Raw genomic sequence first — 114,645 nt, forward strand, 5'->3', positions numbered from 1 at the left:
TTTACACCAATTGTGGGTGGTACCACAGCGGAAGATATTAAAAAGGGTCGTGTGCAATCATTGAAAGATGGTTCGGCCCCACAGCGAACCACCTTGATGAAAGTCCCAACCTTGTCCACCTTGTGGGATTACATCAATCGCGCAATGCCATGGACTGCGCCGAAAAGCCTGAGCACTGAGGAAGTGTATGCGGTGACAGCCTATATTTTGAATATGGGTGGTGTGGTGGGCGACGACTTTGTGCTGAGCGACCAAAACATGACGCAAACCCAAGCCAAATTGCCGAATCGACATGGCATGCAAACCAACCATGGCATGTGGTTGCCCTCGGGTAAACCCGATGTGAAAGAGCCGCGTTGCATGTCAAACTGCAAACCTGACGCGAAAGTCATTTCTTTTTTGCCCGATTACGCACGTGATGCACATGGCAATCTACAGGACCAGAACCGTTTGGTGGGACCTGTTCGGGGTGTGTCGACTTTGTCACCGGCCCACAACAAATCCGCAGTGAACAATGAAGTGACGGGGCGGGTCCAAGAGAAGTGATTCACGAAATTTTTAGGAGGAATTAGTCAATGAACCAAAACAGACGCACCGTGCTGAAGGCCTCTTCAGGCCTGACAGTGCTGGGCTTGGCAGTTGCTGCCGGATTGATCAAACCAAACGAGGTATTTGCAGCGGCCGGTTATCCCGAGAAAGCATTCGGTGCAAAGTCGTTGGACGAGCTGATGAAAGCACTGGGTGCAGGTATGCCCACTGAGAGTAAAGACATCACAGTGATTGCACCTGATATCGCCGAAAACGGTGCGGTGGTGCCAGTGGGTGCCGACAGCAAGCTGAAAAACACCACAGAAGTGGCTTTGCTGGTGGCCAACAATCCCTCCATGCTGTCCGCCCAGTTCATGATTCCTGCTGGCACCGATGCCAAGGTGAATACACGCGTAAAAATGGGTAAGTCAAGCGATGTGTATGCGCTCGTGAAGGCCGATGGCAAGTATTACTTTGCCAAGAAAGAGGTCAAGGTGACCCTCGGTGGTTGTGGCGGTTAATTAAAAAATTCAGGAGAAAAACATGGGTGATCCAATGAAAATTCGCGCCAAAGCCAGTGGCGACGAAGTGGAAGTGAAAGTGTTGATGGCGCATGAAATGGAAACCGGCCAGCGCAAGGCCTCTGATGGCAGCCTTGTGCCCGCATGGTTTATTCAAAACATCACGGCCAAGTGCAATGACAAAGTGGTTTTGATGGCCAATTGGGGCCCAGCGGTGTCCAAGAATCCCTTCCTGTCCTTTTCTTTCAAAGGCGGCAAAGTGGGTGATACAGTCGAAATCACATGGACTGACAACAAGGGTGATTCCCGAACTGACAAAACCAAAGTGGCGTAATCTCCAATTAATTCATAACCATAAAAAGGGGTGTGAGATGAGGCAAACAGCAAAAACAGCGGCCAAGCTAGCCGTTGTGGCCTTTGTGGGCGCCGGAGCAATGGCTTCCTTCACCATGAGTGCGTACGCTCAAAAAACCACCGAGCAAGGTATTCAGGAATACCGCGACATGCTGGCCGATGGCAATCCGGCAGAGTTGGTTGAACTGCGCGGCGAAGACCTTTGGAGCAAGCCGCAAGGCCCTAAAAATGCATCACTTGAGCAATGTGATATGGGTGCAGGGCCTGGCAAGTTAGAGGGTGTTGCCGCCACAATGCCACGTTTTTTCGGTGATGCGGGCAAAGTGATGGATGTTGAAACTCGCCTGGTGCATTGCATGGTGACTTTGCAAGGTCGCGATGTTGCAGAGGTTACCAAGAAGCCATACTCGGGCGCAGGTGAAAAGCCCACTGAGCTCGAGTCGCTGGTGGCGTATATCTACGCGCAATCGCGTGGTGCTGCCATCAAGGTTCCTCAAGGCCATCCCGAGGAGAAGGCATCGCGCGCCCGTGGCGAGAAAATTTTCTTCTACCGTGCCGGCCCCTACGATTTTTCATGTGCAAGTTGCCACGCAAGCGATGACCAGCGCATTCGCCTGCAAGGCTTACCGAACCTGACCAAACCCGAACCTGCACAAGCCGCATTCGCCGCCTGGCCGGCCTACCGGGTGTCGCAGGGCGCGGTTCGTTCCATGCAATGGCGCATGTACGATTGTTTCCGTCAGCAACGTTTCCCCGAGTTGAAGTATGGCTCGCAAGCGTCGATTGACCTGATTACCTTCCTGGGTGTGAAAGCCGAGGGCGGTACCATGCAGGCCACTTCGCTTAAGCGCTAACAACAAGGAGAACAAACATGCTTCGTACAATCAAATATTCAACTGGGCTGTTACTGGTCGCTATGTTGGCAGCGTGCGCAAATACAGACAGCCAATCTGTCGTGGCCGAGCCAAGCAATGAAGAGATCCACCAGCTCATGTTGTCATCGTTCAAGGAGAAGGGCATCGCAAAACTTGAACGCGTGAACCAAACCGAGCTTCAAAAAGCGTGCTCTTTGGCGGAGACAGCACCTGGCGGTTTGCCTGATGCGAAACGCACCGAGCTGCAAAATGCGGCATTGGCTGCGGTGAAGTATCCCGCTGATGGAAAATACCTGGGCGACTGGAAAGCAGGCGAAAAAATTGCTCAAACCGGTGTGGGTTTCCAGTTTTCGGATAAGGAAGGCACTGCTGCGGGCGGCAACTGTTACGCCTGTCATCAACTGGCACCACAAGAATTGTCGTATGGCAACATTGGTCCTTCCCTATACCAGTACGGCAAGCTGCGCGACAATTCTGAAGAAATCATGAAGTACACCTGGGCCAAAATCTGGAACTCGCATGCCTACAACGCATGTTCCAACATGCCACGTTTTGGGGCCGAGGGCATTTTGACTGAAACCCAGTTGAAAGATGTGATGGCCCTGTTGATGGCACCAGAATCACCGGTCAACAAGTAAATACCTATGCAGATGAATCGACGCGAATTCATGGGCATGTTGGCGGCCGCCTCGGCTGCTGGCATGGCGATCAACTCACCCCATGTGCTGGCTGGTGGTCATGGTGAAAAACTGTACGACCTGAAACCTTTTGGCAATGCCAGCCTGCTTCACATGACCGATTGCCATGCCCAACTGGTGCCGATTTATTTTCGAGAGCCCAATGTGAATTTGGGCGTGGCTGCCGCATTTGGAAAAGCACCCCATTTGGTGGGCGAATCGCTGCTGAAAGCCTTCAACATCAAACCCGGTTCAGCACAGGCACATGCATTCACCTATCTGAATTTTGAAGAGGCTGCGAAGCACTACGGCAAGGTGGGCGGATTCGCGCATTTGTCAACTTTGGTCAAAATGATGAAGTCCAACCGGCCCGGTGCGCTGTTGCTTGATGGCGGCGACACTTGGCAAGGCTCGGCCACCAGCTTGTGGACCAATGCGCAAGACATGGTCGATGCTGCAAAAATGTTGGGCGTGGATGTGATGACTTTGCACTGGGAATGCACTTACGGTTCAGATCGAATTCTTGAAGTGGCTGAAAAGGATTTCAAAGGCAAAATCGACATCATTGCGCAGAACATCAAAACCGCCGATTTTGGCGACCCCGTGTTTCCCAGCCATGTCATGAAAACAATCAATGGTTGCAAGGTTGCAATCATTGGCCAAGCGTTTCCTTACAGCCCAATTGCCAATCCGCGTTACTTTGTGAAGGATTGGTCTTATGGCATCCAGGAAGAAAGCATGCAGGAGGTTGTGAACGAAGTACGTGCGAAAGGCGCGCAGGCGGTGGTGCTGCTTTCACACAACGGCATGGATGTTGACCTGAAAATGGCAAGCCGTGTAACCGGCATCGACTTTATTTTGGGTGGCCACACACACGATGGTGTGCCCAATGCAATTCCTGTAAAAAATTCGTCGGGTACCACCTACGTGACCAACGCAGGCAGCAATAGCAAGTTTTTGGGTGTGCTCGACATGGATATTCAAGGTGGCAAGTTGCGGGATTTCAAATACCGCTTGTTGCCCGTGTTTTCGAATATGTTGCCAGCCGATCCCGACATGGATGTCTTTGTGCGCAATGTGCGCAAACCTTACATCGAAAAGCTGAGCGAGCCCTTGGCCGTGAGTGAGGGTTTGCTTTACCGCCGCGGCAACTTCAATGGCAGTTGGGATCAATTGATTATTGATGCCTTGATGGAGGTGAAGGGAGCCGAGATCGCGTTTTCTCCGGGGTTCCGCTGGGGCACTTCTTTGCTGCCGGGTCAAACCATCACGCGCGAACACCTGATGGATCAAACCGCAATTACTTATCCCAACACGACGCTCACGCAGATGACAGGCGAGTTTATCAAAACAGTGCTTGAGGATGTGTGTGACAACCTGTTCAACCCCGACCCGTATTATCAGCAGGGCGGTGATATGGTGCGTGTAGGTGGTTTGACCTACACCTGCAACCCCAATGGCAAAGCTGGACGGCGTATTTCAGACATGCGCTTGAACGGCAAACCCATTGAGGCCTCGAAAACTTACAAGGTGGCGGGTTGGGCCCCGGTGGCCGAAGAAGCCCGTAACAACGGTGAACCGCCCATTTGGGATGTGGTAGAAACTTACCTGAAAGAGCGGAAAACAGTGGCCACCAAAGTGCCTTACACACCCAAGCTGATCGGAATGAACGACAACCCAGGGTTTGTGGTCTAAGTTGCATGAAAGCAATTTGGCTGTTTGTGTTGTTTGCCTGGTTTTCACCCGCGTTTGGCGCGGGTGGAGGCTCTCTTTCTTTTCCGTCGAATCTTCAGCACGGGCAGGCGCCCGCGGTCGTAGTTTTGTTTTCTTTGCCCGATTGTGCCTACTGCGAGAAAGTCAGACAACAATCGCTTCGCCACATTCACACCGATCCCGACTACAAGGGCAGGGTGTTTGTTTACGAAATTGATTTTTCCGATAGCAAACGCAGTTTTATCTGGTTTGACGGCAACAGCTATACCGGTAAATCTCTGGCTGGCCCGTTAAATGTGAAGTTTTCACCCACAGTCATGGTGTTCAGTGCCAAAGGTACTGAGCTGGAAAGCCCTTGTTGGGCGCCGGTTTGCCAGAGTTTTATGGCGCTTATCTGGATGAATTGATCAAGTCCGCCTGGGCCCTGTAGTTCACCGTTTTTTCAGTCGCTGGCGGTGCCTTGATTGCCTTTGAAATCCGATATTGCTGCCCGAATTCTGTCCAGCATGGCCTTGGAAGGTTTGTGCTTGGTAATTTGGCTGGCCAGTTCATACCCTTTGGTGTCCATGTTTACCGCAAAACACAATTCCAGCAAGCTGGTCAAAGTCTCAGGTTCCAGCGTGGGAAGGACGTCCGAGTTATTCTCGAAAAATGTGACCAGTTTGTCGCTGGCTTTCACACCGCGCCCATCAGCAATGTCTTTTTGAATGGCCATCATGGCACGTGCCAGGTCGAGCTCGGTTGAGTTCACAGTGCTGCGCATTTTGGCAGTCAGCTTTTCCGCCTCTTCATGGCGGCCCTCTTTCACATAAATTTTGGACAGCTGAAGGTAATCATGGATCTGTGACAGTGAAGTGTTTCTTGAGCGATCGATGACTTTCGTCAGGTAGTTCTTTGATCGTGTATTGTCGCCAATCCGAACAGCCAGGTCGGCCAGCTTGCGCAAGCGGGTTGTCGATGACAGTGATTTCGCACCCATTTTCTCGAGAATGTCCAATGCATCGGCAGGGCGGTTTTGTTCCCAAAGCACGTCAGCAAACAGGTCGCTTGCTGCCAGGTATTCCGGGTTTGTTTTCACCACTTCACTGAGCAGTTCATTGGCCTCTTCAAACTGTTTTTTCTCAAGATTCACCCTGGCCAGCAACAACTGCATCCAGGGCTTGGGGGCTTTCTCAAGTTTGGCGAGCAATTCCTGCTCGGTTTTCTCATACTGTGCAGACCTGTAGAACGACTCGACACGCATGCGTTCAAGTTCATTCAGGTACTGGGGAAACCGGGATTCCAGATCTTCGCAAATGCCCGGTACTTCCTGAAAGCGTTCCTCGAACATTGAACGGTAGGCTTCAGCCAGGCGAATTTTTCTGTTGAATATTCGAACCACGCGATCTGACAGAGTGGATGCAGTAAACGGTTTAATCAGGTAATCATCAGGCTCAAACTCAGCAACTGCAACAACGTTGCCGTAACTTCTCTCGCCAGTCACCATCATGAATGCGGTAGACCACGCCAGCTTCTTGTTCACCCGCAGGTCTTCCAACAATTGTTGACCGTTGCGGTCCCCCTCCAGTTGGTATTCGCACACAATCAAGGCGAATTCCCGTGAACCCAAATGCTGTTCAACCTCGGATACTGAGCTGGCGAAAATAACTGACTTCGCCCCCAATTGGGAAAGTTGGTCCTGAAGGGCACGGCGAGTGGCCAGCGCAGAATCGACAACCAGTGCGGTTTTGCCCTTCAGTGGCGTCATGTCCTTCACGGCTTGCTTCATCCGGTCGGGTTTGCTTGAGTGTTCATTGGCCGCCGTGTCGGGGTTGTCTGCCGGTAGGTCAATCTGCATCATGAATTTCAAGAGGGCAACATGGAGATTCTTCATTCTCCGCGCTTTTTAACAATTTATTGCTTTCAATTACGGGGTGTTTTGGCATCATTCTTCGGGTTTGGTGGGGCAAATAGAATGACGCTTCTATTAACAACTGTTTACTTTCCCTTGGATGGGTGAATTTTTCATGGTTTAATATCGTGCGCAAACCTTGTTACTCAAAGGTCAAATCCAAATATTGACCAGACAAGGTATAAAAGAAAAATCAACGGAGACATCAATGATCAAAGCTGGCGTATGGCGTGTACTGGCCATTTCGGGAGTGGTTGCATTTGCGGCAGGTTGCGCAAGCGTTGAGCGGGGTGCCACAAACCTCGCGATTAACCTGATTGAACGCCGAATTATTCCTCCTCAGCTTGAAATCGACGATGTCGACATGGCCTGTCGTTTTGCCACAGGCAACTTTCCTCTAATCTCGGGTGGTACCCGCGCGTTTGGTGGTGACCCCCAACTGCTTGAATCCCTGCTGCTGGTTTCCTCTGCCGCTTGTTCCGAACAGCGTGCCGTCGAGGCCGAACTGCGCTATTTGCGTGCTTCCAAACAGAACAATATTGAAGAAGCTCAAGACGCACGAATCGCCCAGAAACGTTTGCTTGAAATTACAGCTCGTCGCCAGTTGCGTGCGTTTGAGGCCATGCGCAACAAGCTTGAAGACAAATACAACTTTGAATATGGCGAGGGCTGCCCTGAATTCGAACGTGATTTCGATGAACTGGCCTACCTGCTGGGCACTGTGGCTGGCTTGCAAGCTGTGGTAAATGACATCGCGTCTCAGCAAATGGTAGGTGTACCCACCGACATCGCACCCAAATCCGAACGTGCGCTCACTTGCATTTCAAACGCCAAATGGTGGGGTGCTCCCAACGCAGCACGTGCTGTCGTGTGGAGTATTTTGCCAGGCGCCTCTGAAGGCAAAGATGTGTGGGGTACATTCCGCCTGTCCATGCTGATCGGCGAACGCCAAGGTGTGCGCCTTTCTCACGTCATGTACGGTTTGTCTTCGCTGGCGGTGGGCGACACCACCCGTTTCCGCGACGCCACCAAACGTTTTGCCAATGTCAAAGATTTCAAACCGAGCGAACAATACGCATTGGTTGAAGGTATTTCCGTTGCTGTGATGACCAACCTTTCTGACCGTTACTGGACAGAAAATGTGGGCACTCGCACCCCAGTGGGCAGCATGGGAAAGTATTGGGATGAAGAAGCCGCGATGCCTGCTGGCATGAACGTGGACGACTTGTTGAACTAAGTTTTTGCTCACAGCAAGCCTTGACAGCACTCTAGCAGCTGGTGCAAGGCGCAGAAACACAATTTTGGGAGACCAGACAATGACATTTAAAATGAAAGCAATCACAGCAGGCTTCGGCTTGGCCTTGATGGCATCTGCATCACCGGCCTTGGCCAAACAGAAAGTTTGTGTGTTCGACATTCTCGGCGCGGGCGGAGATGTATTTAACCTGAGCAAAGATTACGTTCTTGCAGCCAAGGGTTTCGGTGCTGATTTGGAACTGGAAGCGTTTACTGACGAAAAGATTGCCTCAGAAAACTTCAAGACCGGTCAGTGCGACATGCTGGTGGCTACCTCGTTCCGCACACGTGCCTACAACTCAGTCGCTGGTTCAATCGACGCACTTGGCGCTGCCTCTGTGGTTAAGGATGGCAAAGTTGACATGCCCCTGAGCTACGAAGTGGTGAAGCGCACTATCCAATTGTTTGCTACTGAAAAAGCTGATGCGCTGATGACGCAAGGTAACTACCAAGTGGCTGGCATTATTCCGTTTGGTGCTGCTTACCTGTATGTGAAAAGCCGGGACATCAACTCGGTGGAAAAACTGGCGGGCAAGAAAATCGCGTCATTTGACTACGACTCGGCCCAAAAGGAAATGATTTCGAAAGTAGGAGCTTCACCCGTGTCTGCTGACATTTCCAATTTTGGTGCCAAGTTCAACAACGGGTCCGTTGACATCATCGCTGCACCTGCCGCGGCTTACAAACCGCTGGAGTTGTACAAAGGTTTGGGTAGTGCTGGTGCGATTGTTCGTTTCCCGGTTGCCGTGTTGACCTATCAGGTGATCGTCAATAAGTCCAAGTTCCCGGAAGGTTTTGCCCAGAAGTCTCGCGAATATTGGTTCAAGAAGTTCTCGGCTGGCATGCAAATCATCACCAACGCAGAGAAGGGTATTCCGAATAGCGCTTGGATGGATATTCCAGCAGCTGACTCTGTGAAATACACCATCCTGTTGCGCGAATCTCGTGTGGCATTGGCAAAAAGTGGTTCCTATGATCCCAAAGCGCTAAACATAATGAAGCAGATTCGCTGCAGCGTAAACCGAGCAGATTCTGAGTGCGCAACAAAAACTGAGCTGTAATCATGAAGGTGGGCCCTATCTGCCCACCTTTGCCTTAGGCTGTAAAGGGGCTTGCCGTTGCCCCTTTTTTATTATCTTAAATAGCTAATTAGATCAGTCAATCAATCGATTGACGCTGATAAGGATCCGTTATGCAGAGTTCCGCCGGCAAAAAATGGTTCGGTCGCACGCCATCCGAATGGCTGTCCAGCCTCCCGATTTTCTCACTGTTGTTGCTTACCCTGATTATTGGTACCGGCGAGATGGTGCACGGCCAGCTTTTGCGGCTGGGTGAGCGCATGTTCGGTGATCCCGAAAACCAGGTGCAGTATTTCCTGTTACGTGCCGATCCCTCTGCACCCACTTGTGAAGCCAACCCTGACATTGATGCACTGGTGGCCAAACAGGTTGCCGATGCGGAAAGCGCACCCAAATCGGATCTTGATTTGTTGTTTGGTGATGTAGCCATTGATCCAAATGAAATTCGTGCTTCTCTGGAAGCCGCCCGAGATCAGTGTCGGGAGCGGTTCGCTGTTTACGAGCGGGTGAGCAAAGCGATTACCCCTGAAGTGGAAGTATTCCGTGAGATTGAAACTGGCTTTTTTGGCATTTTCAAGTTTGGTACGGAAAACCGCCCATTAATTCTGTTGATCATGGTTGCAATTGCGGCCATCTCGACCACCAAGCATTTTCACCACATTAGCCTGCGTCCACCGCGCACCAAGAAAGACTTTCAGGTCTATTCATTGGCGATGTTGGGTGCCAACTTGCTGATGACGATTTCGGCCAGTTACTACCTGAAACTTCAATACGATTCGGGTGTGGCGGTTGAAAATCCGCTGATCAGCATTATTGCGATTGCCCTGTTCGCAGCACTGTCCTTCATCAGTTTGAAAGACGTGCTGAAGATCCCGGCGCAGGCCGAGGAGGGCGGAAGTTACGGCATGGGTCTGTTGAGTATCCCGTTGTATGCGTTCATGGCCTTGAATGCCGGTATCAACTTCTTCATGGACGATTACGTCGCAGGTTTGGCAATTTATTTTGGTCAAATCACCGAATTGTCGAGCATTTTCCTGAACCTGGCGTTGTACTTGTGGGCTGGTATGTTGCTCAAGCAAACCCGCGTGGTTTCCCTGTTCATGGACATTCTGCGTCCGTGGAAGTTACCGCCAGAAGTCTTCACCTACATTGTGTTGCTGGCTGCTGCGGTACCCACCGCCTACACGGGTGCTTCAGGTGTGTTCGTGATTGCCGCCGGTGCAATCGTGTACCGTGAGGTACTGGCTGTAGGCGCACGCCGCCACTTCGCACTGGCTGCCACCGCCATGTCAGGTTCACTGGGTGTGGTACTTCGCCCTTGTTTGCTGATTGTGGTCATTGCCGCGCTGAACAAGGAAGTCACCACCAGCGAACTGTATGGGTGGGGTCTGTTTGTGTTCATTCTGACCTCGACCATTTTCATGATCATCGCGTTGCTGAAGGCTGAAGGGCGTGTGACTGAACGTGCAAAAGCCAAAGAGGCCTTGCCGCAGTCGCTGCGTGCTTTGGTACCTGTGTCGCCTTACATTCTGATCATGTTGTTGGTGGTTTATGGTTATGAGTACCTGCTGGACACCAAGCTTGACGAATTTACCGCCCCGGTGATGTTGCCTGTGATCATGTTGTTCGTGATCATTTTCGACAAACTGCGTGGTGGTCCGACCAAAGTGGGTGGCGACACTCCGGCAGAGAAGAAAAAGAATCAAGGGCTGGAAATGGCGGTGCGTAGCGCCACCACAGAGACGATTGGCCACATCGGTGCGCTGATCATGTTGATGGCCTTGTCGATCAGCGTAGGTGGCATGATTGAACGTTCTGGCTTGATGAGCGTTGTGCCCGCTGAAATGGGCAGCATCTGGATGGCGCTGACCATCTTCATGTTCATGATGGTGTTTATCGGCATGGTGATGGATCCGTTTGGTGCGGTGATTCTTGTGTCGGCCACTGTGGCGCCAATTGCGTACAGCAATGGCATTCACCCGGTTCACTTCTGGATGATCGTGATCACTGCGTTCGAATTGGGTTACTTGTCCCCGCCAGTTGCGCTGAACCAGTTGCTCGCCAGGCAGGTGGTGGGTGAAGCTGAAATGGACAAGGCTGCTGAGGAAACAAAGCACAAACCGTTCTACTATCGATATGAACGTTGGTTACTGCCGGTTTACACCTTGTTTATTGGCTTGTTGATTGTGACTTACGGTGGTCAGACGTTGATTAACAATTCCGACAACCTGAAGCCAGTCAGCCATTTCTTGGGTCTCGACCAACTTCGCCCCGCCGTTCTTGATCAATCGCCTACACCGGCAGTAGAACCAGCACCGGCTGCTGAACCTGTTGCAGATCCGGCAGCCATGGACTCAGCAGCAGATGCCATGCTTGATCCGGCTGCGCCCGCAGCAGACGACTTGCTGGGGGGGGAAACAGCTGCTGCACCCGCAGCACCTGTTGCAGTACCGGCAGGCCCAAGTCCTGCACAGCTTCAGGTTGAGGTAACCGAGGTAGTCAGCAATTGGGCCGCAGCTTGGAGTGCACGCGATGTGGAGGCTACCTCAGCTTTTACTCGGCCAACTTCGAGTTGCCTGGCGCGCAAAGCCGGGCACAATGGGAAAGCCAGCGCCGCGCCCGAATCGCAAGCAAGTCAAGTATTGAGGTCGATATCAGCAACCTGAATGTTCAAATCAATGGCGAAGAAGCCACTGCCGAGTTTGACCAGGCCTACAAAGCCGACAAGTACTCGGACAATGTTCGCAAAACATTGCGTTTGAAGAAAGAAGACGGTCGCTGGAAAATTGTGACCGAGCAAGCCAGCTGAATAAACCAGCGTGTGAATGAAAAAGCCCCTGACAAGTCAGGGGCTTTTTTATGCCTGGTCTCGCGGACAGGAATCGAACCTGTATCTAAGCCTTAGGAGGGCCTCGTACTATCCATTGTACTACCGCGAGATGAGCGCATTTTACACCGCAACTGGAGTCAGCCTGTACGCAAGCCCGTGCTGATTTAGAGATTTTGCTTCGCCCAGCCCTGCAAATTTAGAAAAAATCCAACACCAGTTGGGAGTTAATCAATAAATACGCCATGAAATCAACCGTTTGAAATTTGCATGGTCCTGGCATGCACACTGCACAACGCTTGTTACCACACACAAGCAAACAGAGGCAGGTCATGGAAAAAACCGCAAACGTTCAGCAGTTCGAAATCACCGTTTCAGGTATTGACGAAAACACACCAACACCGCTGACAGCTGCACAACTTTGCACGCTTGAGGCCTTGTTGAAGTCGCAGCAATCGCGTTTAACCCACTTTGTGCGCAAACACCTGCGCCGTGAGGATTATGTGGATGACCTTATTCAGCAAACCCACCTGGCTGCATTTCGCAACTGGGCGAGTTTTCGTGGAGAGTCCAAACCAGAAACCTGGTTGTTTGGCATTGCACTGAATCTGGTGAAAAACTTTCGCTACCGCGATACCAGTTTTCGCTTTCAAGCCGATGATTTTGATGAGCAGGTCAGCCTGATTCCTGCCGATTCCATGTGCGAGCCTGAAGAATCCCTGATGCGCCAGGAGCGCATGGAAACCCTGAAGTCCGCAATTGATCACCTTCCGGGCAAAATGCAAACAGTGGTTCAGCTGGTGTTGCTTGAGGGGTTTACCTATCAGGATGCTGCACTTGAACTGGACTTGCCCATTGGTACAGTTCGCTCCCGTCTGTCACGCGCGCGGGACATGTTGCGGGTGGAGGTGATGGGGCAGTCAGAATCACAATATTGACTAATCCCAAGGGGTGATCCAATGCTGGCACGCAGCCCTCACAATGAACTTTATTCATTTCATTGTGCCGTGGCTGCAAATGACCGAGTTAACCCTTTGCATTGAATCCCCCGAACTCAAAAGCAGGTTGCGTGCTGCAGCCTTGTTGATGCAGGCCAGTGTTCACGAACTGTCACTGATCGACCTGCTGGGCAAACGCAGTTTGCCCGCGCATTGGCTGCTGGTTGATCAGGGCCTGGAGCAGCTTGGGGATTTAATTGAGCACTTCAAAGCCCAGGGTAGAAAGCCTGAAACACAGATCATTCGTTTTATCGAGAAACCCTGGCAAGAGTACGTCTACCATGACATTCCCATTTTTGCCTCAATTGTGCACCCAGCCAATCCTTTGGCTGCAGTTCATGTACTTGAAAAGCTGATACGAACCAAACCGTTTCGTTCTGGTAAAAAGCCATTGCCCAACAGCAACCTGGGGCCCTACCGTGATGAGTTTGTCCGTTCCCAACCCATGCGCCATGCGGTATCCCAACTGCAGCGCTTAAAACAGCTACCCATCGACACCGTGTTGCTTGGGCCTACGGGTGCTGGCAAAGATACCGCTGCGCGTTGGCTGCACGCGCACTCTGGCGTGAAAGGCGAGTTTGTGCATGTCAATTGCGCTGCCTTGCCAGAGCAGCTTTTTGAAGCCGAGGTGTTTGGCGTGATGGCAGGTGCTTTCACCGGGGCGCAAAAAGACAGGCCAGGAAAATTGGAGCTTGCGCACAATGGCACCCTGTACCTGGATGAAATAGACAGCCTGCCTTTGTCATGTCAAGCCAAGTTACTGAATGCCCTGCAATATCGCGGCGCAATCCGGCTGGGTGGGCATGTGTTCTACAACTCGGTTTTTCGGGTCATCGCTTCGACAAAAACCAAACTTGAAACCTTGGTGGAACAGAACAGATTTCGGGAAGACCTTCACTTCAGGCTCAGTGTGTCGCAGGTTCGAATTCCTGCCTTGGCAGAGCGACTCGAGGACATCATTCCCCTGTACTGTCATTTCTTGAACGATGTGGCCGCGCAGTTCAAGCTGGAAGTTCCCAAGCTGGACCTTGAAGATACGGACGAGTTGTTGAGCCGACCATGGCCTGGCAATGTGCGCGAGTTACACGCATTTGCACAACGGCATGTGATGGGGCTGGGCGAACCTTGCACGGTGCCTGGCAGCGAAGCACCTGCCGGTTTGAAGCAGCGTTTGCTGGCTTTCGAAAAAGCCGTTCTGATTCAAACATTGCATGCACACCGCGGGTGCGCACGCCTGGCCAGTGAAAGCCTTGGTATTCCCTTGCATTCCCTTTACTACCGCATGAAACGTTTCGATTTGCTCGAAAAAACCGGGAACCATTCCGATGACAAAGCCACTCAATGTTCATGAAACGACGTTTATCGGCCTCGTGCCTGTAATTATCACCAATGATCAAACCAAACACTTCGCCAATACAGTCTGCGTCTTCACAAGCAAGCAGTGCAGCCAACCCAACTGGTTCTGCTGCGCGCACCACCTTCAAAGCCATTCTCTCTGAACTCAAAGCTCGCCCGATGAAACCTCTTTCTCTGCAGCGCTTCCCGGGCCTTTCTACACCCCGTACGCTCGCACAACAAGTTCACAGCGACACCGCTGGTGTTGTCTAGGCATTCACAAATCCCATGTTGCAAAGCCCTCCCGGAAACTGGTTTTTGATTAACGAGCAACTTGTTGAAGGTTTGGGGCAGGCTGAATTGTTGCAGTCGTGGTCGTGTCCCTCCGAGTTTCAGGCCACCCTGGTGTTAAACAGTTATGAAAGTAACTGCTTGCGAGATTGGCTGTCGCAGCGTTGGCTTGCTAAGTCTCTGGAGCAAACCTGTATTTTTGAGCTTGAATATTCCAAGCTGCATGTTTCAAGGTTGATGTTGGCCAACAATGTGCTGGATGCAAAAGAGAAATTCGAGTTATGGCTTCAAGCTGTTTTATCCGACCGGGCCAAGGCTGCACAAAGCCGAGGCTGATCGCCCTAGGTTGAGCCTTTGTGCTGAAAGTAGGTTTGTTTGTAGGCAAACGCCACATGAACAAAGCCTTGAAATTGCGACATGATTATGTCTTTGCTTTCACTCACAATTTCAACACACAGGCGCAAGCAGTTGTCGTGGTTTGAAATTGCGGTTGACACACCTTCGGGCATGTCGTTTTTCAATTCACCAAACAGGGCCAAGGCCAGTTTAATTTGGTTTTCCTGAACCTGTAACGATTTCCCCAAGCTGAAAATTCTTGCGCTTACCCTGCAATCTGCGCCGCCAAGGTGTTGCAGCTCAATCGTGAAGTTCTTTTCAAAATCAATTCGATAGCCATCTTCACCAGCACATTGCTCGGTGTCGCTGAGAGTCATTCCCAGTGATTCCAGAATTTTGTTGAGTGCCCCATATCGGGTTGCCAAATTTGCGTTCATCAGTCCATATACAGGTCGTAGATTGATTTCAATTGGGCGCGCGACCTTGAAATTCGCGAACGCACCGTGCCAATTGGAATACCCAGAATGTCAGCCGCTTCCTGGTAAGAATTGCCATGCTGAACCACCAAAACCAGGGTTTCACGCAGATCGTTGGGCAGATTACCAATCGCCGATTCCAGTTTGATGCTGAATTCGTTTTTCATGCAATGCTGCATGGGGTCAGACCCCTCCGCTTGTTCCAGTTCAAGGTCTTCATCCGAAGTGAAATGAAATTTGTACTGTGGAGAGCGGCGCGCGGTGTTCCGAATAATGTTCAGTGCAATGCCAAACAGCCAGGTCGCTCTCTTTGCATCACCTCGAAAGCTGTCCCAGCAGCAGTAAGCCTCAATCAAGGTTTGCTGGAATACATCCTCGACCGCGTTTTCATCACGAAAATGTTTGATGATGAAGTTGCGCAACCGCTTTTCCTGCTTGGCAACCAACAATTCAAACTCCGAGCGAGTTGTTTCCAGATTCGCCCTTGAGCACCTTTGAATCGCGGTGATCTTTAACTTGGGGGCAATCGGTTTCATGTCGAGCCTCTCTACTTGAAACGGAAGTGGAATCATGGTCGGCCTTGGCGAGTTGTTTAAATAACGCCACAGCGTATCAAGGCTGCAAAAAGTCCGAACGAGGTGTCACCATGGATAGGGGGTGGGGTGACATGCTGCTTTATTAGCCTTGAAAGTTGTGCTAACCACGCGGAACAAATTTCCTATCTTGGTCATGAGTGCTGGCACAGCCGCAGATGGTTCCAGTCCTGCCCGAAATGAATCCAAATTATTGGTATCATCAAGCGGTCATTGAACTATCAGGTTGTCATGAGCCAGTACCAAGAATCGTCCATCCGTGTCCTTAAAGGGCTAGAGCCAGTCAAGCAGCGCCCCGGCATGTACACCCGCACCGATTGCCCCTTGCATATTATTCAAGAGGTGATCGACAACGCAGCCGACGAGGCCTTGGGGGGGTTCGGTACGCGCATCACGGTGACCATTCACACCGATGGCAGTGTCTCGGTGCAGGATGAAGGGCGGGGCATTCCGATTGGTCTTCACCCCGAAGAAAAGGTGCCGGTTATTGAGCTGGTGTTTACCCGCCTGCATGCCGGCGGCAAATTCAACAAGGCCGATGGTGGCGCTTATCGCTTCTCTGGCGGCCTGCACGGTGTGGGTGTGTCAGTAACCAACGCCCTTTCAACCCGGCTTGAGGTGAGTGCGGTACGCGACAAGCAGGTGGGCACACTGGTGTTCAGCGGTGGCGATGTAATCGAACCCCTGAAAGTACGCCCGCAAACTAGCAGCGATCCGAAAAAGGGCACCACCGTGCGTGTGTGGCCCGACCCCCAGTACTTTGATTCCGCTGTATTGCCCTTGAACGAAATGGACCGCCTGTTGCGCAGCAAGGCTGTGTTGTTGAAAGGTGTCGAGGTGGTGTTGGTTTCTGAGAAAACCGGTGAAGCCAAGCGCTGGAAATTCGATGACGGACTACGTGGTTTTTTAAAGGAAGAGTTGCTCGACCGTGAACTGGTGGCTCCCATGTTCAGCGGCGACCTGAGCGTTGATGTACTTCGCGATGAAGGTTTTGCAGAAGGCGAGGGTGCAGCTTGGGCCCTGGCTTTTGTGGCGGAGGGTGCACCCGTGCGTGAAAGCTATGTGAACCTGATTCCGACTTCTGCTGGTGGTACACATGAATCGGGTTTGCGCGAAGCAGTGTTTCAGGCCATCAAGGCATTTTGTGAAATGCATTCGCTGATGCCCAAGGGCATCAAGTTGATGCCTGATGACATCTTTTCCAAGGCGAATTTCGTGTTGTCAGCCAAAGTACTCGACCCGCAGTTTCAGGGACAAATCAAGGAGCGCCTGAACAGCCGCGATGCAGTGCGTTTGGTGTCTTCATTGGTAAAGCCTGCATTTGAATTGTGGCTGAACCAGCATGTGGAAGACGGTAAAAAGATTGCTGAGCTGGCCATCAAACAGGCTCAGGCACGTTCCCGTGCAGCACAGAAAGTCGAGAAACGGAAAAGCTCATCGGTTGCTATTTTGCCGGGCAAATTGACCGATTGCGAAAGCACTGACATCACCCTCAACGAAGTGTTTCTGGTCGAGGGCGATTCTGCGGGTGGGTCGGCCAAGATGGGCCGTGACAAAGAATTTCAGGCTGTGTTGCCATTGCGCGGAAAGGTGCTTAATGCCTGGGAAACTGACAAAGACCGCCTGTTTGCCAATCAGGAAATTCACGACATTGCCGTGGCCATTGGTGTAGACCCGCACGGCGTGAATGACAATCCCGATTTAAGCGGTTTGCGTTACGGCAAAATCTGCATTCTTTCTGATGCGGACGTGGATGGCTCGCACATTCAAGTGTTGTTGTTGACCTTGTTCTACAAGCATTTCCCTGCGCTGATTCGCAGCCAGAATTTGTATGTCGCCCGCCCGCCGTTGTTCCGTGTGGATGTGCCTGCACAGGGTAAAAAGCCCGCGCGCAAACTGTATTGTCTGGACGAAGCCGAGTTATACGCGGTGCAGGACAAACTGGGCAAGGAAGGTGTGAAGGAAGCGAACATCAAGATTTCCCGCTTCAAAGGCTTGGGTGAAATGAATGCCGAGCAGTTGTGGGAAACCACCCTGAACCCGGATACACGTCGCTTGTTGCCGGTCACGCTGGGTAGCATGGATGTGAATGAAACCAACGCCATGATGCACATGCTGATGGGCCGCACGGAAAGCGGTGCGCGCCGCACCTGGCTGGAAGACAAGGGCAATTTGGTGGAAGTGGATATTTAATCGCTCGAGCCAGTAATCAGCACTTTATATTTACTTGAAATCACGTGAAGGCGTTTGAAGGTCAGAAAGCAGGTGGGTGTAATCCACCAGCCTGCGCGCCACCAAATTGCACACCTCACCTTCGCGCTGCCAAATACCAAACACTCCCATGATTTGCGCATTGCGCAACACCTGTCGCTGTTCCTCGGCCAGGCTGTTCCACACAATCACATTCACGTTTCCAGTTTCATCTTCAAGATTCAAGAACACTGTGCCATGCGCTGTCGCCGGGCGCTGTCGGTGGGTCACAATGCCGCAGGCGCGGGCCAGCCTGCCGTTGGGGTAAGTGCGCAATTCTTCAACCTGCCTTATTTTGTACGGTGCCAGTTGCTTGCGCAAAAATGAAATAGGGTGGTGTTCCAGGCTTGAACCTGTGGCGCGGTAATCGGCCAGCATGTCTTCCAGTTCACCGGCTTTGGGCAATTCAAGCGGTGTTTCATTGCTGCGGGTGTTGGTCAGCAGGTCTGTGTGGTTTGCGCCGTGCCGAACGCCCCTTGTTTCAGTTGCTGCGGTTTGCCACACGGCCTGGCGGCGGTGCCCTGCCAGTTGCTCAAGCGCATTTGCATCGGCCAGTGCAAGCAGGTCGCCGCGGTCAAGCCGGGCGCGCTTGGTCAAGTCTTCTACACTTTCAAACAGCCCTTGTTCGCGGGTTTGAACAATGCGCACAGCAGCGTCATGTTTCAAGCCATTGACCCGGTTTAAACCCAGACGAACGGGCCACGCCTTACCTGTGCAGCTTTCCAGTCGGGTTTCAAGGGCACTGCACTGCACATCCACGGGCCGTACTGTCACGCCATGTCGTTGTGCATCTTGAATCAGCTGTGACGGCGCATAGAAACCCATGGGCTGCGCGTTGAGCAAGCCACATAAAAATGCATCCGGGTGGTGGCATTTCAGCCAGGACGATGCATACACCAACAAGGCGAAACTGGCGGCATGGCTTTCCGGAAAACCATATTCGCCAAAGCCTTCCATTTGTTTGAAAATACTTTCTGCAAACTCACGGGTGTAACCACGCTCCAACATGCCGTTCACCACGCGCTCGTAAAAATGGTGCAGGCCGCCTTTGCGTTTCCAGGCGGCCATTCCGCGACGCAATGCATCGGCCTCGCCCGGTGTAAAGCCAGCAGCCAGAATTGCAACCTGCATCACCTGTTCCTGAAAAATAGGAACACCTTGGGTGCGGCCCAGTGCCTCTTTCAAGGCCTCCGAAGGATAGTTCACTGCTTCCAGGCCCTGCCTGCGTTTTAAAAACGGGTGCACCATGCCGCCTTGAATGGGGCCAGGCCGCACAATGGCTACCTGAATCACCAGGTCGTAGTACTCACGGGGTTGCAGACGGGGAAGCATGCCCATTTGCGCACGGCTTTCAATTTGAAACACACCCACGGTGTCGGCCTTGCACATCATGTCGTATGCCGTGCTGTCTTCGGGTGGTATGGCTTGCAGGGTTCTGGGGGCACCGGGTTTTTTGTGCAATTCGTCCAGCGTCATTCGAATGGCGCTCAACATGCCAAGCGCCAGTACGTCTACCTTCATCAAGCCCATGGCGTCCAGGTCGTCTTTGTCCCACTGAATGACGCTGCGCTCTGGCATCGAAGCATTTTCCACTGGCACCAGTTCAGTCAGGCTGTCGCGCGCAATCACAAACCCGCCTGTGTGTTGCGACAAGTGCCGTGGAAACCCCAGCAGTTCCTCGGCCAAATGCACGCAATGCTGCACAGTGCTTTGGCGAACATCAATGCCTGCCTGCACCATGTGGTCCACGCTCATGCTACGGCTGTAACCGCCATCTTGCGACTTGGCCAAATCTTCAATCAAATCTGTACCCAACCCCAAGGCTTTTCCCACATCCCGCAATGCTGAGCGGGGCCTGTAAACCACCACGCTGGCGGCCAGTGCGGCCCGGTCGCGACCATACTTCTTGTAAATGTATTGAATCACTTCTTCGCGGCGCGTGTGTTCAAAGTCCACGTCAATGTCGGGTGGCTCGTTGCGTTCCCGGCTGATAAAACGCTCGAACAGCACGGCCATTTTGTCGGGGTTGACTTCGGTAATGTGCAGGCAATAACACACCACGGAATTGGCAGCAGACCCACGGCCCTGGCACAAAATATTGCGGGAACGCGCAAAACGGACAATGTCGTAAACCGTTAAAAAGTAGGCCTCAAATTTCAGTTCCTCAATCAGCTGTAATTCATGTTCAATGTGTTTCCTGACTTTGGCGGGCACTTTGCCGCTGTAGCGTTGGGCTGCGCCTTCTTCTACAAGTTGGCGCAAGTATTGTGTGGGTTCCAGGCCTTCAGGACTAATTTCACGCGGGTATTGGTAGCGCAATTCATCCAGCGAAAAAACACACTGTGCCGCCAGTGTTGCAGTTTGCTTAAGTAAGTTGTGCGGGTAAGTTTTGGCAAGCACTTGCAAGGGCTGCAAGCAACGTTGCGCATTTGTTTCCAGAAATGGTTTTGCGTCGTTTAGCTTGCAGTTCAGTCGAATGGCAGTTAGCACATCATGCAAGTTCTTGCGTTCGCCAGAATGCATCACGGGCAAGTTGCTGGCCATGAGTTCAACCCGGTGCAGGTGGGCCAGGGCTTGTAAGTGCAGCAGCCAGGCCTTGTCGAACCCACGGTGCTGCAAATTACACACCAAGTGCATGCGGCCAGCAAAACGCTTGGCACACCAGCTTAAGAGGGCCGGAAAATTGTCTTTGTTGCGTTCGTCGGGCACCAGCAGCAATTGAAGTCCGGGTGGAATATCAGCAAGGTCGTCACGGGTGAAGAGGTAGTCGCCTTTGGCTGCACGGCCACGGGCCTGGGTAATCAGCCTGCACAAGTGGGTGTAGCCGGTTTTGTTTTTCACTATCAAGGCAATGCGCTGGCCGGTAAATGCACTGTTGTTTGCGAACACAAACTGGGCGCCTACCAACAGTTGAATACCACATTCCTTGGCGGCCTGATGTGCACGAACAATGCCCGCCAGCGAACATTCATCCGTGATGCCAATGGCGCTGTAACCCAGCAATTTGGCCTGCTGCACCAGCTCTTCCGGGTGTGACGCACCTTTTAAAAAACTGAAGTTACTCAACGCCAGTGCTTCAGCAAAAGGTGGTGCGGTGTGCAATGGCGCATTCATGTTCAGAGTGCCTTATGCAAAGTAACCATGTAAAAACCAGCGTGCATCTTCTTCAAGCAGGTCTTGATACAGCCACACCAAACTGGAATTGCTGTCGCGTGCGCAGTAGTAATCGCGCTTGCAAGGTTTGGCATCCCACCAGCCAAACTCAACACGTTCAGGGCCGCTAAGCAATTGCCATGGGCCACCCACTTGCCACTGTGGGGCTTTTCCTTGAAGTGGCTTGGGCGTTGGCAACAGCCACAATGGGCGCGGGCTGCTGGCCGCCAATGTTGCATTGTTCAATTCAGGGGCATGTTGGTTTTCAATTTTCTTAAAGGCAGTGTTCGCAGGTTTTTGCAGCGGGGTGTGTTGCAACACAATGCTGCATTCGGGCCTTGGGTCACTTTCTGTGGCTGCAAATAATACGGTTTGTTCGCCCAAGCGCGCGCGAAGAACATCGCAGGTGTTATTCCAGTTACGAGTGCCTTCTGCCGGATCGGGTAAAAAACTGCGATTCACGTTGGGCAGCAATTCACTGTGCATGCATTGCACTCGAAGGTTGCGTATGTCGTCGTCAAATTGCATCCGCCCCAGTTGGTGGTGCAGCAGGCGCTTCCATGTGTCGATGCAATCGGTGGCTTGCGCACTTCTCAGGCGTAAAACCTCTTCACCGTGCGCGTGAACAAAGGCCCAGTGCAATTCACGCGTGCCATGTTTTTGCTGCTTTAGCCAGTTGCACACTGCTTCAAGCAGTGCTTGTGCATGGTGCTCAATCAGATCAAGCCTGTCGCTGTGAAAAGGCAATTCCTTTTCTTGCTCGAATGTATCCGCAGGTTCGTGGGGTGCCGTTGCTATGGCGAGTTTGTTTTGAAGCCCAAAACCAGAATCCAGTTCAGCCAAAGCTTGTGCGCCAAACCGTTTTAAAAATCCATCGCGTGGCAAACGCCACAAATCACCAATGCGGCCAAAACCGCATTGTCGCCAGGTGGTTTGCAGCTTCACATCGCAATCAAGCACTGAAATTGGCAGGGCCAGCAAACTGTTTTCATTGAAATTCAGCATGGCCAGAAAATCGTCTAGATTGCGTGCGGGGGCGCACTTGCCAAGCCACCATGCGCCGGTTGCAGTGTGGTGGTTGGCCAGTTGCAATTCGCCAGAAAATTCCTCGGTACTTTCCCAGAATTGCGAAAGCAAAGCCTGTGCGCCACCAAACAACCTGAAGCTGCTCTGCACTTCAACCAGCCAACCCACATATTCATGATGCTGGTCTTGTCGCCAGCACACCACCGGGCTGTAATGTGCTGCCAATTCAAACAAGGAATTGGCATCAAATTGTGATTTGACTTCGCGTGGGTTGCGGGATTGTTTGTAACTCAGGGCGATCCAGCGCACGAACAAGCTCCTGTGAGTGCGGGGTGTCGGGTAAAGCACCTTGCGGTTTTGGTAAATTGATCAGTATTGCCTGTTCAAGCACAGGCCCCCTGCGTTTGATCAAATGCACTCGCAAGCTATTGCTGCTTTGGGCCGTCAGGCACAAGCGCAGTGAAGCCGGGGAGGGTTGCATTTGTGCCCGAATGGGGCGAAATACAAAACTTAAACCCTGTGAACGAGTGGCCTGGTACTGCAAGCGACGCAACACAGTTGGGTTGCACAGTGTTTTTTCTTCAGGCAGCCACATGAAAAGTGCACCGAAGGAATCGCTTTGCAGCACCTGTTCGATCGCCCAAAGGCGATCTTGGGGTTTGTCGGTTTGAACCAAGTGCATTTGATCCAAGGCCACACCGAACTGCTCAAACGCCGGCGTGAGTGGTAGCAGCGGTGCGCCAATGAGCACCAGTTTTTTTTTTCTCCAGCGACAGTTTGCGCAACACCGGCATTAGAAAGCGAAGCTCGCCAATGCCATGGTGTTTTAACAGCAGTTCAATCAGGTTGCGGGTAGGCCAGCCACCCCCGGGCAATTGTTGATCCAGGGCAGCAAAGCCGCTGGGTATACGCGCACTGGTGTCGTTGGCAAGCTGGTGGGCACGCCACACGCCGGGGTGAATGCTGGCAAGATCAGACGACACAACAACCCCCGACATTGCTTTTTAGTGCAATAACTGCTTTTTAATGCAACTGGCCTTGGCGAATCAAACCAACAGCCAAACCTTCAATTGCGAATGTTTCGGTTCGCAAGTCGACTTCAATGGGAGCGAAATCGCTGTTCTCGGCTTGCAGTTCAACCACATGGCCTTTCTGGAAAAAACGTTTCACGGTGACATCGTCGTTCACGCGTGCAACCACCACCTGGCCCGCTCTGGCGGTACTGGCTTTTTTTACGGCCAGCAAATCGCCATCCATAATGCCGATGTCTTTCATCGACATGCCGCGTACTTTCAGCAAGTAATCGGGCTTGTCTGGAAACAGTGAGGGATCAACAGGAATTTGTTTTTCCACATGTTCTTGGGCAAGAATCGGGCTGCCTGCGGCAACACGACCAATAAGTGGCAATTGCATGAATTGCTCCATTGCACGTTCGGCGGCCTTGCTGGCAGTTTCTTCCAAACCTTCGGCGTATTCACCCAGCAAGCGAATGCCCCGTGACGTACTGGCATCCAGTGCAATGACATTTTTTTTGGCCAGAGCCTGCAAGTGATCTTCTGCTGCATTGGCTGAGCGAAATCCCAGTTGCCGTGCAATTTCGGCGCGAGTGGGTGGCCTGCCAAATTGGGTAATTTGGTCTCGGATTAAATCAAGAATTTCTTGTTGACGAGCAGTTAAACCTTTCATGGCACCAATCTCGAATGGACATGCTGTGATTATATACAGTAAATCAAAACTTGCAAACACATTTGCCTGAATCCAATTGCTGCATGTGACAGGTAATACATTCATCTTCGGGAGAGACAGTCTGGGAGACACGGCCAGAAGCGGAGCGACAAAGTCGCATCCGCGGCCAACCTCAAAAACACCAGTCACTCGCATACCTTGTATTGGGTATTTTTTCCCGACTTCACACCACCCTGTCCCTGAATCACCTGCCAGATCCTGCGATAATAAACCCGTAGTAACAACCAGGTGATTCATGTCCATGCTTGTAGTTCTTTCTCCCGCAAAATCGCTCGATTACGAAACACCCTTGTCCGTTTCAGCCAGTACACAGCCGCAGTTTGTTGAGCAGGCCGCAGCGCTGGTGAATATTCTTCGCCCCATGAGCCCGGCCGATATTTCCGAACTCATGTCGGTCTCTGACAAGTTGGGTGTGCTTAACGCAACGCGTTACAGCGAATGGTCAACCAAGTTCACCAAAAAGAATTCGCGCCCTGCGTTGCTGGCATTCAATGGCGATGTGTACGATGGTTTTGATGCAAAAACCCTGGACGAAGACGGTTTGGCTTTTGCACAAAAGCATGTGCGTATTCTGTCGGGCCTGTATGGCATTTTGCGTCCACTCGATTTGATGCAACCCTATCGCCTTGAAATGGGCACCAAGCTGCCCAACCCTGCCGGCAAAGATCTATACGCCTATTGGAAGCAGACCGTGGCGCCGGCCCTGAACAAGGAACTCGGAAAAAAAGACCCTGTGTTGGTCAATCTGGCTTCAGATGAGTATTTCAAGTCGGTTGATACCAAGGCCTTGAACGCACGCGTGGTTCAACCCGTGTTTCAGGATTACAAAAACGGCCAGTACAAAATTATCAGTTTCTTCGCCAAAAAAGCACGCGGTTTAATGGCCCGTTACATTGTTGACCAACGCATCACAGATGTAGAGCAACTGAAAAAGTTCAAGGTGGCAGGCTACGCATTTGCGCCCAAAGAATCCACCGAGAACACTTGGGTGTTTCGCCGCAAGGAAGCTTGATCTTGACCATTCCGCACATTCTGATCAGCAACGACGATGGTTACAGTGCCCCCGGCATTTTGGCCTTGCATGGCGCTTTGCTTGAACGATTTGGCAACACGGTTCACCTGGAGGTGATGGCACCCGAGCAAGACCGCTCGGGCGTGTCCAATGCCCTCACACTTGACCGGCCGCTTACAGTACGCAAAGCCGCCAACGGATTTCGTTATGTGAATGGCACCCCCACCGATTGCGTGCATGTGGCGGTGACTGGTTTGCTGGAACGTCGTCCGGATCTCGTGGTGTCTGGCATCAACAACGGCGCCAACATGGGCGACGACACCATTTATTCAGGCACTGTGGCAGCCGCCATGGAAGGCTTTCAGTGTGGTTTGCCCGCGATCGCTTTTTCGCTGGCTGGCAAAGGTTATGCGCACCTGGACAGCGCAGCCCGCGTGGCGGCTGAAATTGTTGAGCGCTTCCTGAACAACAAACTTGGTTTGGAACATTGCCTGCTGAATGTGAACATTCCCCCGATTCCTTACGATGACATGCAAGGTTACGAATGCACCCGTTTGGGCAAGCGCCACCATGCCGAACCCGTGATTCCCACCCAGAATCCCAAAGATGAAACCGTTTACTGGATTGGCCCACCCGGCGGTGCCAAAGATGCTGGCCCAGGCACCGATTTTTATGCGGTCAAGCAGGGTAAAATTTCGATCAGTCCTTTGAAAGCTGATTTAACGCACACCGAACAAATGAAGACCCTGGCCGATTGGCTGTAAAACAACAACATGGATCAAAAGCCCCGCTTCAAGCCAGCACCTGCGCTGATTACCCAGTCTGCGCGCAAACTGGACCGCATTCCGGAACGCATTGGCGGCTCTAGCCTCACGTCCGAGCGTGCGCGTGGGCATTTGGTTCAAAAACTGAAAACTCTGGGCATTGTGAATCAGCGTGTGCTCAATGTAATTGGTGCTGTGCCGAGGCATTTGTTTGTGGACGAAGCATTTGCATCGCGAGCCTACGAAGACGCAGCCTTGCCAATTGGCCATCAGCAAACCATTTCACGGCCTTTCACCGTGGCCCGTTTTGCTGAATACGCGCTGGATGGCCGTGCAGAGCTGGACAATGTGCTGGAAGTCGGCGCGGGTTGTGGTTACCAGGCTGCGGTGTTTGCCAACATCGCAAAGCGGGTGGTCAGCATAGAACGCATTGAGGCGTTATACGACAAGGCCCTGCGCAACTTAAAACTTGCCGGCTTTCAGAAAGTCAAAGTAATTCATGGCGATGGTTTGGTGGGGTTGCCCGCACAAGCACCGTTTGATGTCATCATTGTGGCCGCTGCGGGTTTGGAAATACCGCAAGCCTTGCTCAAGCAGTTAAAAATTGGCGGGCGCCTTATAGTGCCCGTGGCTGACCAGAATCAGCAAAATCTGGTCATTGTCGATCGTTTGGCGGTCGACAAATGGCACCGAGAGAAAAAAGACTTGGTAAAATTCGTACCCCTGTTACAAGGAACTCGCATCGTATGAAACGTGGCGCATTAACCATAACCCCATTGCTGGGTTACACACGTGCATTGGCAGTTGGGTTTGCAACACTGACCTTCCTGGCCGCCTGTACAACAACGGGTAACCAGGCCCCGGTGGTCGATCGTTTGCCCTCCCGTTCTACTGACACCGCAGTGGCCACCGACGGTGTTTACACCGTCAAAGCTGGCGATACCCTGTACAGCATTGCGCTTGATTTTGGTCTGGATTGGCGTGAGTTGGCGCGGTCCAACAATTTGAGTGATCCCAGCAAGCTAAGCATTGGTCAAAAGCTGCGTGTGACGGGTGCGCCTGGTGCTGTCGCGGCTGGTGCATCTGGGGCAAGCACTGTTGAAGACACTGGCGTTGAAGTAACCCCGATTACTCCTGCTGGCGGTGCAAAACCGGTCGAGGCCACACCAGCACCGGAAATCAAGCCGCCGGCTCCCGTTGCTGTTACTTTGGGTTTTATTTGGCCGCATCCAGGTGAAATTATTCAAGGGTACAAAGCGGGTGTGAACAAGGGTATTGACCTTGCTGCCAAAGTGGGTGACCCCGTAATTGCCTCTCAGGCGGGGCGTGTCGTGTATTCAGGCAACGCGCTGCGCGGTTATGGCAACTTGATTATCCTGAAACACGACAACAACTTGTTGACCGCCTATGCCCACAACAAAACCTTGTTGGTGAAAGAAGGTGAGCCTGTCACCAAGGGCCAGAAAATTGCGGAAGCAGGGCAGTCCGATTCTGATCGCCCCAAACTGCACTTCGAAGTGCGCAAGCAAGGCAAACCTGTTGACCCGATGGATTACCTCCCGGCCCGTTAATTTTTATTGAATGTAGCCATGGGCCGCAAAAAGAAAAAAGATCGAACACCCGTGGTGTTTCCACAGGTGCAAGTTGCCATTGAATCAATCGACCTGGATGCCAATGGCATTGGCCATGTGGATGGCAAAGTGCACTTCATCGATGGTGCAATCACCGGCGAAACCGTTGTTGCCGAAATTACGCGAGTAAAGCCAAGCTATTCAAAAGGCAGAACACTGCAGGTGCTGAATACGGTTTCCACTCGCACCACGCCCAAGTGCCCGCATTATGGGGTGTGTGGCGGGTGCGCCATGCAGCACATTGAGCCCAATGCCCAGGTGGCCATTAAAAACCGCGCGCTTGAAGACCTGTTGCAGCGAATTGGTCGCCAAACTCCCGAGCAGATGATGCCCCCCATTTATGGTTCATTTTGGGGTTATCGACACCGTGCGCGTTTAAGTACCCGCTTTGTGATCAAGAAAGAGCGGTTCTTTGTCGGGTTTCACGAGAAAGCATCTTCTTACGTGGCGGACATGCAGGAATGCCATGTGTTGCCCAAGCATGTGTCCAACATGATTGTGCCCCTGGGCAATATGCTGGTCACGCTGAGCATTTTCATGCGTATTCCCCAAATTGAACTGGCCGTGGGCGATGGTGTTACCGCAATGGTGTTACGCCACCTGGAACCCTTGAGTGAGTCAGACCTCGATACGATTCGATCCTTTGGCCGAAAGTGGGGCGTTGACTGGTGGCTGCAACCAGGTGGCCCAGCCACTGCACATCGTCTTGAAGCTGACAAGCCAGTGGACCTCATTTATCGCATTCCCAGTTTTGGTATTCGAATGCGATTCAGGCCGACTGATTTCACGCAGGTGAACCACATGATCAACGACGCCATGATTAGCCGTGCGGTGTCATTGCTCGATTTAAAGCCCGAAGACCGCGTGCTTGATCTGTTCTGCGGCTTGGGTAATTTCTCCTTGCCTTTGGCCACGAAAAGCAGTTACGTGAAGGGTTTTGAAGGTTCGCAAGACCTGGTTGACCGAGCCGGCGAGAATGCTAAATTCAACGGCCTGGCCGATAAAACCGAATTTCATGTGCGCAATCTGTTCGAAGTGGAAACACCTGAATGGGAAAGTTGGGGGCAATACGACAAAGTCTTGGTCGATCCTCCGCGCGACGGGGCCTTGGAAATTTGTAAGGCAATTGTAGGTGCGCGTGCAGAGTTTCAGCCCAAGCGCATTGTTTATGTCAGCTGCAACCCGGGCACCTTGGCTCGGGATACGGCGGTACTTTGCAATGTCGGCTCGTACAAGTTGATGAAAGCAGGGGTGGTGAACATGTTCCCCCATACATCGCATGTTGAGTCGATTGCAGTGTTTGAGCGAGTGGAGTACAGCGACTATTCCTGACTCTGGCGAACAGAATTCAGCTGCGCAAATAACAAACGGGGCCGTTGCGGCCCCGTTTTCGTTGGTGCTTTTGCCTCACCAACTCGGCGGTCAGTATAGATACCGACCCACTGAGACTTCATATTGCGCTTCTGCAATTCACTTTGCAACAACTTTCGATGTTGCAAAGTGTCAAAAAAGTGCTTTGAAATCAGTTACTTTCAGGTAACTTAATCCCAGCAGGCGCTTGTTTACTCGCGGCTGCCACCTGTAAATACCATGAGCAGTTGCAGCAAGTTCACGAACAGATTGTACAAACTCAGGTAAATGCTCAATGCGGCGGAAATGTAGTTTGTTTCACCGCCGCGCATGACACGTTGCAGATCGTACAAAATGAACAGCGAGAACAAGCCCACGCAAATGGTGGAAATGGTCAGCGACAGGGCCGGCATTTGCAGGAAGATGTTGGCCACAGAGGCCACAATCACCATAACCAAGCCAATCAGCAGGCCCTTGCCCATGTTGGTGAAATCACGCTTGGTCACCGCAGCATAGCTGGCCAAACCAAAGAAAATACCGGCTGTGCCCAGCGCGGCCATCATGATGATGGAGCCGCCATTGGACAGGCTAAGCGCGATCGACAAAATGCCGGAGAGCATCAAACCCATGAAGAAGGTAAAGCCCAACATGAGCACAACACCAAAGGAATTATTTCGGTTGCGTTGAATGCCCCAGATGAAGCCGAACATGGCGGCCAGCATTACGACAAACGAGAGGATTGGGCTGCCAGCGAACAAACGGAAGAAGCCGAATTGAATGCCCGCAAACGCACCCAGGGCCGTCGGAACCATCGACAGGGCCAACAAGAAGTATGTGTTTCGCAGAACCCGGTTGGTTTCTACGGTAGATACACCACCGGCTGTGCGGCCAAATTGTGCAGTTCTGAATTCAGACATGTTTACTCGCTCCTTTGTAAAACGCGAATTTGTATAGATTTAGAGTAATGGTAATGGCGAAAAGTTTCAATTCAAGACGTGGGTCAGCCCCGTGATTGGGTTTTTTATATAAACCAGCTATAATCGCGGGTTAATTTTCACGCTTTTCTAATCTTTTCGGAGTGGTTACACCATGGCAATCGAGCGCACCCTGTCCATCATCAAGCCTGATGCTGTTGCAAAAAACGTAATTGGTCAAATTTACAGCCGCTTTGAAGCCGCTGGCCTGAAGGTAGTGGCCGCACGCATGGCTCACCTGTCACGCGCTGAAGCTGAAGGCTTTTACGCAGTGCACAAGGCACGTCCTTTCTTCAACGACCTGGTTGAGTTCATGATTTCTGGCCCAGTGATGATTCAAGCCCTGGAAGGCGAGAACGCAATTGCCAAGAACCGCGAATTGATGGGTGCCACAAACCCCAAGGAAGCCGCTGCCGGTACCATTCGCGCCGACTTCGCTGAAAGCATTGACGCCAACGCGGTTCACGGCTCGGATGCCCCTGAAACAGCTGCGAACGAAATTGCTTATTTCTTCCCAGCGTCACAAGTATTTTCACGCTAATCTAGTTCGATTGCGTTGAATTCCGGGGGCGCACATGCGTCCCCGTTTGTTTTGAAAGGACACACCATGAGTGCACAACTCGACAACTTGCTGGACTACTCGGTGCCCGAGCTGATTCAGTGGTGTGGCAATTTGGGTGAAAAACCATTCAGGGCCAAACAACTGGCCAAATGGATACACCAGTCGGGCATGGACAATTTTGATTCCATGACCGACCTTGCGAAATCATTTCGCCAGAATTTGAACAGCCGTGCCTGCATCAAGGCCCCCAGTATCATTTCCGACAACGTATCCAAAGACGGCACACGCAAGTGGCTCTTTGATGTTGGCAATGGCGATGCAGTTGAAACGGTATTCATCCCCGAAGAGCGCCGCGGAACCCTGTGCGTCAGCTCGCAGGCTGGCTGCGCGGTCAATTGCCGTTTTTGCTCTACTGGCAAACAAGGTTTTTCCCGCAACTTAAGTACCGCTGAAATTGTGGCCCAGTTGTGGAAGGCCAATGTGTTGCTGCGCGAAGCTGGCGACCGTGTTTACGCCCAAGAGCGCCCGGTTACGAATGTGGTCATGATGGGCATGGGCGAGCCCCTGCTGAACTACGATGCCTTGGTCCCGGCTTTGCAATTAATGCTGGATGACACGGCTTACGGTCTTTCCCGCCGCAGGGTCACTGTGTCGACATCGGGCGTTGTGCCCTTCATGGACAGGCTTTCGCAAGATTGCCCCGTGGCCTTGGCTGTTTCATTGCATGCCCCCAATGACGCATTGCGCGATCACCTCGTGCCGCTGAACAAAAAGTACCCATTGCGTGAGTTGCTCGATGCCTGCCTGCGTTACCTGAAATTTGCGCCGCGTGATTTCATTACTTTTGAGTATGTCATGCTTGATGGGGTAAATGACAAGCCAGAACATGCCCAGCAATTGCTTGAAATCGCCAAAATCGTGCCTTGTAAATTCAACCTGATCCCGTTTAATCCATTCCCGGAGTCGGGTTTGCTCAAGTCAACCAGCCCTGCAATCAAAACGTTTGTGGATATCCTTGGCGGCGCGGGTGTGGTAACTACAGTTCGCAAAACCCGGGGTGATGACATCGATGCAGCATGCGGTCAACTGGCTGGCGAAGTTCGAGACCGAACCAAGGTCAAGGAAAGGCTTGTAAGTACGGTGTCCCTGGAAGAACTGAGGGGTTCCTCCAAACGCAGGGACTAGGCAAACAGCGTGCATGCTTTGTCATACAATGAAAGCAAGATTGAGTGTGTTGTGGCAGTGATTGCGTATTAATTCAATTATAAAAACGATATTTTCGCCGCCAAACTTGTGGCGCATTCTCAAAAAACTCCTCAACACATTGAATTTTCATAGAAATCGCTTGAACCTACCTGCTTGCTTCGATTATGCTGCAAAGGTGGTGGCGGTAAAGAACTACAATGATTAATCGGGGCCCTTTGCGCCTGCCGACGCTTGGAAAGACCAAATGAATGAAAATCGTGCGATGAGCAAAACTGAATCATCAGATGCCAGTGCAGGTCAAGATGCAAAACCGGAGCCAAGCAATGGCTCCTTCGCTGAAAAGCACCCCAATTTGACTCTGCTTGAATCGGGCCAGAACCCGGGCGAAATTTTACGTGCTGCCCGTGAAAAGGCCGGCTATTCCTTGAGCGACATCAGTGCTCAAACCAAAATCAACGAACGTCAGCTTGAAGCCATTGAAAGTGGTGATGTTGGGCGCCTACCGCCCGAGACCTTTGCCAAGGCTTTCATTAAAAGTTATTGCAAGGCTCTGAAGATGGACCCTGCACCGGTCATCATGTCCTTCGGGTTTTCCGAGGCCAGTGCCCAGGTCAAAGCCGCTCGTTCTGGCCAGACCGAAAGTGGGCGCTCCGAGCCGCTTGAGCCCAAGATGCCCAACAGCTCCAAGCGCTTGTCCACTTTGAATTTTGATCGTAAAACAGGCAAGAAATCGCTGAGCTACGGCATTGTGCTGGCAGCAGTGGTGGTCATGGCCGTGTTTTACATTCCCGTGTTCATGTCGAGTCAAACCACCGAAGTGGGTGATGCAGAGGTGATCGAACCCAACGAGGCGCCTGTGGCCACTGCACCAGGTTCCGAGAGTGCTGTGTCAGCGGATGGTTCTTTGCCTTTGGGCCTGGAAGCCCCAGCTGCGGCCGGTGATACGGCTGTGTTCCCGGCACTTCAGCAACCTGCTGCGCCTGTGGGTGAATCTGCCCCCCCCGCAACCGCAGCACCAAACGCCACCGGTGCGGCCAGCACAACAGCCGCTGCACCTGTTGCTGATGCTGCAGCGCCAGCGGCAGCTCCCCTGGCCTCCAATGTTGAAAGCGTGTTGCGGTTTAACTTTCAAGAGCAGTCCTGGGTGACCGTTCGCGATGCAAATGACAAAGTGTTGATTTCCCAACTCAACGACGGTGGCAGCAATCTGGAAGTGAAGGGTCAAGCGCCCTTTAAGTTGATTGTTGGCAACGCCAAGGCGGTAAGTGTATCCAGCAATGGAAAATCAGTTGATCTGACTTCATCCATTCGTGGAGAAGTGGCTCGAATCACTGTTCAGTAAAATCTGTGCGGGGGCTGTTCCAGCCTCCGCCTTTCAGCAACCTGTCTATCTCGCCAGAAGTTCATCGTGATTCCAAATACCCCCTTGAAGCGACACAAGACCCATCAAGTGGATGTCCGCTGGAAAGAGCATGTTGTGTCCATCGGTGGCGGTGCTCCTGTTTTGGTGCAGTCGATGACCAACACTGACACGGCCGATGCCCTGAACACAGCATTACAAATCAAGGCTCTCTATCTTGCCGGCAGCGAGATGGTTCGAATCACGGTGAACAACGACGCTTCTGCAGAAGCGGTGCCTTACATTCGTGAGCAGCTGGACAAAATGCGAATCCCCGTGCCATTGGTGGGTGATTTTCATTACAACGGACATTTGTTGCTTCAGAAATACCCGGATTGCGCAAAGGCCTTGTCGAAGTACCGCATCAACCCCGGCAATGTCGGTTCATCCCGTTCGCGCGATGACAACTTTGCAGCCATGATTTCAATTGCTGCTGAACACGACAAGCCAGTTCGCATTGGCGTGAACTGGGGCAGCCTGGACCAAAACCTGCTGGCCCGAATGATGGATGAAAACGGCAAGAAAGCCGACCCGCTGCCAGCGCAGCAACTGATGTACCAGGCGCTGATTGAATCTGCGGTCAGTAGTGCACACAAAGCGGTCGAGCTCGGTTTGCCCGCCAATAAAATTGTGTTGTCCTGCAAGGTGAGTCAGGTTCAAGACCTGATTGCGGTGTACCGGGAATTGTCGGGTCGAAGCGAGTTTCCCCTTCATCTTGGCTTGACTGAGGCGGGAATGGGCACGAAAGGTATTGTGGCATCTACTGCTGCCTTGTCTGTGCTCTTGCAAGAAGGCATTGGTGACACCATTCGCGTGTCGCTTACGCCCGAGCCCAATGGTGACCGTTGCAAGGAAGTGCTTGTTGGGCAGGAAATTTTGCAATCGCTGGGCTTGCGTGCCTTCACACCGCAGGTGATTGCTTGCCCTGGGTGCGGCCGAACCACCAGTACTGTGTTTCAGGAACTGGCCGATCAAATTCAAACCTACCTGCGCGATCAAATGCCGATCTGGAAAAACCAGTATGTAGGCGTTGAAGAAATGAAAGTGGCTGTGATGGGCTGCGTGGTGAACGGTCCGGGTGAAAGCAAGCACGCCGACATCGGTATTTCGCTGCCGGGCACCGGTGAGGCTCCTTCTGCACCTGTGTTTTTAGACGGCAAACGCACGGTGACCTTGAAAGGCGAGAACATCGCTCAGGAATTTCAGGCGATTGTGCAGCGTTATGTCGAGCAAAGGTACGCTGGCGGCAACAAGTAGCCCAAGAATAGGCGACAATACCGGGTTGAGAAATTAAGTTGAATGCGTCAATGAGTCATCCTGAGTCGCCGGAACAATCCAAAGCCAAAAAGCAACCCCGACTTCAATCCGTCAAGGGAATGAACGATGTTTTGCCCGTAGAAGGCATTCATTGGGAGAATCTCGAGGTCATGCTTCGTGAGTGGTTGACCTCTTATGGTTACCGCTTGATCAAAACCCCTGTGCTTGAGCCCACATCGCTGTTTCGCCGGGGCATTGGTGAAGTCACCGACATCGTTGAAAAAGAGATGTTTAGTTTTGTGGATCGCTTGAATGGCGACGAACTTACTTTGCGGCCAGAATTCACCGCGGGCATTGCACGCGCCACCATTCAACACAATCTGACTTACGCAGCGCCTCAACGGGTGTATTCCATGGGGCCTGTGTTTCGCCATGAGCGCCCTCAACGCGGGCGTTACAGGCAGTTTCATCAGCTCGATGTTGAAGCGCTGGGTTTTGCCGGCCCTGATATTGATGCGGAGTTGATTGTGATGCTCTCGCGCCTGTGGCGTGAGATGGGGCTTGAAGATGTGCGCCTTGAAATCAACTGCCTGGGTGAAGCACCAGAACGTCTGGCGCACAGGCAGGCGTTGATTACGTATTTTGAAGCGCACGCCGACTTGCTGGATGAAGATGCCAAGCGTCGCCTGCACAGCAACCCTTTGCGGATTCTGGATACGAAAAACCCCACCATGCAAGACATGGTCAATGGCGCACCGCGTTTGTCGGAATTTTTGGGAACGGAATCCCTGGCACATTATCAGGGCGTCAAACGCCTGCTTGACGATGCGGGCGTGCGTTACATTGAAAACCCGCGTCTGGTTCGTGGTCTGGATTACTACAACCTCACTGTGTTCGAATGGATTACTGATGCCTTGGGCACGCAGGGCACTATTTGTGGCGGTGGTCGCTATGATGGCTTGATTGAAATTCTGGGTGGCAAGCCCACGCCAGCCATCGGATTTGCAATTGGCCTGGAACGTTTGCTCGAGTTGTACCTCGAAGTAAATCAGCCCGATGACACGGCTGACCTGGATGTGTATGTGGTACATCAAGGCGAAGGAACGGCTCGCCGCGCTTTTACTTTGGCTGAAGAGTTGCGCGATGCGGGGTTTGCCGTGGTACTGCACGCCGGTGGTGGTGGCTTCAAAAGCCAAATGAAGCGCGCAGATGTCAGCGGTGCTGCCGTGGCGGTTATTCTGGGCGAAAACGAATTAAATGCGGGCACTGCGGCAGTCAAACTGCTGCGTGGTGAAAGCAAGCAGCAGGAATTCAAACAAGAGGGATTGGCCGAAGCCATTTTCGGTCTGCTTTACGGAGAAGGAGAGGAGTCTTGAGTCGATACAGCCTTGAAGAACAAGAACAACTGGCCAGTTTGAAGGCATTCTGGTCCAAATACGGCAGTTTTATCTTGACCGTGTTGATTCTTGTGTTCGGTGCCTTTGCCTTGAACAACGGTTGGAAATGGTGGCAGGCACGCCAGTCTACTGATTCAGTTGTGGTTTATGAACGTTTGGAGGCAGCCACGCGTGAGGGCAATATCGAACTGGTGGGAGAAATCCAGAAGACCCTGTTCGAGGAGCATGCCAGCTCCCCTTACGCACAGCGTGGGGCGTTGATTGCGGCCAAAGCCTTTTTCGATGAAGGCAAGCTGGAAGAAGCGAAAGCATCGTTGAAGTGGGCTTCTGAAAAAGCCAAGCTGGACGAGTATGTGGCAACTGCCCGTTTGATGTTGGCCGGTATTCTGATTGAGCAATCCGAGTTCGATGCAGCCAAATCGGCCTTGAGCGAGAACTACCCAGGCTTTGAAGGCCTGTTTCACGATCGTTTGGGTGACCTGGCCCTGGCGCAGAAAGATGTGGCAACAGCGCGCAAAGAATATGAATTGGCGCTTGGCACCATTCAAGCCGACAGTCCGTGGAAGCAGGTGATTGAGCGAAAAATCAGTGCCTTGCCCAAAGTGGAGGCCAAACAATGAGCGAACCAATGAAGCACGTCATTAAAATTTCATCTCTTGTCGCTGTTTTGGCCTTGTTGGGCGGTTGTGCTGCCATCAGTTCGACCATGAGCAGCCTGAACCCCTTCGGCAGTAGCGCTGTGAAACCTGCTGAATTGCAGCCCTTTACGTCTCAGTTGAAAGTTGCCAACGCCTGGTCCGTGGATGTAGGCGACTCTGAGCAAGGCAGCTTTACACCCGTTTTACTCGACTCTACTGTGTATGCGGCGTCCGAAGAAGGCCAGTTGGTGGCCATCGACAGGGCTACAGGCAAAACAAAATGGAAAGTGAAAGTCGGTGCCAAGCTGAAAGCGGGTGTGGCTGCCACGCTTGACACCATTGCAGTGATCGACGTGAACAACAACCTTGTCGCGTTTGATGCCAATGGCAAACAAAAATGGCAAACCGGCGTGGGCGCAGATGTCAGCAGCGTGCCCGTGGGTGCTGCTGGCACCATTCTGGTACGCGGCATCGACTTCTCGGTGATCGCTTATTCAGCGTCAAATGGTGCACAACGCTGGAAGTATACCCGCCAGCTTCCGCCGCTGACTTTGAGAGTCAATACCCCAGTCGATGTCAACAACGCGCGCGTATATGCTGGTTTTCCAGGTGGTCGGCTGGTGGCGCTTGATCTGAGCGCGGGCACTGTTGTTTGGGAAGGTACTTTGGCAACACCCAGTGGAACCACCGAAATTGAGCGCATCACCGACGTAACCGGGACGCCAATTTATAACTTCCGTGAAGTGTGTGCAGCGGCGTTTCAAGGCAAGGTGGGTTGCCTGGACTCGGTTAGTGCCCGCCCAATCTGGACCACCGATTTTTCTGCACCCAGTGGTGCCTCTGTAGACGACCGTTACATGATTGCCCCCAATGAACTGGGCGATTTGTTTGCGTTTTCCCGCAGTGGCGGCAAGCAGGTCTGGAAAATCGAAAGCTTCCAGCGTCGCCAGCCCACCACGCCGACTGTAATTGGTCGCGCTGTGGCTGTGGGCGACTACGAAGGCTATGTTCATTTCATTGATCGAGACACCGGCAAAACCATTGCGCGAACAAAAGTGGGTTCTACCTCTTTTGCCAGCCAGCCTGTGCCTGCTGACACCGATGCGCTGATCGTGCAATCGCGTGGCGGCAGTGTGGCCCTGATATCTGTCCAGTAAAGTAAAACATGAAACCTGTCATTGCCCTGGTTGGGCGCCCAAACGTGGGCAAGTCCACATTGTTCAATCGCTTGACCCGAACAAGAGACGCCTTGGTGGCCAACCAGCCTGGTCTAACCCGTGATCGCCATTATGGTGTAGGCCGTATTGGCCCCAGAGAATATTTGGTGGTGGACACCGGCGGGCTTGAGCCTGTGGCCAAAGACGGTATTTACGCCGAAATGGCCAAACAAAGCCGACAGGCAATTGTTGAGTCTGACCTGGTTTTGTTTCTTGTGGATGGTCGCCAAGGCGTCACCCCGCACGACCACGTGATTGCCGCAGAGCTGCGCAAGGCCAAGCGAGAAGTAATTCTGGTGGTCAACAAAACCGAGGGCTACACCCACTCGATGGCCGCCGCCGACTTCTTCGAGTTGGGTTTGGGCGAACCAGAGACCATATCTGCCAGCCATGGCGACGGCGTGCGTCAGTTGATGGACATTGCTTGTGAAAAGCTGCCTGTGTTGCCCGAAGATGAAGAGGGCGGAAGGCGCATCAAGGTGGCCATTGCCGGACGTCCCAATGTGGGCAAGTCCACCATGGTAAATACCTTGTTGGGTGAAGAACGCGTGATTGCGTTCGATTTGCCGGGTACCACTCGCGACAGTATTTATATTGATTTCGAGCGCAATGACAAGCCTTATACCTTGATTGACACAGCCGGTTTGCGCAAGCGCGGCAAGGTGTTTGAGTCGGTTGAAAAGTTTTCAGTGATTAAAACCCTGCAAGCCATTGAAGACGCCAATGTGGTGATCTTGATGCTGGATGCCCAGCAGGATATTTCCGATCAAGACGCCTCTATTGCTGGCTTCATTGTTGAAGCGGGGCGTTCACTGGTGTTGGCTGTGAACAAATGGGACAGCCTGGATGATTACCGCAAGGAACGAATCAAGGCTGAAGTAGGGCGCAAGTTGACTTTCCTGAATTACGCCAAGTTTCATTACGTGTCTGCCACAAGGCCTTTTGGAATTGCAGCCATGATGAAATCAGTCGATGAGGCGCACGCCGCGGCTTTCGCCAAGTTGTCAACGCCCAAACTGACGCGCCTGATTCAGGAGTGTGTTGAGCACCAACAACCCCCACGCAAGGGCATATTCAGGCCCAAATTGCGCTACGCGCACCAGGGCGGGCAGAACCCGCCTATTGTGATTGTTCATGGCACTGCGCTGGATGCCATTCCTGACAACTACAAGCGTTACCTGGAAACCCGAATTCGCGAGCGTTTCAAGCTGGATGGAACGCCGCTTCGGGTTGAATTCCGAAGCAACGTGAACCCGTTTGACAAGAAAGATTAACGCGAAAAATTAACGCGAAAATCAGAACGGGATTTTGCGGGTCAGGATGTCCTTGTACATCACCCAGTCACCCATGAAGCTGTAAAGCGGGTACTTGAATGTGGCTGGGCGGTTCTTCTCGAAAAAGAAGTGGCCCACCCACGCAAATGCGTACCCAGTCAGCAAACCATACAGCAGCCAAACAGGCTGGCCGGTGGTAATCAATTTGAACAAACACACCAGTGCCAGTGTTGAGCCTACAAAATGCAGTCTGCGACAAGTCAGGTTGTTGTGTTCAGCCAGGTAAAAAGGATAAAAATCGGCAAAAGTCTGAAATCTGTTTCCGGTTTTTGGCATGCCCATGTCTCCATTTGTTTATTTTTAGTCGTTGTAGTTTACATCCCTTGCCGCTTCAGGCCTGTATCTGCCCAGAAATTTGGACTTGAAAGCTGTGGCATTTCGGGTAGGATGAATAAAACGACCATAAGAATATTTTAGGAGGTTTGTGATGCAAGTTAAAGAAGTCCTGCGTGTAAAGGGCAACACGCTTTTTACTGTCACCCCTGATACTCATTTGTCCGACTGCGTGGTTACCATGGCTGATCATGACGTGGGTTCATTGGTGGTGATGGACAAAGGGGCGCTGGCCGGCATCGTAACCTTCCGCGAAGTGATACGTGTTCTGGCCAAACGGCAAAAAGAGCACCGCACCGGCCCCACGCCGCCTGTGGCTGAAATTGTGGTTCGCGAGGTCATGAACACAGAGCCCACCGTGGCCACCCTGGATATGGAGGTGGATAGCCTTCGCAAACTGATGCTTGAGAATCACCAGCGATATTTGCCCGTGATGGATGGAAACACACTGTGCGGTGTGATTTCGTTTCACGACGTGGCCAAAGCGGTGCTTGAGGAACAAGGGTTTGAGAACAAAATGCTGAAGGGCTACATTCGCGATTGGCCCATGGAAGAAAGCAGCAATTGAGTTGAAAACAAAAGCAGTACAGGTGGTATCAAAGTGAAAAAAAGAGTTGCGATTGTTGGTGCGGGCATGTCGGGTTTGGCCTGCGCACGCGAGTTGGTTCAGCTGGGTCACGAGGTTACTTTGTATGAAAAAAGTCGTGGCCCGGGGGGGCGCATGCCCACGCGCTGGCTAAATCGAGACATTGATCCCCCTTTGGGCTTTGATCACGGTACCCAGTATTTTCAGGCTTCGTCCCCGGCATTTGTTGAGTTGATTGACCAAGCCCAAAAGGTGGGTGCGGTGGCGCCTTGGGCTGGTTCTGTTGTTAATTTGGGCTACGGGCTTTCCTCCCCCCATGTAAGCACGACCACGCGGTGGGTGGGTACGCCTGGAATGGCCAGTTTGGCGCGTTTCATGTCTCGGGGACTCGACATTCGACTGCAATGCCGGGTGGCTGGTATTGTTCGCACTGACGGTGTTTACCAATTAACCCTGCACCTGGCTGATGGCACCGTCAGGGTAGAGTCTGGCTTTGATGCGGTGATCAGTGCTGTGCCGGCCGAGCAGGTGGTGCCGTTGTTCGATGAAGTTCACAAACCCTTGGCGCAATTGGCCGTTGCTGTTGAATCCAGCGTTACTTGGTCTGTCATGCTCACGCCTCGCGAGGCTGTGAAAGTAGATTTCGATGGGGCCTTTGTAGTGGACAGCCCATTGGGCTGGATTTGTCGCGATTCCTCAAAGCCTGGCAGGGCTGTGGGTGACCGTTGGATCTTGCAGGCCACTGCCGATTGGTCTCGACTTCATCAGGACTACGCTGCCGAGGAAGTGGGCAAAATGCTGCTCGATGTGTTTTGCAATGTGACTGGCCAGTTGATCGAAGAGCCTTTGACGGTTACCGCGCATCGCTGGTTGTATTCGTTGCCCAGCAACCCGGTGGGTATGCCTTGTTATTTCAGCGAGGAACACATGTTGGGTGCTTGCGGGGATTGGCTCAATGGTGCGCGGGTAGAAGACGCATTTTTGAGTGGTCACACACTGGGGCATCAGCTGTCGAACGCATTCAGCAGTACTTTGATTCAGTAGCAACTCAGTAGCAACTCAGTAGCAACTCAGTAGCAACTGAGCAGCAAATAAGTTGCAATTGAGAAGTTGCAATTGAGTAAGCTCAACACCCGCGCCGTTCAGGTGCGGGATATTCCGATAAAATAATGTTTTGCCTATTCGAGTGAACACGCATGTCCGGAAGCAGCCTGGGTCGCCTTTTTGTGGTCAGTAATTTTGGGGAAAGCCATGGGCCCGCCATTGGTTGTGTGGTTGATGGCTGCCCACCCGGTTTGCCTTTGACTGAAGCAGATTTGCAGGCCGATTTGGACCGACGCAAGCCAGGCACTTCCCGCCATGTCACTCAGCGTCAGGAAGCAGACCAAGTTGAAATTCTTTCCGGCGTTTTTGAAGGCGTGACAACGGGTGCTCCAATTGGTTTGTTGATTCGCAATCAAGATCAGCGCAGCAAAGACTACGGCAACATCATGGACACGTTTCGCCCCGGTCATGCCGATTACACTTACTGGCACAAATACGGCATTCGTGATTATCGCGGAGGCGGGCGTTCATCGGCCCGCATGACAGCTCCCATGGTGGCTGCGGGTGCTATCGCGAAAAAATGGTTGACCAGCAAGCTGGGTATCGAGATCCGTGGTTGCATGACTCAAATTGGTGAGGTGGATATTCCGTTTTCCACTTGGGACGATGTGCACACCAATCCTTTCTTCGCGCCGAACAATGGAAAAGTTGCCGAGCTCGAGGCCTACATGGACGCCCTGAGAAAGTCGGGCGATTCTTGCGGGGCAGGCTTGCGTGTTCAGGCCACTGGGGTACCGGTGGGTTTGGGTTCGCCTTTGTACGACAAACTGGATGCTGATATTGCCCACGCCATGATGAGCATTAACGCTGTAAAGGGTGTTGAAATTGGTGCCGGTTTCGCTTGTATCGCTCAAAAGGGTTCTGAGCATGGCGATGAAATGACCCCCGAAGGCTTTGGGTCTAATCACGCAGGCGGTATTCTCGGTGGTATTTCAACAGGGCAGAACATCGAAGTTCGTATGGCGATCAAGCCAACGTCCAGCATTCGCTTGCCCAGAAAGTCGATTGACAAAGCGGGCAATCCGATTGATGTTGAAACCTACGGTCGCCACGACCCTTGTGTTGGTATTCGTGCAACGCCAATCGCAGAGGCCATGCTGGCTTTGGTCATTATGGATCACCTGCTGGTGCACCGCGCGCAGTGTGCAGACGTTCAGGTGGACACTCCTCAAATTCCACCTGGCATTTCCAATTATTAAGTCGTCAACCAAAAAGCGGGCAGGCATTTGCAACTGGGCTGGTTAGCGCTTTTTTACGCAGCGTATTTCGCATTTGTCGGCTTGTATTCGCCGTTTTTAGGGCCTTACCTGAAATCGATTGGCCATAGCCTGGATGTGATCGCCCTGGCTTTGGGCATGATGCAGTTGATGCGAATTGTCGGCCCCTTTGCCTGGGGTTGGCTAGCTGACCACACTGGTAACCGGGTTCGCTGGATTCGACTTGGCACCTTTGCGGGTTTTTGTTTTGCAGCTCTTGCGTTCTGGTATCAGCAAACGCCTTCTCACCTCATTGTTCTTGTGTTGTTGTTGAACCTGAGTATTTCAGGTTTGGTGCCCATGTCCGATTCATATGCCATGGAGCGTTGTGCCGGTTGTACTGGCCAATATGGCCAGGTGCGTTTGTATGGCTCACTGGGCTTTGTGTTGGCAGTGCTGGTTTTCGGGGCTGTGGCTGATCGCTTTGGTTTTGCCTCTTATCCGTTTTGGGCTTGCGCCATGTTGCTGCTCGGGTTTGTAGCAGCCTTGAAATTCACGCCCGATTCTCCCCGGGTGACCAGTACGGAAAATTCAATCCTGTTCACCGGCAGTGGCTTCAAGCGCCTGTTGTTGCCGGGTCCCATGCCGCTTTTCTGGTTGGCTGCATTTTTCATGATTTTCGCGCATGGGGTTTTCTACGCTTTTTTCTCGCTTTACCTGCTCGAATTCAATTATTCCGAAATGAGTATTGGTGGCTTGTGGGCATTTGGTGTGATGTGTGAAGTGGTGTTTTTTGCCCTTCAAGCCCGCTTTTTCAAACGCTTTTCCCTGAACACCTGGCTTTGCGTCAGCTTCGCAGCGTGCGCATTCCGGTTTGCCCTGACAGCGGCATTCCCTGAATACGGCTGGCTGATGCTTTTTGCACAGGGTTTGCATGCTTTAACTTTTGCGGCACACCACACTGCCACAATTTCCTGGTTGCGTGAAAACTTGCCAGTCAAGCTGGTGGTTCGTGGCCAAGCCATGTATGCCACCATTGCATATGGGCTCGGTGGGTCTGCAGGTACATTTTTAGGCCGTTTCGCATGGGAGTGGGGCGGGCCTGCCAGTGCATTTGCCATGGCCTCGGTCAGTGGTTTGATTGCCCTGCTTCTAGGTTGGCGCTTTACGATTGCCAGCAAGCAGCCAACTTCGGCACTTTTGTCGGGATAAACTGTCGAATGCAGGTAATTGATGTCAACTTTGCAGCATTGAGCGCCGTTTCTACAGAACGGTTTTACTGACAATTACAGGTGAAAAACAATGGTATTTTCTGGATTGAAGCGACGCACCACATTAACGCTGAGCCTTGCGTTTTCAACTGGTGTGCTGGCCGCGTGTTTAACCACTCAAACCACCTCTGGTGGGGCGGTTGGGGTTGATCGTTCCCAGTTTGTGCTTGTTTCCTCAGCAGAAGTGGATGCCGCAGCAGCCAAAGGTTATGCCGATGTGATCGCCAAGGCGCAAAAGGAAGGCAAACTGAACAGGGATGCCAAGCAGGTGGCCAGGGTGCGTGCCATTGCCAATCGCCTGATTCCCCAAACTGTGGCATTCCGGCCGGATGCGCCACAGTGGAAATGGGAAGTCAATGTGATTGAATCTGACCAACTCAATGCCTGGTGCATGGCGGGCGGAAAAATTGCGTTTTACTCGGCTTTGATTGAAAAACTGGCGCTGACTGATGATGAAATCGCGGCCATCATGGGGCACGAAATTGCCCATGCTTTGCGGGAACACAGTAGGGAACGAATTTCGCAGCAACTTGCCACGAATGTTGGACTGGATCTGGCCTCGGCAGTTTTTGGTTTGTCGCGTGGTGCATCCGATCTTGCGGGTATGGCCGCCAATGTGGCAATTTCACTGCCGTATGGCCGTTCTCATGAAGTGGAGTCAGACCGAATTGGCGTGGAGTTGGCCGCGCGTGCAGGCTACAACCCCCGTGCTGCAATCAGTGTTTGGCAGAAGATGAGCCGGGCTGGTGGTGGTTCACCACCCGAGTTGTTGTCCACGCACCCATCGCCCGAAAACCGGATCCAGGATCTCGAGGTTTATTCAGCCAGGGTGCAACCTTTGTATGAGCAAGCCAAGAAGCGTTAAGCACCGGCGAGCAAGTTGATTTTGAGGCGCAGCCATGCCGGCTGTGCTGCAAGGCCGGGGCTGGCTGTGGCATAATCAGGGGTTATTCTCTACGCAATTTGCTGCTCCGTTCAGCGGAATAAACCCGTTGAATGAGTCAGCCCGAAGCAGGTCCTTGAAAATGGCAAAAACTCTTTACGACAAACTCTGGGAAAGTCATGTGGTGCGCACCGAAGAAGATGGCACCTCACTGATTTACATCGACCGCCATTTGCTGCATGAAGTGACCAGCCCCCAAGCCTTTGAAGGTTTGGAGCTAGCTGGCCGCGACCTGTGGCGCAACAGTGCCAACCTGGCTGTGGTGGACCACAACGTGCCTACCACTGACCGTTCCAAAGGCATCGCCGACCCAACTTCGCGATTGCAGGTTGAAACACTGGACAAAAATGCAAAAGCCCATGGCCTGACCTACTTCGATATCAAAGACCTGCGCCAAGGCATTGTGCATGTGATCGGGCCCGAGCAGGGCGCAACCTTGCCTGGCATGACCGTGGTTTGCGGCGATTCGCACACCAGCACCCATGGCGCCATCGGTGCGCTGGCATTTGGTATTGGTACCTCGGAAGTTGAGCACGTTATGGCCACCCAGTGTTTGCTGATGAAAAAAGCCAAAAACATGCTGGTTCGCGTGGAAGGTACTTTGGGCAAGGGTGTTTCTGCCAAAGACGTGATTTTGGCCATTATTGGCAAAATCGGCACGGCTGGCGGTACCGGGTATGCCATTGAATTTGCAGGCTCCGCAATCCGTGGATTGTCTGTTGAAGGTCGCATGACCATGTGCAACATGGCCATCGAGGGCGGTGCACGTTCTGGCATGGTGGCCGTCGACGAAAAAACAATCGAATACGTGAAAGGACGCCCCTTTAGTCCGAAAGGCGAGATGTGGGATGCCGCTGTGGCCTATTGGAAAACCTTGCATTCAGATGAAGGTGCACATTTCGACCATGTGGTTGAGTTGCGTGCGGAAGACATTGAACCGCAGGTGAGCTGGGGTACTTCACCAGAAATGGTGACTGATGTGCACGGTGTGGTGCCAGACCCCGCTTCGGTGGCCGACCCGGTGAAGCGCCAGGGCTACGAGCGTGCCTTGCAGTACATGGGCTTGAAGCCTTTGCAGAAAATTGAAGACATCAACGTAGATACCGTGTTCATTGGTTCTTGTACCAATTCGCGCATTGAAGATTTGCGCGACGCTGCGGCGGTGGTGAAGGGCAAGAAAAAAGCGGAAACGGTCAAATTGGCCATGGTGGTCCCTGGGTCGGGTTTGGTCAAAGCGCAGGCTGAAAAGGAAGGTTTGGACAAAATATTCCTTGAAGCCGGGTTTGAGTGGCGAGAGCCCGGTTGCTCCATGTGCCTGGCCATGAATGCGGATCGTTTGGGCAGTGGTGAGCGCTGCGCCTCCACCAGCAACCGGAATTTTGAAGGACGTCAAGGTGCGGGCGGCCGTACACACCTTGTCAGCCCGGCCATGGCGGCTGCGGCAGCGATTGCAGGCCATTTCACTGATTCCAGAACCTTTTAAAACAAAGGAGTGTTTGATATGAAGATCGTTTCCGTATTTCTGCTTGCTTTGTCAGCCCTGTCATTGTCCGCTTGCAACACCATTGAAGGCATGGGCAAGGACATCAAGGCGGGCGGCGCTGCCATTGAACGCACCGCAGACGAAAACAAGAAGTAATGTTTACTGGTATTTCTAAGCTGTGCGGGCAAGCGTTTGCTTGCTTGTATGGTTTGAACTCCGGATCAACCGGAATATTCACGGATTAATTATGGACAAATTTGTAACCCACACTGGCATTGCCGTTGCATTGAACCGCGCCAATGTGGACACCGATGCCATCATCCCCAAACAGTTTCTGAAAAGCATCAAGCGCACCGGTTTCGGCGAGCACTTGTTCGATGGTTGGCGTTACCTGGACGAAGGCGAGCCTGGCATGGATTGCACCAAGCGCCCCCTGAATCCTGATTTCGAGCTGAACAAGCCAGAATTCAAAGGCGGCACCGTGTTGGTCGCAGGTCCCAACTTCGGATGTGGGTCCTCCCGTGAGCATGCGCCCTGGGCGCTGCAACAGTATGGTTTCAAGGCGGTTATTTCCAGCAGTTTTGCGGATATCTTCTTCAACAACTGCTTTAAAAACGGTTTCTTACCTATTGTTTTAAAAGAAGAGGGGGTGAAGGAAATATTTGTGTTGATTGATGCCAAGCCTGGCATTGAGATCACAGTCAATCTTGAGCAACAAACCGTGAGCATTGCTGGAAAAAGCTACAACTTCAATGTAGATGCATTCCGCAAGCATTGCCTGATGAACGGCTTTGACGACATTGGCCTGACTTTGCAGCATCGCGATGACATTGTGGCTTTCGAGAAAAACCGCCTGGCCAATCAGCCCTGGCTTGCCAACACCATCTAAATATAAAAAAGCAGAGAACACGAATGACTTTAAAAATTGCCGTAATGCCCGGTGACGGCATTGGCCCGGAGATTACCGCGCAGGCTGTGAAGGTGCTTGAAGCCTTGAAAACCGATGGCTTGAACATCGAGTTTGAACATGCCTTGATTGGTGGCGTGGCCTACCGCGAAAAAGGCGTGCCTTTGCCGGAAGAGACCGTGGCCCTAGCAAAGGCGTCGGATGCGGTGTTGTTTGGTGCGGTGGGTGACTTTTCTCTCGATACGCTCCCGCGCCATTTGCGGCCAGAGCAAGCTATTTTGGGCATTCGCAAAGCCCTTAATCTGTTTGCCAATTTCCGCCCCGCGATGGTCTATGAGGAGTTGGCTGATGCGTCTACCCTACGCCCTGAAGTAGTGGCAGGACTGGACATTCTGATTGTTCGTGAACTGACTGGCGACATTTACTTTGGAACGCCGCGTGGCAACCGCATCGCCGAGGATGGTCCATTTAAAGGCGAGCGCGAGGCATTTGACACTATGCGCTACGCTGAAACCGAAATTCGCCGCATTGCCCATGTGGCCTTTCAGGCAGCACAAAAGCGTGGTGGCAAGCTGTGTTCGGTTGACAAAGCCAACGTGCTGGAAACTACCCAGTTTTGGCGTGACATTGTGACTGAAGTAGGCAAGGAATACAGCGATGTCGAATTAAGCCACATGTACGTTGACAACTGTGCCATGCAGTTGTTGAAAAACCCAAAGCAGTTTGACGTCATCGTGACGGGTAACCTGTTCGGTGATATTTTGTCAGATGAAGCGTCCATGTTGACTGGCTCTATCGGCATGTTGCCATCGGCCTCGCTGAATGAATCCAATTTCGGTTTGTACGAGCCAATTCATGGTTCCGCACCCGACATTGCTGGCAAAGACCTGGCTAACCCCATGGCCACCGTGCTTTCTGCAGCGATGATGCTGCGTTACACCTTTGGCCTTGAAGATTATGCAAACCGCATTGAGAGCGCAGTGAAAACGGTGTTGGCCACTGGCCCGCGTACAGGTGATATATGGCGCGACGGCAAGGCGCGCACCGGAACAGCGGGTATGGGTGATGCAATTGTTGCGGCACTGGCCAAGCAACAATAAGGCGAAATCGCAATTCAAGAATTTAAAAGTACTGGAGTTTTTTTATGTTGAAAGTTGGTTTGGTTGGATGGCGAGGCATGGTGGGTTCCGTGCTGATGCAACGCATGCAGGAAGAGAATGATTTCGCGCATTTCGAGCCGATTTTCTTCTCCACTTCCAATGCGGGTGGCAAGGCGCCAGCTTTCGCTGGCAACGCGGGTCCCTTGCAGGATGCAAACAACATCGACGCTCTGAAGCAAATGGACGTGGTGTTGACTTGCCAGGGCGGTGACTACACCAATGAAGTATTCCCCAAGCTGCGCGAGGCTGGCTGGAATGGTTACTGGATTGATGCGGCCTCAAGCCTGCGCATGAAAGACGACGCCATTATTATTCTTGATCCGGTGAACATGAACGTGATTAAGGATGGCCTGACCAAAGGCATCAAGAATTATGTAGGTGGTAACTGCACCGTGTCGCTGATGCTGATGGCTTTGGGCGGTTTGTTCCAGAACAATCAGGTGGAGTGGATTACTTCCATGACTTACCAGGCTGCTTCTGGCGCTGGTGCGCAAAACATGCGCGAACTGATTTCGCAAATGGGCAGCATTCATGGTTCGGTCAAAGACCTGTTGGCCGATCCCGCATCTGCCATTCTGGAAATTGACCGCAAGGTGGCTCAGCATATTAATTCCGACGCATACCCGACCGATAACTTTGGCGTGCCACTGGGCGGAAGCCTCATTCCCTGGATCGACAAAGACCTGGGCAATGGCCAGTCCAAAGAAGAATGGAAGGGCGGCGCAGAAACCAACAAAATTCTGGGCAAGCCAGCCATGGGTACACCCGGTTGTGTGCCTGTGGATGGATTGTGCGTACGTGTGGGTGCCATGCGTTGTCACTCGCAGGCGTTGACCATCAAGCTGAAGCAAGACATTCCATTGAATGAGATCAATGACATGCTTGCCAAGGCCAATGATTGGGTTAAAGTGGTGCCCAATGAGCGTGATGCATCCATGCGCGATTTGACCCCTGCCGCTGTTACAGGCCGCATGCATGTGCCAGTTGGCCGTTTGCGGAAAATGGCCATGGGTGGCGATTATCTGAGCGCTTTCACCGTGGGCGATCAGCTGTTGTGGGGTGCGGCCGAGCCACTGCGCCGCATGCTGCGTATTTTGATTGAACGCTAAGCTGCATCAATATTGATCCCAAAAAAGCTGCCGAAGGCGGCTTGAACATTCATGGAGTAAACGGGTGAGGCATACCAAAAAGAAGATTCTGCCCTTTGTTTTTGCATCAGGTTTGTTGGCAAGTTCCTTCGCGCAGGCAGCACAGCTCGGTAAGCTTGAAGTGCTGTCGGGTGCAGGCGAGCCTTTTCTGGCGCAAATTCAGGTTGATCTGGTGTTGCCAGAGGAACGCGCTTCCTTGCAGGCCAAGCTGGCTTCCGCAGAGGCTTTCAAAGCTGCCCGCCTGAGCATGGATCCGAACCTGAAGAGTCTTCAGTTTGCAGTACAAGATGGCCCTCAGCCCGGTACGGCGCTTGTCAAAATTACCTCTGCGCAGCCTTTGCCTGCTGGTTTCATCGACACTTTGGTTGAATTGACCTGGGCGGGTGGCCGTGTTGCGCGGGAATATACCCTGACTGTGCCTGTTGGTGTGGCCCAGGCGGCTGAACCCGCAACGAGTCTTCCTGAAATTCGCCCGCCGATGACACCGCCTGCTGTGGCACCCAAGGCAACTGCGCCAAAAGCGCCAGCGGTTTCCGAACCACCTGCAGTCTCCAAAGCTCCAGTGGCTTCAGCGCCCACTGTGCCTGAAGGTACTTTGAATGTTGAGCGTGGCGACACTCTGTCGGAGTTGGCTTTGCAACTGGTCGGAGACGGCGTCACCCTGAACCAGGCCATGGCTGCAATTTACGAGGCCAACAAAGCCTCATTTATTAATGGCAGCGTACACCTGATTCGTGAGGGCGCCCAAATTCAGGTTCCCAATCGTGCGGCGCTGCGAGCCCGCAATGCCAATGAAGCTTTGCTGATTCTTGCTCAAAACGACGATCGCAATGTGTACTCCGCTTACGCTCGCCAAATTGGTTTGCTGACTGTTGACAATCAGCTTGCAGCGGCAGACGCCACCAGTGCCGAGGGCAGCATTACTCCGCAAGATCAAGCGCCCAAGGCCAATGCGGGTGCACCGGCTGACCGATTACAAATTGCACCCGGCTCAGCCCAAGGTGCAAGCAATGCCGATACCAACGCAGAGGAGCTGGTGGCCAAAAACAAGGCACTCGCCGAGGCGAATGAGCGAATTGCTTTGCTCGAGAAGAACGTAAGTGACTTGCAGCGTTTGCTCGACATGCAAAAAGACCTGGGCAGCGAGCCTGCCGCACCTGCAGCTGATGGCCCGGCAGTTGGGACTGATGCCACTACTGAGCCAGCAGCTGTTGAAGTACCCTCGGAAACACTTGCAGAGAATGGTGCCGACGAGCCTGCTGCTGAATCGCCGGTGGCCGACGAGCCCGCCAGCAGCGATGGTGTACAGGCACCAGTGCAGCAAGCAGCAGCAGAAGAGCAGCCTTTTGACTGGTTGCCCTGGATTTTGACAGGTGCAGGTGGTTTGCTTGTGTTGCTTGTGTTGTTGCTGATTGCCCGTGCACGCAAGAACAAAACCAAAAACGAGGAAGATGAGCTCGAGGCCGAGGACGATTCTTCTTTCAGTGAAGTGAATGAATTTGATGAGGCCATTGCGGCAGCCAGTGCAGGAATTGCAGCTGAGCGGGCCAGCAGTCTGAATCAGGCTGAAAATTCTGACTTTGATCTGGATGAAGTACTGAGTGATCGCTTGAAGCAGGCCGAACCTGAAGAGGTGACGCAACTTCACGCAGCCCCCGTGGAAGCGGAAGATAAGCCAGCCGTGGCTGATGACATTCCCGAACTGAATGAAGCTTCTGAGGAAGCACTGCAACACAAAGAATCATTGGACAGCGAGGTCACGCTGGATTTCCCTGAGGAAGAGCCTAACGAATCCAAATCAGGTTCGATTCTTGATGACCTGGATGAAATCGAAAAAGGCACCTTGGCGGCTCAGGAAGAACTGGATGAATTGCGAAAGCAACCTTTGCCTCAGCACGATGTGAATGCGCGAGAAATTGATGCAGCATTTGATGACTTGATTGGCGAAGAAACAGTGGGTGAAAAACAGGCTGAGTTGAAAGACGACACTGACAAATCCAATGTTGATGGGCCGGGTGCCGTTCCTGAAGAGGCCATTGACAAGACGCTTGTTGACCTCGACGTTGACGTGCCCAACCCAAAAGTGGACGATGCCACCTGGCAGGAAGTTGCCACCAAGCTGGACTTGGCGGGCGCTTACGTTGAAATCGGCGATGCAGATGGTGCCAAAGAGTTGTTGAACGAAATCGTGAAAAAAGGCGATGTGGACCAGGTTCGCAAGGCCAAGGCGCTTTTGGCTACGTTGAACTAAATGAACAGAGTGGCCTTGGGCCTTTGTTACGACGGCCATGAGTTTGAAGGTTGGCAAACACAACCACATGGTCGAACTGTCCAGGACCACTTGACCAAGGCCATAGAAGCAATTGCCCAAGAGCCCATTGCTTTAATTTGTGCGGGCCGAACGGACACTGGCGTACATGCCCGCCAACAGGTTGTGCATTTTGATACAGCAGCCGACAGGCCGCTGACGGCCTGGGTCAAAGGCGTTAACAACAGTTTGCCGCCCACCATTTCGGTGCTCGGTGCCAAACAGCTTGATGCAAGTTTTCACGCACGTTTCAGTGCGATATCAAGAACTTATCGTTACTATTTTTACAGTGCTCCTGTTAGGGATCCATTTAAACCGTTTATGACCTGGGTGCATTACCCGCTTGATTTGGCCGCCATGCGCCGTGCAGCGGAATGTTTGTTGGGCACACATGATTTCAGTGCGTTTCGCGCCTCGCAATGCCAGGCAGCAAGCCCTGTGCGTACGCTGTATGCGCTTAATCTGATTGAAGCCGGTGACCATTGCTACTTTGAAATTCATGGCAATGCATTTTTGCACCACATGGTAAGAAACCTGATGGGCAGCCTGATGGAAGTGGGCCAGCACAGGCAAGCCGAAAGCTGGTTAAGGGATGTTTTGGAATCTAGAAACAGAAGCCTGGCGGCAAAAACTTATCCCGCGCAGGGCTTAAGCTTGTGGAATATTGAGTACCCCGAGCAATACGGCATACAGGAATTGTTTTCATGAGAACCCGAATCAAGTTGTGCGGCTTTCAAACCGAAGACACGGTGCGTGCGGCCACTCGGGCCGGGGCTGATGCAGTGGGTTTCGTGTTTTATCCGCCTTCACCGCGTCACATTGAAGTGGCGCAGGCGGGGCAGCTTGCGCGTTGTCTGGGTGTGTGGCAAACCCCGGTTGCCTTGTTTGTCAATCCGCAGGCTGATTTCGTCAATTCTGTCATTTCAGAAATTCCCAATGTGCTGTTGCAGTTTCATGGCGATGAAAGTCCACAGTTTTGCGACAGTTTCAGACGCCCCTACATCAAAGCCATTCGTATGAAGGCTGGTGTTGACTTGCGACAGGAGAGTGTTCGGTTTCATTCTGCGCAGGCGCTTCTTGTCGATTCATGGAGCGAGGCGTATGGTGGAACAGGGCATACTTTTGATTGGTCTTTGCTGCCCAAAGCGGGTGAATTGAAGCAGGCTTTGGTATTATCCGGGGGGTTGGATGCAAGCAATGTGGAACAGGCCATTCATGGCTTGCGACCCTATGGCGTCGATGTGTCCAGCGGGATTGAGTCAGCGCGAGGCGTAAAGAGCGTCGAAAAAATTGAAATGTTCTGCAAAGCGGTCCAGAAAGCCGATGCAGGGCTGTTGTAAGTGAACCCAGATTGAGCAGCATCATGAACAAACCCTATGAATTTCCAGACGCCACCGGTCATTTCGGCCCCTATGGCGGAACTTTTGTGTCTGAAACCCTGGTTCATGCCCTGGAAGAACTGAAAAGTGTCTATGCGCATTATCAAAACGACCCCGAATTTTTGGCAGAGTTTGAAAGTGAACTGAAACATTTTGTGGGTCGCCCCAGTCCCATTTATCACGCCAAGCGGTGGTCTGATTTGGTCGGTGGGGCACAAATTTACTTCAAGCGGGAAGACTTGAACCACACTGGCGCGCACAAAGTAAACAATTGCATCGGGCAAGCCATGTTGGCAAAGCGCATGGGTAAACCCCGTGTAATTGCGGAAACAGGCGCTGGCCAGCACGGCGTGGCTACGGCCACTGTGGCTGCGCGTTACGGGATGAAGTGTGTGGTGTACATGGGTCAGGAAGATGTGGCCCGGCAAGCACAAAACGTATTCCGCATGAAACTGTTGGGTGCTGAAGTTATTCCGGTCACCTCTGGCTCCAGAACCCTCAAAGATGCCCTGAATGAAGCCATGCGCGACTGGGTGACGAACGTGGAAGACACGTTTTACATCATTGGCACCGTCGCGGGCCCACACCCATACCCCATGTTGGTTCGCGACTTCCAAAGCGTAATTGGTCGCGAATGTATTCAGCAAATGCCGACCATGGTGGGCAAGCAGCCAGATTATGTGCTGGCCTGTGTAGGTGGCGGATCAAACGCCATGGGTATTTTCTATCCCTATTTGAACGTGGATGGCGTGAAGCTGGTGGGCGTGGAAGCTGCGGGCGAGGGTATTGAAACTGGCAAGCATGCTGCATCGCTGAGCGCTGGCACGCCGGGCGTGTTGCATGGTAACCGTACCTACCTGTTGCAAAGCGATGATGGTCAGATTATTGAAACCCATTCGGTTTCCGCGGGTCTGGATTATCCCGGCGTTGGCCCCGAGCATGCGTGGCTGAAGGATTCTGGCCGGGCCGAATACGTGGGCATTACGGATGCTGAAGCGCTTGAAGCCTTCCACCAGTGCTGCCGCATTGAGGGCATCATCCCTGCGCTGGAAAGCAGCCATGCCTTGGCCCATGCCGCGAAGCTGGCCAAAACCCTGCCCAAAGACAAAGTGATTCTGGTAAACCTGTCGGGCCGTGGTGACAAAGACATGCACACCGTGGCGCGCCTGAGTGGCGCCGAGTTTTATTGCCACCCCGATTGCAAAACAGGTGCAGAAATGGCCTGCAACAAGAAATAAATTTCTATTAAAACCATGTCAAGAATCAAAGCAGTATTTGCAAAATTGAAAGAAGAGGGTCGCAAGGGCCTGATTCCGTTCGTCACCGGCGGTGACCCCGACCCGGGTCAAACTGTGGCCATGTTGCATGCCTTGGCCAATGCAGGTTCCGATGTCATTGAGTTGGGCGTGCCGTTTTCTGACCCCATGGCCGATGGCCCGGTTATTCAGCGTTCAAGCGAACGTGCGCTTGAAAAGGGAGTGACTTCCCGCAAAATTCTGGATTATGTCGCTGAGTTTCGTCAGACCAACCAACACACTCCAATCGTGCTCATGGGGTATGCCAACCCCATCGAACGCATGGGTGTTGAAAAGTATGTCGCCGAGGCAAAAAAGGCGGGTGTGGATGGTGTATTGGTGGTGGATTACCCGCCCGAGGAGTCACTTGAGTTTTCCAAATACCTGCGTGCCGCTGAACTGGATCCTATATTTTTGCTGGCACCTACCTCTTCCGATGAGCGCATTGAAAAAGTGGCAAAGGCAGCCAGCGGTTATGTGTATTACGTGTCGCTGAAAGGCGTGACTGGTGCGCAAAACCTGAATGCTGCGGAAGTCAGTTCCAAGTTGCCCACCATTCGCAAATTCACTGACGTGCCCGTGGGCGTCGGTTTTGGTATTCGCGATGCCGAGTCGGCATGCCGTGTCGCACAATCCGCAGATGCGGTGGTGATTGGCTCTGCATTGATTCAATTTTTAGAAGCAGGTAGCCCACAAGAGGCCGCCGCTTTGGCGGGCAAGTTTATTGCCCCGATTCGTGCTGCGCTGGATGCGCAATTTGGCACGACACAATAACTTCCAAAAGAAATCCTCAGCAAGGGAAAGTGTATGAGTTGGTTTGACAAAATTATTCCACCGCGCATTTCCTCAAAGACACCCGGCGACGCAGCCAAGAAAAGCGTTCCTGAAGGTATTTGGGCGAAATGCAAGAGCTGTGATGCAGTGCTCTATCAAAATGATTTGGTGAGCAATGCCATGGTTTGCCCCTCGTGCACCTATCACATGCGCATCGGGTCTCGCGAGCGCCTGAATTTGTTGTTCGACAATGATGAGCGCATTGAAATTGGGCAGGAAGTGCTGCCCATGGATACTTTGAAATTCAAAGACAGCAAAAGTTACACTGCACGTTTGAATGAAGCCAAAGAGGCCACTGGTGAAACCGATGCCTTGGTGGTTCAGAAAGGTGTGATGAACGGAATTGAGGTGGTCATTGCCTGCTTTGAATTTGAGTTCATGGGGGGGTCAATGGGCTCTGTTGTGGGCGAACGTTTTTGTCGCGGCGTGCGGGCGGCGCTTGACGCCAATGTTCCGTTTATCAGCATTGCGGCCTCTGGCGGCGCTCGCATGCAGGAAGGCTTGGGTTCGCTGATGCAAATGGCAAAAACCTCGGCCATGCTGGCCAAGTTGAGTCAGGCCAAGCTTCCCTATATTTCTGTGCTGACCGACCCTACGATGGGCGGCGTTTCTGCGAGTTTCGCTTTTCTGGGCGATGTGGTGGTTGCAGAGCCCAAAGCCTTGATTGGTTTTGCCGGCCCACGCGTGATCGAACAAACTGTTCGTCAAACCTTGCCTGAAGGTTTTCAGCGTGCCGAGTTTTTGATGGAAAAGGGTGCGGTGGATTGCATTGTAGATCGCCGTGAAATGAAGAAAACCCTGACCAGCCTTCTGGCGCTGTTGATGAAAAAACAGATTGACCAGCCGGCTTGAAACCGAGCGGCCTGAAAACTAGCAGCCTGAATACTTATGAACCAAGCAGTACCCCAACCAAACCCTTCCAAACCGATGAAGCCAGCCGCCAATGCGGCATTGAATGAGTGGCTGGCTTATCTGGAGTCGATTCACAGCAAACCAATTGATATGGGTCTGGACCGCTTGAAAGTGGTTCAGAAACACATGAGTTTTGCCTTAAATGGCGTGGTGTTTACAGTAGCGGGTACGAATGGCAAGGGGTCAACCTGCGCCATGCTGGAAAGCATTCTGATTCAGGCGGGCTACAAGGTGGGCATGTACACCTCGCCGCATCTGATCCGCTTTACTGAACGCGCCCGCGTCAATGGTGCCGAGGTGGAGGAGCCGGAGCTGATTTCCGCCTTCGAACAGGTGGAACAGGCCCGCATCGCAACGGGTGTTTCCCTGACTTATTTTGAGTTCACCACGCTGGCAGTGGCCTTGGTGTTCTCTCGTCTGGATCTCGATGCCGTTATTCTGGAAGTGGGCTTGGGTGGCCGATTGGACGCGGTCAATATTTTTGACACCGACTGCGCGATTTGCACCAGCGTCGATCTTGATCATCAAGCCTTTCTTGGGCCCGACCGGGAAAGCATTGGCCGCGAGAAGGCGGGTATATTCCGAGCAGGCAAGCCCGCCATTGTAGGCGACCCCAAGCCGCCACAAAGCGTGATCGACCATGCCAATTCAATTGGTGCCGATTTGTGGCTGTTTGCGCGCGACTACAACTACAGTGGCGACAAGCAGCAATGGGCCTACGGCGGGCGTACCATGCGCCGTGCTGCACTCGCATACCCGGCTTTGCGTGGTACCAACCAATTGTTGAATGCCTCAGCAGCGTTGGCTGCGCTGGAATCTGTGCGGGATCGTTTGCCTGTGCCAGCGCAATCGATTCGGCAGGGTTTTCTCTTGGTGGAGTGGCCAGGGCGTTTTCAAGTGCTGCCGGGTCAACCCACGGTGGTTCTGGACGTTGGACACAATCCCCATGCTGCCGCGCACTTGCGTGAAAGCCTCGACAACATGGGTTTTTTTCCATACACCCATTGTATTTTCGGGATGCTGGCAGACAAGGACGCTGTAGAAGTGGTCAAGGCCTTGAAAGACAGGGTAGACCATTGGCACCTGGTACCGCTTGAAGGTGACCGGGGGCGCAGCACCGCCCAGTTGAGGCAGCAGCTTGAACTGGCCGGTGTAGATGCTGGGGCTTTTGACTGGGTTGGCAATTCCCAGGCACTGGCCAAAGGGGGTATTGCAAAGCAGCCCCCAGAAAAAAGCGTGCAGAGCTACGAGAGTGTGGGTCAAGCGTATGCGGTGGTCACTTCTGCGGTGCCACCCAATGATAGAATTCTGGTTTTTGGATCCTTCCTGGTTGTGGCGCAGGCCATGCAAGCCAAAGAAGCGCTTCGAAAACGTCCCGGTTAATTTTTTCAGGAGTGCAGGTGAGTTCAAATTCGCGTTCTACTGCCAGGAACAAAGTCAACAACGATCCGGTTGATGAGTTGAAACGCAGGTCCAGAAGGCGGTTGGTGGGCTCCATTGCGCTTTTTCTGGCAGCCATCATCATCGTTCCCGCTTTGGTTGAAAACGAACCATCCCAAACCAGCAGTGACGTGGAGTTGGTGGTACCTGATCGTCCATCTGCAGAGATTCCAGCGCAGGCTGCCGAGGTTCCCAAGCAAGCAAAGATTGAGGCACCACGGTCGACTCAAGAAAAGGCCGTGGCAATTGCCCCCGTTGCGCCTGCCGTAGAACCGCCCCCTATTGTTTCTGAACCCGCGCCTGAACCTAAGCCAAAGCTTGAGACGAAGCCCGAGAGCAAGCCTGTACCCAAGGTTGAACCCAAGGTTGAACCCAAGGTTGAACCTAAGTCAGAACCAAAAGCCGAACCCAAGGTTGAAGACCCGATTGCGGCATTTGCCAAGGCTGAGGTGTATTGGGTGCAGGTTGCTGCTGTCAGCGACAAGGCTCGCGCAGATGCACTGAGCAAAGAATTGAGTGGCAAGGGTTTCCCGGCGAAGGTGGAGTCCACAAGCACTGGCAATGGCACGGTATACCGGGTCAGGGTGGGGCCAATTTCAGGTCAGACCAAGGCCGATGAAACCAAAGCCAAGTTGGCCGCTGCGGGTTACTCCTCAGGGAGAGTAGTGCAGTGACGATATTTGATTACATCGTTATTGCGGTGGTGGTGCTGTCGGTCATTCTGGGTTTGTTCCGCGGCATGGTCAAAGAAGTGCTGTCGCTGGCCAACTGGGTATTGGCCTTCTGGGTGGCCAATCGTTATGGTGCAGACTTGGCTGTTTACATGGACTGGGCTGAATCGTTGAGCCCGCCCATGAAAGCACTGATTGGTTGTGCTGCTGCGTTTTTTGCAACCATGTTGGTGGGTGCCATTCTGATTTCTCTGTTGGGCAAAATTGTTGCTGCAGCGGGTTTGGGTTTTGCGGACCGTGGCCTGGGTGCCACGTTCGGCTTCGCGCGTGGTTTATTTATTGTGTTGGTGCTGGTTACTGGGGCAGGCTTCACCTCGCTTCCGGAACAGCCATTTTGGCGAAATGCCATGTTGTCCCCTTTGGCCGTGGATGCGATGAGAGAAATCAAACCGCATTTGCCCGAAAGTGTGGCCAAGTGGGTGCGCTACTAGGAGCTTTCAATGTGCGGGATTGTCGGTATTGCCGGTTTTTCTCCTGTTAATCAAATTCTTTACGACAGCTTGCTGTTGTTGCAACACCGTGGCCAGGATGCTGCAGGCATTGCCACGGCACACAGCAATTCGTTTTCCATGTCCAAAGGCAATGGGCTGGTACGCGACGTGTTTCGCACACGCAATATGCGTTCATTGCCCGGCAATATGGGCATTGGCCATGTGCGTTACCCCACAGCTGGTTCGGCCGCCAGTTCAGATGAAGCGCAACCTTTCTATGTCAATGCGCCTTATGGCTTGGTGTTGGCCCACAACGGCAACCTCACGAATAGCGAGCGTTTGAAGGCTGAATTGTTCAAGAATGATCGCCGCCACATCAACACCAATTCAGATTCCGAGGTGTTGCTCAACGTGTTGGCCCACGAGCTGCAATCCAATGCCTCAGGCTATTCGCTTGACCCGGTCACCATTTTCCGCGCGGTGGCGGGTGTGCATGCCCGTGCGCGCGGTGCGTATGCCTGCGTGGCTCAAATTGCAGGCTATGGTTTGTTGGCATTCCGCGATCCGTTTGGCATTCGCCCCTTGGCTTTGGGCAAGGCTGAAACAGAGCAGGGCACCGAGTACATGTTTGCATCAGAATCGGTGGCTTTGGTGGGCATGGGCTTTGAGTTTGTGCGCGACATTGATCCGGGCGAGGCCGTGTTTGTCGATCTCGACGGTAAGCTTCATGCCCAGCAATGTGCGGAGAAATCGTCGCTGAACCCCTGTATTTTCGAGTACGTCTATTTGGCTCGCCCCGACTCCGTGATGGATGGCATTAGCGTGTATGAAGCCCGTGTGAAAATGGGTGAATACCTGGCTGACCAAATTCGCAAGGGCATGCCTGCCGGTGAAATTGATGTGGTTATGCCCATTCCCGACTCCAGCCGCCCGGCTGCGCTGGAACTGGCGAACCAGTTGGGTGTGCCTTACCGCGAGGGTTTTATCAAGAACCGTTACATTGGCCGCACTTTCATCATGCCCGGGCAAGCTGTTCGCAAAAAAAGCGTTCGTCAAAAGCTCAATGCCATTTCTGTTGAATTCAAAGGCAAAACAGTGCTGTTGGTAGACGATTCGATTGTGCGCGGCACCACAAGCCGGGAAATTGTACAAATGGCTCGTGAAGCGGGTGCCAAGAAGGTAATTTTTGCCTCGGCTGCGCCTCCCGTGCGTTTTCCGAACGTGTATGGTATTGACATGCCCACGCGCGATGAGTTGATCGCTTCAGGTCGCACTGACGACGAAATTTGCGCTGAAATTGGCGCAGATGCTCTGTTTTATCAAGACATCGCCGACATGAAGCGTGCTGTGCGTGACTTGAATCCAAAAATTCAAACTTTCGATGCCAGCTGTTTTGATGGTTCGTACATTACCGGTGATGTCACCACTGAATACCTGGATCGCCTGGAATACATGCGCAAGCACCCAGAGGTATTGGAATCGGGTGGCTTGCAAATGAATCTAGGGTATTCGGCGAACCAGTAAGCGGGGGTTCACAATCGCTGACTTTTGACCAAGCGGAATTCATGCTTTTGTCAGTTTTAAGTCAGCGCTTGGGGTAAAATGTTCAACTGATTGATTTAAAAGCGCGAAATGGTTCGCGCTTTTTATTTGTGCAGGGCGATCTGACTATGTCACTGATAGTACATAAATACGGTGGCACCTCCATGGGGTCCACAGAACGTATCAAGAATGTAGCCAAGCGTGTCGCCAAATGGCATCGCGCGGGCTTTCAAATGGTGGTGGTGCCATCGGCCATGTCTGGCGAAACCAACCGTCTAATTGGCTTGGCCAAGGAAATTCAGGCTGAGCCTGATCCCCGAGAACTCGATATGCTGTGTTGCACAGGTGAGCAGGCATCTGTTGCCTTGTTGGCCATGGCTTTGAAGGCTGAAGGCCTGGAAGCAATCAGTTTCTCTGGCTGGCAAGTACCTATAAAAACCGACAGCAGCCACACCAAAGCACGCATTGAGTCGATTGACGACACTCGAGTGAAAGCCGAATTGAATGCTGGCAAGGTGGTGATCATCACCGGTTTCCAGGGCATTGATGAGGCGGGTAACCAAACCACGCTGGGTCGTGGTGGTTCTGATACCTCTGCGGTGGCCATTGCTGCCGCCATGGGTGCGGCTGAGTGCCTTATTTATACCGATGTGGATGGGGTGTACACCACCGACCCTCGCGTGGTGCCCGAGGCACGCCGCATGCGCGTTGTGAGTTTTGAAGAAATGCTGGAAATGGCCTCTTTGGGCTCAAAGGTTCTGCAAATCCGCTCCGTTGAATTTGCAGGCAAGTACCGTGTGCCCACTCGTGTGCTTTCTAGCTTGACCGACCCAATGATGTCGCTGGACGAAGAAAAAGTGTCTGGCACGCTGATTACTTTTGAGGAAGATGAACATATGGAACAGGCTGTTGTTTCCGGTATCGCTTTCAACCGTGATGAAGCAAAAGTGACCATTCGTGGTGTGCCTGACAAGCCCGGTGTGGCCTACCAAATTTTGGGTCAGGTTGCTGAGGCAAATATCGACGTGGACATGATCATCCAGAACCAGGGTTCGGATGGCACCACCGATTTCACTTTCACCGTACACCGCAACGAATTCAACAAAACCATGGATTTGTTGAAAAACAAGATTCAGGGTAGCGTGGGTGCACGTGAAGTGGCGGGCGACACCAACGTGTGCAAGGTATCGATTGTGGGCATCGGCATGCGTTCACATGTGGGCGTGGCCAGCCTGATGTTCAAAACCTTGTCGGAAGAGGGCATCAACATTCAGATGATTTCTACATCTGAAATCAAGGTGTCGGTGTTGATCGACGACAAGTACATGGAATTGGCAGTTCGTGCGCTACACAAGGCCTTCGGTTTGGAAAAAGAGGCGGCTTGAACTGGAGTTTGGGCTGAGTTTTGAGTGATGGGAATGCGGTGCAATTTGCGTGAAAGCGATTTGCGCCAGCATTCAACATTTTGGCCGAAACCGTGTATAATTCGGCCTTCTGGAGACGTGGCCGAGTGGTCGAAGGCACTCCCCTGCTAAGGGAGCATACCCCAAAAGGGTATCGGAAGTTCGAATCTTCTCGTCTCCGCCAGAATGAAAAAGGGATCCCGCGTGGGATCCCTTTTTTTATTCCATCGCCACAAACTGCACTGCCGGGGCGCTGCTGATTTGAATCGAAGACAATGGCGCGTGCACATCGCCATCCAGCTGCCAGGCTGTGGGCGAATCAAATTGAAATTCAATTTTGGCTACGGTACTTCGTTCCACGCCAATGCTACGCGGCATGGCACCGAACCAAATTCTGATCAAATTTAGCACCAGAGGCAGTTTGTTCGGTACACCGGCAATCAGGCACATGTCTTGTTTGGCTTTGTTACCGCCACTGGTAGAAACACGAAACCGCAATGGCAAGCACTGAATACTGAGCGCCAGGCAGGCCTGCCATGCAAACCTTTGTGGTGTGGCATTGTCGCGAGCTTGCTGCCCTTTGACCGTAGAGAACAGGTTTTCTACGAACGGACTGCGTCGAATGATTCCCCACGCTATTTTGGCCAACAGTTTTGTAGCCGCAATTGGACCACTGCCCATGCTGTAGTAAGCATGCATGAAGTTCACGGTGACGCCAAAACCAAACACAAAGCCATATTGTGCACTGGAGGTTTTAATGGGGTAACGCGGCGAGCTGTGCAGGTGCGTGTTGGCCTGGTGCTCAACCAACCAACGCAGGGCTTTGAGAGGTGCTGTTTTTGGGTACACGTCCCAGGCAATCATGTTCATGGTGCCGGCATGCAAGGGGAAAATAGCTGGTATTGCATGGTCTCCCCACACCTTGGCTGCAGCGCCCAGTGCCGCTGAAACAGTGCCGTCGCCTCCAAAGGGGACAATGACCGAGGGTGGGGCGTCTTTGTAGGACAAAAGCGCCTGCTCCAGTTCTGCGGCATTTTGAGTTAATGCCACATGCCCGGCATTGCCCAAGATGCGGTGAATTTCCGCAAGACTGCCACTTGAGTTGCGTGTTTTGAGATACCCGGCTTTGGGGTTTGCAATGACAAGAATCACGGTGATTTTGTTACGTAATGATTTAAGTTGAATTTAACTGATTTCTCCACCCGCAAACCGATGATTAAGCGGGCTTTTTTGTGGTTTGTAGGATGTCACTTACACCATGTTCAGAGAAGGCCGACCTACTTTCTCGCAAATGGCTTTTACAGTAGGCGTCAACCGTTTGTTAACCCGAGGAGTTGACTATGTTGCACTACGCTGTTGTGTTTTTTGTCATTGCATTGGTTGCAGCCCTGTTTGGTTTTGGCGGTATTGCTGCGGGCGCAGTGGAAATTGCCAAGGTCTTGTTTTTCATTTTCATCGTGCTTGCAGTGGTCACGTTCGTTTTTAACTTGATTAAGTCCAAACCTTAGCACCATGCCGTCATCTGTCAAACGTCAAATTCGTCCCTACTGGCTTTTGGCGTTTGGCTGCGTGATGGTGCTTGCCTTGTTGGGTATCACTTATACCCATTCCCGAATGAATGCCGAGGTAGTGGCCCTGTCGGACATCAATCAAAAGCGCATAGATCGTCTGGACCAATTGTGGGTATTGCTGGTGGACGCACAAGCCAGCGCATTGTCTTTTTTGTTGATGCGCAACGATATCTATCTTGAGCCGTACCGCAGCGCTGCGGCGCGGTTGGAGCCACTCATGGCCTCTATGAACTTCGATATTCCGCCAGGCTCGGATGACCATGCCGATTTGCAGGACTTGAAGCGTTTGGTGGATGCGAAGTTTCAGTACCTTGGTGATATGTTGAGCCAGGGCAAGGCACCTGTGGCTGTGTCAGAAGAGCACGGTGAGCTTGGCAAGCAACTGATGGACGAGATTCGGGTTCGCCTTGCGATATTAAAAGCGCGAAGGGAGAAGGCGCATCAGGATCTTGAAAACATGTATTTGGCGCGCGCGGGAAAATTCAGTATGTGGGGTATGCGCTGGGTGCTGCCTCGCTTTTGCTGATCCTAAGCCTGTTTGTGGTGCAACAAAGGCAGGTGGCCTTGCGCGCCAGAATTCAGGAGTTGTTGAAAACGGAAAACAGTCGCCTTGAGGCCAAGGTGCAGGCGCGCACTGTTGAATTAAGCAATTTGGCCACCAACCTGACCACTGCGCAGGAGGCGGAGCGCCAGCACATTGCCCGCGAGTTGCATGATGAAATGGGGTCGGCGTTGACCGCTGCGAAAATGGACGCCAGCTGGTTGCGACGATCGTTGGGTGCACACGTGGACGACAGTATTCAAGAGCGGATGCTGCGTTTGATTGAAAATATTGGAAGCACCATTTCACTGACGCGCCGTTTGGTCGATGACCTTCAGCCCCCTTTGCTCAAGGGTCTCGGTCTTGTTGAAGCGCTTCGCTCATTGGGGCAGCAGTTTGAAATTGACATGCCAGTGGAGATGCATTTTTCTGAGCATTCCGTGAACTTGTCGCCAGAGCAATCGCTGGCTTTGTTTCGTGTGGCGCAGGAATCGTTGACCAATGTCCGGAAATACGCCAAAGCCAGCAAGGTTGAGTTGAGCTTGATTGAACAGCCGGGAATGGTAGTTCTTAGTGTGCGTGACAACGGCATTGGTTTTAACACCGAGAACATCGAGTTACATGGCCATGGCATTGCGGGCATGAAACACCGCGCCCAAATGTTCAATGCACGGCTGGTACTTGCTTCATGCATGGGCCAAGGCACACGCATTGAAGTGCACATGCCTATTTAAACAACCTTGGCTTGCTTAATCAAGCACCAAGCAGTGTTGGTGCGCATAGGTGGCCAGCTCGGCATTGCTGTTCACGCCCAGTTTTTCAAGTAGCCTTGATCGATAAGTACTGATTGTTTTTACGCTCAGGTGCAGTGCCTGTGCAATTGTAGACACACTTTCTCCCCTCACCAGGCGCATGAAAACCTGCATTTCTCGTTCAGACAATTCCTGATGCGCTGGCTTGTCACTTTCGCCAGCCATTTCACGGGCCAATAGTTCAGCTGTGTTGGCGGAAATATAGCGCCGACCCTGCGCCACTGTGTGGATCGCATTGATCAGATCGCTGCGGTCGCAGTCTTTACACAAGTAGCCACTCGCCCCACTACGAATCATGGACAAGGCGTAGCGTTCTTCTGAAAAGCTGCTGATGATCAACACCTGTGTTTCTTCATGGCGTTGTTTGACTGCCCGCAGCAGGTCGATGCCATTTTGATCGGGCAAGGACAGGTCAAGCATCAACACATCACAGTTGTGTTGACGCAGCAGGTTTTGGGCTTCTTCTGCGGTGCCGGCTTCAAACTGAATGGACATGCCCAGTTCTTCATTGAGCATTTCCCGAAATCCTGCACGCACAATTGCATGGTCATCAACAATGGCCAGTCGAATCATTTGAATATTCCTTGTGTTGTTATCAGGTGGGTAGGCCAGACTGGTCCTACAAGCGAATCGTCTTTGTCGGACAGATCAACGTTTGGACACTCCGTAGTATTGAACGCATGAAGCTTGATCAATACATACCTTTGATCTCGATTTCTTGTCAGTAGTCAGTTCAATAACCTTGAAGGAGTACAACCATGAAAAAATTGATCACTCAAACCTTGATCGCCTCTGGTGTTGCGTTGTCTGCGTTGAGCCCTGTGTACGCAGCCGAGCAGGGGAAGGAACCCATGAAAGCAGTGGGACAGTATGTGGATGACGCCACCATTACCACCAAGGTGAAGGCCAAACATGCAGAGGACGAAACCGTGAGCGCCTTGCGTGTGAATGTGGAAACCAAGCAAGGTGTAGTGGTGCTGTCGGGCGAGGCCAGAACTGAAGCAGAGGTGGAGCGTGCCGAGGTGTTGGCCAAGCAGGTGGAAGGTGTGAAAGCCGTTTCCAACAAGATTGAATTGAAGCCCAAGTCATAAGCTCAGATTGAGCCGACTTTAACCCAGTGCCCTGCTGGCCCTCGTGCTGGCGGGGCGTTGCAGGTGTCTGCCCATGAAACAGAATTGTACAAATTCATTGCCTTTGCGTGTGTTGCTGGTGGAAGACTCCATTGAATTGCAGGCGATGCTACAGGCCATGTTGAGCGAAATTCCCAGTGTTGAGGTGATTGCCAGTGTGGAGTCTGAAAACGATGCCTTGGCGGTGATGAGGGATGATCACACCGATTTGGCAATTGTGGACCTGGAATTGCGGTCTGGCACTGGCTTGGGTGTGCTGAAAAACCTGCACGACAGCCTGGATGGGAACAACAGACGAATTGGCGTTGTGGTTTTTTCCAACTATTCAAATTTGATCATTCGACACCGTTGTTTAAGCTTGGGCGCGAAGGCCTTTTTTGACAAGTCGTTTCAAATTGATGAGTTGCTTGAGTTTGTGCAGAAACAAGCCTCGGGCCATGCCAAAGGCTTGTCAGTCTGATTGTTGAATGGCTTTAAATGGCTTGTGCAGGCCCAAAAAACTCAAAATGCTGACGCTCGGCAGGTACGCCCAGCTTGCCCAGCATGTTCTTCACTGCGCCCATAAAGCCAACTGGGCCCAAAAAGTAAACCTGTGCATTGTTGGGCAGGTTTTTCGCAATGGTTTGGGGGTTGAGTAAACCATCCTGATTTTCATAAATGTATTCGGCAGTGATGTTGCTGTGCTGGGTACTTAATTGCTCGGTCAAGTTCTTGAAAGAGTGTTGCGCTGCATTTTTGCAGGCATGAATAAATCGTATCTCGCGTTGGCCTGCGGCTGCTTTCAGCATGGCGATGGCGGGGGTCAGCCCAACACCAGCAGTAATTAGCACCAAGGGGTCTTTGCTGTCATCGAGTACAAACTCACCGCAGGGTGGGCTTAGTTGTACTGTGTCGCCCACGGCCAGGTGCTTGTGCAAATGGTTGGAGACCACGCCGCCTTCTTCACGCTTGACCGAGATTCGATAGTGTTGCCCGTTGGGTGTGTCTGACAGGGAATAGTTGCGCATGACCGTTGTGCCATTCAGGTTCAGGTGCAGGGTGATGTATTGCCCCGGCTTGAAAGCCATGATCTCTTTGCCATCCAAAGGTTTCAGATAAAAAGAAGTGACCAGTTCGCTTTCTTGCTCTTTTTCGGCAATTGTGAAAGCACGTTGCCCCTCCCACCCTCCGGTGGACATGGCTTGTTTGGCATACAGATTTGCTTCGGCGTTGATCAAAATATCGGCGAGCTGGCCATAAGCCGCCGCCCAGGCGTCGATAATTTCGGGTGTGGCCGCGTCGCCCAATACTTCCTTCATCGCTTGCAGCAGGCATTCGCCCACAATCGGGTAGTGTTCGGCCTTGACACCCAGGGCAACATGCTTGTTGACGATGAGGGTAACCGCGTTCATCAACACAGCAGGGTTGTCGATGTGTTTGGCGTAGGCCAGAACTGCATTGGCCAGGGCGCGGGGTTGAGTGCCTTTTTGCTGGTGTGCGGGATTAAAAAAGGTGGCGGTAAGAGGGTATTTACTGAACATCAGTTTGTAGAAGTGCGTGGTCAATGCCTCGCCACCCTGTTCAAGTGCGGGAATGGTTGCCTTGATCCACTGTTTCTGTTCTGTGCTGACTGACATGCTGTGTTTCCTTTCTGTTCGATTGTAAACTGAATCATGATTCTCAGTGACAAACACTATCAAGATGCATGCCAGACCCTTGTATTTTAATAAGTTGTTGAAAATAAAAGGTAATAAGAAATATGATTTTGTTAAATATTTCAAATCATTGTTTAATCAACAGCGATTTGATATTGTGATTAAAACAATGGTTGTTAAATTAACAATTAAGGTATTAAACCGTGGAAATGTCCAGTTTTGTGTTGGCAGTGATTGAAGACCTGGGCGCAGACCTTGATCCATCAACCCGCTATATGCGCTATGTCAATTCCCTGGCTGCAGCATTGCCCGGCAACGCATGTGCCTTGCTGAGAAAGGAAGCTCGGCCTTGAGGCCACTGGCTGTTCGTGGTTTGACTCCCGACAGCCTTGGGCGCCGCTTTGAATTGAATGAGCATCCACGTTTGAATGCGATTGTGACTTACCGGGGGGTGACGCATTTCCCGAACAAGTCCACCTTGCCCGACCCTTATGATGGATTGCTTGAAGGCGTGCACGCCGGGGATTTGAATGTGCACGACTGTATGGGTTGCGCCCTGCATGTGAATGGCAAATTGTGGGGTGCCATTACATTGGACTCATTGAAGGCCGGTGTTTTTGATGTGAAAGTTGAACGCGCCATGGCCATGTTTGCACGTTTGGGCGAGGCGGTTGTGCATGTGGCTGAACTGACTGAAAAAACTGAGCGACATTCGAACTCTTTGTCACTGGGGCAGGGTGAGGGCAATGGTTTGAATGCTCTGGAAGGTGTTCAGCTGTCTCGCCGTGAAATGATCGGGGACAGCATGCCCATTCGTGAACTGAAACATGAAATTTTGACTGTTGCCAACAGTCAACTGGCGGTTCTGATTCACGGAGAAACTGGTGTGGGCAAAGAATTGGTGGCCCAAGCTTTGCACGCCATGTCCAGCCGGGCCAGTTTACCCTTGGTGGTGATTAATTGTGCAGCACTGCCAGATCAATTGATTGAAAGCGAATTGTTTGGCCACGTCAAAGGCGCATTTTCTGGTGCAGAGCGCGATCGCCAAGGCAAGTTTGAATTGGCCGACGGTGGTACTTTGTTTCTGGATGAAGTGGGAGAACTGAGCTCATCGGCGCAGGCCAAGCTGTTGCGGGTTTTACAAAGCGGACAGGTGCAACGCGTGGGCAGTGACAGAGAACATCGGGTGGATGTGCGTATTGTGGCAGCCAGCAATCGCGATTTGTCGGTTGAAGTGAAAGCAGGGCGGTTCAGGGCTGATTTGTATCACCGTTTGTGTGCCTACCCTTTACACATTCCGCCACTTCGCGAACGCGGAGACGATGTGGTGTTGCTGGCTGGCTATTTTCTGGAGCAGAACCGCAGCCGTTTGGGCTTGCGAAACCTTCGCTTGGGGCGGGGGTGCGAGGCTGCCCTGAAGCGCTACAGCTGGCCGGGCAATGTGCGGGAATTGGAACACACTTTGGGGCGAGCCGCATTGAAAGCGCGCCGGGATGAACCAGGCCCCATGGTGACTGTAGAACTAGAGCACTTGGACCTTGTGAGTGAAGCAAGGCACACACATGCCCTGACTGCCCAAGGCCTTGCAACAATTCCGAATGCGGGAATGGTCACCCCGACAGAAGGCATGCCTTACCGGGATGCTGTGGATGCTTTTTCCAGGGCCTTGGTACAGCAGGTGCTGGATAACACGGATGGAAATCGAGCCGCAGCTGCACGGCAGCTTGGGCTTGATTCCGGTAACTTTCACCGCATGCTCAAGCGGCTTGGCCTTTAAGCAGATACCCGTGCGGGCTCGCCTGTGGTGTTTTCCTGCAGGTATTGCAATGCTTCATTGACCTGGTCGATCAAGACCAACACCAAGTGGTCTGGGCCTGTTTCGTCCAGCGCCATTTGAATGGCCTTGAATTCACCGCGTACTTCGACCACGGATGGTTTTTTGTTGCCGGAGGCAAGTGCTATGCCCTGTTGAAGCAGTGCCAGCGTTTCACCATCTGGGCGGCCACGCTGGCAGGCGTCTTCATACAACACGATATGATCAAAAAAGCCACCCACCAAGCGACCTTGTTCGATGATGTCTTGATCGCGGCGGTCGCCCGCGGCGCTGATCACCACCGTACGTTTAACTGCCGGGATGTTTTTAAGCGTGTTGACCAGCGTCGATACTGCATCGGGGTTGTGGCCGTAATCGGCAATGACAGAGCCCCCTTTGTGCTTGAAGAAGTTAAAGCGGCCGGGCACCGTGTCGGGAGTAGACTGAAAGCTCCCGAGCGCGGCACGAATGGTGTTGAATGGCACGTTCAGGCCCAGGGCGGCGGCCACTGCACACATCACGTTTTGCACTTGAAAGGTAAACAAGCCATTGTTGGTTAGCGGTACATCCATCAGGTCAATGGTTTTTTCCATGTCGTCGTAGCTGATGTTGATAACGCGGCCATCGTGAATAATCACAGGGCGACCTTTGGCTTTGTGCGCGGCCACAATCGGGTTGTCTGGGTTGCTGGTGAAAAACAGCACGCGTCCTGGGGTCAGTTTGGCCATGTTGGCGGCATGTCGGTCATCAGCATTCAGCACGGCCAAACCATTGGGGGCTACGTTTTGAACCAGCACGCTTTTCAGCAGCGCAAGGTCTTCAACGCTGTCGATGAAATTCAGGCCCAGGTGGTCGCCCTCGCCAATATTGGTCACAATGCCTACATCGCACATGTCGAAGCCCAAGCCCTCACGCAGCATGCCACCACGTGCGCATTCAAGCACTGCAGCGTCAGCTTCGGGGTGTACCAGAACCTTGTGTGCACTTTTCGGCCCACTGCAATCACCTGTGTCGATCAGGTGTCCATTCACCACCACGCCTTCAGTGCCGGTAAAACCAACGCGCAAATTGTGGTAACGAAGAATTTGCTCAATCAGGCGAACCGTGGTGGTTTTGCCGTTGGTACCTGTAACTGCTACCACTGGAATTCGACCATTCTCATCTTTTTTGAACATCAAGTCGATTACGGCTGCGCCCACATCGCGCCCCTTGCCAATCGATGGCTCCAAGTGCATTCGCAAGCCCGGTGCAGCGTTCAATTCAACAATGCCGCCACCTTGCGATTCAAGTGATTCGTCTACGCGCTCACACACCACGTCGACACCGCAAACCTCAATACCAATTTGCTGTGCGGCCTGAATCACCATTTCTGCCATGGCAGGGTGAACGTTGTCGGTCACATCGGTGGCGCTCCCGCCGGTGCTCAGGTTTGCGTTGTTACGAAGTACAACTCGCACACCTTGTTGAGGCACCGATTCAGCTGTAAAGCCCTGTTTCTTGATTCGTGCAATGGCAATTTCATCCAGGCGAAGTTTGCTCAATGCACTGCCGTGGCCCTCGCCACGCAAGGGGTTGCGATTTTCAATTTCGACCAACTGGGCAATGGTGTGCACGCCGTCGCCAACCACAGAGGGAGGTTCGCGGCGCGCGGCCGCGACCAGTTTGTCGCCCACCACCAGGAAGCGATAATCGTGGCCGGGGATGAACTCCTCGACGATGGGCACGCCACTGCCGTATTTTTTGCAGCGTCAAAGGCAACCCGCAAGTGCTCTTCGTCCACAATATTGACAGTCACGCCTTTGCCTTGATTGCCGTCGCTGGGTTTGATTACAACACCTTTGTTGGTGGCCTTTGTTAGTTCACGAAAGGCTTCCACGGCTTCTTCAAATGTTTTCACCAGTTTGCCGCGGGGTGTGGGAATTCCGGCTGCGGACAAAATGGTTTTAGTCAGGTCTTTGTCCTGGGCTATTTCTTCAGAAATGGCGCAGGTTGTGTCGGTTTCTGCTGCCTGAATTCGGCGCGCTTTTGAACCCCAGCCCAGTTGCACAAGGCTGCCCTGAGTAAGGCGGCGAATGGGAATGCCGCGGCGCAGGGCAGCATTTACTATCGAGCCAGTGCTTGGCCCAAGTTTGCAGTCTTCATAAATTTCTTTCAGGCGTTCAATCGCTGAATTGGCATCGAAATCGTCGCCTGCCAGCGCAGCCAGAATAAGTTGGTGCGCTTCTTCAAATGCCGCACGGGCCAAATCTTCTTCTTCGTACTGCACCACCACCCGGAAATAGCCGGTGGTGATGTTGTCGGCCACATGGGCGAAGGTAACTTGTGACCCTGCATCAACCTGAAAACGCAAAGCTGCGCGGCTTAATATATGCGCCAAAGCAATGTTGCTTTGCTCGAACCCGGTGGCCCGTAGCGAACCGATGCCGGGCAGGGCGCTGCGAACACGCATTTCTATGTTGGCAAAGCGGTCGTAAAGGCGCTCATTTTCCTCGCAAAACACCAAAGCTTCCATGCTGGTGTTTTTGCTCCACAAATTGGGGCCGCGCAGGGCGCGAATGCGTTCAATTTTCATAATTCATCAACCTGTTGAGTGCATCAGCATTGGGTTTAATAGCGCTGCCGAAGATCGGCGCGCAGCAGGTGGTGTGGCACATCCATTGCCCAACCAGCGGCAGCAAGTGCCAGCGTTTTTGTAAGGCTCACTGGGGGCTGTTTCAGCGGAATCGGGCTGCGTTGCTCTGCCTCGGCCCGGCTACCCATGAAGTGAATGCTTTCACCTTGGTACACCACAGCCATGCCTCCGTTTTTCACATGTTCCGCAACAATGGGGTTGTCTGCGGTGCTGCTGATCCAGATCACCTTTCCATCGCACAGGTCTTTCAATGGCAGCAAGCTGACTTCGTCTGCGTTTACAACCGCGTGGCCGCTGCCCAGTACAAGGTCTACAACCGTGCGCATCACATTGAAGTGTTGCTCCTTGGTCAGAATATCCCATTCATCCAAGCCACCCATGTCGCCGAGACTGGTGATGACTGCCAAGCTGGCACGGTCGTAAGGCAGGCCTTCCGACAAAATGGTGCTGGCCTTAACCTGCATCACCAAGGTGTCCAGGTTTTTGTTGATCAGGCAGTTGCGGCCCGATTGCCAGTTCGCTGACGGGGCTTTGTTGATGGTGCGGCCATTCATGAGCAGGCCTTGGTCGCAGGCCAGGCCCACTTTGTGTCCCTGGTCTTCAAGAATTTCTGTGAGTTCAGGGCCAAAACCTTCTATTTCAAGGCCGCCCGAGTAAGAAATGGTAGGAATCCGGCCGTTGGCGTCACCTGGGAACAGCGATTCGATGATCGGTTTGCCCACGTTGCGGGCCTGGCCTTTCGCCGGCTTGATGTGCATAAGCAAGCCGGGTCCAGCATTGACTTCAACCACCGCCAGCGATTGCCCCTTGGGCGATTGGTCAATGTGCTCGCATACCAGGTCGATGCCCGCCACATCCAGGCCCACCACGCGGGCAGCCATACAGCACAAGCGTGCAATTTCGGGGTGAATCAAATCAGTGACGTCTTCGGATGCGTTGCTGTTGCGCTCGATCAACACTTTCACGCCATCGCCTATTACAGAGCTTGCTGTGTATCCCTGACGTTGTACTTCAAGAAATACAGCCGGGTTTTTTTCCACATTGACCGGACGTAAAGGGAAAATTTCAGATTCGCCACGGCGCGGGTCGGTGTTGATTTGCTGATTGCAAAGTTCTTGCAGGGTCGACTTTCCATCGCCCACCACATGAACCAATTCACCACGCGATACGGCAGCCACCTGGTAATTCACGACAAGAACACGGTGTTCGGTTCCGCGAATGAATTTTTCAACAATAACGCCGGTGTAACTTTCTTTGTCCGCAAGTGGCCATGCAGTTTTTACATCTTCTTCTTTGGTCAGCTCAAGTGAAACGCCGCGCCCCCAGTTGCCATCGACTGGCTTCACAACCACGGGCACGCCGATATCCTGTGCAATTTCCCAAGCGTGCTCGGGGCTCTTGGCCATTTCCCCCTCAGGAACGGGTACGCCACATTGCGCCAACAGCTCCTTGCACAGGTCTTTGTCGGCGGCAATGCCTTCGGCAATGGCTGAAGTTTTGGATGTTTCGGCAGTCCAGATTCGCTGCTGCTTGTTGCCGTGGCCCAGTTGAACCAGATTGCCGTCGTTCAGGCGAACAATCGGAATGCGACGCTCGTAAGCTGTATCCAGAATATGTTGTGTGCTGGGCCCCAAGCCATGCATGTCGCAGTGGTGCTTGATCACTTTCAGCTCGGCCTGTAGATCGTACTCCGCACCTTCGATTGCAGCGTGCAGCAAACGCACACCCGCCTCCAGGCAAGCCATGCCCACGACCGGGTCGGGGGTGCGAAACACCATTTTGTACACGCCTTCCTTGCTGGTCATCCGGGCTTTACCAAACCCCACTTCAAGGCCAGCCTGCGTATGCAGTTCAATCACGATGTGTTCGAGCATGTGGGCCGCGTAGGTGCCTTCGCGAACCCGCAAGAGGAATCCTCCCGGTTCACCAATTCCACAGCGATGGTCAACCAAACCGGGTAACAAAGCCGTTAATCGCTCGTAAAATCCTGGCAACAGGTTGGAAGGAAATTGTTCCAGTTCTTGAATATCCACCAACGCTTCAATGCAACTTCGATAGGTCCAGATATTCGGGCCGTCAAGCCACATGGTTCGGAGTATTACAAGGCATTTTTGCGTCATAAGCTGAGTGTCGGCAGGTTTGTTTTCGAGGATTGGATTTTCGATCAATGTTAACTCCGTGTCGCTGGAAATAGTGGTGTAACATCAGCGAATTCGCGAACTGAGGGGGTAATCTCATTGAAAATCGTTGGATTTTCACCGTCTGAAAACGAAGTACAACGCCTTTCAGAGGTTTGGGCCGCAAATTCACCAACCCAAGCGGTGTTTGTGGCTGACATGAATACTCGGCGTGAGTTTTCTCGCAGCCTTGTAGCCTTTAACGCCCATGAATTAATTGTGGTAGACAAGGAATTACAGGTGCCTGTTTTCAAAGCACCTTTCTCAAGTATTGAGAAAATTTCCATGTCCGATCATTCCGGTCTTTCTACGGTCCTGATTCAAGTCGATTCCGGGCAGGTGTTTCGCTTCTATGCAAGCTTCAGTTTGCACCGTGCGCTCGAGGAATTTGTCGAGTTGCTTGAAACCGCCGTGCGCGAATTCGAGCAGGGCACAGCACACACTGCCCAAATTCAGCACCCGGTGCCGCGCTTGCTGGCCGATGAAGAATTGGATGAGGCCGGTTTCGAAGAACCAGTTTCCTCGCGTGCATTGTTGCGCCTGTGGCGCTTTGCTCACCCTTATCGCTGGCGTTTGTTCGCCGGGCTGATTCTGACATTGCTGTCAACTGCCGCAACGCTGGTGGCGCCTTATCTTTCAATGCCGCTGATGGACGAAGTGCTGATTCCATTCCAGAACGGCCAACCCATGAACACTGAACTGGCTACGTTTTATCTCAGTGGTTTGTTGATATCGGCTGTGGTTGCCGCAGGCTTGAGCTGGGCAAGAACCTACCTTTTGGCTTTGGTTTCCGAGCGTATCGGTTCGGATTTGCGTACCACCACATTCAATCATTTGATGAGTTTGTCGCTGGATTATTTCAGCGCGAAACGCACAGGCGATTTGATTGCGCGCGTGAGTGCGGAAACTGACCGAATCAATTTGTTCCTTTCACTGCATGCGCTCGATTTCATCACCGACGTGATCATGATCGTGATGACTGCCATCATTCTCATGAACATAGATTTCGAGCTGGCCTTGCTGACTTTGCTGCCTTTGCCAATCATTGCCTGGATGATTCATCTGGTTCGCGAAAAGTTGCGCACAGGTTTTGAGAAAGTTGACCGCGTTTGGGGTGAGGTTACGAATATTTTGACCGACACCATTCCGGGTATTCGAGTTGTAAAAGCCTTTGCACAAGAACGCAGGGAGTCGGATCGCTTTTTGAAGGCCAACACCCGCAACCTCGAGGTGAATGACCGCATCAACAAAACCTGGTCGCTGTTTGCGCCCACGGTCAGCCTGCTGACTGAGCTGGGTATCTTGGTGATTTGGGCCTCTGGTATTTGGATGATCATGAACAATGACATCACGGTGGGTGTGTTAACGGCTTTCCTCGCCTACATTGGCCGCTTTTACACGCGGCTTGATTCCATGAGCCGAATTGTGTCTGTCACCCAAAAAGCGGCAGCGGGCTCGAAAAGGATTTTCGATATTCTCGATTACAAGTCGTCAGTGCCAGAAGCCGAGAACCCTGTGCACATTGATCAGCTCAAAGGCGAGCTTGAATTGCGCAATGTGTCTTTCCGGTACGGAAGTCGTCAAGTGCTTGATGGTGTGAACTTGAAGGTGAAGCAGGGTGAAATGGTCGGTTTGGTGGGCCACAGTGGTTCTGGCAAGTCAACGTTGGTGAATTTGTTGTGCCGTTTTTACGATGTAAGTGATGGCGAAGTGCTGGCCGATGGCATTGACATTCGTCAGATTGAAATGGCCAGCTACCGCAGAAACATCGGCCTGGTGTTGCAAGAGCCTTATTTGTTCTTCGGTACCATTGCTGAAAACATTGCCTACGGGCGCCCCGATGCCACCCGTGAAGAAATCATCGCGGCAGCGCGGCTTGCGCATGCTCACGAGTTTATTTTACGCCTCCAGCACGGTTATGACTCCCTGGTGGGCGAGCGTGGACAAAGCTTGTCCGGGGGTGAGCGGCAGCGAATTTCGATTGCGCGTGCCTTATTGATCGATCCTAAAATTCTCATTCTTGACGAGGCCACCAGCTCGGTCGATTCGCAAACCGAGAAGGAAATTCAAAAGGCCTTGGACAACCTGGTGCAGGGAAGAACCACTATTGCGATTGCACATCGGCTTTCAACCTTGCGCAAAGCCGACCGCATTGTGGTGATGGACCGTGGCAAGGTGGTGGAAGAAGGCCCGCACGATGAATTGCTGGCGGCGAAATCACACTTCTGGCATTTGCACCAGGCCCAGGAAAAACTGAAGCAGGAGCAAGCCCAATATGACTGACTGGCGATTGCATGAATCAACACAGGGCAAGCTGGCCTTGTACAAAGGCGATGAATTGGTGGCCGACCAGGTGATGCCAGTATTGGCCTTTCCGTTCTCTGCACCTGACGAAAGCATTTCGATTGTGGATGAGTACAGCAAAGAATTGGCCTGGCTGGACCGGCTTGATCAATTGGATGCCGACTCGCAGGCCGTGGTGAAAAACTACCTGGCGGTGCGCGAATTCAGGCCCACAGTGCTTCAAATTACCTCGGTATCCACCTACTCCACACCAAGCATCTGGACCCTGGAAACTGACAAAGGACCCTGCAAGTTTGAGTTGCCCACGGATGAAAGCATTCGACGCTTGGGGGGTAGCCGGCTGGTGCTGACGCATGCCAATGGCATGCAATTCATCATCGAAGACATGTTTGCGCTGGACGCCCGAAGCCGTCAAATTCTTGCCCGCTTCATGGCTTAAAAAAACACCTGTGAGCAATCGCTGACAGGTGTTTAAAGTGTCCTTGTACTACGGACAGGGGAGAGAGACAAAAAACAAGCTACTGCTTGGTACAACGGCACTGCAATTCAATTCTTTAAGCGGTTTCGAGCATGCTTTCTTCATTGAAGAAGCGGGTGGCTGCGTCTTGTTTGGTTTTTCCTGCCCGTGAAGGCATGTTGCACAAACCGCACTCATAGTTACCTACTAGGTCATAGGTGTGCACCACAAAGTTCCCTTCGCAGGTTTTACAGGCCGTGGTGGTCAACATGCCAGCATCAAAAAACTTCACCAGGCGCCATGCGCGGGTTAGGGACAACACTTCGGGCAGGCCCAAGGCAGTGATCTGCTCGCGATAAAGCTTATAGGCCTTGACCAGGCATTCGCCGTCTTCAAGGTCGGTGTGCTTGATGCAAGTGGAGTAAAAATTCATGAACAGCGAACAGTGAATATTGGGTTGCCAGGTCATGAACCAGTCTGTGGAGAAGGGCAGCATGCCCTTGGGTGGCGATTTTTGCTTGATTTCCTTGTACAGGCGAATCAGGCGTTCACGCGACAATTGGGTTTCGCTTTCAAGAACCTGCAAGCGGGCGTCCAGCTTGATCAAGTCAGAAGCAAGTTTGATCTGCACGGCCTCAGCCATCAAAGATTTAATCTTGGACATGTTTGTTCTCCAGCGCACCCGCAGGTGCATGAACCACGGTTGTTTTCTAAGTGCGCTTAAGCTGCAATTTGGGCGCTGCGGCCAGCCATCAAAATGGCAGCATGCATGCCTGAAATTGCGCGTTCTTTTCCGTGGTCGCAGAGGAGTTTCCACACGGCGGGGTCCTCGAACCGAATGCTGCACATGGGCACGTCGTTTGCTGCAATGCGCAAAACCTGTGCGGTGGTCAGTTGGTCCAGCAGGTCGGCTGTGTTTTCATCGATACCCAGGCGAATGATGGCCTCGGCTTTGTCTTCGTTGATGAGTTGTTTGGCCAGAAGCAGGTAAGATAAATTGGCTTCGCGAATTTGTTCCAGTAGTTCATTTGCTTTCATTTTGAACATCCTCCTATTCAAATCAAGCAATCTTTTTCAGAAGGTTTCGACGCTTCCCACAGACATCGATCCCAGTGAATGTATTGTTGATGAACCGCGAAAAAAACTAAGCCATCCAATTGCTGTAAGCGAGATCAGCGAGCAGCCATTGAGCATGTAAGAAGAAACCAGACAACGAGACAGGTGAAACAACAATGAGCAATGCGTTTATGAACTGGCTGTGCCGCAAACTGATCGACTCAAAATGCAAACAAATGGGCTTGATCAAAAGCAGCCTCAATACCGTAGACGGGCGCACCGCGTATTTCAAAGGCGGGCAGGGGCCCGACATGGTGTTGGTGCACGGCTTTGGCGCCAACAAGGAAAACTGGCTGGCACTGGCTCCGCGTCTGATGCGCCATTACACCGTGTGGATTCCAGACCTGATTGGTTTTGGCGAATCTGACCGCCCTAGCAACGCCCGTTTTAATATTGCGGAGCAGGCCGATCGGGTGGTGCGTTGGCTGGATGCGGTGGGCGTTAAGAATTTCCATGTCATGGGCAACTCCATGGGCGGTTATTTGGCAGGTGCTTGGCCGCCAACTTTGAAAACCGGGTTCTTAGCGCTTGTTTGTTAAACCCCGCTGGCGTGAAGGGTGCCGAGCACACCGCCATTGGGCGTGCGTTTGCCGACGAAGGAAAAATTATCCTTGCACCCACCAATTTTGAAGAATACGAGAAGGTGGTCAATCTTTGTTTCAATGGCAAGGCACCGCCCATGCCGGGTTTCATGCGCAAGTATTTTGGTCGCATGTCGATCAAGAACAAGGCACTGCTCGACCGGGTATTCATGGAATTCGTGAACCCGGATGCCAACGTCAGTTTGAACGAGATGGTGGAGAAAACCACTGTGCCGTTGATGGTGGTGTGGGGCGATTCAGACCAGTTGGTTCACCCCAGCGGCCTGGCTGTGTTGAAACAGGCTCAACCCGCGATTGTCGATTTAATGCTTGAAAACACAGGCCACTGCCCCATGGTCGAGCGGGCCTCTCTGGTTTACAAAGCGCACCTGGAATTCATGCCAGCATCTTGAATGGTTGGGCTTGCTCAATTTCAAGGGCAAGCTCAATCAGCCTGAATTCATGCCCCATGGCCGCGGCAAAATGTACCCCGACGGGGATACCTTCAGCCGTGTGGTGCATAGGCAGGCTGATGGCTGGCGCCCCTGCCACGTTTTGAGCAGCTGTGAATGATGCAAAGTTAACCAACCTTTCCCGCGCCTGCTCAAAAGGCAGATCAAGTGCCAGGTAACCTAGTGGCGGTGCGGGCTGGCCCAGTGTGGGGCTCAGCAGCACATCTAGGTCGGCAAATGCCGTGGCGTATTGCGCTTCAAACTGATAAAGCCTGCGCAAAGCGAACGGAAATTTCAGCAGGTTGCGCGTGAAATGTTTGGCCAAACCGTGGGTGAGTGGTTCAAGCTTTCCGGTGTCCATGTGCCGATCAACTGCCAGTTTGCCCAAGTGTGAAATGGATGCGGCCAGCATGCCCCAGTACAGCAAGAAATCGTCAGCAAACTGGGCGCTGATGGGCACCTTGATTTCCTGCACTTCGTGGCCCAACTCTTCGCACAGGGCAGCAGCTTTATGCACCGCTTCCACACAAGCGGTATCCGTTTCATCGCCAGAAATTTTCTGGGTGAACATGCCGATTTTCAGGCGCTTGCGGCCAGGGGTGGTGATGTGGCCCAGTGGTGGCAGTGTCGGGTTTTTGTAATGCTCTTCAGCCAAGGCGAAAAACGCCGCAGTGTCCCGAACGCTACGCGACACAATCCCGTCGCTGACAATATTGATGGGCAGGCTTTTCGCCATTTCATTCATGGCCAAACGCCCGCGGCTGGGTTTCAAACCCACCAGCCCGCAACATGCAGCGGGAATGCGAATTGAGCCACCGCCGTCGTTTGCATGGGCAATTGGAACCACACCCGCTGCCACCAAAGCAGCCGAACCGCCCGAAGAACCCCCTGTGCTGTGCCCAATGTTCCATGGGTTGTGCGCTGGTTCGGCTTTGCTGTACTCGGTGGTGGCGGTAAGCCCGAACTCGGGCAGCTTTGTTTTACCCAGCAGCACCACGCCTGTGTCGATAATCTGCTGTGCCACGGCGCTGGTGTGCTTTCTCGCCGTGTCGGGCATGGCGGCTGAACCGTGCCGAGTGGGTAAGCCTTGCAAATCCAGGTTGTCTTTCAAAAAGCCCGGTATGCCCTGAAACGCCCTGAAGTTGCCTACGTCGTCGTAAAAACGGGCTTGCGCCAATGCCGCTTCCTCTTGAAGGCACGCGGTGGCATGCAGTTCGGGGTTCACCAATTCAAGTCGTTGGTACGCGGCTTGAACCAATGCAGTTGCGCTGGTTTCGCCGCGTTGAAGTTGCCCCGCCAGGGCCACTGCATCGTTATGACCCAAGGCATCGGCATGATTAAACGCATGCACTCGTGTAGGCTTAATTGTCATTGTTGGTGGTCATTGTTGTTGGTCTAAGGCTGGCTGTCTCTGGCTTCAGTCTAAAATGAAAAATCTGCCTGTTTCATTGCTTTTGTTCCACATGGTCCAAAAAAATAAAATACAGCCTTGCCCTTGCGGCAACGGCGTTTATCAAGCCTGCTGCCAACCGTTTCATCTTCACACTGGGTTGGCACCCACGGCCGAAGCGCTCATGCGCTCACGCTACAGCGCCTACGCTTTGGGTTTAAGTGACTATGTGTTGTCAACCTGGCACATCAGCACGCGCCCCAAGCAGCTCGATTTGCAGCAGGAACTTGCACAAGGCAAATGGCTGGGCTTGAATGTGAAAGGGCACTGGCCACTGGGCAACAAAGCCGAAGTAGAGTTTGTGGCTCGTTACAAACCCAACAATGGGCCCGCCAGTCGCCTGCATGAGCGCAGCCGTTTTGTGCAGGAAAACGGGCATTGGTATTACGTAGACGGCGATCTGTTTTGACCTGAAAAAATTGCAAAGAAAGCACTTGAAATTTTCAGGGGTGGTTCATAAATCAGAAATGTGGGAAATGTCTCCAAGAGAGTTTCAGCACATTTTGAATAACTGATTTTTTGCTTCTCAGGAGAATGAATCATGGCAACAATCGACCTTACCCCTTTGTACCGCAGCACCATTGGTTTTGACCGAATGGCCAGCATTCTGGATGCCGCAATGCGTGCAGACACTTCAACTGGTTACCCTCCTTATAACATCGAGGCGCTGGAAGAAAACCGTTACCAAATCAGTGTGGCCGTCGCGGGTTTCGAGGAAAAAGAGCTCGAACTGGAAGTCGAGCGTGGCGTGCTAACCGTGCGTGGCCGCAAAGCGGATGAAGAGGGCAAACAGTACCTGCACAAAGGCATTGCATTTCGCAGTTTTGAGCGCAAATTCAACCTGGCTGACTACGTGCAAGTGGAAGGTGCCAACCTGAAAAATGGCTTGTTGGTGGTCGAGTTGCGCAAGGTAATTCCTGAGCAAATGAAAGCACGTCGAATTCCGATTGGTGAATCGGGTCTTCGAACCATCGAGGCAGGCGAGGCAAATCAGGACAGACAAGCCGCCGCGTAAAAGCCGCCGCCTAAACGTGTGAAGTGATTCGCGCATCGCAAAAAAGCAGCCCTTGGCTGCTTTTTTGTGTTTAAACTGAACCCCTCGCTTCTTGACTCGTCGTGCATCCATGCCCAGGGCTTACTTTGTTTCCGATCGTGCCATTCAGATAGACTGGGCCACAGATAGCTCTGCGACCGAGAATTACATGCCCGCCACGGAATTGGCGGTGTTTCGTCAAGAGTTAATCCAGTCCATTCAAGCTCTGGCTTGGCCAGCTTGTCAGTGCGTGCAGGCGGATCAATCAATTACCGTGTTGTTTGCGAGTCCAATACTTGCCGCCGGGAAACATGAAATATTGCTTGATCAACTCCACCAAATACTTGGCCCATTCGGGAAAGCCACATTGCTTGCAAACACCCCAGGCTGCCACCACCACATTGTTGTGAACTACGGTGGCGTTGCCGGGCAAGACCTTGTCTGGCTGGCCGGGCAAACCGGGCTAAGCCCGACTGAAGTGATTGACCTGCATTGCAGCGCCATTTATACCGTTCAATTTTTGGGCTTTCTGCCCGGCTTTGCTTACCTCACAGGTTTACCCAAACCGCTTCATTTCTCGCGTCGGGAAACGCCGCGCTCACGGGTGCCGGCGGGTACATTGGCCATCGCTGCCCATTACTGCGCGGTGTACCCCTGGGAAAGTCCAGGCGGTTGGCATTTGTTGGGGCATGTTGAGCAGGTGCTTTTTGATCCTGAACGCACCGATCAGCAGGGGCAGTCCCTTTTCAAGGCCGGTGACACGGTTCAATTCATTCGGGCTGATTATGCTTAAGGTGGTCAGGGCTCAAGGGCAAGGCATTGTTAGCGACCTGGGGCGTTGGGGCTACCAGCATGAGGGTGTACCGATCGGGGGCGTGCTGGATACTTTCTCGTTCAGCCTGGCCAACCTTGCCTTGGGCAACCAGGCCAATGCGGCTTGCCTGGAGCTGATGGGTCAATTCGATTTTGTATGTGCCAAGCCATGCCTTGTTTTGTTTGCAAACCGGGGTGCGCATGCCTTGTTAAACAACAAACCAGTGTTGTGCGGTCAGGTTTTGGGTTTGCAGGAGGGTGATGTGTTGCGCACCCAGCCCCCAGGCCTGGGTTTCTGGAATGTGCTTTGTGTGCAAGGTGGTGTGGATGTGCCCGAAATGATGGGTTCCCGCAGTACCTGCCTTGTCGCTGGTTTTGGGGGGCTACAAGGCCGGGCCTTGCAAGTGGGTGATGAACTACATTTTGCCCAGAAATTCACCACCCGCATTCGGCATGGTGTTCGTTTGGCCATGCCCCTGGCCCGCACTGAACATTCAGCCTGCCTGGTGCTTCATGTTTTGCCAGGTCCGGAATTTTTTGAACTCAGCGAAAATTCGCAGCACCTGTTTACCCGTCAACACTTTAGCTTGGGCACCCGAAGCAGTCGAATGGGGTATCGGCTGGAGGCCGTTGAATCTCCTTTGTCACTGAAGCATGTGGTTTCTTTGCGTTCACATGCTGTGCACCCGGGTTTGGTGCAGTTGCCACCTAGCGGGCAGCCGGTTGTGCTGCTGTGTGAAGCCCAGGTTACTGGCGGTTACCCACGTCTTGGCAGTGTATTGTCATGTGATCTCTGGAAATTGTCACAACTTGGGGGTGGGGAAAGCGTAAGCTGGGTATTGGTCAATGAACAGCAGGCGCAGCGTCTACAGGCCAGGCATGAACTAGACCGCAAACGCTACCAGCAGGCCATTGAATACAACAAGGCAACTACCCATGTGGATTAATGCAGATTTGGGCGAAGGTTGTGCCCACGACGAGACCCTGTTCAAGATTGTTGACTGGGCCAATATTGCCAGCGGCGGGCACGCTGGCGATGAACACAGCATTCGCCGGGCTTGCATGCTGGCGCTTGAACATGGCGTGCAGGTGGGCGCCCACCCCAGCTATCCGGACCGAGTCGGGTTCGGGCGTCAAAAGCCCGAAGGCTCAACTGCACAGTTGCTGGGTGAATTGAAACGGCAAATGGATTTTTTCGACAACATCGCCACGAAGTTGGGGTGTTGCCCTGCGCATTTCAAACCCCACGGGCAGTTGTACAACGATGCGGCCTTTCAAGCGGCCGAGGCCGAGCTACTCATCAATCTGGCCCATGCTTTTCCGCACCTGAAGCTGCTGGCTTTGGCCAATAGCCCCTTGGTGGCTTGGGCGCGTTCTGCTGGCATCGAGGTGATCGAAGAGGCCTTCCCGGACAGGGCTTACCTAAGCACCGGCGCGCTGGCACCTCGAAGCCAGCCTGGCGCTGTGCTTCATGATCCGGTTCAGGTCAAGGCACAGGCTGAATTGATTGTTCGGGGCGGGCCATTGCAGTGCCTGGATGGCTCAAGCCGCGTGGTCACGGCGCAAACCCTGTGTGTACACGGCGACAATGCACAGGCTTTGGACAATGCAAAGGCTGTTCGTGCTGCGCTTACCGAACACGATCAAGACACATTCAGTGGTGCAAGCTGATTAGCTGCCGGGTTTTATTTCAGGTGTAGGCAAAGTAATGTGGTCAGACACACCAGCAACCGGCACAAAGCGCACATTCAATGGTGCCAGGCCGTGTTTGGCGCGAGCCTGGTTACAACGCGGGTTCAATTCACCTTGGGCGTCAAATACATCGTATTCGCGGCAGGGTGAGGGGCGGTTTTCGTAAATGGTGCAGCTGACTGACTCGCCAATATTGCCCGACAGTGCAATGCAACGTGGCTTGGTTTGAGAGCTGCCTTTCATGCAGCTGCGGTACAAGTTCATTTGCTCCGTCAGTTCAACCGGCACCACGCCGCCTTCGGCTGCCGTGGTTTCGCCCCAATAGAAGCTGATTCTGAACGTGGAACAACACACGCCGCAGCTTTGGCAAAGGGCTTCAACGCCTGCGCCGTCAACAACAATTGTGGTGGGGTTTGACTGCAATTTAACCTCGGGAAAAAACAGCCATGGGGGAGAGTTGCGCGAATATATTCCTGGCACAGGCGCAAAGCAAGCACTATTTTCAAGTGACGTGGCTTGGAAGAAACAAGCTTTTTGTAAGGTGCAAAGGCTACAATAGGGAAAACCATTATAAAAACCATTTAGCCCAGCAAATGGAGAGACTGTGAATCGACCGAATGCCGCTTCTGTGGCCGATTCGGGGGTTGCTGCCCCTGATTCAGCCCAAACCAGTACCAGCCCCAGCGGGCAAATGCTGGACTACATCAAACAAAGGTTGGTCAAGCACGCGCCGTTCAGTGAAATTCCGCTTCGCGACCTGGACTGCCTGCTTGAAGGCTGCGCTGAAACTTATTTCGCACCCAACGAAGTGATTGTGCGGCCCGAGGACGGCCCACCCCAGTTTCTTTATTATGTTGAAAAGGGCTCTGCCGTGGGCCGCAAAGGCTTGGCCGACCTGTCTTCCACCGGGTTTCAATACGAAGCCGGGGAAATGTTTCCAGTCAACGCATTTCTTGCCAAACGCGCAGTTACAGCTACTTACAGCGCCCGGGAAGACACCTTCTGCCTGATGTTTACCTTCGACAGCGTGCAAGCCCTGGCGCGTAAAAGCCCGGTGTTCTCCGACTATTTAACCCGGCGCACCATGCAGTTTCTGGATTTGTCCAGAAAAGCGATTCAGGTGGCTTACTCCTCTCAAACCCTGGCCGAGCAAACGCTTGAAAAGCCCTTGCGCGATGTATGCCGTCACGAACCTTTTTCTTGCGCACCCACCACTCCCCTGAAGCAGGTGCTGGAAGTGATGCATGAGCACCGGATTGGTTCCATGATCGTGGTGAATGAGGCTATGGTGGTGGAGGGTATTTTGACTCGCCAGGATGTGTTGTCGCGCGTGGCCATGGCCCAAAAGCCCTTGAGCTCGCTGATTTCGGAGGTCATGAACACCCCGGTTCATACCCTGGATGAAAGTTGCACCGCGCAAGATGCAGCCCTGCTGATGTCCAGATTTGGCATTCGCCACGTGCCAGTAACCCGCAACGGGAAATTAAGCGGCATTGTTTCCGAGCGCGATATTTTCGCCATGCAGCGTTTGTCGCTGAAACAGATCAGCAGCAACATTCGCTCAGCGCAAGACGCCGATATGTTGCGAACCTGCGCCAATGACATTCGCAGTTTTGCCAAAAACCTGCTGGGCCAGGGCATTGCTGCCAAGCAACTTACTGAATTGATCAGCCACTTGAACGATGTGCTCACCGAACGCATTCTTGAGGTTGTGGGTAACCGGATGGGCATTGATGCCAACAGTTACTGTTGGTTAAGTTTCGGCTCGGAAGGCCGTTCGGAGCAAACCATTGCCACAGACCAGGACAACGGCTTGCTGTTTATTAGCGATCAGCCTGAAGTGGACCGACCACGTTGGCTGGCTTTTGGCAAAGAGGTGAATCAAACGCTGGACCAGTGCGGCTACCCTTTGTGCAAAGGCAACATCATGGCCAGCAACCCCGAATGTTGCATGACTGCGGGCGAGTGGTTGAACAAGTTTGCGCGATGGATCGATGTAGCCACGCCCGAGAACCTGCTGCGTGTGAACATATTTTTTGATCTTCGCGCGCTGGCAGGCAACAAAGAGCTGGCGCAGCCACTTCGGGACTACATTGTGACCCGCGCCAAGGAGTCTACGATCTTCTTGCGCTTGCTGGCTGAAAACATCATGCGTTTTCGCCCACCCCTGAACTGGCATGGCAGCATAGACACCACTGAAATTGAAGACATTCGCACGCTTGATTTGAAAAAGCAGGGTACAGCGGTATTTGTCGATGCCGCGCGCTTTTTCTCGCTGGTTTTTGGTATTGATGAAGTCAATACCCGCCGCCGGTTCGAGGCTGTGGCCAAGCGTTTAAGCGTAGAGGAACAGCGCCGCGACGCTTGGGTGAGCGCCTTTGAGTTTTTGCAAATGATGCGCCTTCGCATACAGCTTGATGAAGGCGTGGCCGTGCCCAACTTGCCCGATCAGCCCAACGTGGTGAACTACGACGTGCTCGACAACATTGACCGCCGCATATTGAAGGAATGTTTCAGGGTAGGGCGCCGTTTGCAGCAGCGAATCGAGATGGAGCATATGCGTTGAGCACCACGTCGCAGGGACAATTGCTGCCCACGCGAGGATGGGCGAGTTATATCAAGAACCGCCTGGTTCAAACACTCGATTTTTCAAACCCCAACCCAGATCGCTGGGTGGTGTTGGATGTGGAATCGTCCGGTCTGAATCCGAAGAAAGACAGGTTGATTTCCATTGCAGCCACTGCCATTGCGTTTGATGCTCAGCGCCGCCCACGCATATCGCTTACAGACACTTTTGAGGTGGTTATCAAACAGCCCCCTGATATTGTCGATATGATTGAATTTGAAGCCATCGACAAAAACAATATTCTGATACATGGCATTGGCATTGGCGCACAGCAAAAAGGGGTGAAGGCGGAAGTGGCTTTGTCGGAATTCCTGCGTTATGTGGGCAATTCACCATTGATCGCCTTCCACAGTTGGTTTGACGAAATCCTGATCAATAAGGCCATGCGCAAGGTTTTGGGGCGTTCAACGCACCGGCATTGGCTCGATCTGGAGCATTTGGCTGCAGTATTGCACAAGGAAAACCACCAACTTCCTCTTGATGTGTGGATGCAGCGATACGGCATTGAATGTGAACAACGGCATCAGGCGGCAGCCGATGTGTTAGCCACTGCACAGCTGTTGATGAAGCTTTGGCCTATGCTGCAAAAGCGAAAAGCCACCGATTGGAAAGACTTGAAAACCATTGCCAACGGACTTAAAACACTTCCTGGGCGAAACTTGCCGACCTAGGTTTGCAATTGAAGCCTTGTTTTGCGTTATTCTGCCGGGCTGAACATTTGTTTTGAAGTTGGCTTTTTCATGCATGACTTTTCCTCTTACGACCTGATTATTGATGCACGCTCGCCCCGGGAGTTTGAGGAGGATCACATTCCGGGCGCGATCAACATGCCGGTGGTCAACAATGACGAATACGCCGAGGTTGGCACCCTTCACCGCACCGATAAAATGGCAGCCTACAGCATCGGTGTGCGTTATTCGTTGGCCAATATTGCGCGGCACCTTAGCGATGATTTGCCCAAATACCCCAAAGATGCAAAGGTACTGGTGTACTGTTTCCGGGGTGGAAAACGCAGCAAACTGTGGTTTGATGCGCTTGAAACGATTGGCTACGATGTTCGCAAATTAAACGGTGGCTGGAAAGCTTACCGGCGCTGGGTGAATGAACAGCTCGAAATTGTGCCCAAGAAGTTTGATTATCATGTGCTGAGCGGCCCAACCGGCTGCGGCAAAACCCGGCTGCTGTATGCCTTGCGGGAAGCAGGTTGCCAAGTGGTGGATCTGGAGGCAATCGCCCGTCACAGAGGTTCAATCATTGGGGCAGTGCCTGGTACTCCTCAACCCTCGCAAAAGTATTTCGACACTTTGCTGTTGGAAGAACTCGCGAAATGTGATCCCACACGCCCAGTCTGGGTTGAAGCCGAAAGCAAAAAGATCGGCAATGTGCAGATCCCTGCATCCATGCTTGACGCCATGCGCAAAGGAAAAACCATTCGCGTGCATGCCGACATGCAGCAACGTGTCGAGCTATGGAGACAGGATTACAAGCACTTTGAAGAAGATCCGGGAGGCCTGCTCGAGCGTCTGCGTTTTATTCGCAGCCTGGTGGGCGGTAAGGAATTTGAAGAATGGGAGCAACTGGCTGCCGAGCGTAAAATGCCCGAACTGTTTGAGCGGCTGATGCGTAATCATTACGACCCTGCCTATCGCCGCTCAATTTTGCGTGAGTACCCCAATATTGACGAATCACCTTTGATAGAACTGCAGGATTTGTCCCCAGCAGGTTTGCTGGCAGTGGCGAAAAAAATTGGCGTTCAATACGACAGAAAGACTTGACCTGACCAGTTGTACTCAATCGTCAAGCGAGCAACACAGCCAATTTGCTGCGAATGCTCTCAGGTATTGGGGTGGGGGTGTTGTTCGTCTTGTTCACAAACACGTGCACAAAGTAACCCTCAGCGCACAATTCGCCCTTGGCGTTGAACAAACCCAATTCATAGCGCACTGAGCTGTTGCCCAGTTTACCCACCCGCAGGCCGGCCGTAACCGGCTCAGGGTAGGCCAGTGGTTTCAGGTACTTGCACTGGCTTTCCACCACAAAACCCACCACTTCGCCGTTGTGAATGTCCAGTCCGCCTTCTTCAATCAGATAACGGTTCACCACACTGTCGAAGTAGCTGTAATACACCACATTGTTCACGTGGCCGTAAATGTCGTTGTCGTGCCAACGGGTTTGAACAAGCTGATGCAGTGGGTATTGGGCCAAAGTGGTCATGGTTATCAATCGAATGTTCTTAGTAGGCCGCCTGATAAATAGCCAAGGCTTGGGCCTCGTTCACATCACGTGGGTTGTTGCTCAACAGGCGGGTCTGCAGCATGGCTGCGCTGGCCATCAGGGGTAAATCTTTCTCGCCAATACCCACTTCGCGCAAGCCAACCGGCAAACCTGTAGAAGGCGACAATGTGGCGGTGTAATCAATAAAGGCCTGGGCCAGTTGCTCGGTGTTGTCGCCGTGGTGACCCAGCTTCAATACCTGGGCCAGCTCTGCGTACTGCTGCTCGGCTGCGGGCAAGTTAAAGCGCAACACATGCGGCAACACCAATGAATTGCTCAAACCATGCGGCACATGAAAAATGCCGCCAATTGGATAAGCCAATGCATGTACCGCACCCACTGGCGCATTGGCAAAAGCCTGGCCAGCCATGCAAGAGCCCAACATCATCGCCTGGCGCGCCTCGCGGTTGCCTGGTTCTTTGCACACGGTATGCAAGTTGGCAGCCAACAGCCTTAGCGCCTCGCAGGCGAGAAAATCAGCGTAGGGGTTTTTCAGGCGTTTGCTGGTGTAAGCCTCTATCGCATGCACCATGGCATCAATGCCGGTGGCCGCGGTGACATGCTGGGGCAGACTAAGTGTCCAGTCAGCGTCCAGAATGGCCAGGTCGCCATACAACACAGGCGACACCACGCCCATTTTGGTGTCCACACCCGTGGTGACAATTGAAATCGGAGTCACCTCACTGCCTGTGCCAGCCGTGGTGGGCACCAACACCAAAGGCAACCTGTCGCTGGTCACATTGCCTACACCATACATGGTGTTCAGTTCTTGTTTTCCGCGCGCCAACACGGCAATCAGCTTGGCCACATCAAGCGTGGAGCCGCCACCGATGGCCACCACTACATCGGCCTTGAATTCCATGGCGAGCAAAGTGACTCTGTGCACCAAAGCCTCGGGAGGGTCGGGTTCTACATCGTTGCAACTGTGAACTGCATGGCCTGCTGTGGCCAGGTTTTCAACAATGGTTTTGAAGGCTGCGGTGCCCGCGATGAAGGGGTCAACCAGCATGAATACCCTTGCGCTTTTTAGGCCATGCTGAGCCAGCAAGGGAGCCAACATGTCAGCCATTCGAAGCGAGCTTCCGGATTCGCACACAATGCGGTTCACAGTTCTGAATTCAAATGGTGCCATGCGGGTGTCTCCTTGCTGTTCTGTATATTTTAGCCTTTGCGCTTCGGGGTCCATGCCCAAATGGCGCGAACGAAGATGGGTTCTTTGCTTTCGCCATCGGTAATCGTCACCGCTACATCAACTTCACCGCGTTCCTCGGTTTGCATCATCGCGATTTGCTCTTGTGTCAGCATGGCTTCGGCTTTCATATCGCCCACTGCACGTTTGCGGTAATCCACTTCCATGCGCTTGATCACGGGTATTGCGTTGGCCGGCACATTCAAACCCACCAGTGCCCCCGTGGCTGATTCGGCAATCATGATCATGGCTACCGCGTGCACAGTACCAATGTGGTTTTGTACATAAGGGCGGTTTTTGATCACCACGATGGAGTGGTTAGGTTCAATCCATTCAAATTTCAGACCACTGGTTTTGAAGTATTTCACTGCGCGGCCAAACAGCAGGGTAAATGCACGGGTTTTCAAAGGCGTGGGCAGCTTGTCCACTTGCGCATACACTTTTTGCAGCATCGATTTTTGACTCATTTTTTCTTTTGCCTTTAGAGGGTTACAGCCAGTCGGGTGGCTTGATTAATTGCGCGTTTGGCATCCAGTTCTGCAGCCACCGATGAACCACCCACCAAATGCACTGGTATGCCCAATGCTTCAATCGGTTCTACAAGTTCACGCAAGGGATCCTGGCCTGCACACACGATAATGTTGTCGACATTCAAAATTTCTGGGCCATGCGCGCTCATGATGTGCAATCCACGGTCGTCGATCTTCAAGTACTCCACACCTTGCATGAAGTGAACGCGCCGGCTTTTCAAGCTGGCCTTGTGCACCCAGCCCGATGTTTTACCCAGGCGCTTACCCAAGGGTTCGTCCTTGCGCTGGCACAGCCACACCTCACGTGCGGGTTTGGGTGGCTCGGCGTGTACCCCATCAATGCCACCTGCGTTTTTGGGGTCAAAGGTAATACCCCATTCCTTTTTCCAGCTTTCCAAATCCAGGGTTGGAGAAGGGTGGGAAAAGTCGTGCGTCAAGTATTCCGACACATCAAAGCCAATACCGCCAGCGCCAATCACAGCCACTTTCTTGCCTACTTCTTTTTTGTGTAACAGCACATCGATGTAGCTCAACACCTTGGGGTGATCAATGCCTTCGATACCTGGTGTGCGGGGCTTGATGCCGGTGGCCAGTATCACTTCATCGAAACGCTCTTTGGAGATTAGCTCAGCATCCACAGCGGTGTTCAGACGAACATCCACCTTCTTCAACTCCAGCTGGCGTCTGAAGTAGCTAATGGTTTCATGGAATTCTTCTTTGCCTGGAATTTGTTTGGCCATGTTGAACTGACCGCCAATTTCACCCGCTTTGTCGAACAAGGTGACGCTGTGCCCACGGCGAGCCAATTCAGTGGCAGCAGCCAGGCCCGCAGGGCCCGCACCCACCACCGCAATTTTCTTCTTTCGTTCCAGCGGTTTGTCCACAATTTCGGTTTCGTGGCAAGCGCGTGGATTCACCAGGCATGAAGCCCGCTTCAGGCTGAAGGTGTGGTCAAGGCAGGCCTGGTTACAGGCAATGCACACGTTGATTTCGTCGGCGCGGCCTTCTTTGGCCTTGATCGCAAAATCAGGGTCAGCAAGTAGTGGCCGGGCCATCGATACCATGTCGCATGAACCCTCGGCCAACAATTGCTCGGCCACCTCAGGTTTATTGATCCGGTTGGACGCAATCACCGGAATCTTGAGCTCTTTGCGCAGGCGGGCAGTCAGTTCAGCGAAAGCCGCGCGGGGCACGGAAGTGACAATCGTGGGCACACGGGCTTCGTGCCAACCAATGCCAGTGTTGATCATCGTGGCACCAGCCTTTTCGATCTCTTTGGCGATGTAGCTGACTTCATCCCAGGTGTTACCACCCTCGACCAAATCCAGCAGGGAATGGCGGTAAATGATGATGAATTTTTCACCCACGGTTTCGCGAATTCGACGAACAATTTCAACCGACAAACGGGCACGGTTTTCAACCGAGCCACCCCAGCGATCGGTGCGGTGGTTTGTGCGTTTGCAAATGAACTGGTTGAGGAAGTAGCCCTCTGATCCCATCACTTCAACACCGTCGTAACCTGCTTCCTGGGCAATTTTTGCTGAACGTGCAAATGCGGCAATGGTGCGGCGAATGCCGAAGTCGCCAATTTCACGCGGTTTGAACGGGTTGATCGACGATTTTACGTTGGATGCAGAAACGCTCAGCGGATGGTAGGCGTAACGGCCAGCGTGCAGCAACTGCATTACGATTTTGCCATCATGTTTGTGCACGGCTTCGGTCACTTTTTTGTGATGCTTGATTGCACCACTGCTGCTGAGCTTGGATGCGAAAGGGTACAGCCAGCCTTCCAGGTTGGGAGAAAAACCACCGGTCACGATCAAGGCAGTACCGCCCTTGGCGCGCGCCTCAAAGTAGGCGGCAAACTTGTCAAACTCCTTGTACTTGTCCTCAAGGCCAGTGTGCATCGAACCCATCATGATGCGGTTGCGCAGGGTGGTGAAGCCGAGATCAAGCGGAGAATTCAAATGGGGAAATGCGTCAGACACGTTACCGTCTCCTTAAAAATCGGTAGTTTTTTGTAATGTATTTACTTATGTTACTTAAAAGTAATTTTTATTGTTGGAGTCAACGTTCAAAATAGCACGATCGGTCAATTTTTTGCGTGTTTTATTCGTGAAGAAATTACTGCGCCGCAATAAACAGGGGAACCTGTACCCCCACGCTTTGTCCTAAACTGGTGTTTTACCCAGCAAGCGCTTCCCTCATGCAGTCTTTTCAGTACTGGGCACGGCAGTCACGCCGTGCATCGTTCCGCATTTTGTTCGTGGCTTTGGTGTTGGCCGTGGCGGCCATTTCATCTGTGGGCGTGTTCTCAGCCCGAATCGAGGCAGCCTTGGTGCGCGATGCCAGTCAAATGTTGGGCGGTGATTTGGTTATCGAGTCCAAGCGGAACACCGCCAATGCACCATGGCTTTCCATTCTTGACAAACCGGAATACGCAACACTCAAGCAGGCTGAAAGCGTTGTATTTCCAAGCGTTGTGCCCTCGGAGCGGGTCGACTTGCTGGTTTCGTTGAAGGCTGTGAACAACATGTATCCCCTTCGCGGGCAACTCACGGTTCGAAACGCACAGGGTCAAGATGAAAAAGTGTCCAGTGGCCCGCCTCAGGGCGAATTGTGGGTAGACCAAGGCGTGCTGGGTTCGCTGGATGTTCAGTTGGGTGATTCAATTCAAGTGGGCGAAATTACTCGCCCTGTGACCCGGGTTATTTTGGTAGAACCCGACCGTGGCGGTGGCTTTGTGAACTTCGCCCCCCGGGTCATGATGAATACTGCTGACCTCGAAGAATCGCGGTTGTTGGGCCTGGGTTCTCGCGCCACATGGCGGATTTACTTCACTGGCGCTCAGCCGGTGATCAATCAGCTGATTTCCGAATTGACCCCAGTGTTGTCGCCCGTTGAAGAAATTGAAACCCTGGAGAATGGACGTCCTGAAGTCAGCGGTACGCTTGAGCGCGCCAATGATTTCCTGGCCATGGCTGCTTTGATCGGCACCATGGTGGCCTGTGTGGGCATTGCGCTGGTGGCGCACTTGTTTGCCAAAGAACAGGCAAGCGAATTGGCCGTTTTGAAAAGCCTGGGTTACACCCCCAAACGTTTGCTGCGCATGTGGGCTGTTGGCATGGGCATGTTAACTCTGGGCGCTGGCGTGTTGGGTGTGGCCTGGGGTGGGCCGCGCATTGGGGGCTCCTGGCGTTTTTGGCTGAACTGGTAGGAGTAGACCTGCCGCTGGCCGGTTTGCATTACCTGCCCATGGGTATTTTGCTCTCTGCGTTACTGCTGCTGGGTTTTGCGGCAGTGCCCACTTGGTACGCTTTGCGTGCGCCTGCAGTTGCTGTAATTCGGCACCAAACACTGAAAAGTAGCCGGGGGCAACTGGTGCTGTCAGTGCTGTTTGGCGTGTTTACCGCCATCGCGGTGTGCTTGTTGATCGTTAACAATGTGGTGTTGGCCCTGTTGTTGTTTGCTGGTTTTATGGGCACCTCGCTGGTGTTTGCGTTGTTGTTCTGGGGGCTGCTCAAGGCTCTCGCCTATTTGGGCAAAGGCAAAAAAAGCGCAGGCACCAATATCGCGGTTTTTCAAAGCATGTCCAAACGTGCAAGCACCCTGGTGTTGCAGGGCGTAAGCCTTGCCCTGGGGCTGGCCGCACTGTTAATGCTGGCTGTGGTGCAGGGCGATTTGATTGACCGTTGGCAAGAAGCCGTACCGGAAGACGCCCCCAATCGCTTTGTGTTCAACATTCAACCCGATCAGGTTGAAGGTGTTCAACAAACATTGAATACCGCCAGCCTTGGTTCGGTCAATTTGTACCCCATGGTGCGCGGGCGTTTAAGTGCCATCAATGGCGAAGTGATCACCGCGGATACGTTCACTGATGAGCGTGCCCGCAACACCGTAGAACGCGAACTGAATTTGAGTTTTGCGGATACCTTGCCCACGCACAACACCATCGCTGTGGGAAGCTGGTTTGATGAAACGCCCGTCCAAGCCGAAGTGTCCGTGGAAGATGGTGTGGCTGAACGTTTGGGCATAGGCCTGGGCGACAAGCTTACTTTTGACATCGCGGGTACGCCCTTAACAGCCGAAATTACCAGCATTCGCGAGCTGCGCTGGGATTCCATGGAGGTGAATTTCTTCATGGTGTTTCCAACCGAGGTGCTGCAAAGTTTTCCGCAAACCTGGATTACCTCGGTCAGCTTGCAAGATGACAAGGCCATTCCCGTGTCGCGTGAGCTGGTGCGCGATTACCCCAACCTCACTGTGCTGGACACAGAACTGGTGATCACCCAACTCCGTAGAATTTTAGGGCAGGTGGGCCAGGCTGTTCAGTTTGTATTTTTGTTCACTGTGGCTGCGGGTGGTTTGGTGGTGGTGGCCTGCGTAATGACAGGTGCCCGTGTACGTACCCGTGAGGCTGCAATTTACCGGGCCATGGGGGCATCCACTGCTCAGCTGCAACGGGCCGCTTGGCTTGAACTTTCCGTGCTGGGTGCGCTGGCAGGTTTGGTGGCAGCTATTGCTGCGCAAGGCTTGGGTTGGGGCGTGGCGCATTTTGTGTTCGAGTTTGAGTACTTCCTGTCGCCCATGCACATTGTGGCTGGTGTGGTTGCGGGTGCAGTGGTGTCGGTGCTGTTTGGTGCATGGTCAGTGAACAAGGTTTGCCGCGCACCTGTAATGCAAACCTTAAGGCAAGCCACCGCTTAAACCAGTTGCATGCCGGTACAATGTGGGTAGTTGATGTTTTCATCACCCAATCCACATTCAGACCGGCAATTTCATGAGCAACAACGATTCAACCAGTGCCAGCACAAGCGGCGACGCACAACCCAAACCGCCAATTGTTTATTTCGGCAACACGCCGCAAGAGCAGCAAATTGGCGTGCGCAAGCTGGTTGATCTGTTCTACGACGAAATGGATCAAATCCCCGGTTTCGAACGTATTCGCAAACTGCACCCTGTTCACTTGGATCATTCCCGCGAAAAGTTTTACCTGTTCCTGTCAGGCTGGCTGGGTGGTCCTGATTTGTATTCACCGCAGTTTGGTCACCCGCGTTTACGCATGCGCCACATGCCATTTCCGATTTCGAGCGAAGACCGCGATCAATGGCTGCTGTGCATGGTGAACGCCTTGCGTGCTATGCAACTGCCTGAGAAAGTCATCGAGGGGCTGATGCTGTCATTCTTCCGAACCGCAGACTGGATGCGCAACAAACCAGATCCTGAAGGCAGCGCCAAGGGTTTGAATACCATTTCAATCAAGGGCGAATAGGGCATGGAGGCGTTTTTGATTTATGCCGTGTTGGGTTTGCTGGTGTTGGTACTCGCTGGCTTGTTTGTGATGTATCGAAAAATGTCGGCTGACAATTCTGCAGAATTGGCTCAGTTCCAGCTGCAAGTACTCAGCAACTTGGATGAGCTGATGGACGCGCAGGCACAGCAACGTTTTGTGTCGGATGAGCTCAGCAAACAACTGCGCTTGGTCAATCAGGATATTGAATTACGCCAAAGCAAGCAGGCTGAACTGTTGCAGCAAACTTTTGCCCAGGCTCGAACTGAAAGCCAGCAGGCTGCACACGGTTTGCAGCAAGTCATCGTCGGCCAGTTCACGCAAGGAAATCAACTGCAATCCGAAAAGTTGAACCAGTTTTCTGAAACGCTTCATCGCACCAACACCCTGATTCAAGACCAGCTCACGCAAATTCGCTTGTCTGTTGAGCAGAAGCTCAAAGACATGCAGGAAGACAACGCCAGCAAGCTGGAGTTAATGCGCAAAACCGTGGATGAAAAATTGCACGCCACACTCGAAACCCGGCTCGGCGAATCGTTCAAGCAAGTGAGTGAACGCCTTGAGCAGGTCTACAAAGGCTTGGGCGAAATGCAAACGCTGGCGACTGGTGTGGGTGACTTGAAACGCGTGCTGACCAACGTGAAAAGCCGTGGTACCTGGGGTGAGGTGCAGCTGCAGGCCCTGCTTGAGCAAATGCTGACCCCCTCGCAATTTGGCCGCAACATCAAACCAGTGCCTGGTAGCCACAACATTGTTGAATTTGCAGTGCGCTTGCCCGGAAAGGAAGACGACCAACCAGTGTGGTTGCCAATCGACTCCAAATTTCCCAAAGAGCAGTATGAACGTCTTCAGGAATGCTTTGATCGTGCGGATGCAGACGGCGTAGCGGTCGCTTCCAAAGCCCTTGAAATGGCCATTCGTGCAGAAGCAAAAACCATTGCCGAGAAGTACCTTGCCCCGCCTTACACCACCGATTTCGGCATCTTGTTTTTACCCACCGAGGGCCTGTATGCCGAGGTGGTTAAGCGCCCCGGTTTGGTCGACGACCTGCAGCGCCTTCACAGGGTTACAGTGGCCGGTCCAATTACCTTGACCACCTTGCTGAACGCTTTGCAGTTGGGATTTAAAACACTGGCCCTTGAAAAACGTTCCAGTGAAGTTTGGACTGTGCTCAGCGCTGTTAAAACCGAGTTCGGCAAGTTTGGCGACATCCTTGCGAAAACACGCGACACACTTGAACGCGCCGCCAAGAATATTGAACAGGCAGAAACACGTTCACGCGTGATGCAGCGAAAACTGAAAGGGGTCGATGAACTGCCCGAAAAAGATGCGATTGAGTTGCTTGGTTTAAACGATGGCAAGGTGGACCCACTCGATGATGACGACACACCCGCAAATACCTGACCTATTGCCTCGCGTGGCATTCGTGGCCACGGGCGGAACAATCGCCGGTATCCTGACTACGAGCAGCGATACCTGGGCCTATGAGTCTGCCCAACGCAGCGGTGAAAGCCTGGTTATGGGTATTCCGGGCTTGTTGCGCCGGGCCCAATGGCATTTCGAGCAACCATACAGCATCGGCAGTCAGAATCTTGAACTTGGGCACATGCTTCAGCTGCGTGCAGCGTTGATCCGTTTGCTTCAGTCGTCTGAAATCGATGGCATTGTCGTGACGCATGGCACAGACACCATGGAAGACATGTTGTACTTCCTCTATCTGACCCTGCCAGCAGAATGTCTGCTCAAGCCATTGCTGTTTACTGGCGCAATGCTGCCTTCAGACCATGATGCCGCAGACGGGCCAACCAATATTACGGGTGCGCTCGATTTTTTGATTGATTCGCTTGAATCAATAGAACAGTTCGATGGTCGAAAGTCTCCACCATTTGGTTTGCTGATGCAGGGCCTGTTCACTCCTGCACAATGCGTTGTCAAGCAAAGCACCGCAGGTCTGGATGCTTTTGATGGGCCGTATTCGGTGCTCGCCAATGCCGACTGGCAAACCAACTGGGAAGCCCTGAGTCCACCTGAAGACTTGGGCCTGCAAGGTCAGTTCGCAAAGCTGTTTGACAAGCGGGCAAGCCAGCACCCCTTGTTTGAGGCCATGGAAGTGCCAGTTGTTTTCTGTAGTCCGGGCAATGGGCCTTTGCGCCAGCTCGCTGATTTGCTGAACCGCAAGCCAGCGTCAGTCGTTGTTGCTGCGCCCGGGCATGGCAACATTCCTGATGTCTGTGTGCCCGTGCTGCGCCGCTTGTTATTGAATGGGGTTAGTGTGGTGCGCGCAAGTCGAGTGGCTGAAGGTGGCGTAGAGCAGGGTGGTGAATTCGACGCGCTCGACGAATTTCGGGAAGATGCTGCACAAAATGGAAAAACTGGTGTTTTTTCAGAAGCAGGCAGTTTGAGCCTGGCCAAATCTGTTGTGTATGAAAGGCTGCGGGTGTTGGCCCACAGCCTTGCGGTTTAAAGTAATTACTCTGTTGTACCAGCCTCGGCAAGGTTCATGTTTTTCCTGCCAGGTCCAGTCACAGCGCTCATCGGCATGTTCTGTTCCCGAATGATTTGCCACACGCCTTTGTTGTCTTTCCAGGTCAATACTTTTCTTGACCGCTCTTGATAGTTCTTTGCTTTGTAATCTTGTACGAAACTGATTTCATACTCATCCGGATTGTCGAAGCTTGGAATCACCTGCATGTCAGAAATTTCAATGTCGATTTCCTGTGCCTTTGAAATGCGCTCGCGACGATTGCTGACCCAGGCTTCATAGCTGCCGTCTTCCGGCTTGAAACTGGGCGCATAAAATGCGATGTAACTGTTGACGTCTTTGTTTTCCCACGCTTTGGCCCACGCGTTGGTTTTGCTAATCAGGTTTTTCGATACCTCGGCTGGATCTCCCAATGAAGCTGTTTGTTGACCACTTAGACCATCGTCCAGTTGAGCAAGTTGAATTGGCGCGAGAGTGGTGGATGCATCCACCGACTTCAACGCTTCATCAAAGCCAATGTTGGGCAAATCAAAGTCTTCCAGATTGATCAGGCTGGTTGGGCATCCTTCAGCTTCTGCACCGCCTTGGGATTGTTCCTTGTAGAACAGTACATTGCGCTTGGTGGGTTCATCTGCGTTCACCAATTCGTCAACGGCAAACAGCGTGATCAATTGTCCAGTGGCGGCAAGCAGTTTCAGTTTGGAAATACTTAAATCGGCTTCAATGTTGATCAATGCACGTTGCGCCTGAAAGTATTCGTTTTCCGCGCTAAGCAAATCAAGCAGACTGCGACGGCCTACAGCAAATTGTTGTTCGTAGGCGGCGCGCGCTTTGGTAATGGCGGCGGCTTGCTCACGGAAGTAGTTCAGTTTCTTTTGTGAACTGACAACATCAAACAAAGCGGTTTGTGAAGATTGGCGGATTGCACGGCAAACAACGAGTTTGTCGTCCATGCTGCGCAAGCGCCGCTTGATGGCGGAGTTGCGTGCAGCGCTGTCAGATCCACCGCGGTACAGATTAATGGTGGCCAACAAGTCGATTGAAGAAATTTGCCTTTCGTCAAATGTGGACAAGTAGTTGCTATATACATCGGTTTTTGCACGCAGGTCCAAACGTGGGTGAAACCCTTCGCTGGCTGCCGTAATGTCCTGTTTGGCCTCATTGATGGCCGCGTTGGAAGCCATCAACAATGGATGATTATTCAAGGCGAAAACAAGTCGCTCACGATTCTCTACTTCAAAGTTGGCGCTGATTACATATTCACCAGCCTGATTCACCGGCCACACTGTGTCAGTGATTCTTTGATAATTCGCCATGGCTGAAAATGTGTTTGCTTTTTCCGTGGCCAGATTGCCCAAAGCAAGGGTGTAGCGGCTGCGGGCCTGCTCCAGATCTGACTGTCGCGTTACGCCGCTTTTCACTTTTTCCTCGATTCTATTCATCAGGTCCTGATGGTATTTCAGGTTGTTCTCAGCAAGTTTGGTGAGTGCCTGAAAGCGCGATACGTCCAGATGTGAACTGGCCGATTCAAATGCAACCTGGTTGGTCTTGTTCAGATATCGGAAATAACTTTGCATTGCACCGGAATGAGCCGCCAGGTAACGGGCTTGTGACGCAAAGCCGTTGTATAAATTTTGACGGGCCTCGATGCCATAGGAATTTGCGTTGTAGGTGCGTGTGTCAGCATCTTCAATTCGAGTTCGTCCCCGGCCAGCGGAACCGCGTGCGTCGACTGTTGGCAACATGGCGCCGAATACCACGTTGGCTTGTTCCATCTGTGCTTCAAGGGCATGTACATCAGCGTCCAGTGAGGGGCTGTTTTGCAAGCCCTTCATCACGCTTTGTTGCAGCGGATTGGGGGCAGCATTCGCGATTGGCACCGACTGCTCAACGGGTGCGACCGATTGCACTTCTGGAATGGTTTGGGTTTCTTGTGCCCACGCAGCGGTTACGCCGAGGGCGGACAAGGCGAGGATGACCGCATGTGGCAGGACTTTTAGCGTGGTGTGTGGCATGGTGGTTGTGTTCATGTTTGCTCGAATCAATGTGTGTTTCAACTCGCCGCCGCAGGTTCTTCAACTGGGGCGGAGGCCGAACTGTCAAAGCCACTCGAGCCAAAGCTTGAGCTCCAGCCGGTTTTGCTTTGAATGAACTCTTGAACCTCGTTCAGCTTGTCTTGAACAATGTCGTCGGCCCGATCAAAAATTGAATCGTCGGGTTTGTAGGGACTTGATGAGTACTCGTAATCCTTCATGGTGACTTTTTCATCATCAAGGGGGCGCTCGTCGTAGGGATTCTGGTTCAAGATGTCATCGCACCTGTCGCCAGAGTCATGATCATATTTATTGTCTGACTCAACGGTCATGTACACATGTGCAGTGTCGGTCAGGTAACCGTCGTTGCCGATGGAATAAGTGATGACATCTTCACCGCGAAAACCCTCGTTGGGCGTGTAGTGAAGATTTCCATCTTTAATTTCAACAGTGCCGTTTTCTGCATGGGCTTCAGTGATTTCGATGTCACCACAACCCAGTTTGTCGTTGTCGAGTACGTCAATCACCACGGGGTAATTTTTGCTTGTGGTCGCGCAGTCGTCCACCGCGTCCACGGGCTTATCGCATACTTCCTGCTCATCAACGGGGGGGGACTGGGGTGGAGGTGGACACTCGCAGTCTTCGCCTTCATCCACAGGGGGTGGTACGTCCGGTGGGGGTGTTTCGTTTTCTGTGACAGTGGTTGGAGGTGGGTCTTTGTATTCGACCGCAGCAGGACCTTCTTTCTCGACCACGCGAACGGTGTCTTTGCCATTCTCGCCAACTTTTTCATCCATGCTTGGCAAGGGGTCCTGATTCACGCGTTCAACGACATAACCTTCGCTGATTTTGGGCAAATCCTCGGGTACATCGTCGTCTTGAGCACCCACGGTGATGTACTTGCGGATGACATCTTTTTCAGGCGGGGTTCCTGCATCGAATGGAAGAATTTCACCGGTTTTCGGTTTGATCAGCCACTCAGTGGGGCCTTCAAGTGGCCTGACCATTTCTGGCGCTGTAATTTGTCCGTCGGTGAACGGGCCGAGCTGTACCACTACTTCGGTTTGCGGCTTGCGCTTCAGGGCTGGTCGTGGCTTCCTGGCCAATCCTAGCGTACTTGGATCACATTCCTGGGCATTGACAACTGGCTTCTCGCTCATATGTTTCCTCTGGTTCGATTTCATTGATAAGTGATCGAGCCGGGAGTTTGGTTCCAAATCAGCTGTCTGCCAAACAGGTGATTCGGTCAGCGGATGCGAGAGTTAACTCTATGTAGTTATTTGCTTGGTTTGCCCTGGTGTTCAGCGTTCAGTGAAGGTTGCTATAGAGCCGCGCAACACCGGTTTTGTGAGGTATGAAAGCACCGTTCGTTCCTCTGTTTCAATGCTGACATTGGCCACCATGCCGGGCATGAGTCGAACTTTCTCATCCACTTCAAGACGCGGTACCGTGACCTTTACGCTGAAATAAGGGCGTCCGAATTCGTCGACCAAGCTGTCGGCAGAAATGCTTTCAACTGTGCCTTCAAGCGCACCGTACATGGAATAGTCGTAGGCGGTCACGCGCACATTGGCCCGCTGTGCAGGGCGAATGAATGCGATGTCTTTGGGATTGATGCGGGTTTCAAATACCAGTTGTTCGTCAACCGGCACGATTTCGATTACTTCTTTGCCTGCAGGCACCACCGCACCCAAAGTGTTGTACAGCACCCGTTGTACCAGGCCGTCGACAGGCGTTCTCAACGTGGCTTGATTCACACGGTCGCTTAATTCGATCTGGTTTTGCTCCAGGCTGGCCAGCCTGGCTTTCACTTCTGACAATTCGGTGCGTGCTTCATTGATTTGTTTCAGCCGAATTTCTTCTATCTTCTGGCGTGCCTCGCGAATGGCTGAGTAAAGTCGATTTGTTTGCGCGCTCGCGCCCTGAAAGTCTCCTTTTGCTTTCGCCACATCGCGTTCAAGGCGCAATACCTCAACAGGCGAAACTGCACCACTTTTCAATAAGGGGCGCATGCTGCCCAGTTCCTGTTCAGAAATTTCCAGGTTGCGTTTGGCCGCTGTGGCGTTGCCCTGTGCTTCATCCAATTCACGTTGGCGTTGGTCGAGCTGTTGCTCATAGATTTGAGTTTGTGCAGCCCATTCCTGTAATTTGCTTTGTAGAAGTTTTGATTCTTGTAAATACAGGTCAGGATATTGTTTGACGAGCACCTCCGGAATATTCAAAGCAGTATTGTTCAACTGTGCCAATAGCCTTGCTTCCCGAAACTGGAATGACGCATCAATTGCTTCCTTTTCCCGAAGGCTGGAGGAAAATCGAGTGATGTCGATTTGGACCAGTTTGTCACCTGCTTTCACCAGTTGACCTTCACGCACGTAGACTTCGTTGATGACGCCGCCATCCACGGCTTGTATCACTTGCAGGCGCTGCGAGGGTACGACGCGCGCTTCGCCATGCGCTGCCTGCGGTACCGTGGCAATTGCTGACCACGCGAGCAAGGCGAGCAGTGTGAAGGCACATCCACGCACCAGGCGCTCGGTCAACTTTTGTTGCTCTGCCCACAAACGACTTTGATCCAGCGGCGCTTCGGCGGGCATTGGCTGCTGATCGCCTCGCTCAAAAAGCCATGTTTTGAAAGTATTCAAGGCACTTCGATAATTCATGTTTATTCTCCTGCCGTTTTTTCACGCAGCCTTGCGATCGCGTTTGCGGCATGCAACACCTCAGGTTTCGCGCCTTGTGCATGCACCTGTCCGTTGTGCATCAATACCAAGCGTTGGGCACAGGCCAACAGGCCAAGTTTGTGGGTCGTAAAAACCAGTACGGTGTTGTGGTTGAGTTGCTGAAGCGCATGAATCAGTCTGTTTTCCATAAACTGGTCAAGGCAAACGGTGGGTTCGTCCAGCAATATCAAGCGGGGTTCTCCTGCCAAGGCTCGGCACAATGAAACCGCCTGTTTTTGACCTGAAGAAAGATTGTTGCCCTGGCTTTCAATTGGCATGTGCAGTCCATCCGGATGCTGCTCCACCCAGGCTTCATGCCAAGTTGATTGAGCACCTTCCAGCAGGCAGCTGTGTCGATGTGCGGGCGCATGAAACGTATGTTGTCGAGCAAGCTGCCTTTGATCAATACGGGCGGTTGTGTGGCGTAGCCGACCTTGGAACTGAATTCTGAAGGGTGGTAGTGGTCAATCGAAAGGTGATTGACCGCAACATGACCATGGTCGCATTTCAGTTGTTGGGCGAGTAGTTTCAATATTGATGTTTTGCCCGATCCTGTCGGGCCGATAATTGCAAGTCGAGTGCCCACAGGCAAATCGATATTGATATTTCGCACAATGAAATTTGATTCCTGATCGGACTCCCAAACATGGTTTGGCTTCAGTACTCCCGCAGACTTCAATTCGATGTGCTCAATCTTGTCCAGGGCAGATCGGGCTTGAGGGTTTTTCTTATCTTGCCCCAGAAACTGATCCAGTTCCTCGAAGCTGGCTTGTGCGGAATGGGTTTGCACAAGGTGACTTTGAAGTTTCTGAATTGGGGCGAAGCAGCGCATGGTGAGCATCGACACGGCAATCAGTCCGCCCACCGTCATTTGTTTTTCAATAATCAGGTAGACACCCAATGTAATTGTGAATACCCAGCTACTCTGTTGCAGCAAGTGAATTTTCTGATTGATCTGAAACATTTGCTCTCGCACGGCGTTACCGCCCATGCGCGATTTCAATTGCAGCTGGTTCAGTAGTTTTCCATGTGCATGCTGCACGCCGTGCGCTTGTATGCTGTCCAGGCTCGCCAATGAATCAAGCCATTGGCTTTGAGTTTCACGAGCCTGTTTCATTTGAGTTTGTCCAAGACGCGACAAGCGGTAATGTGAGCTTGCTACGACCAATAGCGTCAGACCAATTACAGCGACGGCCACCAACAGAAAGTAGGGGTGAATCAGAGTGATCACCACCAGAAACAAGAGTAGAAATGGCAGATCGATCAAAGCCAGCAAGAACACGCCAGTTACCAGTTCACGTAGGTGTTCGAATGACCGAAGGTGTTGCAAAAGCACCGTGGGCTCGGTTTTGTGAATTGGTACGTTGAGCAATGCTTCGGACAGTTGGCTGGTGCAACGTGTGTCAATCGACGTGGCTGCAATTTCCATCAGGCTGTGTCGGGCATGTTTTAATACATGCTCAAAACCCAGGCACAGGGCCACACCAAATAGCAGAGCGACCATGGACGCATAGGCCTGATTCGGAATGATCCGGTCGTACACTTGCAAGGAAAAAAGAGGGCCCGCCAGAGCAAGTACATTGATCAGTAGCGATGCATAGATAACCGGCTTGAAGCTTCCTTCTTCAAAGCGAAGCGCATTGCGTAGCCAGACACTGTCGCGAAGTTTTTGCCAGAAAGCCAATAGACTGACGGGGTTGTCGCTGTTTTGATTTTTCCTTGAGCCGGGTTTTGATGCATCCAGTTGAACCGCCCATCTCAGGACGAGTGGTTCAGTTGAACAGCGTGCCAGTTCGCCAAGGGAGCCGGTACTTCCGTTGTCCGCCATCGCCAGCGTGCTGGATGGAAGGTGTTTCAGTTCTTGTGGTTTTATGTTGTGAAATACCTGGTAAGGAATGTTGCAGGCATCGAGGTAAGACTGCAAATGGCGCAGTTCCTGTTGAGGTCCAGGATCGGTTAGCGATTCCTGCAATCGCCACTGGCTGGGCAAAAACTCAATTGCGAGTTGTTCCAGCACTTCGCTCAAGGCGTGTTGAAGTGGCTTGATGGGGCGCGGATCTTGCAGCATGAGGAGGGCCAAAATTCAAGAGCGCCCATGGTAGCGTTTGAACCGGACCCTGAAAATCACTCACTTGGTTCACTCCTTCTAATGGGGGTGTAGCCCAAATGATGCGCCCTGCTATATCAGCCCTTCAAATGGCAAGGCAAGCACAGTGTCCCCAGCCTTCAAGTCACCTTGTTCATGTTCAAGCACCAGCAAGCCATCGGACTCCGACATGCTGCGCAAAATACCCGAACCTTGGGCGCCTGTGAGGTGAGCTGTCACCACGCCATCTTTCAGGACAAGCCGCGCGCGTTGGTACTCGGTGCGGCCTGGGCGTTTTCGAACATTCTGCGCAAGTCGGGCTGAGACCATGGGCACTGGCAGGGCGTTGGCGCTGGCCAACTTGAATAAGGCATCACGCACAAATGCGTAGAAAGTGACCATGACTGCTACCGGATTGCCGGGTAAACCGAACAGATAGGCTGAGTCGCCAGTGGCTTTGTTATGCACCTGGCCAAAAGCCATCGGGCGACCGGGTCGCATTGCAATCTTCCAGAAATTCACACTGCCCAGTTTTTCCATGACGTCTTTGGTGAAGTCCGCTTCACCCACTGAAACACCGCCAGAAGTAATGATTACATCTGCTTGTTCCATGCCTTGCAACATGGCTTGTTCGAGCGCTTCAGGAGAATCGTGAACCACACCCATGTCGAGTAATTCGACAAATCGCAAGCGAGTCAGCATGCCGTACAGGGTGTAGCGATTGCTGTCGTAAACGCAACCTTCATCCAGAGGCTGACCCAGAGATCGAAGTTCATCGCCAGTCGAAAAAAATGCAACCCGAAGCTTTCTTCGTACTGCAATCTCGGCAATGCCCAAGGACGCGAGCAAACCCAAATCTGCAGGCCGCAGTACCTTGCCAGCGGGCAGGGCGGGTTTGCCCACAGTCAGGTCTTCACCGGCAAGCCGTCGGTTGTCCCCCGCTTTTACTGCACCCGGCGGGAAGCTGATGGTGTCGTTATTTACTGTGGCATTTTCCTGCACCAGCACGGTGTCGCAAGTTGCTGGCATGACTGCGCCTGTCATGATGCGCACGCATTCACCATTATTGCATGTGCCGGTGTAGGCTTTGCCAGCGTAGGCCGTACCCACCAAGGTCAGCGATGTGATACCAGCTGACTGAATATCAGCGCTGTTGAAAGCATAACCGTCCATCGCAGAATTGTCGTGAGCCGGTACGTTGATTGGCGAAAGGATATCGACTGCAAGTATTTGGTCCAGCGCGTCACGAATGGCGACTGTGCGCGTGCCCAACACAGGTTTGAGCATCGCAAGAATGTGCTGCTTTGCATCGTCAACGGTTTTGAAATCAGATTGCATTCGTTAATTCACTGTGGAGGATTTCTGTTCAAGTTCTTTAAGTTCATCAAGGGTATTGACGTTGTGGAAAGCTGACTCATCGTCAAACTCGACCGCTTCATGCGGGATATTTTCATACCAGGCATCGATTTTTCGGCCACCTTTGCGCAGGAATTCTTCCATGCTGGGCAACAGTTCAGTGCGCATCATGCAGAACACGGGATGATGGCGACCCTTGGTCGAAGCGACAGTCAACATCAGACCCACGTTCTTCTCGAAAGGTGCGCTCAGTTTCGCCACAAGATTCAATGGAAACATCGGTACATCGCAGGGCACGGTCACCAAGAAAGGCACTGTGGCGTAACTAAGGGCTGTCTGCATTCCTGCCAGAGGGCCTGCAAAATCGGGTTGCTGGTCGCAAATTACAGGTATGCCGAATCCTTCGTAGACACCAATGTTTCTGTTGGCGTTCATGGTCATGCTGCCGACCTGCCCATTCAGTCGCATCATGGCATGAAGTGCCAGTGGTGCGTTTTTGTAATTGCGTAATCCTTTGTCAACGCCGCCCATGCGGCGACCCATGCCACCGGCGAGAATTACGCCAGTGATGTCATCCAGTGAAATGCTCATGCCAATTGTGTATCAGTTAAGGTGTTGAATCGATGTGTGCCCGTGTAAAGCAAATAGTGTTTGCCTTGGCAGCGGCCCAGCATGGTTATATTTAATTTTTGAGCTATTTCATAGCCCATTTGTGTGAGGCCCGAGCGAGAGACAAGTACGGGAATACCCATTTGTGCGCACTTGATTACCATCTCGGAGGTTAATCTGCCGGTGGTGTAAAAAATTTTGTCCTCGCCAGTCATTCCATGCAGCCACATTTGACCTGCAATCGCATCGACTGCGTTGTGTCGCCCCACGTCTTCGACAAAAAGCAGAATTTCGCCGCGGTTTTCACCACTGTTGGAACATAGCGCGCAACCGTGCACGGCGCCAGCCTGTTTGTAAATTGATTCGTGTTTGCGAACATGGTCCATCACGCCATACAAAACGTCTTGTGAGAGGCTGTAGGCGTTGCTGAGCTGCACCTTGTCAAGGTCTTCCATCAAGTCGCCAAACACGGTTCCTTGTCCGCAACCCGATGTGGTTGTCTTCTTCTCTAACTTCTGCGCTTTTTCGGTGGTTTCCCAAATGGTTTGACCTGTATTTTTTAATACTGTTGAGGTGACAGCAACGCTCTCTGTTTCCCAGTCCACGTGAATTGCTGCGATTTCCGCAGGGTCGGACACCAGCCGTTGGTTGCGCAACCAACCCAGCGCTAAGGCCTCAGGTTGAGCACCCAAGGTCATGATGGTGAGTAATTCTTTTTTGTCGAAGTAGAGTGTGAGAGGGTGTTCACCAGAAATTTGAACGGGTATTTGCTCGCCACGTTCATTGATAGCCGTAATTTCAACGGTACTCGGTATGCTTGCGTGAGTAGTATGTATGTGTGCTGTCATAACTTGTATCACTGATTCCTCAGCCGCCGATATACGACATTTCAATTCTGTCTTTGGGCTGTGTGGTGTTTTCAGTCCGAATTTCGCTGTATCGGTCGGCCCGAACTGACCACAAATTTCTGATTGCGTGACTCAGTTGCTGTTTAATCGATTCGGGCTGGGTGTTCGAACGAATCAAGGGCTTTAAGTCGTGCCCCTTGCTTGCAAACAGACAGGTATAAAGCTTGCCTTCAGTGGACAAACGGATGCGGGTGCAGTCTTTGCAGAATGCTTGTGTTACCGATGAAATTACACCGATTTCACCTGTGCCATCGCTGTATTTCCAGCGTTCGGCCACTTCACCGGTGTAGTTGGCATCCAGCATTTGCAATTGCGACACCTGTTGGGAAATCATGTTGATGATGCGCGCCGATGGCACTACTTCGTCCATTTTCCAGCCATTGCTGCTGCCAACGTCCATATACTCAATAAACCGAAGGATATGGGGTGTGCCTTTAAAATGTCTGGCCATGGGTAGCACCTGGTCGTCATTCATGCCACCTTTGACAACCATGTTCACTTTGATTGGCCCAAGGCCTGCCTCGTGTGCCGCTTCGATGCCGTCAAGTACTTCGTTGACCGAAAAATCTACATCGTTCATGGCTTTGAAAACGGCGTCGTCGATTGCATCCAAACTTACTGTGACGCGATTTAAACCTGCCTCTTTCAGAATTTTCGATTTTTTGCGAAGCAGTGTGCCATTTGTAGTGAGTGTAATTTCGACTGGTTTTCCGCCCGGTGTGCGCAGGCGTGCCAATTGTTCAATGAGAATCTCGATGTTTTTCCTGAGCAGGGGCTCTCCGCCCGTAAGGCGAATTTTTTCAACCCCAAGTGCTACGAATTCACGGGCAACCTGTTCGATTTCTTCAAAGCTGAGCAAGTCTTTGTGCGGCAAGAACTGGTAGTTTTTGTCGAAAATCGACTTGGGCATGCAGTACACGCAACGAAAGTTGCAGCGATCCGTGACAGAAATACGCAAGTCGTGAAGCCTGCGATTGAAATGATCTTTTGCGGGTACTTCACTGTTTTGCGGCGCGCTGAAATTCAGGGGAATTACGCGCGAATTGTCCTGGACCAGTTGAATAACTCGGTCTGTCATCGTTCAATCCCTCGCCCCATGGGGCAAACTCCTATTGTGATACTTGTGGTGTATCTTCTAATCTGATAACCATGAATTGTGCCCGTACTGACGGGCACCGGCAACTCGCAGAGGTGTTTTTTGAGCTCAAAATTTTTGGTGCTGGGTGAACTGGCTTTCAATGTGAAAATTGGCAGGGTGTCGCAAGCCTCACCTTGGCAGCCATTTCGCTGGCAAGTCATCGAGATGGGGCCAGCGGATGTCCCCATGATGCAAGGAACGGATGAACGGGTTCAAACAATCAATGTCGAGGTGTATCAAGACCAGTTGCAAGGTTATTTCCTGAACCTGGACACAGACACTCCGTTTGTTTTTTTCGGGGTGCGGTACCCGGAAGACAATAGAACGCTGATGCCTTCGATTTATGATGCCACTTTCAGTTACGACGAAGCTGCGCGCTGGATGGACTCCAACGAAGAGGTTCAAACCTTGCCATTGCCCGCGCCAGTGGCCAGTTGGCTGGCGGAACTGGTTCAGGCGAAATACCAGCCTGAGCCCAAACAGCGCAGGCGTCCGCAGTCATTCATAAAACCTGAAGAGCGCAGTTAATTCGATGAGCGAAAATTTTTTAAGTCGTTGGTCCAAGCGGAAGCTTGAGGTTCGAGCCCAGGAGCAACTGGCCGAAGAAGTGACGGTATTGAAGACCGAAGCACCACTATCTGGTGTTGATTCCGGACAAAGTGCCGCGGCGGGTGAATTGAGCTCAACAAAGCCACTGGAGCAGACGGCGGCGACCCAGCCCGAGTTGCCTTTGCCGACGGAAGAAGATCTTCATGCCGTAGAGCAGGGCGGTGATATCAAGGCTTTCATGGTCGACAAAGTGTCGACAGAGTTGAAAAACAAGGCTTTCAAAGCGCTTTTCTCGCGCCCGGAATTCAATGTAATGGATGGTTTGGACATTTACATTGATGATTACAGCAAGTTCACTCCTTTGAGTCAGGAGGACATAGGAAAGATGACCTTGTCCAAGCAGTTGCTGAGCAGGCCGGACTTGGAGATACCGAAAAAAGGTGACATCAATGCTGGACTGGAAAAACTTGAGTCCGCCTTGGCTAGCGAAGAAGATTCTGCATCAGATGCACTAGACAAAACTGAGATGCCTGCACAAGTATCTGCTGTCGAAGCAGATAACCCCAACGAAACTAGGGTTATCCCTGATAGTCTTCAAGGTGTTGATTTTAATGATGAATTAAAAAACGTTCGTTTGAATCACCTGAGGAAAAATAACCAATACATGGTACATTTTGTCTGTGGTGTGTCCAACCCGATACAGACAAAATGCACCACCCCCATTTCTTGTATACAAGACCTTGTTTCTAGATGGCTGATTCTAAATAAGAAAATTTCTTACGCTGCTCTGGCACAAGTTTTGCAATTAATTGCCAAATAACCAAAATAGAAGTATCAATACAATGACCAACTCGGATGTGTTTGTGTGTGGTTGTCAGGGCAGTGGCGAGACGATCGACAAAGCGTTGCAAAACGTCAAGGTCGACGGTATTCGTTTTGTGTCTGCTCAGCGGGCTTGCCGCGATGGAGTCACCGCTGTGCTGGACGCAAAAAACAAAACCAGCGGTGCGCGCTGTTTCGTTGGTTGCACACAGGAACAGGCCGTATTCGAATCGCTGGCTGACAGCACAACCTCCCAATCAATCGAGTTCTTCAACTTGCGCGGCTTGTTGCGGGGTCAGCCTTCTGCCCAGAATTCTCCTGAGGCAGCTGCGACTGTCGCTGCATTGGCTGCTTACGAAACCGATTTTCAGGTTGAGCCAGTGCCAGCCGTGGTGTTCAAGTCGCAGGGCCGAGTGGCCATCGTGGCGAACAACGACAAGCAATTGCACCACGCGCAGACACTTGCCAACAATCTGACCGTGGATTTGTTGGTATCCGATCCCTCGGGTGTGGTGCTGCCCGCTAAACGAGATCTGAATGTTCTGGCTTTGAGTGTCGACGCTGCGGAAGGCTATCTTGGCGCATTCACCTTAAACACCCGCAAGACCAATCCTGTAGACATGGAAATGTGTACGCGTTGTGGTGCTTGCGTAGATGCTTGTCCGACTCAGTCCATTTCCAAAGAATCGTTGACCATTGACTTGAACAGCTGTGACCGGTCAGGCGCGTGTATCAAGGCATGTGGTGATTTCAAGGCAATTTCATTTGCCGACATGAATGTCATAACTGCACGGCAGTACGACATGGTGATTGACTGCACCATGCCAGGCTTGTTTGCAGATCGCCAAGCGCCTTTGGGTTACTGGCATGTTGGCGACAGCGACCAGTTGTTGCTCGAGGCGATGCTCGACGCGGTGCAAACAGTTGGCGAATTTGAGAAACCCAAATTCTTCGATTACAAGTCTAGTATTTGTGCGCACAGTCGTTCAAATAAAGAGGGTTGCAGCAACTGTATCGATGCCTGTAGCACCAAAGCAATCAAATCTGCAGGCGAGAAAATTGAAGTTAATCCGCACTTGTGTTTGGGTTGTGGTGCTTGCACCACCGTGTGCCCGACCGGTGCTATTCAGTTTGCGCTGAGCCCGGCTACTGTTCAGGGCCGCGCCATCAAAACAGGATTGAAGGCATTCCGGGCCAATGGCGGCAAGAAAGCCGAGGTGCTGCTGCACGGCCCAGATCTTGAGCACAATTGGTTGGAGTCGGCCAAGAAAGCTGCGAAGCCTGCCTCTGGCAAATCGGCAGTTTCAGATTTCAGCTTGTTGCCGATTGAATTGAACCACAGCGCCAGTGTGGGCCCAGATCTTTGGCTGTCTGCCTTGGCTTTCGGTGCCGATCGGGTTACCGTCATGCAGTCTGCTGTCGAGGCCAGCCATTACGGTGAACCCTTGGCCGCGCAGGTGGGTTGGGTGAATGCCTTGCTTGAGGCCATTGGCCTGCAACACCGGGTTCGCGTGTTGCACATCGGTCAAACTGACCTGTTGTTTGCTCCCAGCGATTTGCAAGCCAGTGGTGTTTCTCCGGCCAGCTTTGAATTGTCTTCGAACAAGCGTACCCGCATGGAATTTGCAATCGACCACTTGGTCGAACATGCCCAACTGAAAGCAAAAGTGAGCTTTGCGGAACCGATAGCCCTGCCAGCAGCTGCGCCGTTCGGCGCGGTGTTGGTGAACAAAGACAAGTGCACCCTGTGCATGAGTTGCACAAGCGCTTGCCCCGCCTCGGCGCTAATCGACAATCCTGAAATGCCACAACTGCGCTTCATTGAACGCAACTGCGTGCAGTGTGGTTTGTGTGTCGAGACGTGTCCCGAAAATGCCATGCAGCTTGTTCCACAATTGCTGCTCGGACCCGCTGCACGTGAAAAGCGCGTGTTGAATGAATCGCAGCCTTTCCACTGCATCAGCTGTGGCAAAGCTTTTGGCACCAAGCATATGATCGACAACATGTTTGCCAAATTGAGCCAGCACAGCATGTTCGAGCGCAATGCGAATCGCTTGAAGATGTGTGCCGATTGCCGCGTGACCGACATGTATAGCGCCAAGGATGAAATGACCATTTTTGAGGTGAAGAAATGAGCACCCAGGTTCAACAGGATGACAACCTGATCGCTGGCGAAGACTGGGCCCGTGCCGATTTTTACGGTCTGTTGTCCCAGTTGTTTTCAGGCAATGTGACAGACGAGTTCTTGGCGCGTTTTCGCGAAATTGATCGCGAGTTGCTCGACATCACAACCCCTTTGGGTTTCGAGTTTTCAGAGCTGATCCGAGTGGTCGGACAGTTTGACAGTAAAAAGATCAATCAAGAGTTTGTGGATAATTTCATCGGCGTTGGTCGCCCGGAAGTCATGCTCTATGGCTCGTATTACATGGCAGGCTTTTTGAATGAAAAGCCCTTGATTGCCTTGCGAGATGACCTGGCCAAATTTGGATTGACCCGTGATGAAAGTCTGGTGGAGACAGAAGATCACATCGCATTTTTGTGTGAGGTGATGCGCTATCTGATTTTGGCGGATGACCCACCCGTATCGTTCGCCGAACAACGTGCCTTTTTCCAGGCTCACATGGCGAGTTGGTACGGTCGCATGGCTGACGACATAGAGGCTGCCAGCAATACCGATTTTTACAAAACAGTGGGTCGATTGGCCCGCGTATTTTTTGATGTTGAAACACAGTCTTTCGATTTTGAAAGTGCCGTTTGATTGGAGGTGATGAGATGACCAAGAAAATGATAAATCAAGACAAACCCAAGCTAGCAAGACGCCAATTCCTGGTGGGCGCTGGTGCGGGTGTCGCTGCTGCCGGTGCTGCACTGGTGGTTAGCAAACAACCTGAAGTGGCCGAACAAGCCGCTGCCGCAGGCACCGAGAAAAAATCGAAGGGTTATCAGCTCTCTGAGCATGTGAAAACCTATTACAGAACCTTGCTGGTGTAAATCAAGGAGACCAGGATGTTAAAGAGAAGAGACGAAAAGACAGTGGCCAAAGTGATTCCCAATCACAACCACAGCTTGCTCAATAAAATTGGGTCACGCTTGGGCGCCACCATGGACCGCCGTGCGTTCCTGAAGCGCTCCGGTATCGGTGTGGGCGCTGGCGCGGTTGCGGGTAGCCTGCCGTTTGGCATGGTGCGCAAGGCTGAAGCTGCCGCTGAGGGTGGCGCAGCAAGTGGTGCAATCGAGATTAAGCGGACGATTTGTACACACTGTTCAGTAGGTTGCGCGACTGATGCGGTAGTTCAGAACGGCGTGTGGGTTCGCCAGAATCCTGTGTTTGATAGCCCGATTAACCTGGGTGCACACTGCGCCAAGGGTGCGGCACTGCGTGAACACGGCCACGGCGAGTATCGCCTGAAGTACCCCATGAAATTGGTGGATGGCAAGTACCAGAAAATTAGCTGGGACGAAGCGCTAGACGGCATCACCAAAAAAATGTTGGCTCTGCGTGAAGAAAACGGACCAGACTCCGTGTTCTTTATCGGATCGTCCAAGCACAACAACGAGCAGTCATACTTGCTGCGCAAGTGGGTGTCCATGTGGGGCACCAATAACACTGACCACCAGGCACGTATTTGCCACTCCACCACGGTGGCTGGCGTTGCGAATACCTGGGGTTACGGTGCGATGACCAACTCCTACAACGACATGCAAAACACCAAGTGCGCGTTGTACATTGGTTCAAACGCGGCTGAAGCTCACCCAGTGTCTGTATTGCACATGCTGCACGCCAAAGAAACAGGCGCGAAGATGATCGTGGTCGATCCACGTTTCACCCGCACTGCGGCTCGTGCTGACGAATACGTTCGCATTCGCTCCGGCTCTGACATTCCTTTCCTGTTCGGTTTGCTGCATCACATTTTCAAGAACGGTTGGGAAGACAAAAAGTACATCAATGACCGTGTGTACGGCATGGACCAGATCAAGGCCGATGTAATGGCCAACTGGACACCCGACAAGGTTGAAGAAGCTTGCGGCGTTGGTGAAGCCCAGATGTACAAAGTCGCTGAAATGATGGCCAAGAACCGTCCTAGCACATTGGTTTGGTGTATGGGTCAAACCCAGCACTCCATCGGTAACGCGATGGTTCGTGCTTCCTGTATCGTACAGCTCGCACTGGGTAACATCGGTGTGTCTGGTGGCGGTGCAAACATTTTCCGCGGACACGACAACGTTCAGGGTGCCACCGACGTGGGACCGAACCCAGATTCATTGCCCGGTTACTACGGCGTTGCAGAAGGCTCTTGGAAGCACTGGTGCCGAGTTTGGGGTGTGGATTACGAATGGATCAAGAGTCGCTACGCCGAAGGCATGTCAACCAAAGCAGGTATGACTGTGTCACGTTGGGTTGATGGTGTACTTGAAAATCCTGAACTGATTGATCAAAAGGCAGGTAATCTGCGTGGTCTGTTCTTCTGGGGCCATGCACCCAACTCGCAAACCCGTGGTTTGGACATGAAGAAAGCCATGGACAAACTTGACCTGCTCGTGGTGATCGATCCCTATCCTTCAGCCACTGCCTCCATGGCGGCCATGCCAGGTGACCCCGCAGGTTTGAATCCAAACCGCGAGGTGTACCTCTTGCCTGCTGCAACTCAGTTCGAGTGTTCAGGCTCTTGCACTGCTTCCAACCGTTCGCTGCAGTGGCGTGAAAAAGTGATC

Annotated in this window: 108 protein-coding genes, 2 tRNA genes and 3 pseudogenes (2 of these 113 cut by a window edge); 80 read left to right on the plus strand and 33 right to left on the minus strand. The window is 52.5% G+C overall.

The features are described 5' to 3' along the window. The 7 genes and pseudogenes from BSZ31_RS11775 to BSZ31_RS11805 all read left to right on the plus strand — a co-directional run. Positions 1-492 (plus strand): annotated as a pseudogene (locus BSZ31_RS11775) (c-type cytochrome); its annotated part reaches 270 nt to the left of the window's first position; the annotation flags it as partial. 83 nt (positions 493-575) lie between these two features. Next, on the plus strand, positions 576-1,049 hold the full coding sequence (gene soxY / locus BSZ31_RS11780; protein ID WP_105028914.1) for a thiosulfate oxidation carrier protein SoxY: 474 nt from the start codon (positions 576-578) through the stop codon (positions 1,047-1,049). 22 nt (positions 1,050-1,071) lie between these two features. Continuing rightward, complete coding sequence (soxZ, locus tag BSZ31_RS11785) at positions 1,072-1,383, plus strand: thiosulfate oxidation carrier complex protein SoxZ (RefSeq protein ID WP_105028915.1); 312 nt, start codon at positions 1,072-1,074, stop codon at positions 1,381-1,383. A 37-nt stretch (positions 1,384-1,420) separates the two neighbouring features. Beyond that, positions 1,421-2,257, plus strand: coding sequence for a sulfur oxidation c-type cytochrome SoxA (gene soxA / locus BSZ31_RS11790; RefSeq protein ID WP_171098789.1), 837 nt, complete (start codon positions 1,421-1,423; stop codon positions 2,255-2,257). Positions 2,258-2,274: 17 nt separating this feature from the next. Then, the gene (gene soxX, locus BSZ31_RS11795) at positions 2,275-2,916 is read left to right on the plus strand and encodes a sulfur oxidation c-type cytochrome SoxX (RefSeq protein ID WP_105028916.1); all 642 of its coding nucleotides are present in this window, start codon (positions 2,275-2,277) and stop codon (positions 2,914-2,916) included. A gap of 6 nt (positions 2,917-2,922) precedes the next feature. After that, positions 2,923-4,650: a thiosulfohydrolase SoxB gene (gene soxB / locus BSZ31_RS11800; protein ID WP_105028917.1), complete on the plus strand. Its 1,728-nt coding sequence runs from the start codon at positions 2,923-2,925 to the stop codon at positions 4,648-4,650. Between the two features lie 5 nt (positions 4,651-4,655). Beyond that, positions 4,656-5,075: a hypothetical protein gene (locus BSZ31_RS11805; RefSeq protein ID WP_105028918.1), complete on the plus strand. Its 420-nt coding sequence runs from the start codon at positions 4,656-4,658 to the stop codon at positions 5,073-5,075. Positions 5,076-5,110: 35 nt separating this feature from the next. On the opposite strand, the gene BSZ31_RS11810 is transcribed toward BSZ31_RS11805, so the two are convergent. Then, the gene (locus tag BSZ31_RS11810; RefSeq protein ID WP_105028919.1) at positions 5,111-6,541 is read right to left on the minus strand and encodes a response regulator; all 1,431 of its coding nucleotides are present in this window, start codon (positions 6,539-6,541) and stop codon (positions 5,111-5,113) included. Between the two features lie 226 nt (positions 6,542-6,767). Here BSZ31_RS11810 and BSZ31_RS11815 point away from each other — a divergent pair, with 226 nt between their 5' ends. The 4 genes from BSZ31_RS11815 to BSZ31_RS16760 all read left to right on the plus strand — a co-directional run bounded on the left by BSZ31_RS11815 (position 6,768) and on the right by BSZ31_RS16760 (position 11,743). Then, entirely contained in the window at positions 6,768-7,796 is a 1,029-nt protein-coding gene (locus BSZ31_RS11815; RefSeq protein ID WP_105028920.1) for a hypothetical protein, read from the plus strand. 91 nt (positions 7,797-7,887) lie between these two features. Then, complete coding sequence (locus BSZ31_RS11820; protein WP_105028921.1) at positions 7,888-8,916, plus strand: putative solute-binding protein; 1,029 nt, start codon at positions 7,888-7,890, stop codon at positions 8,914-8,916. 131 nt (positions 8,917-9,047) lie between these two features. Beyond that, positions 9,048-11,600 carry a TRAP transporter large permease subunit gene (locus BSZ31_RS11825; RefSeq protein WP_105028922.1) on the plus strand — a complete coding sequence of 851 codons (2,553 nt, stop codon included), beginning with the start codon at positions 9,048-9,050 and terminating at the stop codon, positions 11,598-11,600. Continuing rightward, entirely contained in the window at positions 11,507-11,743 is a 237-nt protein-coding gene (locus BSZ31_RS16760) for a nuclear transport factor 2 family protein (RefSeq protein ID WP_146106677.1), read from the plus strand. The genes BSZ31_RS11825 and BSZ31_RS16760 overlap by 94 nt, the downstream gene beginning before the upstream one ends. Positions 11,744-11,798: 55 nt before the next feature. On the opposite strand, the gene BSZ31_RS11830 is transcribed toward BSZ31_RS16760, so the two are convergent. After that, positions 11,799-11,873, minus strand: a tRNA-Arg gene (locus BSZ31_RS11830). Positions 11,874-12,093: 220 nt separating this feature from the next. On the opposite strand from BSZ31_RS11830, the gene BSZ31_RS11835 reads away from it, so the two are divergent. From BSZ31_RS11835 to BSZ31_RS11850, 3 genes are all read left to right on the plus strand, one after another. Further along, positions 12,094-12,699 (plus strand): RNA polymerase sigma factor, encoded by a 606-nt coding sequence (locus BSZ31_RS11835; RefSeq protein ID WP_168426956.1) that lies wholly within the window; start codon positions 12,094-12,096, stop codon positions 12,697-12,699. A 43-nt stretch (positions 12,700-12,742) separates the two neighbouring features. Next, positions 12,743-14,110 (plus strand): sigma 54-interacting transcriptional regulator, encoded by a 1,368-nt coding sequence (locus BSZ31_RS11840; RefSeq protein ID WP_105028924.1) that lies wholly within the window; start codon positions 12,743-12,745, stop codon positions 14,108-14,110. A 302-nt stretch (positions 14,111-14,412) separates the two neighbouring features. Continuing rightward, a complete protein-coding gene (locus BSZ31_RS11850) occupies positions 14,413-14,721 on the plus strand; it encodes a hypothetical protein (RefSeq protein WP_146106678.1) in 309 nt (102 codons plus the stop codon). A gap of 5 nt (positions 14,722-14,726) precedes the next feature. On the opposite strand, the gene BSZ31_RS11855 is transcribed toward BSZ31_RS11850, so the two are convergent. Beyond that, positions 14,727-15,158, minus strand: a complete 432-nt coding sequence (locus tag BSZ31_RS11855; protein WP_105028927.1) for a hypothetical protein — start codon at positions 15,156-15,158, stop codon at positions 14,727-14,729. Next, a complete protein-coding gene (locus tag BSZ31_RS11860) occupies positions 15,158-15,733 on the minus strand; it encodes an RNA polymerase sigma factor (protein WP_168426957.1) in 576 nt (191 codons plus the stop codon). Before BSZ31_RS11860 ends, BSZ31_RS11855 begins: the two co-directional genes overlap by 1 nt. A gap of 288 nt (positions 15,734-16,021) precedes the next feature. Here BSZ31_RS11860 and BSZ31_RS11865 point away from each other — a divergent pair, with 288 nt between their 5' ends. Beyond that, complete coding sequence (locus BSZ31_RS11865; RefSeq protein ID WP_105028929.1) at positions 16,022-17,983, plus strand: DNA topoisomerase IV subunit B; 1,962 nt, start codon at positions 16,022-16,024, stop codon at positions 17,981-17,983. A gap of 30 nt (positions 17,984-18,013) precedes the next feature. Here BSZ31_RS11865 and BSZ31_RS11870 read toward each other — a convergent pair whose 3' ends face one another. From BSZ31_RS11870 to lexA, 5 genes are read right to left on the minus strand one after another with little or no spacing between them, the layout of a single operon-like run. After that, a complete protein-coding gene (locus BSZ31_RS11870) occupies positions 18,014-21,154 on the minus strand; it encodes an error-prone DNA polymerase (protein WP_105028930.1) in 3,141 nt (1,046 codons plus the stop codon). A gap of 12 nt (positions 21,155-21,166) precedes the next feature. Continuing rightward, complete coding sequence (locus BSZ31_RS11875) at positions 21,167-22,528, minus strand: hypothetical protein (RefSeq protein WP_146106679.1); 1,362 nt, start codon at positions 22,526-22,528, stop codon at positions 21,167-21,169. Next, a complete protein-coding gene (locus BSZ31_RS11880; RefSeq protein WP_168426958.1) occupies positions 22,464-22,970 on the minus strand; it encodes a hypothetical protein in 507 nt (168 codons plus the stop codon). The genes BSZ31_RS11875 and BSZ31_RS11880 overlap by 65 nt, the downstream gene beginning before the upstream one ends. Next, positions 22,927-23,202: a hypothetical protein gene (locus tag BSZ31_RS11885; protein WP_146106680.1), complete on the minus strand. Its 276-nt coding sequence runs from the start codon at positions 23,200-23,202 to the stop codon at positions 22,927-22,929. The genes BSZ31_RS11880 and BSZ31_RS11885 overlap by 44 nt, the downstream gene beginning before the upstream one ends. A 40-nt stretch (positions 23,203-23,242) precedes the next feature. Further along, the gene (gene lexA / locus BSZ31_RS11890; RefSeq protein WP_105029858.1) at positions 23,243-23,905 is read right to left on the minus strand and encodes a transcriptional repressor LexA; all 663 of its coding nucleotides are present in this window, start codon (positions 23,903-23,905) and stop codon (positions 23,243-23,245) included. Between the two features lie 301 nt (positions 23,906-24,206). On the opposite strand from lexA, the gene yaaA reads away from it, so the two are divergent. From yaaA to rlmD, 5 genes are read left to right on the plus strand one after another with little or no spacing between them, the layout of a single operon-like run. After that, entirely contained in the window at positions 24,207-24,977 is a 771-nt protein-coding gene (gene yaaA, locus BSZ31_RS11895) for a peroxide stress protein YaaA (protein ID WP_105028934.1), read from the plus strand. A 2-nt stretch (positions 24,978-24,979) separates the two neighbouring features. Continuing rightward, complete coding sequence (gene surE, locus BSZ31_RS11900; protein ID WP_105029859.1) at positions 24,980-25,741, plus strand: 5'/3'-nucleotidase SurE; 762 nt, start codon at positions 24,980-24,982, stop codon at positions 25,739-25,741. A gap of 9 nt (positions 25,742-25,750) precedes the next feature. Beyond that, positions 25,751-26,491 carry a protein-L-isoaspartate(D-aspartate) O-methyltransferase gene (locus BSZ31_RS11905; protein ID WP_105028935.1) on the plus strand — a complete coding sequence of 247 codons (741 nt, stop codon included), beginning with the start codon at positions 25,751-25,753 and terminating at the stop codon, positions 26,489-26,491. Next, a complete protein-coding gene (locus BSZ31_RS11910) occupies positions 26,488-27,312 on the plus strand; it encodes a peptidoglycan DD-metalloendopeptidase family protein (RefSeq protein ID WP_105028936.1) in 825 nt (274 codons plus the stop codon). Before BSZ31_RS11905 ends, BSZ31_RS11910 begins: the two co-directional genes overlap by 4 nt. Positions 27,313-27,330: 18 nt before the next feature. Further along, positions 27,331-28,704, plus strand: a complete 1,374-nt coding sequence (gene rlmD, locus BSZ31_RS11915) for a 23S rRNA (uracil(1939)-C(5))-methyltransferase RlmD (RefSeq protein WP_105028937.1) — start codon at positions 27,331-27,333, stop codon at positions 28,702-28,704. Positions 28,705-28,934: 230 nt separating this feature from the next. On the opposite strand, the gene BSZ31_RS11920 is transcribed toward rlmD, so the two are convergent. Further along, complete coding sequence (locus BSZ31_RS11920; RefSeq protein ID WP_105028938.1) at positions 28,935-29,639, minus strand: Bax inhibitor-1/YccA family protein; 705 nt, start codon at positions 29,637-29,639, stop codon at positions 28,935-28,937. A 172-nt stretch (positions 29,640-29,811) separates the two neighbouring features. On the opposite strand from BSZ31_RS11920, the gene ndk reads away from it, so the two are divergent. From ndk to der, 8 genes are all read left to right on the plus strand, one after another. Further along, a complete protein-coding gene (gene ndk, locus BSZ31_RS11925) occupies positions 29,812-30,237 on the plus strand; it encodes a nucleoside-diphosphate kinase (protein WP_105028939.1) in 426 nt (141 codons plus the stop codon). A 66-nt stretch (positions 30,238-30,303) separates the two neighbouring features. Then, positions 30,304-31,443: a 23S rRNA (adenine(2503)-C(2))-methyltransferase RlmN gene (rlmN, locus tag BSZ31_RS11930; protein WP_008248937.1), complete on the plus strand. Its 1,140-nt coding sequence runs from the start codon at positions 30,304-30,306 to the stop codon at positions 31,441-31,443. A gap of 265 nt (positions 31,444-31,708) precedes the next feature. Then, a complete protein-coding gene (locus BSZ31_RS11935) occupies positions 31,709-32,806 on the plus strand; it encodes a RodZ domain-containing protein (RefSeq protein ID WP_105028940.1) in 1,098 nt (365 codons plus the stop codon). A 66-nt stretch (positions 32,807-32,872) separates the two neighbouring features. Further along, entirely contained in the window at positions 32,873-34,120 is a 1,248-nt protein-coding gene (ispG, locus tag BSZ31_RS11940) for a flavodoxin-dependent (E)-4-hydroxy-3-methylbut-2-enyl-diphosphate synthase (protein ID WP_105028941.1), read from the plus strand. Positions 34,121-34,170: 50 nt separating this feature from the next. Further along, a complete protein-coding gene (gene hisS / locus BSZ31_RS11945; protein ID WP_105028942.1) occupies positions 34,171-35,496 on the plus strand; it encodes a histidine--tRNA ligase in 1,326 nt (441 codons plus the stop codon). Next, positions 35,493-36,137: a tetratricopeptide repeat protein gene (locus BSZ31_RS11950; protein ID WP_168426959.1), complete on the plus strand. Its 645-nt coding sequence runs from the start codon at positions 35,493-35,495 to the stop codon at positions 36,135-36,137. The genes hisS and BSZ31_RS11950 overlap by 4 nt, the downstream gene beginning before the upstream one ends. Next, positions 36,134-37,312, plus strand: coding sequence for an outer membrane protein assembly factor BamB (bamB, locus tag BSZ31_RS11955; protein WP_105028944.1), 1,179 nt, complete (start codon positions 36,134-36,136; stop codon positions 37,310-37,312). The genes BSZ31_RS11950 and bamB overlap by 4 nt, the downstream gene beginning before the upstream one ends. Positions 37,313-37,320: 8 nt before the next feature. Next, a complete protein-coding gene (gene der / locus BSZ31_RS11960) occupies positions 37,321-38,646 on the plus strand; it encodes a ribosome biogenesis GTPase Der (protein WP_105028945.1) in 1,326 nt (441 codons plus the stop codon). A 21-nt stretch (positions 38,647-38,667) separates the two neighbouring features. Here the strand turns inward: der and BSZ31_RS11965 are convergent, their stop codons facing one another. Continuing rightward, the gene (locus tag BSZ31_RS11965; RefSeq protein WP_105028946.1) at positions 38,668-38,988 is read right to left on the minus strand and encodes an Mpo1-like protein; all 321 of its coding nucleotides are present in this window, start codon (positions 38,986-38,988) and stop codon (positions 38,668-38,670) included. A gap of 145 nt (positions 38,989-39,133) precedes the next feature. On the opposite strand from BSZ31_RS11965, the gene BSZ31_RS11970 reads away from it, so the two are divergent. The 22 genes from BSZ31_RS11970 (at position 39,134) to BSZ31_RS12075 (ending at position 61,296) form a co-directional block, all read left to right on the plus strand. Continuing rightward, positions 39,134-39,607: a CBS domain-containing protein gene (locus BSZ31_RS11970; RefSeq protein ID WP_105028947.1), complete on the plus strand. Its 474-nt coding sequence runs from the start codon at positions 39,134-39,136 to the stop codon at positions 39,605-39,607. Between the two features lie 33 nt (positions 39,608-39,640). Continuing rightward, the gene (locus BSZ31_RS11975) at positions 39,641-40,669 is read left to right on the plus strand and encodes an NAD(P)/FAD-dependent oxidoreductase (protein ID WP_105028948.1); all 1,029 of its coding nucleotides are present in this window, start codon (positions 39,641-39,643) and stop codon (positions 40,667-40,669) included. A 152-nt stretch (positions 40,670-40,821) separates the two neighbouring features. Further along, on the plus strand, positions 40,822-41,928 hold the full coding sequence (aroC, locus tag BSZ31_RS11980) for a chorismate synthase (protein WP_105028949.1): 1,107 nt from the start codon (positions 40,822-40,824) through the stop codon (positions 41,926-41,928). Positions 41,929-41,955: 27 nt separating this feature from the next. After that, positions 41,956-43,137, plus strand: coding sequence for an MFS transporter (locus tag BSZ31_RS11985; protein WP_105028950.1), 1,182 nt, complete (start codon positions 41,956-41,958; stop codon positions 43,135-43,137). Between the two features lie 90 nt (positions 43,138-43,227). Then, the gene (locus BSZ31_RS11990) at positions 43,228-44,061 is read left to right on the plus strand and encodes a M48 family metallopeptidase (protein WP_105028951.1); all 834 of its coding nucleotides are present in this window, start codon (positions 43,228-43,230) and stop codon (positions 44,059-44,061) included. Between the two features lie 160 nt (positions 44,062-44,221). Further along, positions 44,222-45,622 carry a 3-isopropylmalate dehydratase large subunit gene (gene leuC / locus BSZ31_RS11995; protein ID WP_105028952.1) on the plus strand — a complete coding sequence of 467 codons (1,401 nt, stop codon included), beginning with the start codon at positions 44,222-44,224 and terminating at the stop codon, positions 45,620-45,622. Between the two features lie 18 nt (positions 45,623-45,640). Beyond that, positions 45,641-45,778, plus strand: a complete 138-nt coding sequence (locus tag BSZ31_RS12000) for an entericidin A/B family lipoprotein (protein WP_105028953.1) — start codon at positions 45,641-45,643, stop codon at positions 45,776-45,778. Between the two features lie 91 nt (positions 45,779-45,869). Beyond that, complete coding sequence (gene leuD, locus BSZ31_RS12005; RefSeq protein ID WP_105028954.1) at positions 45,870-46,511, plus strand: 3-isopropylmalate dehydratase small subunit; 642 nt, start codon at positions 45,870-45,872, stop codon at positions 46,509-46,511. Positions 46,512-46,534: 23 nt separating this feature from the next. Further along, a complete protein-coding gene (gene leuB / locus BSZ31_RS12010; protein WP_105028955.1) occupies positions 46,535-47,629 on the plus strand; it encodes a 3-isopropylmalate dehydrogenase in 1,095 nt (364 codons plus the stop codon). Positions 47,630-47,676: 47 nt separating this feature from the next. Further along, a complete protein-coding gene (gene asd, locus BSZ31_RS12015; protein WP_105029860.1) occupies positions 47,677-48,798 on the plus strand; it encodes an aspartate-semialdehyde dehydrogenase in 1,122 nt (373 codons plus the stop codon). A 64-nt stretch (positions 48,799-48,862) separates the two neighbouring features. After that, the gene (locus tag BSZ31_RS12020; protein WP_105028956.1) at positions 48,863-51,088 is read left to right on the plus strand and encodes a FimV/HubP family polar landmark protein; all 2,226 of its coding nucleotides are present in this window, start codon (positions 48,863-48,865) and stop codon (positions 51,086-51,088) included. Then, positions 51,089-51,853: a tRNA pseudouridine(38-40) synthase TruA gene (gene truA, locus BSZ31_RS12025; RefSeq protein ID WP_105028957.1), complete on the plus strand. Its 765-nt coding sequence runs from the start codon at positions 51,089-51,091 to the stop codon at positions 51,851-51,853. Continuing rightward, entirely contained in the window at positions 51,850-52,485 is a 636-nt protein-coding gene (locus BSZ31_RS12030) for a phosphoribosylanthranilate isomerase (protein ID WP_105028958.1), read from the plus strand. The genes truA and BSZ31_RS12030 overlap by 4 nt, the downstream gene beginning before the upstream one ends. Positions 52,486-52,508: 23 nt before the next feature. Continuing rightward, a complete protein-coding gene (gene trpB, locus BSZ31_RS12035; protein ID WP_105028959.1) occupies positions 52,509-53,762 on the plus strand; it encodes a tryptophan synthase subunit beta in 1,254 nt (417 codons plus the stop codon). A 15-nt stretch (positions 53,763-53,777) separates the two neighbouring features. Continuing rightward, positions 53,778-54,593 (plus strand): tryptophan synthase subunit alpha, encoded by an 816-nt coding sequence (trpA, locus tag BSZ31_RS12040; protein ID WP_105028960.1) that lies wholly within the window; start codon positions 53,778-53,780, stop codon positions 54,591-54,593. Between the two features lie 33 nt (positions 54,594-54,626). After that, positions 54,627-55,505 (plus strand): acetyl-CoA carboxylase, carboxyltransferase subunit beta, encoded by an 879-nt coding sequence (gene accD / locus BSZ31_RS12045; RefSeq protein WP_105028961.1) that lies wholly within the window; start codon positions 54,627-54,629, stop codon positions 55,503-55,505. 36 nt (positions 55,506-55,541) lie between these two features. Further along, positions 55,542-56,948: a bifunctional tetrahydrofolate synthase/dihydrofolate synthase gene (gene folC, locus BSZ31_RS12050; protein ID WP_105028962.1), complete on the plus strand. Its 1,407-nt coding sequence runs from the start codon at positions 55,542-55,544 to the stop codon at positions 56,946-56,948. Positions 56,949-56,965: 17 nt separating this feature from the next. Further along, the gene (locus BSZ31_RS12055; protein WP_146106681.1) at positions 56,966-57,679 is read left to right on the plus strand and encodes an SPOR domain-containing protein; all 714 of its coding nucleotides are present in this window, start codon (positions 56,966-56,968) and stop codon (positions 57,677-57,679) included. Beyond that, a complete protein-coding gene (locus BSZ31_RS12060) occupies positions 57,676-58,167 on the plus strand; it encodes a CvpA family protein (RefSeq protein ID WP_008248980.1) in 492 nt (163 codons plus the stop codon). Before BSZ31_RS12055 ends, BSZ31_RS12060 begins: the two co-directional genes overlap by 4 nt. A gap of 9 nt (positions 58,168-58,176) precedes the next feature. Beyond that, a complete protein-coding gene (gene purF, locus BSZ31_RS12065; RefSeq protein ID WP_105028964.1) occupies positions 58,177-59,691 on the plus strand; it encodes an amidophosphoribosyltransferase in 1,515 nt (504 codons plus the stop codon). Positions 59,692-59,837: 146 nt separating this feature from the next. Next, positions 59,838-61,094, plus strand: a complete 1,257-nt coding sequence (locus BSZ31_RS12070; RefSeq protein WP_105028965.1) for an aspartate kinase — start codon at positions 59,838-59,840, stop codon at positions 61,092-61,094. A gap of 111 nt (positions 61,095-61,205) precedes the next feature. Then, a tRNA-Ser gene (locus BSZ31_RS12075) sits at positions 61,206-61,296 on the plus strand. Between the two features lie 35 nt (positions 61,297-61,331). Here BSZ31_RS12075 and BSZ31_RS12080 read toward each other — a convergent pair. Beyond that, the gene (locus BSZ31_RS12080) at positions 61,332-62,264 is read right to left on the minus strand and encodes a diacylglycerol kinase family protein (RefSeq protein WP_168426961.1); all 933 of its coding nucleotides are present in this window, start codon (positions 62,262-62,264) and stop codon (positions 61,332-61,334) included. A 188-nt stretch (positions 62,265-62,452) separates the two neighbouring features. Between BSZ31_RS12080 and BSZ31_RS12085 the strand changes: the two genes are divergently transcribed. Genes BSZ31_RS12085 through BSZ31_RS12095 form a run of 3 tightly spaced genes read left to right on the plus strand, consistent with a single transcriptional unit; the run spans position 62,453 to position 63,958 of the window. Beyond that, complete coding sequence (locus BSZ31_RS12085) at positions 62,453-62,620, plus strand: DUF1328 domain-containing protein (protein WP_105028967.1); 168 nt, start codon at positions 62,453-62,455, stop codon at positions 62,618-62,620. Between the two features lie 4 nt (positions 62,621-62,624). After that, positions 62,625-63,209 (plus strand): CHASE3 domain-containing protein, encoded by a 585-nt coding sequence (locus tag BSZ31_RS12090; protein ID WP_105028968.1) that lies wholly within the window; start codon positions 62,625-62,627, stop codon positions 63,207-63,209. Next, positions 63,173-63,958 carry a sensor histidine kinase gene (locus BSZ31_RS12095; RefSeq protein WP_105028969.1) on the plus strand — a complete coding sequence of 262 codons (786 nt, stop codon included), beginning with the start codon at positions 63,173-63,175 and terminating at the stop codon, positions 63,956-63,958. Before BSZ31_RS12090 ends, BSZ31_RS12095 begins: the two co-directional genes overlap by 37 nt. A gap of 15 nt (positions 63,959-63,973) precedes the next feature. On the opposite strand, the gene BSZ31_RS12100 is transcribed toward BSZ31_RS12095, so the two are convergent. Beyond that, the gene (locus BSZ31_RS12100; protein ID WP_105028970.1) at positions 63,974-64,609 is read right to left on the minus strand and encodes a response regulator transcription factor; all 636 of its coding nucleotides are present in this window, start codon (positions 64,607-64,609) and stop codon (positions 63,974-63,976) included. A gap of 185 nt (positions 64,610-64,794) precedes the next feature. On the opposite strand from BSZ31_RS12100, the gene BSZ31_RS12105 reads away from it, so the two are divergent. Then, positions 64,795-65,127: a BON domain-containing protein gene (locus tag BSZ31_RS12105; protein ID WP_105028971.1), complete on the plus strand. Its 333-nt coding sequence runs from the start codon at positions 64,795-64,797 to the stop codon at positions 65,125-65,127. A 73-nt stretch (positions 65,128-65,200) separates the two neighbouring features. Further along, positions 65,201-65,626, plus strand: a complete 426-nt coding sequence (locus tag BSZ31_RS12110) for a response regulator (protein WP_105028972.1) — start codon at positions 65,201-65,203, stop codon at positions 65,624-65,626. A 13-nt stretch (positions 65,627-65,639) separates the two neighbouring features. On the opposite strand, the gene hmpA is transcribed toward BSZ31_RS12110, so the two are convergent. After that, positions 65,640-66,782 carry an NO-inducible flavohemoprotein gene (gene hmpA / locus BSZ31_RS12115; protein WP_105028973.1) on the minus strand — a complete coding sequence of 381 codons (1,143 nt, stop codon included), beginning with the start codon at positions 66,780-66,782 and terminating at the stop codon, positions 65,640-65,642. A 221-nt stretch (positions 66,783-67,003) separates the two neighbouring features. Between hmpA and BSZ31_RS17830 the strand changes: the two genes are divergently transcribed. Together BSZ31_RS17830 and norR are read left to right on the plus strand one after the other, a co-directional pair. Then, on the plus strand, positions 67,004-67,153 hold the full coding sequence (locus tag BSZ31_RS17830; RefSeq protein ID WP_369907269.1) for a hypothetical protein: 150 nt from the start codon (positions 67,004-67,006) through the stop codon (positions 67,151-67,153). Beyond that, a complete protein-coding gene (norR, locus tag BSZ31_RS12120; protein ID WP_369907270.1) occupies positions 67,150-68,577 on the plus strand; it encodes a nitric oxide reductase transcriptional regulator NorR in 1,428 nt (475 codons plus the stop codon). Before BSZ31_RS17830 ends, norR begins: the two co-directional genes overlap by 4 nt. Here the strand turns inward: norR and cphA are convergent. Together cphA and BSZ31_RS12130 are read right to left on the minus strand one after the other, a co-directional pair. Next, positions 68,574-71,185 (minus strand): annotated as a pseudogene (gene cphA / locus BSZ31_RS12125) (cyanophycin synthetase). The gene norR and the pseudogene cphA sit on opposite strands and share 4 nt — an antisense overlap. A gap of 35 nt (positions 71,186-71,220) precedes the next feature. Next, positions 71,221-73,413: an acetate--CoA ligase family protein gene (locus BSZ31_RS12130; protein ID WP_240605702.1), complete on the minus strand. Its 2,193-nt coding sequence runs from the start codon at positions 73,411-73,413 to the stop codon at positions 71,221-71,223. A gap of 168 nt (positions 73,414-73,581) precedes the next feature. Between BSZ31_RS12130 and BSZ31_RS12135 the strand changes: the two genes are divergently transcribed. Together BSZ31_RS12135 and BSZ31_RS12140 are read left to right on the plus strand one after the other, a co-directional pair. Next, complete coding sequence (locus BSZ31_RS12135) at positions 73,582-75,705, plus strand: ABC transporter ATP-binding protein (protein ID WP_105029862.1); 2,124 nt, start codon at positions 73,582-73,584, stop codon at positions 75,703-75,705. After that, complete coding sequence (locus tag BSZ31_RS12140) at positions 75,698-76,165, plus strand: DUF1854 domain-containing protein (protein WP_105028974.1); 468 nt, start codon at positions 75,698-75,700, stop codon at positions 76,163-76,165. The genes BSZ31_RS12135 and BSZ31_RS12140 overlap by 8 nt, the downstream gene beginning before the upstream one ends. A gap of 115 nt (positions 76,166-76,280) precedes the next feature. On the opposite strand, the gene flhC is transcribed toward BSZ31_RS12140, so the two are convergent. Both flhC and flhD read right to left on the minus strand, forming a co-directional pair. After that, positions 76,281-76,847, minus strand: coding sequence for a flagellar transcriptional regulator FlhC (gene flhC / locus BSZ31_RS12145; RefSeq protein ID WP_168426962.1), 567 nt, complete (start codon positions 76,845-76,847; stop codon positions 76,281-76,283). A 56-nt stretch (positions 76,848-76,903) separates the two neighbouring features. Then, complete coding sequence (gene flhD / locus BSZ31_RS12150; protein ID WP_240605703.1) at positions 76,904-77,221, minus strand: flagellar transcriptional regulator FlhD; 318 nt, start codon at positions 77,219-77,221, stop codon at positions 76,904-76,906. Between the two features lie 194 nt (positions 77,222-77,415). On the opposite strand from flhD, the gene BSZ31_RS12155 reads away from it, so the two are divergent. Further along, entirely contained in the window at positions 77,416-77,838 is a 423-nt protein-coding gene (locus BSZ31_RS12155) for an alpha/beta fold hydrolase (RefSeq protein ID WP_105028977.1), read from the plus strand. Further along, positions 77,793-78,293, plus strand: a complete 501-nt coding sequence (locus BSZ31_RS12160) for an alpha/beta fold hydrolase (protein WP_146106682.1) — start codon at positions 77,793-77,795, stop codon at positions 78,291-78,293. The genes BSZ31_RS12155 and BSZ31_RS12160 overlap by 46 nt, the downstream gene beginning before the upstream one ends. Here BSZ31_RS12160 and BSZ31_RS12165 read toward each other — a convergent pair. Beyond that, positions 78,277-79,704, minus strand: a complete 1,428-nt coding sequence (locus tag BSZ31_RS12165; RefSeq protein ID WP_105028979.1) for an amidase — start codon at positions 79,702-79,704, stop codon at positions 78,277-78,279. The two genes, BSZ31_RS12160 and BSZ31_RS12165, sit on opposite strands and share 17 nt — an antisense overlap. A 91-nt stretch (positions 79,705-79,795) precedes the next feature. Between BSZ31_RS12165 and BSZ31_RS12170 the strand changes: the two genes are divergently transcribed. From BSZ31_RS12170 to BSZ31_RS12190, 5 genes are all read left to right on the plus strand, one after another. Then, positions 79,796-80,191: a YchJ family protein gene (locus BSZ31_RS12170; RefSeq protein ID WP_168426963.1), complete on the plus strand. Its 396-nt coding sequence runs from the start codon at positions 79,796-79,798 to the stop codon at positions 80,189-80,191. A gap of 132 nt (positions 80,192-80,323) precedes the next feature. Beyond that, entirely contained in the window at positions 80,324-80,797 is a 474-nt protein-coding gene (locus tag BSZ31_RS12175) for an Hsp20 family protein (RefSeq protein ID WP_105028981.1), read from the plus strand. Positions 80,798-80,888: 91 nt separating this feature from the next. Continuing rightward, the gene (locus tag BSZ31_RS12180; RefSeq protein WP_206018599.1) at positions 80,889-81,608 is read left to right on the plus strand and encodes an allophanate hydrolase subunit 1; all 720 of its coding nucleotides are present in this window, start codon (positions 80,889-80,891) and stop codon (positions 81,606-81,608) included. Continuing rightward, entirely contained in the window at positions 81,601-82,575 is a 975-nt protein-coding gene (locus tag BSZ31_RS12185) for a biotin-dependent carboxyltransferase family protein (protein ID WP_168426964.1), read from the plus strand. Before BSZ31_RS12180 ends, BSZ31_RS12185 begins: the two co-directional genes overlap by 8 nt. Next, positions 82,565-83,299 (plus strand): LamB/YcsF family protein, encoded by a 735-nt coding sequence (locus BSZ31_RS12190; RefSeq protein WP_105028984.1) that lies wholly within the window; start codon positions 82,565-82,567, stop codon positions 83,297-83,299. The genes BSZ31_RS12185 and BSZ31_RS12190 overlap by 11 nt, the downstream gene beginning before the upstream one ends. On the opposite strand, the gene BSZ31_RS12195 is transcribed toward BSZ31_RS12190, so the two are convergent. Beyond that, positions 83,300-83,743, minus strand: coding sequence for a YkgJ family cysteine cluster protein (locus BSZ31_RS12195; RefSeq protein WP_105028985.1), 444 nt, complete (start codon positions 83,741-83,743; stop codon positions 83,300-83,302). It abuts the gene before it with no gap. Between the two features lie 181 nt (positions 83,744-83,924). On the opposite strand from BSZ31_RS12195, the gene BSZ31_RS12200 reads away from it, so the two are divergent. From BSZ31_RS12200 to mnmH, 3 genes are all read left to right on the plus strand, one after another. Then, positions 83,925-85,886 (plus strand): DUF294 nucleotidyltransferase-like domain-containing protein, encoded by a 1,962-nt coding sequence (locus tag BSZ31_RS12200; protein WP_105028986.1) that lies wholly within the window; start codon positions 83,925-83,927, stop codon positions 85,884-85,886. Further along, positions 85,883-86,617 (plus strand): 3'-5' exonuclease, encoded by a 735-nt coding sequence (locus BSZ31_RS12205; protein ID WP_168426965.1) that lies wholly within the window; start codon positions 85,883-85,885, stop codon positions 86,615-86,617. Before BSZ31_RS12200 ends, BSZ31_RS12205 begins: the two co-directional genes overlap by 4 nt. Positions 86,618-86,686: 69 nt before the next feature. Further along, on the plus strand, positions 86,687-87,721 hold the full coding sequence (gene mnmH / locus BSZ31_RS12210) for a tRNA 2-selenouridine(34) synthase MnmH (RefSeq protein WP_105029863.1): 1,035 nt from the start codon (positions 86,687-86,689) through the stop codon (positions 87,719-87,721). Positions 87,722-87,743: 22 nt separating this feature from the next. Here mnmH and BSZ31_RS12215 read toward each other — a convergent pair whose 3' ends face one another. The 4 genes from BSZ31_RS12215 to BSZ31_RS12230 are packed head-to-tail and all read right to left on the minus strand — an operon-like array spanning position 87,744 to position 91,927. Beyond that, entirely contained in the window at positions 87,744-88,160 is a 417-nt protein-coding gene (locus BSZ31_RS12215; RefSeq protein ID WP_105028988.1) for a thioesterase family protein, read from the minus strand. A 19-nt stretch (positions 88,161-88,179) separates the two neighbouring features. Then, complete coding sequence (locus BSZ31_RS12220) at positions 88,180-89,352, minus strand: iron-containing alcohol dehydrogenase (RefSeq protein ID WP_105029864.1); 1,173 nt, start codon at positions 89,350-89,352, stop codon at positions 88,180-88,182. Positions 89,353-89,381: 29 nt separating this feature from the next. Next, the gene (locus tag BSZ31_RS12225) at positions 89,382-89,876 is read right to left on the minus strand and encodes a DUF4442 domain-containing protein (protein WP_105028989.1); all 495 of its coding nucleotides are present in this window, start codon (positions 89,874-89,876) and stop codon (positions 89,382-89,384) included. Positions 89,877-89,890: 14 nt separating this feature from the next. Beyond that, positions 89,891-91,927 carry an NADPH-dependent 2,4-dienoyl-CoA reductase gene (locus BSZ31_RS12230; protein ID WP_105028990.1) on the minus strand — a complete coding sequence of 679 codons (2,037 nt, stop codon included), beginning with the start codon at positions 91,925-91,927 and terminating at the stop codon, positions 89,891-89,893. Between the two features lie 218 nt (positions 91,928-92,145). Between BSZ31_RS12230 and BSZ31_RS12235 the strand changes: the two genes are divergently transcribed. The 5 genes from BSZ31_RS12235 (at position 92,146) to BSZ31_RS12255 (ending at position 97,693) form a co-directional block, all read left to right on the plus strand. Continuing rightward, on the plus strand, positions 92,146-93,156 hold the full coding sequence (locus BSZ31_RS12235; protein ID WP_105028991.1) for an ABC transporter permease: 1,011 nt from the start codon (positions 92,146-92,148) through the stop codon (positions 93,154-93,156). Further along, positions 93,141-94,646: an ABC transporter permease gene (locus BSZ31_RS12240; RefSeq protein ID WP_105028992.1), complete on the plus strand. Its 1,506-nt coding sequence runs from the start codon at positions 93,141-93,143 to the stop codon at positions 94,644-94,646. Before BSZ31_RS12235 ends, BSZ31_RS12240 begins: the two co-directional genes overlap by 16 nt. A 73-nt stretch (positions 94,647-94,719) precedes the next feature. Next, the gene (locus BSZ31_RS12245; RefSeq protein ID WP_105028993.1) at positions 94,720-95,211 is read left to right on the plus strand and encodes a group II truncated hemoglobin; all 492 of its coding nucleotides are present in this window, start codon (positions 94,720-94,722) and stop codon (positions 95,209-95,211) included. A 3-nt stretch (positions 95,212-95,214) separates the two neighbouring features. Continuing rightward, positions 95,215-96,633 carry a DNA recombination protein RmuC gene (locus BSZ31_RS12250; protein WP_105028994.1) on the plus strand — a complete coding sequence of 473 codons (1,419 nt, stop codon included), beginning with the start codon at positions 95,215-95,217 and terminating at the stop codon, positions 96,631-96,633. Then, positions 96,605-97,693, plus strand: a complete 1,089-nt coding sequence (locus tag BSZ31_RS12255) for an asparaginase domain-containing protein (RefSeq protein WP_168426966.1) — start codon at positions 96,605-96,607, stop codon at positions 97,691-97,693. Before BSZ31_RS12250 ends, BSZ31_RS12255 begins: the two co-directional genes overlap by 29 nt. 5 nt (positions 97,694-97,698) lie before the next feature. Here the strand turns inward: BSZ31_RS12255 and BSZ31_RS12260 are convergent, their stop codons facing one another. The 9 genes and pseudogenes from BSZ31_RS12260 to moaA all read right to left on the minus strand — a co-directional run bounded on the left by BSZ31_RS12260 (position 97,699) and on the right by moaA (position 108,501). Next, on the minus strand, positions 97,699-99,741 hold the full coding sequence (locus BSZ31_RS12260) for a TolC family protein (RefSeq protein WP_146106684.1): 2,043 nt from the start codon (positions 99,739-99,741) through the stop codon (positions 97,699-97,701). 23 nt (positions 99,742-99,764) lie between these two features. Next, complete coding sequence (locus tag BSZ31_RS12265) at positions 99,765-100,904, minus strand: Ig-like domain-containing protein (RefSeq protein ID WP_105028997.1); 1,140 nt, start codon at positions 100,902-100,904, stop codon at positions 99,765-99,767. 141 nt (positions 100,905-101,045) lie between these two features. After that, a complete protein-coding gene (locus BSZ31_RS12270) occupies positions 101,046-102,404 on the minus strand; it encodes an HlyD family type I secretion periplasmic adaptor subunit (protein WP_105028998.1) in 1,359 nt (452 codons plus the stop codon). A gap of 2 nt (positions 102,405-102,406) precedes the next feature. Next, positions 102,407-102,655, minus strand: coding sequence for a hypothetical protein (locus BSZ31_RS17695; RefSeq protein WP_168426967.1), 249 nt, complete (start codon positions 102,653-102,655; stop codon positions 102,407-102,409). A gap of 36 nt (positions 102,656-102,691) precedes the next feature. Next, positions 102,692-104,532 (minus strand): annotated as a pseudogene (locus BSZ31_RS12280) (ATP-binding cassette domain-containing protein); the annotation flags it as partial. Between the two features lie 111 nt (positions 104,533-104,643). After that, on the minus strand, positions 104,644-105,888 hold the full coding sequence (gene glp / locus BSZ31_RS12285) for a gephyrin-like molybdotransferase Glp (protein WP_105029001.1): 1,245 nt from the start codon (positions 105,886-105,888) through the stop codon (positions 104,644-104,646). Between the two features lie 3 nt (positions 105,889-105,891). Further along, positions 105,892-106,497 carry a molybdenum cofactor guanylyltransferase MobA gene (gene mobA / locus BSZ31_RS12290; protein WP_105029002.1) on the minus strand — a complete coding sequence of 202 codons (606 nt, stop codon included), beginning with the start codon at positions 106,495-106,497 and terminating at the stop codon, positions 105,892-105,894. Continuing rightward, a complete protein-coding gene (locus BSZ31_RS12295; protein ID WP_105029003.1) occupies positions 106,494-107,363 on the minus strand; it encodes a formate dehydrogenase accessory sulfurtransferase FdhD in 870 nt (289 codons plus the stop codon). The genes mobA and BSZ31_RS12295 overlap by 4 nt, the downstream gene beginning before the upstream one ends. 19 nt (positions 107,364-107,382) lie before the next feature. After that, positions 107,383-108,501, minus strand: coding sequence for a GTP 3',8-cyclase MoaA (gene moaA / locus BSZ31_RS12300; protein WP_105029004.1), 1,119 nt, complete (start codon positions 108,499-108,501; stop codon positions 107,383-107,385). 120 nt (positions 108,502-108,621) lie between these two features. On the opposite strand from moaA, the gene BSZ31_RS12305 reads away from it, so the two are divergent. The 6 genes in view from BSZ31_RS12305 to BSZ31_RS12330 are tightly spaced (at most 22 nt apart) and all read left to right on the plus strand, a layout consistent with a single transcriptional unit that may run on beyond the window. After that, entirely contained in the window at positions 108,622-109,089 is a 468-nt protein-coding gene (locus tag BSZ31_RS12305) for a DUF3305 domain-containing protein (RefSeq protein WP_168426968.1), read from the plus strand. Positions 109,090-109,093: 4 nt separating this feature from the next. After that, on the plus strand, positions 109,094-109,930 hold the full coding sequence (locus tag BSZ31_RS12310) for a DUF3306 domain-containing protein (RefSeq protein WP_105029006.1): 837 nt from the start codon (positions 109,094-109,096) through the stop codon (positions 109,928-109,930). A gap of 22 nt (positions 109,931-109,952) precedes the next feature. Next, entirely contained in the window at positions 109,953-112,067 is a 2,115-nt protein-coding gene (locus BSZ31_RS12315; protein WP_105029007.1) for a 4Fe-4S binding protein, read from the plus strand. Further along, positions 112,064-112,690: a molecular chaperone gene (locus BSZ31_RS12320; RefSeq protein ID WP_105029008.1), complete on the plus strand. Its 627-nt coding sequence runs from the start codon at positions 112,064-112,066 to the stop codon at positions 112,688-112,690. The genes BSZ31_RS12315 and BSZ31_RS12320 overlap by 4 nt, the downstream gene beginning before the upstream one ends. A 14-nt stretch (positions 112,691-112,704) precedes the next feature. Then, on the plus strand, positions 112,705-112,923 hold the full coding sequence (locus tag BSZ31_RS12325) for a twin-arginine translocation signal domain-containing protein (RefSeq protein WP_008249079.1): 219 nt from the start codon (positions 112,705-112,707) through the stop codon (positions 112,921-112,923). Between the two features lie 15 nt (positions 112,924-112,938). After that, a protein-coding gene (locus BSZ31_RS12330) for a molybdopterin-dependent oxidoreductase (RefSeq protein ID WP_105029009.1) crosses the window boundary here: on the plus strand, positions 112,939-114,645 show its 5' portion. The gene runs 1,233 nt beyond the window's last position; 1,707 of the gene's 2,940 nt are visible here — the first part of the coding sequence; the start codon lies at positions 112,939-112,941; its stop codon lies off the right edge, out of view.

It is taken from the genome of Limnobacter sp. SAORIC-690 (assembly GCF_002954425.1).
In the GTDB taxonomy this organism is placed as follows: Bacteria; Pseudomonadota; Gammaproteobacteria; order Burkholderiales; family Burkholderiaceae_B; genus Limnobacter; species Limnobacter profundi.

What these genes read in the sequence shown, in the direction of transcription:
- BSZ31_RS12135 (WP_105029862.1), top strand. Translation starts at nt 73,582, where the DNA reads ATGAATACTCGGCGTGAGTTTTCTCGCAGCCTTGTAGCCTTTAACGCC.
- BSZ31_RS11840 (WP_105028924.1), top strand. Translation starts at nt 12,743, where the DNA reads ATGAACTTTATTCATTTCATTGTGCCGTGGCTGCAAATGACCGAGTTA.
- BSZ31_RS12295 (WP_105029003.1), bottom strand. Translation starts at nt 107,363, where the DNA reads ATGACAGCACACATACATACTACTCACGCAAGCATACCGAGTACCGTT.
- BSZ31_RS12235 (WP_105028991.1), top strand. Translation starts at nt 92,146, where the DNA reads ATGCAGTCTTTTCAGTACTGGGCACGGCAGTCACGCCGTGCATCGTTC.
- BSZ31_RS11910 (WP_105028936.1), top strand. Translation starts at nt 26,488, where the DNA reads ATGAAACGTGGCGCATTAACCATAACCCCATTGCTGGGTTACACACGT.
- soxY (WP_105028914.1), top strand. Translation starts at nt 576, where the DNA reads ATGAACCAAAACAGACGCACCGTGCTGAAGGCCTCTTCAGGCCTGACA.
- trpB (WP_105028959.1), top strand. Translation starts at nt 52,509, where the DNA reads ATGAACAAACCCTATGAATTTCCAGACGCCACCGGTCATTTCGGCCCC.
- BSZ31_RS12260 (WP_146106684.1), bottom strand. Translation starts at nt 99,741, where the DNA reads ATGAACACAACCACCATGCCACACACCACGCTAAAAGTCCTGCCACAT.
- BSZ31_RS11905 (WP_105028935.1), top strand. Translation starts at nt 25,751, where the DNA reads ATGGATCAAAAGCCCCGCTTCAAGCCAGCACCTGCGCTGATTACCCAG.
- yaaA (WP_105028934.1), top strand. Translation starts at nt 24,207, where the DNA reads ATGCTTGTAGTTCTTTCTCCCGCAAAATCGCTCGATTACGAAACACCC.
- BSZ31_RS12155 (WP_105028977.1), top strand. Translation starts at nt 77,416, where the DNA reads ATGAGCAATGCGTTTATGAACTGGCTGTGCCGCAAACTGATCGACTCA.
- soxZ (WP_105028915.1), top strand. Translation starts at nt 1,072, where the DNA reads ATGGGTGATCCAATGAAAATTCGCGCCAAAGCCAGTGGCGACGAAGTG.
- BSZ31_RS11825 (WP_105028922.1), top strand. Translation starts at nt 9,048, where the DNA reads ATGCAGAGTTCCGCCGGCAAAAAATGGTTCGGTCGCACGCCATCCGAA.
- trpA (WP_105028960.1), top strand. Translation starts at nt 53,778, where the DNA reads ATGTCAAGAATCAAAGCAGTATTTGCAAAATTGAAAGAAGAGGGTCGC.
- BSZ31_RS12165 (WP_105028979.1), bottom strand. Translation starts at nt 79,704, where the DNA reads ATGACAATTAAGCCTACACGAGTGCATGCGTTTAATCATGCCGATGCC.
- BSZ31_RS12175 (WP_105028981.1), top strand. Translation starts at nt 80,324, where the DNA reads ATGGCAACAATCGACCTTACCCCTTTGTACCGCAGCACCATTGGTTTT.
- folC (WP_105028962.1), top strand. Translation starts at nt 55,542, where the DNA reads ATGAACCAAGCAGTACCCCAACCAAACCCTTCCAAACCGATGAAGCCA.
- BSZ31_RS12000 (WP_105028953.1), top strand. Translation starts at nt 45,641, where the DNA reads ATGAAGATCGTTTCCGTATTTCTGCTTGCTTTGTCAGCCCTGTCATTG.
- BSZ31_RS12030 (WP_105028958.1), top strand. Translation starts at nt 51,850, where the DNA reads ATGAGAACCCGAATCAAGTTGTGCGGCTTTCAAACCGAAGACACGGTG.
- BSZ31_RS11815 (WP_105028920.1), top strand. Translation starts at nt 6,768, where the DNA reads ATGATCAAAGCTGGCGTATGGCGTGTACTGGCCATTTCGGGAGTGGTT.
- BSZ31_RS12185 (WP_168426964.1), top strand. Translation starts at nt 81,601, where the DNA reads ATGCTTAAGGTGGTCAGGGCTCAAGGGCAAGGCATTGTTAGCGACCTG.
- BSZ31_RS11810 (WP_105028919.1), bottom strand. Translation starts at nt 6,541, where the DNA reads ATGAAGAATCTCCATGTTGCCCTCTTGAAATTCATGATGCAGATTGAC.
- BSZ31_RS12270 (WP_105028998.1), bottom strand. Translation starts at nt 102,404, where the DNA reads ATGAATTATCGAAGTGCCTTGAATACTTTCAAAACATGGCTTTTTGAG.
- BSZ31_RS12315 (WP_105029007.1), top strand. Translation starts at nt 109,953, where the DNA reads ATGACCAACTCGGATGTGTTTGTGTGTGGTTGTCAGGGCAGTGGCGAG.
- rlmD (WP_105028937.1), top strand. Translation starts at nt 27,331, where the DNA reads ATGGGCCGCAAAAAGAAAAAAGATCGAACACCCGTGGTGTTTCCACAG.
- BSZ31_RS11835 (WP_168426956.1), top strand. Translation starts at nt 12,094, where the DNA reads ATGGAAAAAACCGCAAACGTTCAGCAGTTCGAAATCACCGTTTCAGGT.
- bamB (WP_105028944.1), top strand. Translation starts at nt 36,134, where the DNA reads ATGAGCGAACCAATGAAGCACGTCATTAAAATTTCATCTCTTGTCGCT.
- BSZ31_RS12225 (WP_105028989.1), bottom strand. Translation starts at nt 89,876, where the DNA reads ATGAGTCAAAAATCGATGCTGCAAAAAGTGTATGCGCAAGTGGACAAG.
- soxB (WP_105028917.1), top strand. Translation starts at nt 2,923, where the DNA reads ATGCAGATGAATCGACGCGAATTCATGGGCATGTTGGCGGCCGCCTCG.
- glp (WP_105029001.1), bottom strand. Translation starts at nt 105,888, where the DNA reads ATGCAATCTGATTTCAAAACCGTTGACGATGCAAAGCAGCACATTCTT.
- leuB (WP_105028955.1), top strand. Translation starts at nt 46,535, where the DNA reads ATGACTTTAAAAATTGCCGTAATGCCCGGTGACGGCATTGGCCCGGAG.
- truA (WP_105028957.1), top strand. Translation starts at nt 51,089, where the DNA reads ATGAACAGAGTGGCCTTGGGCCTTTGTTACGACGGCCATGAGTTTGAA.
- aroC (WP_105028949.1), top strand. Translation starts at nt 40,822, where the DNA reads ATGTCCGGAAGCAGCCTGGGTCGCCTTTTTGTGGTCAGTAATTTTGGG.
- flhD (WP_240605703.1), bottom strand. Translation starts at nt 77,221, where the DNA reads ATGAAAGCAAATGAACTACTGGAACAAATTCGCGAAGCCAATTTATCT.
- BSZ31_RS12070 (WP_105028965.1), top strand. Translation starts at nt 59,838, where the DNA reads ATGTCACTGATAGTACATAAATACGGTGGCACCTCCATGGGGTCCACA.
- BSZ31_RS12110 (WP_105028972.1), top strand. Translation starts at nt 65,201, where the DNA reads ATGAAACAGAATTGTACAAATTCATTGCCTTTGCGTGTGTTGCTGGTG.
- BSZ31_RS12245 (WP_105028993.1), top strand. Translation starts at nt 94,720, where the DNA reads ATGAGCAACAACGATTCAACCAGTGCCAGCACAAGCGGCGACGCACAA.
- BSZ31_RS12250 (WP_105028994.1), top strand. Translation starts at nt 95,215, where the DNA reads ATGGAGGCGTTTTTGATTTATGCCGTGTTGGGTTTGCTGGTGTTGGTA.
- purF (WP_105028964.1), top strand. Translation starts at nt 58,177, where the DNA reads ATGTGCGGGATTGTCGGTATTGCCGGTTTTTCTCCTGTTAATCAAATT.
- BSZ31_RS12085 (WP_105028967.1), top strand. Translation starts at nt 62,453, where the DNA reads ATGTTGCACTACGCTGTTGTGTTTTTTGTCATTGCATTGGTTGCAGCC.
- BSZ31_RS12190 (WP_105028984.1), top strand. Translation starts at nt 82,565, where the DNA reads ATGTGGATTAATGCAGATTTGGGCGAAGGTTGTGCCCACGACGAGACC.
- hisS (WP_105028942.1), top strand. Translation starts at nt 34,171, where the DNA reads ATGAGTCATCCTGAGTCGCCGGAACAATCCAAAGCCAAAAAGCAACCC.
- BSZ31_RS12320 (WP_105029008.1), top strand. Translation starts at nt 112,064, where the DNA reads ATGAGCACCCAGGTTCAACAGGATGACAACCTGATCGCTGGCGAAGAC.
- BSZ31_RS12215 (WP_105028988.1), bottom strand. Translation starts at nt 88,160, where the DNA reads ATGACCACTTTGGCCCAATACCCACTGCATCAGCTTGTTCAAACCCGT.
- BSZ31_RS12140 (WP_105028974.1), top strand. Translation starts at nt 75,698, where the DNA reads ATGACTGACTGGCGATTGCATGAATCAACACAGGGCAAGCTGGCCTTG.
- accD (WP_105028961.1), top strand. Translation starts at nt 54,627, where the DNA reads ATGAGTTGGTTTGACAAAATTATTCCACCGCGCATTTCCTCAAAGACA.
- hmpA (WP_105028973.1), bottom strand. Translation starts at nt 66,782, where the DNA reads ATGTCAGTCAGCACAGAACAGAAACAGTGGATCAAGGCAACCATTCCC.
- soxA (WP_171098789.1), top strand. Translation starts at nt 1,421, where the DNA reads ATGAGGCAAACAGCAAAAACAGCGGCCAAGCTAGCCGTTGTGGCCTTT.
- ndk (WP_105028939.1), top strand. Translation starts at nt 29,812, where the DNA reads ATGGCAATCGAGCGCACCCTGTCCATCATCAAGCCTGATGCTGTTGCA.
- mobA (WP_105029002.1), bottom strand. Translation starts at nt 106,497, where the DNA reads ATGAGCATTTCACTGGATGACATCACTGGCGTAATTCTCGCCGGTGGC.
- BSZ31_RS12255 (WP_168426966.1), top strand. Translation starts at nt 96,605, where the DNA reads ATGATGACGACACACCCGCAAATACCTGACCTATTGCCTCGCGTGGCA.
- BSZ31_RS11865 (WP_105028929.1), top strand. Translation starts at nt 16,022, where the DNA reads ATGAGCCAGTACCAAGAATCGTCCATCCGTGTCCTTAAAGGGCTAGAG.
- BSZ31_RS12100 (WP_105028970.1), bottom strand. Translation starts at nt 64,609, where the DNA reads ATGATTCGACTGGCCATTGTTGATGACCATGCAATTGTGCGTGCAGGA.
- BSZ31_RS11990 (WP_105028951.1), top strand. Translation starts at nt 43,228, where the DNA reads ATGGTATTTTCTGGATTGAAGCGACGCACCACATTAACGCTGAGCCTT.
- BSZ31_RS12265 (WP_105028997.1), bottom strand. Translation starts at nt 100,904, where the DNA reads ATGAGCGAGAAGCCAGTTGTCAATGCCCAGGAATGTGATCCAAGTACG.
- BSZ31_RS12310 (WP_105029006.1), top strand. Translation starts at nt 109,094, where the DNA reads ATGAGCGAAAATTTTTTAAGTCGTTGGTCCAAGCGGAAGCTTGAGGTT.
- BSZ31_RS12220 (WP_105029864.1), bottom strand. Translation starts at nt 89,352, where the DNA reads ATGGCACCATTTGAATTCAGAACTGTGAACCGCATTGTGTGCGAATCC.
- rlmN (WP_008248937.1), top strand. Translation starts at nt 30,304, where the DNA reads ATGAGTGCACAACTCGACAACTTGCTGGACTACTCGGTGCCCGAGCTG.
- BSZ31_RS11870 (WP_105028930.1), bottom strand. Translation starts at nt 21,154, where the DNA reads ATGAATGCGCCATTGCACACCGCACCACCTTTTGCTGAAGCACTGGCG.
- BSZ31_RS11860 (WP_168426957.1), bottom strand. Translation starts at nt 15,733, where the DNA reads ATGAAACCGATTGCCCCCAAGTTAAAGATCACCGCGATTCAAAGGTGC.
- BSZ31_RS11855 (WP_105028927.1), bottom strand. Translation starts at nt 15,158, where the DNA reads ATGAACGCAAATTTGGCAACCCGATATGGGGCACTCAACAAAATTCTG.
- moaA (WP_105029004.1), bottom strand. Translation starts at nt 108,501, where the DNA reads ATGACAGACCGAGTTATTCAACTGGTCCAGGACAATTCGCGCGTAATT.
- BSZ31_RS11920 (WP_105028938.1), bottom strand. Translation starts at nt 29,639, where the DNA reads ATGTCTGAATTCAGAACTGCACAATTTGGCCGCACAGCCGGTGGTGTA.
- BSZ31_RS12325 (WP_008249079.1), top strand. Translation starts at nt 112,705, where the DNA reads ATGACCAAGAAAATGATAAATCAAGACAAACCCAAGCTAGCAAGACGC.
- BSZ31_RS11805 (WP_105028918.1), top strand. Translation starts at nt 4,656, where the DNA reads ATGAAAGCAATTTGGCTGTTTGTGTTGTTTGCCTGGTTTTCACCCGCG.
- BSZ31_RS11935 (WP_105028940.1), top strand. Translation starts at nt 31,709, where the DNA reads ATGAATGAAAATCGTGCGATGAGCAAAACTGAATCATCAGATGCCAGT.
- mnmH (WP_105029863.1), top strand. Translation starts at nt 86,687, where the DNA reads ATGCATGACTTTTCCTCTTACGACCTGATTATTGATGCACGCTCGCCC.
- BSZ31_RS12105 (WP_105028971.1), top strand. Translation starts at nt 64,795, where the DNA reads ATGAAAAAATTGATCACTCAAACCTTGATCGCCTCTGGTGTTGCGTTG.
- der (WP_105028945.1), top strand. Translation starts at nt 37,321, where the DNA reads ATGAAACCTGTCATTGCCCTGGTTGGGCGCCCAAACGTGGGCAAGTCC.
- leuC (WP_105028952.1), top strand. Translation starts at nt 44,222, where the DNA reads ATGGCAAAAACTCTTTACGACAAACTCTGGGAAAGTCATGTGGTGCGC.
- BSZ31_RS11820 (WP_105028921.1), top strand. Translation starts at nt 7,888, where the DNA reads ATGAAAGCAATCACAGCAGGCTTCGGCTTGGCCTTGATGGCATCTGCA.
- BSZ31_RS11965 (WP_105028946.1), bottom strand. Translation starts at nt 38,988, where the DNA reads ATGGGCATGCCAAAAACCGGAAACAGATTTCAGACTTTTGCCGATTTT.
- flhC (WP_168426962.1), bottom strand. Translation starts at nt 76,847, where the DNA reads ATGTCCAAGATTAAATCTTTGATGGCTGAGGCCGTGCAGATCAAACTT.
- BSZ31_RS12170 (WP_168426963.1), top strand. Translation starts at nt 79,796, where the DNA reads ATGGTCCAAAAAAATAAAATACAGCCTTGCCCTTGCGGCAACGGCGTT.
- soxX (WP_105028916.1), top strand. Translation starts at nt 2,275, where the DNA reads ATGCTTCGTACAATCAAATATTCAACTGGGCTGTTACTGGTCGCTATG.
- leuD (WP_105028954.1), top strand. Translation starts at nt 45,870, where the DNA reads ATGGACAAATTTGTAACCCACACTGGCATTGCCGTTGCATTGAACCGC.
- BSZ31_RS12090 (WP_105028968.1), top strand. Translation starts at nt 62,625, where the DNA reads ATGCCGTCATCTGTCAAACGTCAAATTCGTCCCTACTGGCTTTTGGCG.
- BSZ31_RS11970 (WP_105028947.1), top strand. Translation starts at nt 39,134, where the DNA reads ATGCAAGTTAAAGAAGTCCTGCGTGTAAAGGGCAACACGCTTTTTACT.
- lexA (WP_105029858.1), bottom strand. Translation starts at nt 23,905, where the DNA reads ATGAAAGGTTTAACTGCTCGTCAACAAGAAATTCTTGATTTAATCCGA.